A 112643-nucleotide genomic window follows, 5' to 3' on the forward strand; every position below is an offset into this window, starting at 1 on the left:
GCACCACAACATCACCTTGCTGCAACCGTCCAGCTACCGCGTGTTCGATGGCTCCCGCGCCACCGCCTACAGCGAAAAAGACGAGCCGGTGCCCCTGGGCCTGCGCGGCCAGGCGTTATGGCGGATCGAGCAGAGCGTGCGCGCCACTTGCCCGCAACATGTGCTGCTGCGCTTTGGCTGGCTGCTGGATGACAGTGTGGATGGGACCCTCGGGCGCTTCCTGGCCCGTGCCGAGAAACCCGATGAATTGCTGATGGCCGATGACCGGCGCGGCAACCCGACGCCGGTGGACGACGCGGCGCGGGTGATCATCTCGGTGCTCAAGCAACTCGATTGCGCGGCGCCGCTGTGGGGCACCTATCACTACGCCGGCCACGAAGCGACCACGCCGTTGGCGCTGGGCCAGGCGATCCTTACCGAAGCGCGCAATTTTCATCCGCTGGCGATCGAATCACCCACCGCCCAGGCCCACGCGGCCCGGCCGGATGCGGCGGACGAGCCGCAGCACGCGGTGCTGGCCTGCAAGAAAATCCTTCACACCTTCGGCATCAAGCCACGGGCGTGGCGGGCGGGGTTGCCGGCGCTGCTGGATCGGTTCTACCGGCATAGCTGAAGGCAACACAAAAAAATGTGGGAGCTGGGGTTGTGTGGGAGCTGGCTTGCCTGCGATAGCATCACCCCGGTATCACTGATACACCGAGGTGCCTGCATCGCGGGCAAGCCCGGCTCCCACACAAACCCAGCTCCCACATTGGGTTCTGCGGTTTGTTTAGAACTTGTAACCAATACCCACCATGTAAACCATCGGATCAACATCCACATTGACCTTGGCACGTGTGCCTTGGCCCAGCGCATTGTTATCCACAGTCGCCTTGGTGCTGATGTCGATGTAACGCGCCTGGGCGTTGATCATCCACTTGTCGTTGATCATGTAGTCGGCACCGATCTGCGCGGCCCAGCCCCAGGAGTTTTCAGCCTTGAAGTTGCTGAAACCAGCTTGTTCGGCGCGGCTGCCGACGTGCTCGTCGTAGATCCAGGTGTAGTTGATACCGGCGCCCACATACGGCTGGAACGCGGACTTGTTGTCCAGCGGGTAGTACACGACGCTCAAGGTCGGCGGCAGGTGCTTGAGCGTACCGAGCTTGCCGTTGGCGGCGCCCAGGGCGGTGTTCTTGATCTTCACGTCATGCTCGAACGGCGTGGCGGCCAGCAGTTCGATACCGATGTGGTTGGTGATCATATAGGCGAAGTTGAGGCCCAGTTGGGTGTCGCTGCTCATGGTCGCCTTGCCGCCCAGGTTGGTGCCGGCCAATGGCCCCTGGTCAACCTTCACATGGCCGCTGTCTGCTTTCGGGTTCACGGTGATTGCACCGGCGCGAATCAGAATGTCACCCGCTTCGTGAGCGTGTGCGACAGGGGCGGCAAGGGCAAGCGCGAAGAGGGACGCGCCGAGCAGAGACTTGTTCATGGGAGCTCCAAAAGGACGTTAAAAGTTGTACGTCCAATGGTAAAGATCGTTCCGTTCGATCTTTTGATTCAGCTCAATGAAAGCTCGATCAGCGTTATTCCTGCAGCTCGTAGACGTAAATCTTCTCGGCATCCATCTGGTAACCGGCATCGGCCAGCTCACTGGAAGACGGCTTGACCTGCATCGCACCTTCGATCCAATACGGCTGATACAGCTCATCGAGCTTCACGCCGACTTCGCTTTTCACATGCACGATCTGGTTCGACGGCGGCGGCGGTACGTGGATGCACGCGCCGAAATACGGCACCAGCAAAAACTCGGTGGTGCGGCCTTCTTCGCTGACTTCCAGGGGCACGATATAGCCCGGCAAACGGATGTGCTTGCCGTTAAGGCTCTGCACCACCGGCGCGTTGGGCAGTTCCTGTTTGGCCGCAGGCGCCGCTTCCACCGAGAGCGCATCAGCCATGTTCGACAGGTCGTGCAGCGGTTTCATATTGGGGATTTCCGGCGGCGCGTCCGGCGGAATCATTTCCTGCCACGACAGGTCCTTGGGCTGCTCGTCGGCCCAGGCGGGCACCACCACCAGCAGCAACAGCGCAAACAGGGCACGACGCATCGACAGCTTCCTCATAAACGTATGGACAGGCCATCGGCCAAAGATTGCCGATAGGCGCGCCACGCGGGCACGCTACCCATCAACAGCGCGGCGGCCAGAATACCGGCGAGCAAGGTCCATTCATATTCACTCGGCCACGACATCGGCAGGTCCAGGCCGTAGTTGGCCTGCAAATACCCGCGCGATGCGGCGATGCACACGTACAGCAGACCCACGCCCGCCACGACGCCCGACAAGGCCAGCGCGAAGGCTTCGAAGATCAGCAGTGTCGCAATGTGCCACGGCCGTGCGCCCACCGAGCGCAAAATCGCCATCTCGCGGCGGCGTTCGTTGAGGCTGGTGAGGATTGCGGTGAGCATGCCGATCAAACCGGTCAGCACCACGAACAGCGAGATCACGAACAGCGCTTTTTCGGCGGTGCCCATCATGCTCCACAGCTCTTGCAGCGCCACGCCGGGCAGGATTGCCAGCATCGGCTCGCCACGGAATTCATTGATCTCGCGTTGCAGCGCGAAGGTGGAAATCTTGTTGTTCAGGCCCAGCATGAACGCGGTGATCGCTTGCGGCGTGAGGTCCATATTGCGCGCCTGGTCGGCACTGATACGGCCTTTGCCCTGGGCCGGCACGCCGTTGTGCCAATCGATATGGATCGCCTCCATGCCGCCGAGGCTGATGTGCAGCGTGCGGTCCACCGGCGTGCCGGTGCGCTTGAGAATGCCGACCACGGTGAAGGGTTTGTCGTCGTGTTTGACCAGGCTAACCACTGCTACACCGTGGGCCAGCACCAGCTTGTCGCCGAGCTTGTAGTGCAGCGCATCCGCCACTTCGGCGCCGAGCACCACTTCAAACGGGTCAGTGGCGAAAGCGCGGCCGCTGGCCAGTTCGAGGTTCTGCTTGCGGCCGTATTGGTAATGCTCGAAGTAGGACGCGTTGGTGCCCATCACGCGATAGCCACGGTGCGAGTCGCCGAGGGAAATCGGGATCGCCCATTTCACCTGCGGGCTGGCGGCGAAGTGCTCGAAGCTGTCCCAACGGATGTTATTGGTAGCGTTGCCGATGCGGAATACCGAGTACAGCAGCAAGTTGACCGAGCCGGAACGGGCGCCGACGATCAGGTCGGTGCCGCTGATGGTGCTGGCGAAACTGTTGCGCGCCTCAACACGCACGCGCTCTACGGCGAGTAACAGGCACACCGACAGGGCGATGGCGAAGGCGGTGAGGATCGCGGTAAAGCGGCGGTTAGCCAGGCTGGCCATGGCTAGACGGAACAGATACATCTCAAACCTCTGCGGGCGTGGCGGCGCGATTGAGTTCGGCCAGCGACAGGTGGCGGTCGAACAGCGGCGCGAGGCTCTGGTCATGGCTGACAAACAACAGGCTGGCGCCGGCTTCGCGGCATTCGGCAAACAACAGCCGGATAAACGCTTCGCGGGCGTCGTAATCCAGGGCCGAGGTGGGTTCGTCGGCGATCACCAGTTCCGGTTGGCCGATCAGCGCGCGGGCGGCGGCCACGCGTTGTTGCTGGCCGATGGACAGCGAGTCGGCACGGCGTTCCAGCAGGCCTTTGTCCTTCAAGCCCAAATGCGCCAGCAAGGTCGCGGCGGCCTGGTCGACGCTGCCGTGACGCTGAGTTGCCCGCTGCGCCCGCAGCCTGGAAAAGTGACACGGCAGCTCGACGTTCTCGCGCACGGAGAGAAACGGCAGCAGGTTGAATTGCTGAAAGATGTAACCCGTGTGATCAACGCGGAAGCGGTCGCGGGCACCGGCCGAGAGTTCGGTCAGCTCCTGGCCGAGCAGGCGGATGCTGCCTTGGCTGGGCTTCTGCACGCCGCCCAGCAGCCCGAGCAAAGTGGTTTTGCCACTGCCACTCGGGCCCTTTAGAAACAGGGTTTCTCCCGCTTCCAGGCGGAACGCGGGGATGTCCAGCAACTGTGGGTGGCCGGGCCAGTTGAAGCCCAGGTCAGACAGTTCGATCAGTGCTTGGGTCATGTGAAATCAATATCGCCTGGTTGTAGAGCGTGGCGCCGATCCAATGTGGGAGCTGGCTTGCCTGTGATGACGGCGGCACATTCAATATCGATGTGTCTGTTATACCGCTATCGCAGGCAAGCCAGCTCCCACATTGACCGTGTTTCAAATCAGAATTTCAGGGCGGCTGCGCTGGCCGTCGCTTCAATACCTTGCTGGCCGCTTGGGCCGATCAGTTGTACCTGAATCTTCTGGGTGGCAGGGAAGGTCTTGAACACTTGGGTCAGGTCAAGGTTGCTCAGGGCCGTCGGCGTAGCGCAGGTGAACTGGTAGTGGGCGTGGATTTCGCTGTGGTCGTGATGATGTTCGTGGGCGGCAGCGCCTTTGCCGTCGGTGGCGTGGTCGTCATCGTCCTCATCATGGTCGGCTTCAGGCTTGTCGCCGAACAACGGGCTGTTAAGTTCCTGGGTGCTGATCACGCAGCCGGCCGCCTTGGGCAGGTTGAACAACGCCAGCGGATTTTCCAATTGTTTGCGCGCGGCGGCGACCTTGGCCTTGTCGGCAGGCGTGGTGGCTTTGTGTTCAAAGCCCACAAGGTTCATGGCCGGGCTGTCGAATTCCAGCTCGAGCGCCTGGCCGTCGAGTACCGCATTGAGGCGGCCGACACCATGCTCGTGGGCACCGAGGCTGCCGTGTTCATGCTCATGATCGTGTTCATCGGCGGCATGGGCGATGGCCAGGGGCAGCAGGGCAAACGGCAAGGCAAGCAGCAGGCGGCGCATTAGAAGGCTCCATAAGATGAAAGTTTTGTTATGTGATCTTATAACAATATTCGCGCCAGTTTGAACGCCCGCTTGGCGTTGTGCAAGTCGCGTGGGAGCATGCGGGTCGGAAAACTGCGGGAGTAAGAGCGATGTTGCGAATTCGTGGAACCGTCGGTGACATGCCGGTGGATTTGACCCTGGAACTCGATGACGGCGATTGGGCACGCCTGGGCGCCCACTTGCAGGCAACACCGGCGCCGGGTGCGTCCGCTGTTGCGCCGGTCAAACACAACGATGATTTGTGGCAGAACGCCCAGGATCTGTTGCGCAAGGCCGGGCAACTCAATGGGCTTGAGTTGCTTGATCAGCTTGAGGGCTTGGCCGGTGATGCGGCCTCAGGCAAACGCCTGCTTGTGCGGCTGCGCCACAGTGCCAGTGTGAAAGTGGCCATCGGCGGGGATACGCCGCTGTACAGCTGGATCGGCGATTAATACAGCGCGGCGAACAACTTGCGACGGTACACCGTGACCAGCGGGTGGTCATTGCCGAGCAGTTCAAACACCTGCAGCAACGTCTTGTGCGGCAAGCCTTCGCTGTAGCTGCGGTTGCGGATAAACAGCTTGAGCAGGCCTTCCAGCGCCGCGTCGTACTGCTGGCGCGCCAGCTGCTGAATTGCCAGCTGATAGGCTGCTTCATCATCCTGCGGGTCTTGCGCCAGGCGGCTTTTCAAGTCGGCGGCGTCCGGCAGGTCGGCGGCCTGGCGCAGGAAGGTGATTTGCGCCTTGGCGCCGGCGAGGGCGGCCTTGTGATCGTCGCTTTTCACTGCGTCGAGTACAGCCTGAGCTTCGCCCAATTCACCGCGCTCAGCCAGGCAACGTGCATACAGAATCAGCGCGCCAGCGTTGGTGTTGTCCTCGCCCAGCAGCGCCACCAGCACGGCCTCTGCATCGCTGATACGGCCTTCGGCAAACAACGCCTGGGCCTGTTCCAGCGGATCAGCCGCCTTCGGTGGCGGCATCTTCACGTGGGGTTCCAGCATCGCTCGCACGGCCGACTCCGGTTGTGCCCCGGCAAACCCGTCCACCGGCTGGCCGTCCTTGAACAGCACCACCGTGGGCAGGCTTTGAATGCCAAAACGCGCGACGATGTCCTGCTCGGCTTCGCAATCGACCTTGGCCAACAGCAACTCGCCCTGATAACTCTCGGCGATTTTCGCCAGCATCGGCATCAATGCCTTACACGGCGCGCACCACTCGGCCCAGAAATCCACCAGCACGGGTTTTTCGAATGAGTTCTGAATCACTGCCTGGTCGAACGTAGCAGTGGTGGCGTCGAAGATGTACGGCGTGGGCTCACTCATGGGGCGTCTCGAATAAAGCGGGAATGGGGCAACTATAAGGGCTGGCGAGGTTGGCTGAAAGCATGATGAGTTCAAGCCAGCCCCTACTGGAGAATGCGCTCAACTGTGGCGAGCTGGCTTGCCCGCGATGGCCATAGGTATCTACACAACTTTTGAAGGCAGCCAATTTCTCCTGTGGCGAGCAGGCTTGCCCTGCGTTGGGCTGCGAAGCAGCCCCAAACCCAGTCGCTGAGTTCTTTCAGGAAAAATGCAGTGCCTTTACTGGGGCCGCTTCGCAGCCCAACGCAGGGCAAGCCTGCTCGCCACAACAGCCCACTTACAACAGACTTCGTGTTAGCCGGTTGTGTAGATACCTATGCCGCGATGGCCTCAAGTGCGCCGCGAATGGTACAGGCTCACTTTGCGAAACTCCCAAGGCTCGGCCAGGTCCGGCAGCGTCAGCGCATCGAGGATGTCCAGGCGCTGATAAGCCGGGTGCTGGAAGTCACGCACCCGTGAGTCGGCCACCAGCGCTTCACGGCCACGTGTCAGGAAGTGGTCGAGCAGCGGCAGGTTGGCGCGGTCGTAGAGTACGTCGGCCACCAGGATCAGGTCGAAGCGGTCGGCCTCGGCAAAAAAGTCGGCTGAATAACTCAGCGCTACACCATTGAGTTCGGCGTTTGCCCGGCACGCGGCCAAGGCCAGCGGGTCGAGGTCGCAGACCACCACTTCCAGCGCGCCGGCTTTAACCGCCGCTATGCCGGCCACGCCGGAACCGGCGCCAAAATCCAGCACGCGTTTGCCCGCCACCCACTCGGGATTCGCCGCCAGGTAGCGCGCCAGCGCCAAACCGCTGGCCCAGCAAAAACTCCAGTACGGCGGTTCATGCAGGATGCGCCGGGTTTCTTCCTGGCTGAAGGCACGGTCCATGTTGTCCGCATCCAGCAGCCACAACGACAGTGCGGTGCCCGGCAGTGGGCAGGGCACCAGGTGCGCGTCGCCGATCAGTTCGCTCAGGGCGCGTTGCAGGCCCAACGGTGGCGTCATGGTGCCCGGACGAGTTGCAGCGGGCCGGTGGTCTGGGTGATCGCCTGGGTGATGCGCACCGCGGGCAGGTGCAGGATCAACTGGCCGGACTGGCTGGCGCGACCGCGCAGTTCAACCCGTGCACCGGCCGGGAAAGCCTCTGGATTAAAGCGCAAGCGGAAGGCCAGGGGCTTGCCGTTGCCGGTGAGTACGCTGCTGGCGAGCAATTGTTGCGGGCGGTTGCGCTCGTCGATCACCAACAGGGCCAGTTCGACTTCGGCGTTGGCCGGCACGCCATTCAGGGTGCCGTTGATTTCACGCTGGTAAGCCGGCAGTGGGCCCAAGTCTTCAATGCCGGGGACTTTTTTCTCTTGGGCAGGCGCCGGTTGAGGCGTCGACGGTTTTGGGGCTTCGCTGCTGCAGGCGACCAGAAAACTGAACAGGGCGAGTAAAACAAGTGGTCGTAACTGCATGTACGGCTCCAGAAAGGGCAAAATCCGTGGCTTAAAAAATATGAAACATAATAGTCAGCCTATATACCGTAAAGGCTATGGCTTGTCTTGCCACGGGGATGCGCTACCATGGCCCTCCCATTTTTTGTTGCCTGCCAACCATGCACTGTCCCTTCTGCGGTGCCAACGACACCAAGGTCATTGACTCGCGTCTGGTCGCCGAGGGCGATCAAGTACGCCGCCGGCGCGAATGCCTGGCCTCTGGCTGCGGTGAACGTTTCACCACCTTCGAAACCGCCGAACTGGTATTGCCACGTCTGATCAAGTCCGACGGCAGCCGCCAGCCTTTCGACGAAGAAAAACTGCGCGCCGGTATGCAGCGTGCCCTGGAAAAACGCCCGGTGAGTGTCGAGCGGCTGGAGGCGGCGCTGGTGCATATCAAGCACAAGCTGCGCGCCACCGGCGAGCGCGAGGTCAAGAGCCTGGTGGTTGGAGAACTGGTGATGGGCGAGCTGCAAAAGCTCGACGAAGTCGCCTATATCCGTTTCGCCTCGGTGTATCGACGCTTCCAGGACCTCAATGAGTTCCGCGAAGAAATCGACCGCCTGGCCCGTGAGCCTGCCAAAGAATGAACCCTCCGTCTGCCGAACAAGCTGTCCTCGACGCCCATTACATGGCCCGCGCCCTCGAACTGGCGCGCAAAGGCCTGTACACCACCCATCCCAACCCAAGGGTGGGTTGTGTGATTGTGCGGGATGGGCAGATTGTCGGCGAAGGCTGGCATGAACGCACCGGCGAGCCCCATGCCGAGCCGAACGCCCTGCGCGCCGCCGGCGACAAGGCCCGTGGCGCCACGGTGTACGTGACCCTCGAACCGTGCAGCCACCATGGGCGCACGCCGCCCTGCGCCGATGCGCTGGTGACCGCCGGTGTGGCACGCGTGGTGGCCGGGATGCAGGACCCGAACCCGGAAGTGGCCGGTCGCGGCCTGCAGCGCTTGGCTCAAGCCGGTATCGAAACCCACAGCGGCGTGCAGGAACAACAAGCGCGCGCGCTGAACCCCGGCTTCCTCAAGCGTATGGAGCACGGCCTGCCGTTTGTGCGGGTCAAGCTGGCGATGAGCCTGGACGGCCGTACCGCGATGGCCAGCGGCGAAAGCCAATGGATCACCGGGCCGGCTGCCCGCGCCGCCGTGCAGCGCCTGCGCGCCGAGGCCAGTGTGGTGCTGACCGGCGCCGACACTGTGCTGGCTGACGGTGCGCGCCTTACTGTGCGCGCCGCTGAGCTTGGGCTGGACGCAGAAACCACCGCTCTGGCCATGTCGCGCCCGCCATTGCGCGTGCTGATCGACGGACGCCTGCGGGTGCCGCTCAACGCACCGTTCTTCAAGGCGGGCCCGGCGCTGGTCATCACCTGCGTCACTCCGGAAAACCAGTTCCCCCGTGGCCCGGAATGCCTGGTGGTGCCGGGCGTGGAAGGTCAGGTTGACCTGCGCTCGGCGCTGGTGGCGCTGGCTGCCCGTGGCGTGAATGACGTGCTGGTAGAAGCCGGCCCAAGCCTGGCAGGCGCGTTTGCCCAACAAGGCCTGGTCGACGAATACGTGATTTTCGTCGCCGGCAAGTTCCTGGGCTCCGCCGCCCGGCCTTTGCTCGACTGGCCGCTTGAGAAACTGGCCGATGCCCCCCAACTCAAGATCACTGAAATGCGCGCTGTAGGCGACGACTGGCGAGTCACTGCCATCCCGCTACCACCAGCGAGCGTATAATTCCGACCGGGCGCTCAAGCGCCCGTCCCGTTTTCCAGGAGAAGGCCATGTTCACCGGCATTATCGAATCCATCGGCAGCATCCGCGCCATGACCCCAAAGGGCGGCGACGTGCGCCTGCTGGTTGAAACCGGCAAGCTCGACCTCGGCGACGTCAAACTGGGCGACAGCATCGCCGTCAGCGGCGTGTGCCTGACTGTCATCGAGTTGCCGGGTAACGGCTTTGCCGCCGACGTCAGCCGGGAAACCCTGGACTGCACCGCGATGAATGACCTCAAGGCCGGCAGCCCGGTCAACCTGGAAAAAGCCCTGACCCCGACCACCCGTTTGGGCGGCCACCTGGTCAGCGGCCACGTCGACGGCGTCGGCGAGGTGGTTGCACGCAGCGAAAACGCGCGCGCCGTGGAATTCCGTATCCGCGCGCCGAAAGAACTGGCCAAGTACATCGCCCACAAAGGCTCGATCACTGTCGACGGCACCAGCCTGACCGTGAACGCCGTGAATGGCGCCGAATTCGAACTGACCATCATCCCGCACACCCTGAGCGAAACCATCATGGCGTCGTACCAGCCAGGTCGCCGGGTGAACCTGGAAGTCGACTTGCTTGCCCGTTACCTGGAGCGCCTGCTGATGGGCGATAAGGCAGCTGAGCCTGACTCTTTACAAGGGCGCGGGAACATCACTGAAAGCTTTCTGGCCGCTAACGGCTACCTGAAATCCTGACCAAGGGGGTGCCGCGTGGCGCTCAATAGCATCGAAGAACTGGTTGAAGACATCCGCCAAGGCAAGATGGTCATCCTGATGGATGACGAAGATCGCGAGAACGAAGGCGACATCATCATGGCCGCCGAGGCCTGCAAGCCCGAGCACATCAACTTTATGGCCAAGCACGCCCGTGGGTTGATCTGCATGCCCATGAGCCGCGAGCGCTGCGAGCTGCTCAAGCTGCCGTTGATGGCGCCGCGCAATGGCTCGGGTTTCGGCACCAAGTTCACCGTATCGATTGAAGCGACCACCGGCGTCACCACCGGCATTTCCGCCGCCGACCGTGCGCGCACGGTGCAAGCCGCTGCGGCCAAAGACGCCAAGGCCGAAGACATTGTGAGCCCCGGCCACATTTTCCCGCTGATGGCCCAACCGGGCGGCACCCTTGCTCGCGCCGGCCACACTGAAGCCGCCTGCGACCTGGCGCGCATGGCCGGTTTTGAACCGAGCGGCGTGATCTGCGAAGTCATGAACGACGACGGCACCATGGCCCGTCGCGCCGAACTCGAGGCGTTTGCGGCCGAACACGGCCTCAAGATCGGCACCATTGCCGACCTGATTCACTACCGCATGATCCACGAACGTACCGTTCAGCGGATTGCCGAGCAGCCGCTGGACAGCGAACTGGGCCAATTCAATTTGGTGACCTACCGTGATTCAGTCGAAGGCGACGTGCACATGGCCCTCACTTTGGGGAATATTTGCGCCGAAGAGCCGACCCTGGTGCGTGTGCATAACATGGATCCGCTGCGCGACCTGCTGATGGTCAAGCAGCCGGGCCGCTGGAGCCTGCGCGCCGCCATGGCCGCGGTTTCCGAGGCTGGCAGTGGTGTAGTGCTGTTGCTCGGCAACCCGGTGGATGGCGACGTATTGCTCGCGCATATTCGTGAAACCGCCGAGCACACCCAGGTCAAAACACCGACCACCTACAGCATCGTCGGTGCCGGTTCGCAGATCCTGCGCGACCTCGGTGTGCGCAAAATGCGCCTGATGAGCGCACCGATGAAATTTAATGCGATATCCGGATTCGACCTGGAAGTTGTAGAATACGTGCCCTCCGAATAAAGGCCGGCGTTTTCTGCCCCTTGTTCGCGGTTAAATCATCACTGAGGGACGCACTTTTCGCGTCCCGGCTCTTTAAGAGATTTGTCGAATGACCCTGAAGACCATCGAAGGTACCTTCATCGCCCCCAAAGGCCGCTATGCCCTGGTGGTTGGCCGCTTCAACAGCTTCGTGGTTGAAAGCCTGGTAAGCGGTGCCGTGGATGCCCTGGTTCGCCACGGTGTGAGCGAGAGCGACATCACTATCATCCGCGCCCCTGGCGCCTTCGAAATTCCACTGGTTGCGCAAAAAGTTGCGCAGCAGGGTGAATACGCGGCGATCATCGCCCTGGGCGCGGTCATTCGTGGCGGTACTCCGCACTTCGAATACGTGGCTGGCGAATGCACCAAGGGCCTGGCCCAGGTGTCCATGGAGTTCGGTGTGCCAGTCGCTTTCGGCGTACTGACCGTTGACTCCATCGAACAAGCCATCGAGCGTTCCGGCACCAAGGCCGGTAACAAGGGCGCTGAAGCTGCCTTGTCCGCCCTGGAAATGGTCAGCCTGCTGTCGCAGTTGGAGGCCAAGTGATTTCCGACGAGAGCGATCGTTTTAACCCACGTGACGAGCGTCCAGCCGACGCCGGCAAGCCTTCGAAAAGCGAAAAACGCCGTGCTGCCCGTCAGCTCGCCACCCAAGCGCTGTACCAGCGCCACATGGCGGGTACTTCGCTGAACGAAATCGAAGCGCAATTTCGCGTCGATAACGACTTCACGTTTGCCGACCAGAGCTATTTCCACGACATCCTGCACGGTGTTCCGGCCAACCTGACCGAGATCGACACCGCGCTGGCCCCGTGCCTTGACCTGACCATCGAAGAGCTCGACCCGGTTGAACTGGCTGTGTTGCGCCTGTCCACCTGGGAACTGCTCAAGCGCGTCGACGTACCGTACCGCGTGGTGATCAACGAAGGTATCGAACTGGCGAAAGTCTACGGTTCGACCGACGGCCACAAGTTCGTCAACGGCGTGCTCGACAAGCTGGCCCCGCGCCTGCGTGAAGCCGAAGTGAAGGAACACAAGCGCTAAGTCGCTTGAGTCCCGAATGGGTGAGTTCGAGCTGATCCGCAACTACTTCGCCGCCGCGCCCTGTGCGCAGGGCGGTGAAGGTATTGCCCTGGGGATCGGCGACGACTGCGCCTTGCTGGCGCTCCCCGTAGGGGAGCAACTGGCAATCTCCACCGATACGCTGGTGGCCGGCGTGCACTTTGCCGACCCCTGCGACCCGTTCCTGCTCGGCCAGCGCTCGTTGGCCGTGGCAGTCAGCGACCTGGCCGCCATGGGCGCCCATCCTCTGGCCTTCACCCTCGCACTCACTACGCCAACCGTCGATGCCAATTGGCTGCAACGCTATGCCCAGGGTTTGAACGCCATGGCGCAGAGCTGCGGTGTGGGCCTGGTGGGCGGCGATACCACGCGCGGGCCGCTGAGCCTGACCCTGACCGTGTTTGGCCGAGTGCCGGCCGGGCAGGCGTTGGTTCGCAGCGGTGCGCAGCCGGGTGACTTACTGTGTGTGGGCGGGGAGTTGGGTAACGCTGCCGGTGCTTTGCCGCTGGTATTGGGGCAACGCACGGCGGACGCGGCTATCGCTGATCCGCTCCTCGCCCATTACTGGTCACCGCAACCGCAATTGGCGCTGGGCCTCGCGCTTCGGGGTAAGGCCACGTCTGCGATGGACATCTCCGACGGCCTGCTGGCCGATTGTGGGCATATCGCCAAGGCATCGTCTGTCAGTCTGGTCATTGAGCGTGAGACGCTGCCGTTATCCCAGGCGTTGCTGGCGTTTGTCGGCGATGATGAGGCTCGCGTGGCGGCATTGAGCGGGGGCGACGACTATGTGTTGGCATTCACCCTGCCACCGGCCGAGCTGGCGCCGTTATTGGCGGGCGGCTGGCCCGTCCACGTAATCGGCCGGGTCGAGGCCGGGCAGGGCGTGACGCTGCTCGACGCCGCCGGGCAAGACATCACGCCAGCCGTGCGCGGCTATCAGCATTTTCGCGACACGCCGTAAGCGGCAGACCTGCGCTACCCTCTATACGGTTCCCCCCGTGCAGGAGGTTGTCACCATGGGTGTGCGCCGTTGGCTGCTGATCGTGTTGTGCGCTCTTGCACCCCAGGTTCTGGCGGATGAAGCACCGGTACCTGGCAAGATCATGCTGGCCAGTGAGCAATGGAACGACTTCACCAACAAAGATGGCCGCGGCCTGGCTTGGGATGTGTTGCGGCAGGTCTTCGAGCCGGTGGGCATTACCGTGCAAACCCGCAGCGTGCCCTATACCCGTTCGGTCGGCCTGGCCCAGCGTGGCGAGGTGGATGGCTGGGTCGGTTCCTATCGCGATGAGGCCAGCGGCGTGCTGTACCCGCACTGGAATTTCGATTCCGACCACATCTACGCCCTCGGGCTGGCTGCCACACCTGCGCCGAGCATCGCCACGCTGGGCAATTATCGCTTGGCCTGGGTGCGCGGCTACAAGTACGAGGAATACCTGCCGAATGTGCGCCGCTTCAACCCGATAGAACGTCGGAGTGGCATCCTGCCGATGCTGCAACACGGCCGCGCCGACTTCTATATTGATGCCCTCACTGAAGCCAAATACGTGCTCAGCCAGTCGGATGACCCGGCGCAATTCAAGCTCACTCATATAGCCGAACTGCCGCTCTACATCGGCTTTGCCGACACCGACCGAGGCCGGGCGCTGATGGGTGTGTATGAACATCGCATGGCTGTGCTGGTAAAGAGCGGCGAGCTGAAACCGATTTTCGCGCACTGGAAGCAGCCGTACCCGTTCTGACCTGCATAGAACCAGGACGAAGGCCAATCGAACCGATTGATCTTTATCAGCGATAATTCAGCTTAAGCGTCTGTAGGAACCTGCTGTTACAATGACGCCCTCTGTGAAATCTGAAATCAGGAGCACACGGTGCCCGTCGTTTTCGTCGCCGCTTCCAAGCTGCCTACCCCCTTTGCCACGTTCACCATGAACGGCTTTCTCGAAGAAGCCACCGGCCGCGAGCACGTTGTGCTCAGCCTGGGGGCTATCGACGACGGCGCGCCGGTGCTGGGCCGCGTCCATTCCGAGTGCCTGACCGGCGATGCCTTGTTCAGCCAACGCTGCGACTGTGGCTCGCAACTGGAAGCGGCCATGCGCGCCATCGCCCGTGAAGGCCGCGGTGTTCTGCTGTACTTGCGTCAGGAAGGCCGTGGCATTGGCCTGATGAACAAGATCCGCGCCTACGAGCTGCAAGACGGCGGCGCCGACACCGTCGAAGCCAACGAACGCCTGGGCTTTGCCGCCGACCAGCGTGACTACGCAATCTGCCTGCCGATGCTTGAGCATTTGGGCGTCAAATCCCTGCGTTTGATGACCAATAACCCGCGCAAGGTCAAAGCCTTGACCGAGATGGGCATCACCGTGGCCGAGCGCGTGCCGCTGCACACCGGGCAAAACCCGCATAACAAACTCTACCTGGCGACCAAAGCCAGCAAGCTCGACCACATGATGGGCAACGAGCATCAGGGCGAGGTCGACCGCGCGTGACCCGCGGCCAGGTAAAACGGCGACTGTCCTTCAACTGGTGGCAGTACCTGGCCCTGGCATTGCTCCCGCTGTTCGTGCTCAACCTGGTGTTTGGCCAGGCCCAATCCCTGCTTCCCGTGTTGGCCATGCCGTTCTTTATTGCCGGCGTGGCCTCGATGTTTCTGAGCCTGCGTTATTTTCATGGCTATAAACACGCATTGATCGCCACTTCCAAAGCTTTAGATACGCCCGAAGAACCGGCTGCCTGGATTACCCTCGCGGCTCGTCGGCGTGCGGCGTTGCTGGTGGCCGCCTTACCCGCCTGGATCGGCGCGCTGGCGGTATTCGTGGGGCTGGAAGCGGTGCCGCTGTGTCTGCTGGCGCTATCGACGCTGGTGCTGTTTTACCTCTACCGCATCCCGCGCCAGCTGGGATGAGGCGCTATTGGCTGGCGGTTCTGCTGGCATTCAGTGCACAGGTGTTGGCGGTCGAGCGGGTCGTCAGCCTGGCGCCGTCCCTGTCTGAAATCGTGGTCGAACTGGGCGCCGCCGACGTGCTGGTGGGCGTGCTCGACGGTGGCGAACGACCGGCGGCATTGGCGCAGGTGCCATCGGTTGGGCAGTACGGCCAACTCAATATGGAGCGCCTGCTCAGCCTCAAGCCCGACCTTATTCTGCTCTGGCCCGGCAGTGTCGGCTCGGCCCAGCGCGAACAGTTGCAGCGCCTGAACATCCCCGTCTATGTGGCCGAACCCCATAGCCTTGAGCAACTGACGGCCCAGGTCCAAGCCATCGCTCAACAACTGGGCCGCGAAGCGGCGGGGCGCACGCTGGCCGCTCAGTTACGCCAACGCCTGGCCGAACTGCGCCAGCGCTATCAGCGCACCGAGCCGTTGCGCGTGTTTTACCAGGTGTGGAACCAGCCGCTGTACACCGTCGGCGGCGGGCAGATCATCAGTGATGCCTTGGAAGTGTGCGGCGCACGCAATGTGTTTGCCGACCTCAAGCTGCCCGCGCCGCAGGTCAGCGTCGAGTCAGTGTTGCAGCGTAACCCCCAGCTGATCCTGGCCGGTGATCAGGCGCAACTCGACGAGTGGAAGGCCTGGCCTCAGATAGCGGCGGTGGCTGAAGGTCGTTTGCAGGTCGTGCCCGATAAGGGGCTGGAGCGGCCCAGTGGGCAGATGGTCGAGGCCATTGCGAAGCTCTGTCAGGCAATGGCTGCCCAGCGCTGAGAGTCGCTGTGTTGTCGTCTGCTGCGGTGCGATTAGTCTGTCAAAACCATCGGATTTTGCCAGGCGATCTGCCCGCCTGTGAGTGCTAGTTTCGCGGCTCTCACATTCGAGCTGATCAAGGACACATCATGCGTTATCTATTGGCGATGGCCGGCGCGGCTTTCGCATTGGCGCTTATAAGCGGGTGCGATATTTCCCAACGAATTTCCGAACTCAGGACATTTGGTAATCACCCTGTGGTGGACAGGGTCACCTCGGAGGAGGTGGACAGCACCCGACAAGACCTCCTCAATATCCAGAAGCCTGCGAAAATCACCTCGATCCGTGGCGGCACCTCCCAGTGCTTTGATTACGCGTTGGAGCGCGACGGTAAAAGAGCCGATTATTTCGTCTCGTTCACCTCTCAAGGTTGGGCAAATGCCTGGGGCTACTCAACGTGCAGCAAGGAGGTGGCAGCAGGCAGCCTGTCGTCTAACGAGCGAATCAAGAGGCCGTACTGATCATTGATAGTGCGCGCCGGCGTTACAGTTCCGGCGTCCAGGTCACGCCAAACAACAGCGCCCGGCCTTCTTCCCGGTAGCCATATTGCTGGCCTTGATACTGATACAGCGCCCGGCTGTAGTCTTTGTTCAGCAGGTTATCGACCTTCATGTTCAGCGTGATTTCACGGTTCACGGCCCAGCTGGCGCGAAGCCCCAGCAACCCGTAACCGCCCAACCGTTGCTGGTTCTTCGGGTCATCGTAGCTGCTGCTCACCGCTTGCCAACTGGCGCCGACGCCAAACTGATCGAATTGGCGATCCAGATCCAGGCTCACCGTGCGTCTGGCGCGGCGTGCCAAGGTACGCCCGGTGTCGCGGTCGCGTGGGTCGATCAACGCCAGCCCAAGGCTGCCCTGCCAACCGAACAGCTCTTGCTTGAGCGCGGCTTCAAAACCATTGATGCGGGCCGAGCTGACGTTCTGCGGGCCGTCGCTGCCGAACACGATGGCGTCCTGAATATCGGTGCGGTACAGCGAGGCTTCCAGGCGGCTGGTGTCGCTGAGCTGGCTGCGCCACTGCAGTTCATAGCTTTTGGAGGTTTCGGGTTTCAGGTTCGGGTTGGCGTTTTTAAAGCCGTATTCGTCCGGGTAGTAAAGGTCGTTGAAGGTCGGTGCGCGGAAGCCTTCGCTGTAACTGAACAACAGGTCGTTGTCCGGGTTCACCGGCAGGGTCAGGGTGCCGCTCCAGCTGGTGTGACCGCCGAACTGTTGGTTCTGGTCGCGGCGCAGGCCCAGCTCGGTGGAAAAATACTGCGCTTCAAAGCGGTGCTGGATAAATGCGGCACGGTTCCAGCGGCTGTCTTCGGCGAGCACTGTGCTGCTGTTGACCCGGTCTTCGTACCAATCGCCACCCAGGATCAGGCTGTTCTGGTCATTGAGGGTCAAGTCGTTCTGCCAGTTCAGCGAGTCGCGGTAGGTGTTGAATACGCTGCGGTCGTCGCTGAGTTTATCCAGGGTCTTTTCGCGGTTTTCACTGTGGCCCAGCTCCAGGCGAGACTTCCACGCATCGTTGAGGCGCGCGTCGACATAACTGCTGACGCTGCTGACGGTGAAGTCTGTATAGGGTTGTTGCTGGAAGCTCTGGTAAGTGAGCGAGTCATAGCGACCAAAAGGGTTGTCGAATTCGCTTTTGCCACGGTTATCCAGCACGTTCACGCCCGCGTCGATGTCATCGTTAAAGGCATGGCTCAGGCTCAAACTGATGGCTTGGTCGCGATAAGCATCGTGGTCGCCATCGCTCGGGTAGGACGTGTGTGTGCGGTTGATCCCGGCGGTGTCATCCAGGCTGGCGCCGAGGCTGAAGCGGGTTTGCTGGTCGCCGCCGGACAGTCCAAGGCTGCGCTCCCACGTCTGGTTACTGCCAAAACCCACATGCAGGCGCGGTTGCAGGCCCGAGTCGGTGTTGCGCCGGGTGAAGATCTGAATCACCCCGCCAATCGCATCGCTGCCGTAGATCGCCGAGCGCGAACCGCGCAGCACCTCTACGCGCTCGATCTGGTCGATGTTGAGGTACTGCAGGTTACTGGTGCCGGTGGTGGAGCTGCTGATGCGCTGGCCATCCACCAACACCAGGCTCTGGGCGGTAGAGGTGCCACGCACATACACGTTGGTCACGCTTCCACGGCCGCCACTTTGCGCCACCTGCACGCCAGGCACACGGCTGAGCAAGTCGCTCACGCTGGTGGGCTGCAAGCGGTCGATGTCGTCGCGGGTGAACACGCTGTTGGCGGCGCTGCTGTCGTTACGCGCCTGCACCTGGCGGTTGGCGCTGATCACCACGTCGGAGAGTTTGAGGGCGTCGTCGCGCTCGAAGCTGTCGGCCAGCACGGCAGTGGCGGGGAGCAGCAGCAGGGGCAGGGCAAAGCGAAGGCGATTCATGGGCTGTCCATAGCATTGAGCAGCAATACAAAACCAATGTGGGAGCTGGCTTGCCTGCGATGCGGCCACCTCGGTTTTTCAGTAAGACCGAGGTGATGCTATCGCAGGCAAGCCAGCTCCCACATGTTATTGGTGTTTACAGGCCCAGCAGCGCCATGCGCGTGCGCACCGAAGCCTCGATTCCGGCCTCGTCCAAGCCACACTCGGCCAGCATTTGCGCCGGTTTGGCGTGTTCCACATACACATCCGGCAGGCCCAGGTGCAACACCGACTTGAGGATGTTCTCTCGCGCCAGGAACTCACTGACTGCCGCGCCAGCACCGCCCATGATGGCGTTTTCTTCGATGGTCACCAGCAGTTCATGGCTGGCGGCGATTTCACGCACCAAGGCCTCATCCAGCGGTTTGACGAAGCGCATGTCGACCACGGTGGCGTCGATTTTCTCGGCGACCTTCAGGGCTTCGGCCAATTGCACGCCAAACACCAGAAACGCGGTTTTGCTGCCCTGGCGACGTACGATGCCTTTGCCAATCTCGATCGGCTCCAGGTCTTTTTCGATCAGCGCATTCGGGCCGTTGCCGCGCGGGTAGCGCACGGCGGCCGGGCCGTTATACAGGTGGCCGGTGCTGAGCATCTTGCGCAGTTCGTTTTCATCGCTCGGAGTCATCACCAGCATGCCGGGGATGCAACGCAGGTAAGACAAGTCGAAGCTGCCTGCGTGAGTCGGGCCGTCTTCGCCGACCAAACCGGCGCGGTCGATGGCGAACAACACGTCAAGGTTCTGCACCGCAACATCGTGAACAAGCTGGTCATAGCCGCGTTGCAGGAAGGTGGAGTAGATCGCCACTACCGGCTTGGCGCCTTCACAGGCCATGCCGGCGGCGAAGGTCACCGCGTGTTGTTCGGCAATGGCCACGTCGAAGTAGCGCAGCGGGAAACGCTCGCTGAATGCCACCAGGTCGGAGCCTTCCTTCATCGCCGGGGTAATACCCACCAGGCGCGGGTCGGCGGCGGCCATGTCACACAGCCACTCGCCAAACACGCCGGAATACTTCGGCCCGCTGGCTTTTTTTGGCGCAGCGGCGGGCGCATCCACAGGTTCAAGCTTGGTAATGGCGTGGTAACCAATCGGGTCGACTTCCGCCGGAGCGAAGCCTTTGCCTTTTTTGGTGACGATATGCAGGAACTGCGGGCCCTTGAGGTCACGCATGTTGCGCAGCGTGGCGATCAGGGTCGGCAGGTCATGGCCGTCGATCGGGCCGATATAGTTCCAGCCCAGCTCTTCAAACAGGGTGCCAGGCACCAGCATGCCCTTGGCATATTCTTCGGTACGCCGGGCAATTTCCCACGCGCCGGGCAGGCGCGAGAGCACTTTCTTGCTGCCTTCGCGCATGCTGGCGTAGGTGCGGCTCGAAAGAATTTTTGCCAGGTAATTGGACAGACCACCCACATTGCGCGAAATCGACATGTCGTTGTCGTTGAGGATCACCAACATATTGGCGTCCACTTCCGGCGCGTGGTTCAGTGCTTCAAAGGCCATGCCGGCGGTCAGCGCGCCATCACCGATCACCGCGATCGCCTTGCGGTCGCTGCCTTGCAGGCGGGCGGCAATTGCCATGCCCAGCGCGGCGCTGATGGAGGTGCTGGAGTGGCCGACGCCAAAGGTGTCGTACTCGCTTTCGGAGCGGCGCGGGAAGGCGGCCAAGCCGTCCTTCTGGCGCAGGCTGCCCATGCGCTCGCGGCGGCCCGTGAGGATTTTATGCGGATACGCCTGATGGCCCACGTCCCACACCAGCCGGTCGTCCGGGGTGTCGAACACGTAGTGCAAGGCGATGGTCAGCTCGATGACGCCCAGCCCGGCACCGAAATGTCCACCGGTCTGGCCGACCGTGTAGAGCAATTCCAGGCGCAACTCATCGGCCAGGGTTTCCAGCTCGGCTTCACCCAGTCGACGCAGGCCAACCGGCGTGACAGCACGGTCGAGTAGGGGCGTGGACGGGCGCTTGCGGGGAATCTCTTGAAACGTCGTGGGCATCAGGCGAATCGTTATAGGTATAGAAGAGGCGGCAGTTTACCTCAAGCGGTGCAAACTGCCCACGCAGGGCGCTGAACTTGGCCGATATGCGGCGCGAAAGGCCGCGGTTATCAGTGGCGGCGTTCGACGATATACCGCGCCAGGTCACGCAGTGGCTCGGCCGCCGCGTCGAAAGGTCGCAGGGCGTCCAGGGCCTGGTCGCGCAGTTCCAGGGCGTAAGCCTTGGCGGCTTCAAGACCCAGCAACGCCGGGTAAGTCGGTTTGTCCCGGGCGATATCCGCGCCTTGGCGTTTGCCCAGGGTGGCGGTGTCACTTTCCACGTCGAGGATGTCGTCCTGTACCTGGAACGCCAGGCCGATGGCCCGGGAATAGGTCTGCAGGGCCGCCAACTGCGCAGCTTCGGCGCGGCCACTGGCCAAGGCGCCCAGGTGCACGGCGGCTTCGATCAGCGCGCCGGTCTTGTGGCGGTGCATATGTTCGAGGGCTTTCTGGTCGAGCTTGAGGCTGACCGAACCCATGTCGATGGCCTGCCCGCCGACCATGCCGGCCGGGCCTGCGGCCACGGCCAGGGCCGTGACCATGCGCAGGCTGATCTCGGCATTCACGCTGTTCAGGCGCGGGTCCAGCAAGGCACTGAATGCCAGGCTCTGCAGGCCGTCACCGGCGAGGATCGCGTAGGCTTCGTCAAAGGCTTTATGGGTGGTGGGCTGGCCGCGACGCAGATCGTCGTCGTCCATGGCCGGCAAATCGTCATGCACCAGCGAATAGGCATGAATCAGCTCAACCGCACACGCCGCACCATTGGCCTGCTCGGCCGGCGCGCCCAGGGCTTCACAGGCCGCATACGCCAGCAACGGGCGCACACGCTTGCCGCCATTCATCACGCTGTAGCGCATGGCTTCATACAAGCGCTGCATTTGCGGGCCTGGCGCCACGAACAAGGGTTCGAGCGCCGCGTTGACCCGGGCTTGGCTGCTGGCCTGATACGCGTCGATCATTCGGGCTGTTCCGCATCGAAAGGTTCTTCGGCCAACTCCCCGTCACGCTCCAGCAATACCTGAACCTTCTGCTCCGCCTGCGCCAGCGCGCTCTGGCAGTCGCGCGTCAGGCCGATGCCTTGCTCAAACGCCGTCAACGAGTCTTCCAGCGACAACTCGCCGTTCTCCAGACGCTCAACCAGGGTTTGCAGGTCGGCGAGGGATTGTTCGAAATCGAGTGCAACTTTTTTGCGGGCCATGGCGGCTAATCCGGTAGACGGTAAACCGGCGCGACACTAGCAGACATGGGGATTCTGGGCAAATGAGCGGGGTGGTTCAGTTGCCCGTTTCAGGGATTTGATAGCGCGTACTGCGGCCTGCGCCGGGCAAACGTGCCAGGCAGCCTTTTTCCAGCAGATAAGCCAGATGCCGTGTCGCCGTTGCCTTGGACACCTTCGCTACGGCCTGGTATTGCGCTGCACTGATGCCCTGCTCAAAACCTTTCTCACCACCATCGAGCAAGCGGTTGAGTACTTTGATCTGTTCAACGGAAAGAGAAAGGTCATGGTGCTGTTGCCAGAACCGGGTCTTGTCCAGCACCCGATCAATCCGCGCCATGGCTTGCTGCAGGCTGCGCAGCAGGGTCTTGAGGAACCATTGCAACCAGTCGGTGATGTCCAGCGTGGCCTTTTGGCTGGTCTCTAACGCGTGGTAGTACCCAGCGCGGTCCTCAAGAATGCTGGCTGACAGGGCATAAAAGCGAATGGCCTGATGTTCGCCCTGGGCCAGCGCCAAGTCAGTAATTGCGCGGGTCAGGCGGCCATTACCGTCATCAAACGGGTGCAGCGTCACAAACCAGAAGTGCGCAACGCCTGCGCGTACCAGCGGGTCCAGTTCAGGCTGATCGCGGCTGGACTCAAACCATTCGAGGAAATCATCCACTGCCTGCTCCAGGCCCTGGCGTGGTGGGGCTTCGAAGTGCACGGTCGGCCAATCAAGTCGACCTGACACCACCTGCATGGGCTCATCGCCCCTCAAGCCCCCGATATTGAGCATGCGTGCAGTGATGCCGGCTTCCGGCTCAGGGAACAACCATTGATGCCAATTCAATAAGCGAGCGAGGGTGAACGGCTGGGCGAATTGCGCGGTGGCATCCATCATCAATTCGGCAAGCCCTTCGCTGCGGCGGCTGACTTGGCCATCTTCCTTCGCCTCCAGGCCCAAGCGTCGCGCCAATGAAGAGCGCACAGAGCCCACATTCAACTGCTCGCCCTCGATGGCCGACGACGTCAGGATGTTTTGCAGCAGTGCATCCAGTTCATTCTGCGCGCTCGTCGCCTGGCTGACGGAGCCGAGCATGCCCAGCAACTTGCCTTGGGCCTGCCCGCATTCACGCAGCAGGGCCGCAAGGTGCCCAGGCTGCCAGTGGAAGTGCGGCCAGTCGGTGTGTTGCCAGATCCAGTACGGTTGGTCCATGGAAGTGTGCCTGGGTGTGTGAGCCGAATAAGAAGATTATTCGGCTCATATAGTGAGCCGATTGTGCATTTTATTCGGCTCGTCGTCCACTTGCGCTGACTGCCTATGTCCGGTTGGCGACGAGCTTGGTTGGCTGTTCATCGCAATGCTTTGCCTAGCAGGGATTCGGTGCATTGAGCCATTGCCTCCAGTTCAAGCAACCCCGCTTGCATCTTTTGCAGCTCCGCGATTTGCGCAGTGAGTTCCTGCTGTTTGATGGCGATGGCCTGAGCCGCCCGCTCCCAAAGCCGAGCATCGCCTTGGCTGCCGTGCAAAATTCCCTGCAACTCCTTGAGCTTGAACCCCAACTGCTGGGCGCATTTGATCAGCGTCAGCAACTCGACACTCTGCGCCGAGTACACCCGATAACGGCCCATACGCTGCGGCGCTGGCAACAGGCCAATCGCTTCATAATGGCGAATCGCCTTGATGGTTGTGCCCGACAACTGCGCGGCTTTGCCGATGTACATGAAAATTCCCTTTTTCAAAGAGTGCGCCGACCTGTTTCAGCCACGTGTCGCGCTGCGTCGCCGTGGATCCCAGTACGGGTCCGAACATCAAGGTCTTGGTCGGCTTGATGCCGCAAAAGGCCAGAGTCGTGCTGCGCATTTGATGAATGCCCGGCATGCGATAGACCCAGCGGTAATACCACGGCGGCGTGTCCAGGGTCACCAACAAATGGGCGGTGCGGCCCTGCAGCAGCTTATCCGGGAATGCCTTGCCCTTGCGGTACTTAAAGGCAAAGCCGGGTAGGAAAATGCGGTCGATGAAGCCTTTCATCAATGCCGGGATGCCACCCCACCAGATCGGGAAAACCCACGCCAGATGAGTCGCCCAGAGGATATCGGCTTGAGCGCTGAGCAAATCCGGTTCCAAGGCTTGGGGCAGGGTGTAGCCGTTATGCAGGACCGGGTCGAAAGCCAGTTCGCCTAGCCGTAGGACGCGGACCTCGTGGCCGGCGATTGTAGCCGCGTGAATGTAGGTGTCAGCCACGGCTGAGCAGAAACTGGTGCTGGAGGGGTGGCCGAGAATGAGCAGGATGCGCTGAGTCATGGTGCCGGAGCCTGAAAGTGGGGCTTTCAGGGTAGGGTGTGCCGTAAAGGGGAGATTCAAGGCTTGGCCCAGCGATGCATTGATTTGCAAGGGCCAGCAGGACGTTTCTGTGATCTGTGCAAGGCCCTTCCTGAACGGTGCGCGGCCCCTTGTGAGCGTAAAAACCACTGACTAGCCTGTGCCGTTCCAGTCAAGAGTGAAACGGGCATGAGCGAAACCTCTATCGGCTTGATCGCACCTCCTGTGGGCTACAGCGACTGGCTGAGCGACCTTAAACTGCGCATCCATACGGCCCAGCAGCGAGCGACGCTGGCGGTGAACCGCGAACTGGTGCTGCTTTACTGGCAGATCGGCCACGATATTCTGACCCGCCAGGCGGCGCAGGGTTGGGGCAGCAAGGTGGTTGATCGCCTTGCCCAAGACTTGCGCGCGGCCTTTCCCAAGATGAAGGGGTTTTCGCCGCGCAACCTCAAATATATGCGCGCTTTTGCCGAAGCGTGGCCGAATGCCGAATTTGTGCAACAGGCTGCTGCACAATTGCCGTGGGGCCACAATGTGGTGCTTCTGGACAAACTGCCCGGCCCCGAAACGCGCCGGTGGTACATCGCCCAGGCAATCGAACACAACTGGTCACGTAACACCCTCGTGATGCACATCGAGCATCGCCTGCTGGAGCGCAGTGGCAAGGCCGTCAGCAATTTTGAACACCATTTGCCCAAACCCCAATCCGACCTGGCGCGCGAATCGCTCAAGGATCCTTATCGTTTCGACTTTCTCAGCCTGGCTTTGGATGCACAGGAACGCGATATAGAAAACGCGTTAATCAAGCACGTCACCGACTTCCTGCTTGAACTGGGCGCCGGTTTCGCCTTTGTCGGGCAGCAGGTGTTGCTGGATGTTGGCGGTGATGAGTTTTTCGTCGACCTGTTGTTCTATCACCTGAAGCTGCGCTGCTACGTGGTGATCGAACTCAAGGCCGGTAAATTCAAGCCTGAACACCTCGGTAAGCTGAGTTTTTACCTGTCAGCAGTGGATGCCCAGCTTAAACACCCGCAGGACGGGCCCACCATCGGCCTGTTGTTGTGCAAGAGCAAAAATGAAGTGGTGGCTGAATACGCATTGCGCGACAACAACCGACCGATCGGCGTGGCGCACTATCAGTTGGTGGAATCCTTACCGGCAGAGCTACAAACAAGTTTGCCAAGCATTGAGCAGATTGAGCGGGAGCTGGCGGGGTGCATTCAACCGTGACAGCTTGCCGTTCAGGGCACGTTGCAGTGGATGGCTGGATAAAGCGGGCGCTTTTCTTCTTTCCCGTATCCATGTCCGCACCGGTGAGAAAAAAATCTCACGCGTGAGCTATTGAGCATTGCAAAAATTGCCTGTAGATTTTCTCACGCGTGAGATTTTCACAGCGAGGCCAGTACCATGAAAAGCAGCTCTCCATCGAGCCCGCCAGCAGAGCCCGATACCGATTCAGCAAGCCGCAAGGGAGAGCGCTTGAAACCGCCGGTTAAAAAGCCGTCGAGCTTTTACATGAAGCAGATGCGCGCGGGGCTGGCGGCCGCCGGTTATGTGAAACACGAGACTTGGGTGCTTCCCGAAAACCGAAGCCTGCTCAAGCAAATGGAGAAACAGCTTCGCCAACCGATTCTGGCTGGCTCATTCATGTCGGAGAATTTCATGAGCGCAGGTACCAACTGGAACATCGACCGCCTCTTCAGCGCGCTGCAAGCCCTGGACGAAGTGGTCGCCAAAGACATTACGCTTTCTCTGGTTCAAGGCTCCGAGTCCAGCATCAAGCTGGAAATGAACGACTTCGGTGGCTTGCCGATTTACATCGCGGTGGTGGGCGAGCAGATCATCGTCGACACCGTGCTGGTCGACGTCGAGTCGATCAACGACGTAACGGCCTTCAATGACGCCGTGCTGCGCAGCCGGGAAATGTTCCCGTTGTCGTCGATCGGCATCGAGTCCATGCCGAACGGCCAGGTTGTTTACAACATGTTTGGTGCGCTGAGTTCCGACTCCAGCCTGACCAACATCGTGACCGAGGTGAAAACCCTGGTCGATAACGTGCAGCGCGCCAGCGAAGCCTTCGAACGTTTCTTCAATTAAGTATTCGGGAGTATCCAATGACTCAGTCCATCTGGAGCAAATTGTTCACCGCGCTGCGTGGCGGTGCCAGCGAAGTCGGCGAATCGATCGTCGACCAACAGGCCCTGCGCATCCTTGATCAGGAAATTCGCGACGCCGACACCGCCTTGGCCAACGCCAAGCGGGAGCTGGTGAGCATTATGGCCAAGCACAAACTGGCGGCCGATCGCGTGGGCGAGTACGACGCCAAGATCAAAGACCTGGAATCCAAGGCGATGGCCGCTATTCAGGCCAACCGTGAAGACCTGGCCCTGGAAGTGGCCGAAGCCATTTCGACCCTGACCAACGAACGTGACGCCGAGCAAAAGCAGACCGCCGAGTTCGGTGGTTACGCCGACAGCATGCGCAAGGACATCACCAAGGCCGAAAGCCGGATCAAAAGCCTGCGCCAGCAAGTGGACATGGCCAAGGCTCGCGAAAGCGTGCAAAAGGCCCAGGTCAGCGCTTCCATCGCCAGCGGCGGCGCCAACGGCAAGCTGGAAACTGCGGTGGGTACGCTTAATCGCCTGCAAGCCAAACAGCAGCAACGTGCCGCTGAACTGCAAGCCCAGGATGAACTGGCCGAGGCATCGACCGGTACTGACCTGGAACGCAAACTGCGCGACGCCGGCATCACGCCGGACACTGGCAGCGCCAATGCGATTCTGGAACGTCTGAAGCAAAAGTCGGCCGAGTAAACAACGCCGAAGCAGGTCTGCCCTAAAGCCGGACAGTTAAGTGAGTGAAATGCTCAAGGCAGCGAAGATCAAATGTGGGGGCGGGCTTGCTCGCGAAGGCGTCGGCCCGGCAAACATAGGTGTTGGCTGACCCACCGCTTTCGCGAGCAAGCCCGCTCCCACAGGAGGCTTGCGCTTAACCGACCGGCATTAAGGTCTGCCCATCTTTTTTACTTCGAGGTCTGGATGGACGCCCTGAAGGGTTTCAAGACAATCGCAAGCCTGGCCGTGTTCATGGTCGCGCTGCAACTGCTCAATGTCGCCACCGGTTACAGCCTCATGGCGTTCGGGCTGGTCCCGAGGACCGTGCAGGGCCTGTTCGGCATCCTCACCTCGCCGTTTCTGCACGCCTCCTTTGCCCACCTGAGCGCAAACCTGATTGCCTTTGTGGTGCTGGGCACCCTGGTCATGGTCGAAGGGCTCAACCGGTTCGTCACCGTCAGCGCGATCATTATCCTGCTGGGCGGTTCGTTGGTCTGGCTGTTCGGGTTCAGCGGCGTACACGTCGGTGCCAGCGGCTGGGTCTTTGGGCTATGGGCCTACCTCTTGTCGCGCGCCTGGTTCCACAGGAGCTGGAGCAACCTGATAGTCGCCGCTGTCGTGGCGGTGTTTTATGGCGGATTGATCATGGGCTTTCTGCCGCGCCAGGGTATTTCCTTCGAAGGGCATCTGTTTGGTGCGCTCGCCGGATTTATTGCTGCCAAGGTACTTCTCTCAACACCGCGCAGCAGGTTTAATGCCGGGTGAACGCACTTGAGCATCCAGACGCCGAGGCGATGACGTCATCAGGATTCAAGTACCCAGGGAGCCAGGGACGAAATGTCGATTTTCCTTTTGTTGCGCATGTACGCTTCCTCCCTCTTTCACCGCTTCGGCTGGGCAGGCTTGATCGTTGCCCTGGGCGTACACCTGAGCACGGCTTACCTGGGCCTGGTGCTTCTGGGCGAGCAACACCTCACCGCCCTCGCCACGTTTATCTACTTCTATCTCACCACCACGCTCACCGTCGGCTACGGCGACCTCGCCCCGCAGACCTCGGCAGGGCGCATTTTCGTGGCGACCTGGGTGATGCTCGGCGGCATTGCGCTGCTAACGGCGGCCATCGGCAAAACCACCAGCAGTGTTATCGATGCATGGAGAAAAGGCATGAAGGGCAAAGGTGATTTCACCGGCAAGGTCGGTCATACGGTACTCATCGGCTGGGAAGGCGCGTCCAGTGAGCGGGTCATCGAGTTGTTGCTGCAAGATGAAACCTCGAACGACAACCTGATCGTGATTTGCGATTGCACCCTCGAAGAAAACCCGATGCCGGGCAAAGCCGCGTTCATCCGTGGTGAAAGCCTGTCCTCCACCGCGTTATTGCTGCGCGCCGGTGTGCCCGGTGCCGAGCGTGTGCTGGTGCGAACCCCGTCTGACGACCTGACGCTGGCCACGGTGCTGGCGGTGAATCAACTGAGCCCCGTCGGGCATGTGGTCGCCCACTTCAATGAAAGTGAAATTGCCGCACTGGCCAGCTCCTATGCCCCGCGCCTGGAATGCACGTCCAGCATGGCCATCGAAATGCTGGTGCGTGCCTCCCAGGATCCGGGCTCGTCAGTGGTCATCAATGAGCTGCTGTGCGTGGGGCAGGGCGCCACTCAATACCTGATGCGATTGCCCGAGGCCTTTGAAGCCACCTTCGGCGATCTGTACACGCGGATGAAAGAACACCACAACGCCACCCTCATCGGCTATCGCGCCAAAGGTGCGCAGCAACCGTCGATCAACCCGCCCAGTGCCACGCGCGTTGAAGGCGGCGAGCTCTTCTACATTGCCTCCACCCGCCTCAAGGAAATCTCCAATGGGATGGTTTAAACAGTTGATGGGGCTCGAGGCCCCGAACGCGAATCCACAATCGAACCGGCCTGCCGCCGAGCCCGTGCCGACCACCGGGCCGCTGGGCCTGGCGCCGGGCAAAGGCGTGATGTTCGACACCACCCTTAAATTGTTGCTCGATGGGAAAACCTCGGTGGTGATCCCAGGCTCCCAGGAAATCTGGAGTAACGGCACCGTCGACCTCGGGCAGTCGACCTGGCTGTCACGCTATTACATGAACGACGAAGATTACTGGCTGCAGGTGCACACCACCGGCGACATCGCCGGGCAGGTCGAGTCGGTGATCCTGTTCAACTACTTGAGCTACGTCACCGTCAGCAGCGAAGCGGAACTGCGCAGGCTGGCAGGCCCCCAGAGTTTGATCGGGTTGCCGACCTTCACTCACAACGGCGTCGAATACACCCGTGTGTGGGGCAGCGAAGCCGGGCAGACCGAATTGGTGGCGATGAGCGAGCGCGTGATAAACCCGGAAGACGCCTACAACGTCGAGCACCGTTCGATGCTGTACGCCCGCGAAACCGGCCTGACCGATCGCCGCGAGTTCCTGCTGTTTTCCGTCGAAGAGGATGCCGAGGGTGGCATCAGCCTGAGCACGTCGCTGGGCATTTCGCTGTACACAACCGACCTGACCGCGCTCTAAAAAAAGGAAGCCGTCCATGCTAGAAGCTCTCTCCATCTCCCTGAACAAAGCCGCTGTGCTCGGTTTTGTCATCTACATCCTGGGGGCTGCGGTGTTGTTCGCGCTGTTCCAGTTCATCTACACCCGCATCACCCCGCACAAGGAGTTCGAACTGATCCGCGCCGGCAACGTTTCGGCGGCGGTGGCCCTGGGTGGCGCGATCATTGGCTTCGCCATTCCGGCCAGCAACGTGATCGCCTACTCCATCAGTCTGCTGGATTTTGTCGTCTGGTCGGTGATCGCGGCCGTCGTTCAGTTGCTGGCGTTTCTGCTGACCAGCCTGGTGCTCAAAGGCACGTCCGAGCGCATCAAAAACGGCGAAGTCGCGGCCGGCATCTACGTGGCCGCCGTCGCCATCAGCGTCGGCATGCTGAACGCCGCGTGCATGACGCCCACCCAGTACTGATTGCGCACGGAGCTCTCGATGAAACGAAGCAAGTACGTCCAGCTTTCGCTGGCAGCGTCGGTCGCCATGGCGATATCCGGCTGCGGGCCGACGGAAAAAACCTACGATCTGCAAAAGAAGTACAACTTCCAGTCGGTCCAGCAATGCGCCGATGAAAAGCTGCCGGTAGACGTCTGCTCGGACGCCTACATGACCGCCATGGCCGAGCACCGCCGCATCGCGCCGGTGTACGACAGCCAGACCGATTGCGACGCCGACTTTGTCGCCGACTGGTGCCAGCAAGACTCCACCGGCAAGTTCATCCCAAGGCTGGGCGGTTTCGAACTGACCGCCGAAGGCCAGGTAACCCAATCCCAGGTCGACGCGGCCAATGCCCAGGTGGCCGGCTCGCAAGCCAACAGCGGCGGCTCAGGTTTCTCCACCAGCAGCCTGCTCACCGGCCTCTTGATCGGCAACATGCTCAGCAACAATCGCAACAGCTACCGCTCCGAGCCGGTGTACCGCTACCGCGATGATCGTGGCAATTACGGCAACTCGACGCTCAACCAGCGTGTCTCCAACGGGGCGACCTTTGGCCGTTCCAACCAGGCCCGGTACGGCAGCAGCAACTACTCCAATACGCTGCGCTCCTCCAGCAAGCCGGTGAACGTCGCGTCGTCCACCTCCCGTGGCGGTTTTGGCAGCAAAGCCAGCGCCCGTAGCGGCTGGGGCGGCGGTGGGTCGAGCAGTTAAGGAAGCCAGTTCATGAAGAAGATCCACTGCGCAGAACGTCATGACTGGAAACAGACCGCCGACAGCCTCGGCTTCCTGTTCCATACCATCGACGGCGAACCCTACTGGGACGAAAGCGCGTACTACCAGTTCACGCTCGAACAAATCGAGCGCGACCTCGAAGACCCGACCACCGAGATCCATGACATGTGCATGGACCTCGTGGCCCGCGTGGTGCAAAACGAGGAACTGCTGGAGCGCCTGAGCATTCCCGCGCCGTTCTTCGACATGATCCGCACCTCGTGGCTCGAAGGCCACCCGCACCTGTACGGGCGCATGGACTTCTCCTACAACGGCAGCGGGCCAGCCAAACTGCTCGAACTCAACTACGACACACCCACCAGCCTCTACGAAGCGGCGGCGTTTCAGTGGGGCTGGCTGGAACAATGCATCGAACGCGGCCTGCTGCCCAAGCACGCCGACCAGTTCAACAGCATCGACACCAAGCTGCATCAAGCCTTCGCCCAATTGCAGCTTAACCAGCCGTTCTACTTCGCCTCGATGAAAGACTCGATCGAAGATAAAGGCACCACCGACTACCTGCGCCTGGTCGCCGAAAAAGTTGGTATCGAATCCCGCCACATCGACATCGAAGACATCGGCCTCACCAGCGAAGGCCGCTTCGTCGACCTTGAGGATCGCTGGATTCCCCACCTGTTCAAACTGCACGCCTGGGAATTCATCTTCCACGAACCCTTCGGCGCCGCGATTGCCCAGAGCGACACGCAGTTTTTCGAGCCCGCGTGGAAAGCCATCCTCTCCAACAAAGGCATCCTGCCGCTGCTATGGGAGTTCAATAAGGGCCACCCGAACCTGCTCGCCTCCCACCTGGACACCGACCCCGGAAAAGCCGTGCCCAAAGGCTGGGTGCGCAAACCGTTCTTCTCCCGCGAAGGCGCCAACATCGAACTGCAAACCGCCGACGGCCTGATTGTAAAAGAAGACGGCCCCTACACGGACGCGCCGTTCATCCTTCAGGAATTCGCGCCGCTGCCACGCTTTGGCGACAGCTACACACTGATCGGCTCCTGGGTCATCGCTGACCAAGCCGCAGGCATCGGCGTGCGCGAAGACAATAGCCTGATCACCAAGGACTCAAGCCGGTTTCTACCGCACCTTATCCTTGACTGAACCACCCCAATCGCAACGCAGCAAAGACCAAATGTGGGAGCGGGCTTGCCCGCGATGACGGTAGGTCAGTCACCGAATGTAGTGACTGATTCACCGCCATCGCGGGCAAGCCCGCTCCCACAATTTTTAGGGGGGAGAAACGCTCAATCTCAACCCTGACGCGCCGCCAGCACCGAATAGCTGTTCATCAAATTGCGATAGTTAGGAATCCGCTGCGACAACAAATTCCCCAGCCCCTCGATATCGTTGCGCCAGTCACCCTGCAACTCACACGCCACCGAAAACCAATTCATCATCTGCGCCCCCGCCTGCACCATCCGGCTCCACGCCGCCTGCTGCACCGTCGTATTAAACGTGCCCGACGCATCCGTCACCACAAACACCTCAAACCCCTCCGCCAGCGCCGACAACGTCGGGAACGTCACACACACATCCGTCACCACACCCGCAATAATGATCTGCTTACGCCCAGTCGCCTTGACCGCCTTGACGAAATCCTCGTTGTCCCACGCATTGATCTGACCAGGGCGAGCGATATACGGCGCCTGCGGGAACATCTCCTTCAATTCCGGCACCAACGGGCCGTTGGGGCCTTGCTCGAAACTGGTGGTGAGAATGGTCGGCAAGTTGAAGAACTTGGCGACGTCCGCCAGGGCCAGCACGTTGTTCTTGAACTCGTTGGGGGAAAAGTCCTGCACCAGCGAGATGAGGCCGGTTTGGTGGTCGATCAGCAGAACAATGGCGTCGTCTTTGTTCAAGCGGCTAAGGGTTGGCGTGCTCATGGTTGAAGTCCTTTTTTGGTTGGGTGGGTTTGGCGTTGCGTTCAACATGGGCACAGATTAATGGGTGGGTGGCGGGGGATAAATCGGGCAGGGTAGGTAATACTGTCAACTAAAAGGTGACAATGGTTGGATGGCCAGCAGTACGGATCCCTTTCATTTGCAGGACGTTTCCTAGAGAATCCCAGCCGCTTGCGTCAGCAAAATCTCGCGACTAGGCTGCGTTCCGTCACTGCTTTTTCAGTGATCGGGTTTAGTCGCCCGGATTCGATTGGCGCATAAGCAATTCATGAGTCAGGCACCCCTTCGCCTGCATCTTATGGTGGCTGTGCGCAGGGCACCTCCGGGTGCGCCGGGTTCCCAATCGACCGGTCGACTAACCTGCGTACAGCTGCCGCCTTTCGTTTAGTCGCGGATCTTGGCAGCTCCAAATTATCGATTGGAGTTTTGCTATGGATAACGTTGTTTCGGATTTGCCCTCATCGGCTGCGACCAAGCCTTTTACTGTTAATGAAGAACTGAGCTTTGAAGATGCCTGGGTGCGCGTGGCCGAGCTGCTGCAGTGTGCGGTGGCTACGTCGCAGGCGCTTGGTGAACCGCTGGGTGCGCCGCACAGGGCGGCGATGCATTTGGTGGAGATGGCGAAGATGGTGGCGGACCGGGCTGTGGAGTGTATGCAGCCGAAGTAATACAAGTCGCCTGCTCTTGCGCTTGAAGTGCAGGCGACGCTCCCGGTCCATAATTTATACGAGCTTGTCGTTTCGTGATCGGGGAATGCATTTTCCGGCCAGCGTCTCCGTCGCAATATTCATGTCGTCATTTGTGTGTTTTCGCGACACGTCTTGCCATCATGTCTTTGCTGGCGACATATCCAATCGTTCCTCGCAAGTTTAGGCAGTAGCCTGCTGCCAATTGCGCATGCCTCCAGAATGATGTGCGACGGTGATAGAGTCGTGAAAAGCTATTTCATAGAGGATGCAGTAATTGCCTATAAAAACGGATGTTTGGACCGTGGGTGTGGCACCGAGCAAGCTCCCACTGAGCCAGTTGGTCAGTGAGCAGTTGCTTGAAAATATGATCCTCAATTCGCCAGGCATTCTCTCAGACGAGTGGATGCTCATAGGTAAACAAGAAAAAACCAGCTCAGGTGGGCGCATTGACCTGTTGGCAATCGCTCCAGACGGAAACCTCGTACTGGTTGAGCTCAAACGCGACCGCACCCCTCGTGACGTTGTCGCCCAAACGCTCGATTACGCGGCTTGGGTTCAGGGTTTGCAACCCAATGAAATCGGCGCGATTTACGAGCGCTTCAGGCCAGGAAATACCCTCTACGCTGACTTTCAAGCCCGTTTTGGACGCGTCTTGGACGACGATGAACTCAATCAAAGCCACCAACTGGTCATCGTTGCAACAGAGCTAGATGCAAGCAGCGAACGGATTGTTGAATACCTCAGTAAGCGAGATATTCCGATCAACGTGCTGTGCTTTCAGATCTTCCAACTGGGTGAGCAGCAATTGCTTAGCCGATCCTGGCTGCTCGACCCTGTTCAGACGCAAGCGAATGCGGTGTCAACGAGCGAAGGGCATGTCGAACCTTGGAACGGCGAGTTCTATTGCTCGTTTGGAGACTCAAAGTCGCGCTCTTGGGAAGATGCCAGGGAGTATGGATTTATCTCAGGAGGTGGTGGCGCTTGGTACAGCAGAACTTTGCAGCTGCTTTCCCCAGGTGATCGGGTGTGGGTGAATATCCCCCAGCAAGGTTATGTTGGTGTCGGAAGGGTTCGCGGGAAATCGACGCCTGCGAGTGAATTCACCGTGAGTGTCGGAGGCGAGGAGCGCCCGGTGCTCGACGTGGCCAAGCGCGCCAGCTATCACGCTGACTTCATAGATGATGCTGAACGATGTGATTACTTTGTGTCAGTCGAATGGTTGGATACTGTGCCGATTGACCAGGCAGTGCGGGAAACGGGGATGTTTGGTAATCAAAATACGATTTGTCGACCAAGGACGCAGAAGTGGCGGTGGACTGTCGAAAAGTTAAAAGAGGAATTTAGTGATTTTGATGAGGTGGTTGCGAGCATGCTGTAGGAGGGGCGGTGCGCAGCTAGAGGTGTTTTTCTAGCGGATTAAAATTTAAAAAGCCGGCTTGTGGCCGGCTTCTCGGGGACTGCCTCAGCTTGTTTTTGACAAACCTCACCAGCCTTCAAATCGCTCAGCCCACGTCGAGTCGGGCTGAATAGTAGGGGCATCTGCGGGAACTCCTCCGCATCGCCAGGCAGGATAGGTAGCGCAAAGCCACCCCCTGCCAAATGTGGGCGGCATTCTAACCACATTCACCTCATATGCCTACCTCCGGGTCCGATTTAGAGCCTTCCCAGCCCAGCAGGTGTTCGTCCAGTGGGACCGGTCTGCGGTTGTTGAGGGTGGACCACCAGAACACCCAGCCGACGATCTCGAAGTTCTGTTCAAAGCGTTGTTCGTGGGTGAGGTATTCGTCCGGGTGTTCGCCGGCGTTGTGGCTGCGCATGCGCAGGCCGCCGCCGGGGCGGTTGTAGAGGTATTTGATGCGTAGCATGCCGTCGTGTTCGACGGCGTAGATTTCGCCGTCGGTGATTTGGCTGCGGCCTCGGTCGATGGCGAGGGTGGCGCCTTGCTGGATGATGTCGATCATGCTGTTGTCGACCATGTAGGCGCCTACCGCGCGGTCGGGGTTTACGTTGAGGGTTTCGAGGGTGTGCAGGGAGACGCGGATGCGCTCGGTCGAAGTGAACGTGGGGTGGAGGGGAATCTCCACGTCGATTTTTTCCGGGAGACGGACGGGGCCCGTGAGGTACTTGCCGCTTTCTTCGCGGGTGGCGATGCCTTTTCTTGGGTCCGGGCCTTCCAGCAGGAAGTTGGCCGGAGGGTGTTTGAGGCCTTCGCCGGTGCGCAGCCAACGGCTCGAGACGCAGAGCAGTTCTGCGATCTCGTTGAGTCGGCCCATGGGCACGCCGCGCTTGAACCAGTTGTTCACGTGTTGAGGCGTGACACCACGGTTCTTGGCGAAGTCGGAGGCGGAAAGATGAACTTCCCGCAGTAACGCTTTTAGTCGATCACCTGATGTATTCATAAACGCAGAGTTTACTGGCCGGAAAAATACATCAAATAAACTATGCGTTGAGTTTCGCGTGTAGGGATTTGCTTAGTTGTAGTCTGATATTTCAGTTATCTAATCTTATTAAACGTATCGAATTAAACATTGAACTTGGCGTTTAATTTTTCCCACAAAAAAAGCCCCGAATCGTCGGGGCTTTTTTGATTGCCGGGGCAATGAGGAGCGGGTATCAGCCCTTGTAGGCAGCGACCGACTTCATGATCTCGGCGCGGGCGGCGTCTGCGTTGCCCCAACCGTCGATCTTCACCCATTTGCCTTTTTCGAGGTCTTTGTAGTTCTCGAAGAAGTGCTTGATCTGTTCCAGCAGCAGTGGCGGCAGGTCGGTGTATTCCTTCACGTCCACGTACAACTGGGACAGCTTGTCGTGTGGCACCGCGATAACTTTGGCATCGCCGCCGCCGTCGTCGGTCATGTTCAGGATGCCGACTGGGCGCGCACGGATAACCGAGCCTGGGGTAACCGGGTAAGGGGTTACTACCAGCACGTCGAGGGGGTCACCGTCGTCAGCCAGGGTGTTAGGGATGAAACCGTAGTTGGCCGGGTAGAACATTGGGGTGGCCATGAAACGGTCAACGAACAGGCAGTCGCTGTCTTTGTCGATTTCGTATTTGATCGGCGCGTGGTTGGCCGGAATTTCGATGGCGACGTAGATGTCGTTCGGCAGGTCTTTGCCAGCCGGAATCTTGCTGTAGCTCATTGGGCGGTGCCCCCGTAGTTGGCCATTAAACATGGCCGGATTGGCCTAAAAGTGGCGGCGATTATAGGCATATTCTGACGCCGATGCCATGCGTCAGACGTCGTGTGGCGCCAGCGGTTCAGTCTGGTAGCGGGCATCGCCGGTTTGCAGTTGGTGCAGGCGGGCCAGCGGGTCCTGGCGATAAAAGCGGCTCAGTTGCGCGTACACTTGGGGATAAGTGCCGGCCAGTAAATCCGGGGCACTGAAGAAATACTCACTGGTGACGGCAAAGAACTCCGCCGGGTTTTCGGCGGCGTAGGGGTCGATGTCGGTTTCGGCGTCCGGGTTGGCATCCAGCTGGCGGTTGAGGTCGTCAAAGGCGCTTTGCATCACGCTGGCCCATTCCTGCACGCGCATGTCGTGGTGCAGCGGCGGCAGGCCGTTGGCGTCGCCGTTGAGCATGTCCAGCTTGTGCGCCAGCTCGTGGATCACCAGGTTGTAGCCTTCCCATTGGCCGCTGGCCAGAACGCCGGGCCAGGCGAGGATCACCGGGCCCTGTTGCCAGGCTTCGCCGCTGTGCTCACCGTCCCACTCGTGCTCGACGCCGCTGGCATCGCGATGGCGCTGGGGGCTGAGGAAGTCGTCGGGGTACAGCACGATTTCGTGAAAGCCCTGATACCAGTCGAGGTCGCCCAGGTTCATCAGCGGCAATTGCGCCTGGGCAGCGAGCAACAGACGCTGTTCCTGATGCAGCTCTACGCCGGGCAGGGCGGTGAGGTGCTTTTCACTCAGGAACACCACGCAGGCTTCGCGCAGCCACTGGTCCTGCTCGGCGCTGATGCCGTCGAGGAAGGTCAGGTGAAGGCGCACCCGCTGCCAGGTGTCATCGGCAATCGGGTGCTTGGCCAGCAGGCGCCGGCGACGCCAGGCGCTGAGGGACCACATCGCGGGTTACTGCGGCTTGGCTTCGGAACTGCGGCCAAACCGGCTGCGGAACACGCCGATGATCATCGGCACCAGCGACAGCAGGATAATAAACACCACCAGCAGCGAGAGGTTCTTCTTGATAAACGGCACGTTGCCGAAGAAGTAACCCAGGGTGACCAGGCCGCCGACCCACAGGATGGTGCCGAACACGCTGAAGCCGAAGAAGCGCGGGTAAGGCATTTTGGCGATACCGGCCACGAACGGCGCAAAGGTGCGCAGAATAGGCAGGAAGCGCGCCAGGGTCACGGTTTTGCCGCCGTGCTTATCGTAGAAGTCGTGGGTTTTTTGCAGGTAGTCGCGGCGGAAGATTTTCGAGTTCGGGTTGCTGAACAAGCGTTCTCCGGCCGTTCGTCCGATCACGTAGTTGGTACTGTCGCCGAGGATGGCTGCGAGCATTAACAGGCCGCCCAGCAGGACTGGGTCCATGCCGCCGCCTGCGGCAATGGCGCCGGCGATAAACAGCAAGGAATCACCGGGCAGGAAAGGCATAACCACCAAACCGGTTTCGCAAAAGATAACCAGGAACAGAATGGCGTAGATCCACACTCCGTAGTTTCTTACCAGCATGTCGAGGTACACGTCGAGATGCAGGATAAGGTCGAGCGGGTTGAAATCCATGAATGGCACCTGTGTGAATGGCCCGGCTCAGCGGGCCTGTGCGGAAGCTACGGGTAAGTTAGGCTACAAGCGTATGTCGCGATTCTTACAACTCTGAGAGGTCCGCATTATACGGATTGAGAGGTGAAAAGCGTGTTGGTTTTGTAGCGGGGAGTGTCGCTGGTAGCAAGGCTTTACACTGATCCAAATGTTGCTTAGATGTAAATGTGGGAGCTGGCTTGCCTGCGATAGCGGTGGGCCAGCAAATGATGCATCCGCTGATACTTCGCTATCGCAGGCAAGCCAGCTCCCACAGTGGAGCGCTGGTGTTTTCTCAGTCCTCACTGATCGGCAGCACGTAGTTCTTGAACTCGGTATCCTCTCGAAAGCCGATCGACTCATAGGTCTTCTGCGCCACGTCATTGTCACTGCTGGTCGACACCCGCAGCCGCACGGCGTGAGTCTCTTTGGCCATCTTCTTCGCGGTGCGCATCAGATTGTCGGCCACCAACTGCCGGCGGGCATCTTCGGCGACGTAGATGTCGTTGAGGATCCACACGCGTTTAAGCGACAGCGACGAAAAACTCGGATACAGCTGGCAGAACCCCAGCAACCTTTTGTCGTCATCATCCGCCAGGGCCAGGTAGATCACCGACTCTTTGCGGCGCAGGCGCTTTTCCAGAAAGGCCCGCGACGAATCCGGGAAGGGCAGTGCGCCATAAAATTCACGGTACTTGACGAACAACGGGGTCAGCAGGTCCAGGTGTTCCAGGGTCGCTTGAGTAATCCGCATGCCAGGCCTCAACTTCCAAATGGGGTATGACCACACAGGCGGCCGTGACTCGATGCTGCCTAATGACGCAAAAAAGCGCAATCGTGCAGCTATCAGTCATTGGGTGGGCTGAGCAGGAAATTGCCTTTCATCAGGTCAGGATCATCCGATTCGATGGTCTGAACCTGCGCCTCGTCCTTGAGGTTGACCCCCGACAGCTGCCGACGACACGCCTCTTTCATCAAATAAAGCAGGCGATGGGCGGCCATGCCGTAGCTCAGGCCCTCCAGGCGCACGTTGGAAATGCAGTTGCGGTAGGCATCGGTGAGGCCGACCTTGGGGTTGTAGGTGAAATACAGCCCCAGGCTGTCCGGCGAGCTGAGCCCCGGCCGTTCGCCGATCAGAATCACCACCATCTTGGCCCCCAGCAACTGGCCGATTTCATCGGCCACGGCCACGCGGCCCTGTTCCACCAGGATCACCGGCGACAAGGACCAACCTTCAGCCTGGGTCTGCTCCTCCATGCGTGTAAGAAACGGCAATGTATGTTTATGCACCGCCAGCGCCGACAGGCCATCGGCCACCACCACGGCCAAATCCACGCCGCCTGGGTTGGCGGCGGCGTAGTCACGCAGGCTCTGGGCTGACTCATCACTTAAACGTCGACCCAAATCCGGGCGCTGCAGGTACATGTGCCGGTCCACTGCAGCGCTGTGCAGCAACAGGCTGTCACGCCCGCGCTCGGCCATTTGGCTGCTCAGGCCCGCGTGGTCGAAGGGCAAGTGCACCGCATCGCGCGCCTGGGCGTGGGCGAACTGGAAATCCAGCTGCGCGTTGGTGGGAATGCTGGTGCCGGTGCGGCCCAGGGCAATGCGCGCAGGCGTGAGGCGGCGCAGTTCCAGCCATGGGTTGTCAGGCAGGTCGAGTGGCACTGGCGGCTCCTTCATCCTAATTGCTTCAAGGCGTGACGAAACGCCGGTGGCAGGCTGTTGCCAAAGTGCACCTTGCCGTCGGCCTGGGTGAAGATGCCCATTTTCGCCAGCCACTGCTCAAACTCCGGCGCAGGTTTTAAACCCAATGTTTGCCGGGCATACAGGGCATCGTGAAACGAGGTGGTCTGGTAGTTGAGCATGATGTCGTCGGAGCCGGGGATGCCCATGATGAAGTTGATGCCGGCCACGCCCAGCAGGGTCAGCAGGGTGTCCATGTCATCCTGGTCGGCCTCGGCGTGGTTGGTGTAGCAGATATCACAGCCCATCGGCACGCCGAGCAGCTTGCCGCAGAAGTGGTCTTCAAGGCCGGCGCGGATGATCTGCTTGCCGTTGTACAGGTACTCCGGGCCGATAAAGCCTACGACCGTATTGACCAAAAACGGCTTGAAATGCCGCGCCACGGCGTAGGCGCGGGTTTCACAGGTTTGCTGGTCGACGCCAAAATGTGCGTTGGCCGACAAGGCGCTGCCCTGGCCGGTTTCGAAATACATCAGGTTCTGGCCCAAGGTGCCGCGATTCAGGCTCAAACCCGCTTCGTAGCCTTCCTGCAGCACGCTCAGGCTGATGCCGAAACTGGCATTGGCCGCTTCGGTGCCGGCAATCGACTGAAACACCAGGTCCAGCGGCACGCCACGGTTGATGGCCTCGATGGAGGTGGTCACGTGGGTCAGCACGCAGGCTTGGGTGGGGATTTCGTAGCGCTGGATGATCGCGTCGAGCATCTCCAGCATGGCGCAGATCGAGGCGATGCTGTCGGTGGCCGGGTTGATGCCGATCATGGCGTCGCCGTTGCCGTAGAGCAGGCCGTCGAGAATGCTGGCGGCGATGCCCGCCGGTTCATCCGTCGGGTGGTTGGGTTGCAGCCGGGTCGACAGGCGCCCGCGCAGGCCCATGGTGCCGCGAAACTGCGTCACCACGCGGATCTTTTGCGCCACCAGCACCAAATCCTGCACGCGCATGATCTTCGACACGGCGGCGGCCATTTCCGGTGTAAGTCCGGGCGCCAGGGCGCGTAGGCTTTGTTCATCGGCCGCATCGCTGAGCAGCCAGTCCCGCAGGCCGCCGACGGTCAGGTGGCTGACGGCGCTAAACGCCTGTTTATCGTGGGTGTCGATGATCAGCCGGGTGACTTCGTCGCTTTCGTAGGGGATCAGCACTTCTTCGAGGAAGTGTTTCAACGGGATATTGGCCAGCGCCATTTGCGCCGCGACGCGCTCGCCGTCGTTTTGCGCCGCCACGCCTGCGAGGAAGTCGCCGGAGCGCGCCGGGCTGGCCTTGGCCATCACGTCCTTGAGGCTGTCGAAACGGTAAGTCTGTGTACCTACCGCGTGGGAAAAGCTTGCCATACAGTGTCTCCTTGGCGACGCGAGCTGCCCTTGAGTAAGGCGCCCGCGCCGAGGTTTACGGCTATCAGTGCAAGGCGGCCTCTGCGGCCTGGATCGCCGCGAATTCCTCTTCGGGCGTGCCCGCTACCAAGTGATGCCGGCTGTAGAAAGCAAAGTAAGCAATTAATACTCCATAGATGATCGCCGCGCCAATCACCACCCGTGGGTCCACCAAAAAGCCCGCCACCACGGCCACGCAGGCCAGTACCAGCGCGATACCGGAAGTGAAAATGCCACCCGGCGTGCGGTACGGACGCTCCATCTTGGGGCGACGGATGCGCAAAGTGATGTGCGAGGCCATCATCAGCACGTAGGAAATGGTAGCGCCGAACACCGCCACCAAAATCAGCAGGTCACCTTGACCGGTCAGCGACAGGCCAAAGCCGATGATGCCGGGAATCACCAAGGCCAGCACCGGCGCCTTGCTTTTGTTGGTCTGCGACAGCTTGCGCGGCAGGTAGCCGGCGCGGGACAGAGCAAAGATCTGCCGCGAATAGGCGTAGATAATCGAGAAAAAGCTCGCGATCAGACCGGCCAGGCCGACCAGGTTGACGAAACTGCCCATCCAGGTCGAGCCGCCGTAAGACAGTGCCAGCGCTTCAACCAGCGGGTTGCCCGATTTGATCAGTGCATAAGTGCCCGCGCCGCCTGGCGCAATCACCAGAATCAACAGGGCGAAACTGGTCAGCACCACAATGGCGCCAATCAGGCCACGTGGCAGGTCACGCTTGGGGTTCTTGGTTTCTTCGGCGGCCAGGGGCACGCCTTCGACGGCGAGGAAAAACCAGATTGCGTAGGGAATCGCCGCCCACACGCCGACGTAGCCAAACGGCAGGAAAGTGCTGGCACCCTTGGCCTCGGTCACCGGGATATCGAGCAAGTTGGCGACGTTGAAGTGCGGCACCATCGACACCAGGAACACGCCCAAGGCAATCGCTGCGATGGCGGTGATCACAAACATCAGCTTCAAGGCTTCACCCACGCCGAAGATGTGGATGCCGATAAAGATGATGTAGAACGCCAGGTAAATCATCCAGCCGCCGATGCCGAACAACGACTCGCAATAGGCGCCGATAAACACCGCGATGGCGGCGGGCGCGATCGCATATTCAATGAGGATGGCGGTGCCCGTGAGGAACCCGCCCCAAGGGCCGAAGGCGCTGCGGGCAAAGCCGTAGCCACCGCCGGCGGTAGGAATCATGGAAGACAGTTCGGCCAGGGAGAAACACATGCACAGGTACATGGTGGCCATCAGCAAGGTGGCGAGGAACATACCGCCCCAGCCACCCTGGGCCAGGCCGAAGTTCCAACCGGCATAGTCGCCGGAGATCACGTAGGCAACGCCAAGGCCGACCAGCAGCACCCAGCCGGCGGCGCCTTTTTTCAGTTCGCGTTGTTGGAAATAGTCGGTGCCGACTTTTTCGAAGTCGACGGAAGAGCCAGTGGGTTCGCTAGGCATGGGAAAGTACCGTCCGTTGTTATTGTTTTAGCTCGACCTCTTTGTGTCGAACGCGAGTTGCGAGTACTTGCGAAGATTCAAATGTGGGAGCTGGCTTGCCTGCGATGACGGTAGGGCAGTCACTACTTTTGCTGACTGAACCACCGCTATCGCAGGCAAGCCAGCTCCCACACTTGATTGCATTTCAAGTGGGGGAGCGGGTGTTAGTTAGAAAAAGCCCAACGGATTAATGTCGTAGCTCACCAGCAAGTTCTTGGTCTGCTGGTAGTGGTCCAACATCATCTTGTGGGTCTCACGGCCCACGCCGGACTTCTTGTAGCCACCAAACGCGGCATGCGCCGGGTACAGGTGGTAGCAGTTGGTCCACACACGGCCCGCCTTGATCGCGCGGCCCATGCGGTAAGCGCGGTTGATGTCGCGGGTCCACACGCCGGCGCCGAGGCCGAACTCGGTGTCGTTGGCAATCGCCAGGGCTTCGGCTTCGTCCTTGAAGGTGGTAATGCTCACCACTGGGCCGAAGATTTCTTCCTGGAACACGCGCATCTCATTGGTGCCCTTGAGCAGCGTCGGCTGGATGTAATAACCACCGGCCATGTCGCCGGTCAGTTGCTCGACCTTGCCGCCGGTGAGCAGTTGCGCGCCTTCGCCCTTGGCGATTTCCAGGTAGGACAGGATCTTGTCGAACTGCTGCTCGGACGCCTGGGCGCCGACCATGGTGTCGGTGTCCAGCGGGTCGCCGCGTTTGATCTGCTCGATCTTCTTCATCACCACTTTCATGAAGTCGTCGTAGATCGACTCTTCCACCAGTGCGCGGGATGGGCAGGTGCACACCTCGCCCTGGTTGAAGAACGCCAGCACCAGGCCTTCAGCGGCTTTTTCGATAAACGAAGGTTCGGCTTTCATGATGTCGGCAAAGAAGATGTTCGGCGACTTGCCGCCCAACTCGACGGTCGACGGAATAATGTTCTCGGCCGCCGCGTGCATGATGTGCGAGCCCACCGGCGTGGAGCCGGTGAAGGCGATCTTGGCGATGCGCTTGCTGGTGGCCAGGGCTTCGCCCGCTTCTTTACCGAAGCCGTGCACCACGTTCAGCACGCCAGGCGGCAGCAGGTCGCCGATCAGCTCCATCAACACGTTGATGCCCAGCGGGGTTTGCTCGGCGGGTTTAAGCACCACGCAGTTACCGGCGGCCAGGGCCGGTGCGAGTTTCCAGGCGGCCATCAGCAGTGGGAAGTTCCACGGGATGATCTGGCCGACCACGCCCAGTGGCTCGTGGAAGTGGTAGGAGGCGGTGAGTTCGTTGATCTCGGCGCTGGTGCCTTCCTGGGCGCGGATGCAACCGGCGAAGTAGCGGAAGTGGTCGGCGGCCAGCGGGATGTCGGCGTTGAGGGTTTCACGCACGGCCTTGCCGTTGTCCCAGGTTTCGGTGATGGCCAGCAGTTCGAGGTTCTGTTCGATGCGGTCGGCGATTTTCAGCAGCACCAGCGAACGGTCCTGGGCCGAGGTCTTGCCCCAGGCGTCAGCGGCGGCGTGGGCGGCGTCCAGGGCCTTGTCGATGTCTTTGGCGGTGGAGCGCGGGAATTCGGCGATGGGCTTGCCGTTAACCGGCGAGGTGTTGGTGAAATAGTTGCCGTCCACCGGCGCAACGAATTCGCCGCCGATGAAGTTGCCGTACTTGGCCTTGAAGGACACGATCGAGCCTTCGGTGCCGGGATGTGCGTAACGCATGGTGGGTATCTCCTGCTTTTATGTTTATTGGAGTACAGCGGTGTTGCGCGTGATAAAGCGTAGAGCAAAGGTCGGGCCACCGCCTTGCACGCCAGGTAAATCAAGGGTTTGGGCTTTGTTGCAAAGCGTTGCTGTGACACCTGCGGTACAGATGGGGTGACAGTTTGTGCCATAAACGATACAGCCTGTGACCAGTGGGTCGGCCCGGGATTGCAATGCCCGGATGGCTGGGGGATGCTGGCCGTTCTCACGCAGGGAGAATAATAAGAACATGCATAACGATCATTTCAGTCGCCATGCCCAGCAAGTCCTCACCGTCACCCGTGGGCAAGACCTCGGCCACGGCCCCGGCAGCGACCCGTCCATCGCCCGCTCCTGGCTGCGCTGCCTGGAGGACTACCACCTGGACCCGGCGCTGACCATGGCCCCCACCGTGCTTGAACACGGGCGCCTGCTGGAAAGCCGCGAACGCTTGCAGCAAGTGCTGCACATCGCCGGCAGCGAGATGAACAGCCTGCATCAACAACTTTCCGGCGCCGGGCATGCGGTGCTGCTCACCGATGCCCGCGGGGTGATCCTCAACTGCGTGACTGCGCCGGCCGAGCGCAAGGTGTTCGAGCGCGCGGGCCTGTGGCTGGGCGCCGATTGGAGCGAGGCGTGCGAAGGCACCAACGGTATCGGCACCTGCCTGGTGGAGCGCCAGTCCCTGACCATTCACCGCGATGAGCATTTTCGCGGCCGCCACACCGGCCTGACCTGCTCGGCAAGCCCGGTGTTCGACCCCCATGGCGAACTGTTGGCCGTGCTGGACGTGTCATCGGCGCGTGAGGCCGTGTCGCGTCAAAGCCAGTTCCACACCATGGCGCTGGTGAACTTGTCGGCCAAGATGATCGAAAGTTGTTACTTCTTGCGCCATTTTGAACAGCACTGGCTGCTGCGCTTTCACCTGCAGGCGGAGTCCGTGGGGTTGTTCAGCGAAGGGTTGCTGGCGTTCGACGGTGAAGGGCGTATCTGTGCGCTCAACCAGAGTGCGTTGAACCTGCTGGGGCAGGTGCGCGGCGGTTTGCTCGGGCAGCCGGTAGAGGCGTTTTTCGACTGCTCGCTGGACCAACTGCTCGGCCGTGCCAGCGCCAATGCCACGGCCAGTTGGCCGTTGCGTACGCGCGATGGCCGGCAGTTATTCGCCGCGCTGCGCGGGCAGGCGCAGAGTTTGCCCGCGCCGCTGCCCAAGCCCGAGGCGCCACGCCTGCCGGGTATCTGCCTGGGCGACCCTGCGTTGCAGAGTGATTTTAACAAGGCGCTGAGGGTGTTCGAACGCGACGTGCCGCTGCTGATCAACGGCGAAACCGGCTGTGGTAAAGAGGCGTTCGCCAAGGCCGTGCATCAGGCCAGCTCGCGTGCCAATAACGCCTTCGTCGCTCTCAACTGTGCCGCCATCCCGGAAAACCTGATTGAAAGTGAGTTGTTCGGTTACCGCGGCGGCAGCTTTACCGGCGCGTTGAAGGAAGGTATGCGTGGCAAATTGCAGCAAGCCGACGGCGGCACGCTGTTTCTCGATGAGATTGGCGACATGCCTTTCGCGTTGCAAACCCGTCTTTTAAGGGTGCTGGAAGATCGCGTGGTGGTGCCCATCGGCGGTGCGCCGCAGGCGGTAGACGTCAGAATCATCAGCGCCACCCACCGTGACCTGTTAGCACGTGTTGCGAACGGTAGCTTCCGCGAAGATCTTTATTATCGTCTCAACGGTCTTGAAATAGCCGTACCGCCCTTGCGTGAGCGTAGTGATAAAGCGCAATTACTGGCGTTTTTGCTGGCGCAAGAGGCAGCAGGACAGGTTATGTTGCTTGATGAGAAGGCGCGCCAAGCGTTGCTCGACTTCGCCTGGCCGGGCAACGTTCGGCAATTGCGCAACGTACTTCGCACCTTGGCGGCCTTGTGCGAGAACGGGCGAATCAGGTTGGACGATTTGCCGCCCCTCATTCGCCAGGCGCGAGCGGCGATGGTTGTCGAGCCCCGGCAGGGGGGCGCTCTGGACGATGCAGAGCGCGTAGTGTTGCTCAACGCACTGAAGCAGCAACATTGGCACATGTCCCACGCAGCAGAAAGTTTGGGAGTGAGCCGGAATACGCTTTACCGCAAGTTACGCAAGCATGGAATCGAACGGTGTCCACAAGCGTGATCTGCACGTTGTTACCGCAGCCCGTATGAAGCCTGATTATTAGGCGCTGATGAGGGCAATGGTTATAGCTGAAATATCTGCATAAATTTTCCCGAATTTTTTTTGTATGATTTGTAAGACATTGCACCACTCAGCGTACGAACAGTTATTCATTTGAATCGTACGCGGGTGTGGAAATGACGAATTTTCAAGACGTTAGAGTAACGCCGACCTCATCAGGCAACGTGCTAGGCGAACCGCTTGCGGCAGCCATCAATAGTGCAGTCGTTCACAGCCACACACACGCGCAAACGCCTGACACTCCCGAAGCGCGTGCAACGGCTGACGCTCAGTTGGCGAAGACCTACGCGATCGCATTAGCGACGCGCTCCTATCACACCTCAATAGCGCCGCCTGACGTTCAAGTTACCCCTGAGTCCACACTCGGGCGGTGGCGTACCCAATTGGACAGTGCTTTCAAAAGCCCCGGATTTTTATCGTGGGCCAAAGCACAGGGGCTTGATACCAGGAGCCTCAAACTGGATCCCGTCCTCGGGGAGTTGACTGGCATTGTAAATGGCAAGATGCAAACGTTTACCCTTAAAGATGATTCGGGCTGGTCAGATGTTTCTCGCGTGCTGTTGTCGATTGCCAGGGCGATCGCTCCAATGCCTGGGCAGGCGTTCAATTACCCCTGGCCGGACGGTAAGGTGCCGTTGTACACGGTGGGGCGATTTTATGGAGAGCCTATCGACCTCTCCCCTTCGCAAGCTGCCGCGCACCGTGAGAAATTGATAGAAGGCGCCGCGTTTGAGTTTGCACCGGTGGGGCGTGCGTCGCAGCGATCGGTAGAAGCATTGGCGGAGCAGGGCAAGGCGCTGGGTGATGACGCTAACCGTCATGCACTTATCGCTGCACTGAGGTCCCAGGTAGACGATGCTGGAGGGAAGATTGATCTGAAGAACGTTATGGTCCCGATTGACCGACGTTCAAGTTTATTTCTTACCGAACAGCGCCGGGAGATAAGTGTTGCACAACTGCTCGAAAATCAAGGGCATAAACTGCCCGTCGACAGCACGCAGGCGCATGACCTGGCTAACGCACTGGCCTTTGACCTTGCGCATAAGGTGCCTGGGGTTGACGCTGGGGGCGTCAGGCATATTGGTGGGCTGCTGAACAAAACTGAATTACGCAAGATGAAAGCGGTGGTGGATCAGTGGAAGTTGAAGCATGCAAGCCAGGCACCTGATCCGCAGGCAGGGGTTGGGGCAGGCAGTTTGTTACACGGCCTGACCAGCGCACTTGCGACGTCTACAAAGAAAGTGATTGCGGACAACCCTTCATTTGCATTTGACCAACTCATTCGGTCGCCCGAGGCGCAGGCGTTGGGCAAAACCATACAAGGTAGAATCAAATCAGCAGCGTCGCCGACCGGTGCAACTGAGGCCGTGACTGCGGCGCTTGTGCAAGAACTTGACCCTAATCCAGAAAAGTCACGTTTCAACTTGGCGGGTTATAACCTCTATAAAAGCGAAAATATAGGTGCCTCCGCTGCTGAAATCGTCAAACGTTTTACCGCTTACCTTGAAACTAAGGTGGGTGTTGAAGCGGCGCCTCTTGCTGCGCAACTATTACTGTCAGCCGTCGCCCCTGAACTTCTGGTAAAAAATATTCCACCTGGACTCGTTTATGGGTCTCATACGTGGGCGGATTTTTCTATAGCCGTTGCACTGGTAGAGCAAGAAGCGCCTGGCGCATCGGGGAACATGACGCTCAGTCAAGTCGTGAACTATGCGGAAGCGCAGCTTGGTATTCTTGACGGTGGGGATGAGTTAGCTGCCGCGTCAACCGATGCGCTTATTGCGTGGGGCCTTGCTAATAAGGTGATTAAAAACAAACCCCAGGGTCAGTATACGGTCGAAGACGTTGAGCAATCATTCACGGTGTTAAAAAAGCAGAAAAAGGAATTGGCGTGGGCACGCGCTGAGCTGATGAAGCCAGTGCCCACTCGGGAAGAGTTGGCGCTGGCTGAGTTCCAGCGGGTGTTCCCGGGTGTTGACCCGACGAAGATTACATTACGAAGTAAAATGGATGACAGGTATCGTGTCTCGCCACTTGATGTCTTCATGACCAAGCCCCTTAATCTGGACTGGTGGGAGCCGATAAATGAAAAGGAATTGCCTTGGGCAACGATTAAGTCTCGCTTTTCCGAGCTTGATCCAGACATTAATAAAACATTTTCTGAAACGTTTGAAGACCATACAAAGACTCAAGCGGCGGCTTGGGCTATCCAGTTCAAGTACCAGGTTTCTCTGCTGCCTATAGCCGAACAAGAGCGTATAAACCAAGCGGATGTCACGTTCATAGGCGTGTCTCGCCCTTTTTTGGTTACAGAAGAAACGAACAACATCCAACTGTACCCCGGGCGCGGACCACAAACGCCTACCCCTAATGAACTCATAGAGTTGGAAGGGGGGAAAGGTATACTTATGAAAGTGAAGGGAGTTGATGGCAAGGTCGAGTACTATAGTTACTACCCAGACCTGGGAAAAATCGTTAAGGAAAAGGGTAATCCGGCACAACAAGAAAATTTTGACGACAGCAAGTATTTTTCCCCGGATTACAGAGCCCGCGTACCCGGCACGTATAATGTTTTTACGAAGTTTGATGCCACCCATCAGGGCCATGATTTGCCTGAGGTCACCGGTGAAGGACGAGTTCCTTATTTTTCTCGACGAAACGGTTCGCTGGCTACCGTGGTGGGTAAGTTTTTTACTAAAAATTATGGGCATTTGAAAGCAAAGGCTGTCGGTGAAACGAGAATTGAAAAAAATACAGCAGGTATTAAATCCGTCAATAATTTTCTCCTTTCGCTTATTCCTTTCTATGACGGTGTTAAAGATGCGATGTCGGGGAAAGTTGCAGGCGCAGTTGTTAATATCGGGTTCGATATTTTGGGGTTCTTGCTTCCCGGGGCAAGTGCCGCGAACAAGGCGTTAAAATTGGGCAAGTCAGCAGGCAAAGTACTCAAACGTTCTTTTTTTGCTGGTCTCGGCGCTTCGCTGGGCGTTACCGATGCTATTAACCTGCCGAAAAATATTAGGCGCGGGGTGGTGGCCGTCGGTAAGGATATGACGAGGGTGTACAAACACGCCGATGAGGTGCTTCCTCGACTCAAAGGCAACTACAGGTCTTATGATGTGACAAGGACTTATAAGAACGGTGATATCGTCAAGGGCTTCTATCAAGTGGAATCAGATGGTGTACGTAGGCCAATAGTCGCTGTCTTAAAAAACGGGGCTTGGTATGCGTACAGTTCCCTCATGAATACACCCTTTGGTCCTCAGTTAGCGCAATTTGGTGTGCTGAGCGCACTGACGCCATCGAATAAAACGTAATGATGTTCAGGCGGTTGGATTGACGAGCGCTCACCGTATCAGTGTGAGTGCTTTATAAACGACGCGCACCGTTGAGTGATTTAGCCGGCTGATGAGTATCAGGCTGGCTGGCGAAGTGTGCCTGCGCGCGTGGAAAGTATTCTCCGTGATTATTGTGTATTTGTCATCGGGATGAACTATTTGTTTTGTGGCTTGGAACTGCTTGCGGCCTATCTGTTACACAGTAAGTGGAAGAAATGGATGGCTTTCTAATGTAAATCAATCATTAGGTAGATCATTATGATGTTTTCAAATGCAGCGGCAAGGCCAGTAGTATTCACAAAGATTGGGGACTTTTTCAGTGGTGGATTCACCAGGACCGAAACGCCTAGGCCTATAAGGACAGGTGAAGCACCCAAGGTAGAAGGCCCGGGAGGGTCCAAGCCGGCAGACGGTAGCAATAACAATTTTGATCAGGGTTTTGTTGATAAAAAAGTGGGTTTCGACGGGCCGGGGCAAGCCACGGGTCATCGCCAGCCAGGGGATGGCCCTGAAGCCCCAGTTACTCCTGAAGTGGCTCAACACAGAGAAGCCAACAGGAAGAAGTGGCAAGCTCAAAAAGATGCTGGCGCCCGGGATAAGCTATTTGAACAGCCGACGGCAGGTCGAGTAGACGGAAAGGAGGTGGAGCCTTTTTCGCAGAGTAAACTGGAAGAAAGCGCCCAAGCGGTCGTGAACCCTAAAGCTGCGAAGGCGGATCGAGCACTCCCGCTTGAAAAGAAAAATATTGCCAAGGTCGCCGCAATTACGGCAGCGATCACAGTACCCTTAACAGTTGCCGGGACATTCGCCGCCAACGTCTTTCTTGAATATCTCAAGCCCAAAATCAATCCAGCGAAAACTCCGGCCACAGAGCAACATGTTCTGGAGTCGCGGTTGGTTGATGAATCTCAGAGGCGTGTATTCCTATTAGCCAATACGTTGGGTAGCCTTCGTACAGAATTTGGTGTCAACCCAAGCATCGAATGGTTGGCAAAGACAAATGAAGAGCGTATGGACTATCTTGATGAGATGGTTGACTTCCTTGAAGTAGAGTTTGCTAAAGAAGCGCAAAAGCTGAATATTAAAGTTGAGGCCCCGAAACCCGGTGCGCAGAAAGATGATATCAAGAGTCGGGCTATTGGCATGGAATCCAGAATGGCATACATCACCGAGCTGATAAAAGCTATCAAAGCCAAGCAATAGTTAATGCCAGCGTTTTACACGTTGTAGTGGGTTGTTTCGACGGATCCACTGCTTAAGCAGTTGCTCACATAACAGGGGCAACTGCTTACCGTGTTTTCATACAATAACCTCTGGTCGCGCTGTATCAAGGCGATCAGCCCGCATTACATGCGCACCTCGTCTATACCCATCCTTGGCCCGTACCTGCGCACCCCCGCACACCTAAGTTCCCTCGCCGTGCAATAACTGATCGTCGCATCGACCAGCGTGCCGTGACGCAGCAGCAAACCACGATCACCCAGATAGTCATTGGGGTAGGCTGTATGGAGTGGTTGGTTATATTAATCGATATAACTGTCCCGAGGCTTAGTTGTTCTGGAACTTATTGGATGGTGGGGGCCAATCAGTGTTTGAGTGCTGGGGAAGCCGCTCTTCAATGTCAAGCACTGTTTGGTTGGTTTTCTGGTCAGTGGGTCTGCGCTCAGAGTATAGGGAATTAAAATAGCTCGCCAATTTGGGCTGTTCGACTGATTGCCATTGAAGGTTGGCGCTTATTAAGTAAGCCTTAAACTTGGCTGGCCTTATAAAAAGTTTTCGCGATTAGCACTGTTGATTCAGGTGCGTTTGCGAGCCGTTCATCGAAAGCCTGAAAGAGAGATGAAATATGACTGTGCCTACTATAAATGTTGCGCCCTTTGGCTTGCCAAAGAGTGGTTTTCCTCAACTGAACCGTCACGCGGGTAGTGCACCGTCCACGCCGAGTGAGAACACGTCGTCGGGTGACCCAGAGGCTACCCGAACGGCGGCCGATGCGCGTGTCGAGCAAGATTATTTGAAGCAGCCTTCAGCCGGATCGCGTGTGCCGGTTCCACCCGAGTCGACCCTGGGTCGTTGGGTTGAAGCACTGAGGTTTGCGGCCCATTCTTCTGCGTTCAGGCAATTGGAGAACCTGTTGGGTGGTCATGGCGCATTTACTCACCTTGATCACACCAAAGGTGAGATCTGGTTTGACTCCGGAAGAAAAAAAATAACTAGAGATTCGCCTGAAATCAAGGATATTCCAGGCGGCCAAGCGTTGTTTGACAACTTGATGACCATTGCTAAAAAATTGGCGCCTTCTGGCACATTGCGCCGGGAAGACGTCTATGAACTTGCCGGATCAGGACGCTCACACACAGTCGATTCGAACCTTGTTCGTCAATTTATTTATGGCCCGGGCCCGAACATGTTGCCTGACTCTCAGGTGCCTGTTGATATTTTAAGTAAAACGGGTGAAGCCGAAACGCACCATAACCTGCTCGCCGCGTTGAAAAAACACATCGAGACGCCCGGCGCGAAACCGGATCTGGAATCCATCGTCGTAGAGATCGCACCGCACTCCGTCTTTTGGCGCGAAGACCAACCGCAGCCTGTCACGATGAACCTCAAGCAATTGATGGCCGCTTACGGTTTGCAAGTGCCGACGACACAGGAAGCACTCGTCAATTTGGAGCATGTGTTGTTCGCGGCGCCCTTATGTACGCCACCTGAGGGGGACTTTGGTGGGTTGCTGACTAAGGATGTACCACTGGGCGAGGATGCCCGGAAAAAGATAAGCGAAACCGTCAGTGCCTGGAAGGCTCTTCAAACCCAGGTTCCGCTGGGCGCAGAGGGGAAGGCTCCAAGCCTTTTCGAGTATCTCAAACGTGCGGTTCCAGCTTCTGGCAGGGCGCTGGCCGATACCGATCCAGAAGCGTTTCTGAAAGTCTTGATCAACACCCCTCAAGCCCGTGCACTGGGTAAGCAACTGCAGGAAGCGATTGGCGCATTGCCCACCGCAACCAGTGCCCTGGAAGCACTGCTCACGGCGTTGGGGCTGGAAGTCAACCCATCGTCAGCGGGGGTGGAGCGCAATAATTTAGCCGGGTATAACTTGCGCCAACCAGACAACGTGGGGCGTACGCCAGCCGAGATCGTCACGCGTTTTGAAACCCATATGGAAGGCATCGTCGGCCCCGAGATGGCGAAGGTGGCGGCTTACCAATTGCTGGCTATGTCGGCTCCGGAATTTTTGGTCAAAGATGTACCCGACTCAGTGGTTTTTGGCTCCCAGCAATGGGTGGTGTTCAGCGCTGAAGTCTTTCGTCGTGAGCAGAACACCGCGGGATCGTCGGCGGGCAAGCGCTATGATCAGATCCGGGAACAAGGGAGTCTGGAGCCCGTTACACGAGAGCAGGCGTATCAGGCGAAAGCCGCTGTTTTGCAGGCGGTGATCGACTGGGGCGTAGCCAAAAACATTATCAAGGCAAACAGTGAGGGCTACTCCGAGCAAGCCATTGCGAGCGTAACGGCGGCCATGGAACAAGAGACCAAGCGCCTGGCGGCTACTCTGGAAGGTGTTCTGGCTCCACTGCCGACTCGCCGGGACTTGGCGCTGGAGGCTTTAACCAAGGTATTCGGTGAAGAACACGCCCACTTGTTTGAGAAAAAAATATTCTCACGTCGCACTGGGCTGCATACGTCAAAAACCTCCCTGGTGGAACTTTATATGTCTGGAACACTTCACCCCAGGTTTGGTTGGACTTCCAAGCGTCCAGAATTTTCCAGAGAGGTTATTCTTGCGAGTGTCAACCAGCTGCCGGATATAAAGAAAAAATTCGTTGAGGGTTTTGACGCGTACGCCGACAGCTTCAGCAAGGCGGCGGGTGAGATGTTCCTGCATCAAGTATCGCAGTTGCCGAGTGAGGATCGGAAACGACTTGAGTTCGGCAGGATTGAAATGCAGCATTTGAGCCAGGCGACATTCTCAAAATTTCCTGAAGACAGTGAGAATAATCCGTTATTTCAGATGTTCGGAGTGGGCGCGTTTTTCATCAAAACGCTCTATAAAGGTGAAAGGGTCGATTTTATTTACTCGCCACAGTTAGGGAAAATCATCAAAAACGGCGACCCTCTGCCTGGCGTTCCTGAAGGGTGGAATATAAAGAGCGAACGCCTTAGCGGTACTGGTTTGGTTGTTGAAGGGGAGAGGTATGCCCTAAAGCCTATCTGGAGTTATATAGGGGCTCCGGAAATGCCAGAGCCACATACACTGACGCAGAAGAATACGCCCTCGGCAAGAATGAGTACGCTTGCCAAACAGTTAAGTGATGATTATAAAACGGCTGTCGATAATCTGAAGTCCGCGGCGAATGGCATGACCGACTCCGAAAAAAGCCACGCTCGATCGCACTTGGTCAAAAACTTCTTATTAAGCCTCCTGCCTTTTCACGACCTTGTGAAAAATATAATAGAAGGTAATAAGCATGATGCAGTTGTCAATGGGATCTATGACTTTATCGGCTTGTTTAATCCTGCTGCCAAAGGCGGTTTCAAGGCGGTTAACGTCGGTGCCAAAGGGGTAAGTTCAGTCCTGACATTTTTAAAAGGCGCTGCCAGGGCAGGACTTAAGGAAGGTATCCCGTTTAAGGGGTTCTATGACGTCGGGACGGGTTTATTCAAGGTGGGTAATAGCGCTTTGAAGGCGGCGCCTTCTGTTGACTTGGCCTCGTTTAGGGATAAGTTTTATCGGCCTGGGCGTGGCTGGAATGCCCCGCACGGTGGTGGCAAACAGACCATCGCCGATGGCACGTACCGGCCACTGGATAAAACGGGTAGCGACGTTCCCGTTGTTGCGGTTAAACAAGGCAGCAAGTGGTATGCCATTGACCCCCAAACACTGAAACCCTATGGCCCTGCATTGAACGACTTCACGCCAATTACGGTGAAAGAGTTGCGTGATCTTCGTTACGACACCGCGACTGCTATAAAGGACAGTGATGGACATATTGAGACGGCAGGAGAGTTCAAGGAGAACGAATCGGGTCCGACACCCCCTCAGCAGCCTTCTGCGCTGCAGGCCGCCCGGTAGGTGCTGTTACGGCGATCCGTACGGCATGAGGGTGATGATCAATAAGGCGCGCCTTGATCGTCACTGACACTTCAGCGGTCTAATGAGCGCCAGTGTCGTACACCTCGCAGTGAGTTGTTCCGACGGAACCACCCATCAGCAGTTGCCCACTCAATCAGGGCAACTACTTAAAGTGTTTTCATACAATAACAATCACGCGGGTGAACACTATGAACATCACCACTTCGATCATTCCTTTCATACCTCAAGTTCCTGTATCCGATCACCAGTCTCCTGCGCAGCCAGAACCGCCTAAAAGCGGTCTCGACCAGTGGCCATTGGCGCGCGATAAGCGCCAGGTTAAAAGCCTGCAGTTTTTTTTCAAAGGCGGGCGGGGAGGACGGCCGTCGCACATACCCACACCACCGCCACCGCCACCGCCACCGCGCCCGGCCCCGCCGAAGCCTGCGCCAAAACCCGCCCCGCCGATCAAGCCCGGACCTGCACCCAAGCCCTCGGGGGGTGGCTTTAAAGACGCCGGGCAAACCGTTATCCATGCCAATAAAATCAAGGCCAATGACGAGTTGATGATGGCGAGCCTGCGCAAACAGGCACCGATCGGTGTGGCCGAGGCAGCCAAGCGCATTATCGACGCGGAAAACCTGGTAAAAGCCGGTGTGATTGCAACGGGCCCCAATGCCAGCCGAGTGGCCCGTGATGCGTTTATCAGTGCCGGCATTACCGGGATTGTCAGCGCGCCGATCAACGTTGCCGCGTATGCCGGCTCCGTAGCCGCCGGGGAGAAGATCAAGTCTTCCTACGCCCCTGGCGTATTGCCGCCGCCGTTTTTGCCGGGCGCCACCAGCCCACCCAAAGATGGCGCCTCTGTTGTGCAACCCGACTCCAAGCCTGCCCCGGCGGACGTGATCAGCCGGCGGCTGGACGATCTAGAGATGAAGTTGCTGGGGATGGCCTCCACCGTCATGTTTTTGCTGGGCGATACCAGTCGTGTGTTTACCAAGAATGAAAGTTGGCCCACCGATGATGCCGGGCGCCTGGGTAACCTGGAAAAAATGCTCGGGGTTTCAGAGCAACATCTAAAGAAAGCCGCTCGGCAGAACGGCATCGTTTATAAGCCGTATAAACCCGGCGAACAAATCCCTGCCGATGCAAAAGGGCGCCTTGACCTGATTGAAAAGAAATTCGAACGCATGGTCGAGTCTTATGAAAACCTGCGCTTGCTGGCTGCGATAAAAGCCAGTCAGCGCGAAACCGGGGCCTCTGCCACCGCGTGAACAAGGCGCTATCGAGCGAAGTGCCTGGCGCATTTCGCTCGCGCTGCAACCGTTTAAAAGGTGCGATTTCCTACTCCCTGCGCTAACCTGCCTCGATGTTTACGAGGTCAACTATGCACATTCATATTCTAGGTATCTGCGGCACATTCATGGGTTCGATGGCGGTTCTGGCCAAAGAGCTGGGCCATCACGTCACCGGCTCCGACGCCAACGTCTACCCGCCCATGAGCACCCAGCTGCAGGCCCAGGGTATTGAACTGACCCAAGGTTATGACCCCGCGCAATTCGACCCGGTGCCGGACCTGGTGGTGATCGGCAACGCCATGTCCCGTGGCAACCCGGCGGTCGAATATGCACTCAACAAAGGTTTGCCCTATGTGTCCGGCCCGCAGTGGCTGGCTGACCATGTGCTGCAAGGCCGTTGGGTACTGGCGGTCGCGGGGACCCACGGCAAGACCACCACCAGCAGCATGCTGGCCTGGGTGCTGGAGCACGCGGGCATGAGCCCGGGCTTCCTGATCGGCGGCGTGCCGCAGAACTTCTCGGTGTCGGCGCGCCTGGGCGACACGCCGTTTTTTGTGATTGAGGCCGATGAGTACGACAGCGCCTTCTTCGACAAACGCTCCAAATTCGTCCACTACCGCCCGCGCACCGCGATCCTTAACAACCTCGAGTTCGATCACGCGGACATTTTCCCTGATCTGGCCGCCATCGAGCGCCAGTTCCACCATTTGGTGCGCACCATCCCCAGCGAAGGCCTGGTGATTCACCCGACCACCGAACCGGCCCTGCAGCGCGTGATCGACATGGGCTGCTGGACGCCGGTGCAAACCACCGGCGCGGGCGGGCAGTGGCAGGTTAACTTGCTCAGTGAAGACGGCTCGCGCTTTGAAGTGCTGTTCGAAGGCGAGGCCCAGGGCGTCGTTGAATGGGACATGACCGGTCAACATAACGTCGCCAATGCCTTGGTCACCCTGGCGGCCGCACGGCATGTGGGCGTGGTGCCGTCCATGGGCATCGCCGCCTTGAGCGCGTTCAAGAGCGTGAAACGCCGCATGGAAAAAGTCGCTGATGTGAACGGGATTACCATCTACGACGACTTTGCCCACCATCCAACAGCCATTGCGACCACGCTGGATGGCCTGCGCAAGCGTGTCGGTGATGCCAATATCATTGCCATTATCGAGCCGCGCTCCAATTCCATGAAACTCGGCGCGCACAGCGATGGTTTGCCGGAAAGCGTCAACGACGCCGACCAGGTGGTCTGGTACGCCCCGGCCAACCTTGGCTGGGACCTGCCGGCGATTGCGGCGCTGTGCACAGTGCCTTCGATCGTGTGTGACTCCATTGAGTCGATCATCGAGCACGTCAAACACCAGGCCAAGCCCGGCACCCATGTGGTGGTCATGAGCAACGGCGGCTTCGGCGGCCTGCACGGCAAGCTGGCCGAGGCGCTCAAATGAGTGGCCCGGAACGCATTACCCTGGCGATGACCGGCGCATCCGGTGCGCCTTACGGCCTGCGCCTGCTGGACTGCCTGGTGCGCGAAGATCGCGAGGTGCACTTTCTGATTTCCAAGGCCGCGCAGTTGGTGCTGGCCACCGAGACGGATGTGCAACTGCCGGCCAAGGTGCAGTTGATGCAAGCCTTCCTCACCGAGTACACCGGCGCGGCGGCGGGGCAGATCAAGGTGTACGGTAAAGAAGACTGGATGTCGCCGGTGGCGTCCGGCTCCGGTGCGCCGGCGGCGATGGTGGTGGTGCCATGCTCCACCGGTACGTTGTCGGCGATTGCCACGGGCGCCTGCAACAACCTGATCGAGCGGGCGGCGGACGTGACCTTGAAGGAGCGCCGTCAGTTGATCCTGGTGCCCCGCGAGGCGCCGTATTCGAGCATTCACCTGGAGCACATGCTCAAGTTGTCGAACATGGGCGTGACCATCTTGCCGGCTTCGCCAGGGTTTTATCACCAGCCGCAAACCATCGATGACCTGGTGGACTTTGTGGTGGCGCGCATTCTCAACCTGCTGAACATTCCCCAGGACATGCTGCCACGTTGGGGCGAGCACCATTTGAGCAGCGATGAATAAGGCGCTGTTGATGGTGTTGGCGCTGCAACTGACGGGCTGCGCCACGGCGCGCACGCTGGATGCCGCGCAACCTGGGGCGCCGGTGGTGTATGCCGGCACGCGGCTGGATGTGTATGCGATCAATGGCGGCTGTTGCGCCAAGGATCGATTTGGCGCTGAGGCACCGAGCTATCCGCATATCGACCTGCCGGCCAGTGCGGTGCTCGATACCTTGCTGTTGCCGCTGTCGTTATTGACGGTGCTGGGGGTGGGGTTTAACGCAACGGGCGGGCTTTAGTGTTGCGTTGAGTGTGCGGGCCCCATCGCGGGCAAGCCCGGCTCCCACAGGGGAATGCCTTCCAAAGGTGGGCGCTGGCTTGCCTGCGATGGGGCCCGCACAGGCGCTGCTAGATCATTTGCCGAGCTTGCGCAACTCATCCGACTCCACCACCCGCACGCCATCCTGCTCTTCCAGCGCCAGGCGCCACATGGCGCGGGCCAGTTCGCAGACTTCGATGCCGTGGTATTTGCCCGGAATCAACCGCGACAACGGCCCGGCGATTTTCTCGGCCAGGCGCGTTTCCAAACGTTCCCCCAGCAGCAACGAAGGCCGCACGATGGTCAGTTGCGGCCAGTCCTGGGCCTTGAGCGCCTGTTCCATTTCGCCTTTGACGCGGTTGTAGAAAATCGAGGATTTCGGGTCGGCGCCAATTGCGCTGATCACGATCAAGTGTCGCGCGCCCATTTCCCGTGCGCGCTTGGCGAAGGCCACCACCATGTCCAGGTCGACTGCGCGGAAGGCTTCTTCTGAACCGGCCTTTTTAATCGTGGTGCCCAGGCAGCAGAAGGCGATATCGACCTGGCCGCTCAGTTGCGGCAGGAACACCGCCGGGTCGCCCACCGGGTTTTCCAGGTGCGGGTGTTCGGCCAGAGGCTTGCGGCTAGGTGCCAGTACGCGAGTCACCGTGGGCTCGTTGAGCAGGCGGTCGAGCAGGTGTTCGCCGGTCAGGCCGGAGGCGCCGGCGAGCAGGATATGCTGAGGTGTCAGGTACATGGTGTTTCCCCCTTGTTACACGTTACAGCTTAGTTGCCTTTGGCTTCCTTGCTATTCATTGAGACGCTTTCGAGCGCCTTTCGTGCCTGCTGTTTACGTAACAATTGCCAGTGTGCGATCACGCCTTTGGGCGCCCAGATCTGCGGTTCAGAGGCTTCGAAGTTGTCCGCCTGCTCACGCTCGGCCACGTGCAGCTGCGCCAGTTTGAAGGCTTGTTGCAAATCGTCGGTCTGGTTGAAGGCCTGGGCGAACAGGGCGTCGCCGAAGTAGGTGAAGTCCGCTTCCTCGGAGCAACCGAAGGACACGCGATCCGCGCGCGAGGCGGTCATGATCAGCGTGTGCTCGTCCTTCAGGGCCGGGATAAACCCACCGGAGTAGCAGGCGGAAATCACGATGATCTTGTCGCGGTCCTTCAACGGCGCAAGCACGGCTGCCAGTTCATCGGCGGGCAGGTCGGCCAGTTCCATGCGCGGCTGGTCGAGCACCAGTTCGTGTTCGTGGGTGCCGTGGCTGGTCATGTAGATAAACACCAGGTCTTGCGGCCCAGTGCGCTCGGCCAGGGTTTGCACGGCGCGGCGCAGGCTTTCGCGGGTGGCCAACGGGCGGTCGGCGATGTGGTCGCGATGGTTGACCAGGCGGATCTGCCCGCGCGCGCCGAAGCGCGTGGCGAGCATGTTGCTGACGTAATCGGCTTCGCGCAGGAACACGCTTTGTTTGCCATCGCCGGCCAACACCAGGGTGTACAGCTCGACGGCAGGCGTGGAAGGTGGCACGGCGGCGAGGGCAGCATCGAGCAAGCGGCCTTGGGCCAGTACGCCGACCTCCAGTGGGTCGGGCAGCAACTTGCCGTCGGCGTCGCGCACGCGCATGCCGTTGACCCAGGTGCCGGCCTGCACGGTGCCGTCGGTGAGCACCAGGGTGCCCTTGCCTTGATAGCTGTCGCTGTCGAAACCGCCGACATAGAAACTGCCGTCGGTGAGGTTCAGACGGCCTTCGCCGCTGAAGCGCCATTCGCTGAACTGGCCCACGTAGTGGCTGCCGTCCACGCCGATCAGCTCGCCTTTGCCGCTGAGCGCGCCCTCCTTGAACTGGCCGATCCACACGTCGCCGTCGGCGTTTTCATAACGGCCCTTGCCGTTGAGCTGGTTCTGTTTGAACTGGCCGACATAGATATCGCCGTCGGCACTGTTGAAGGTGCCATTGCCCTCGAGCTGGCCATCGACAAAGCGGCCACTGAACTGGTTGCCGCTGTCGTCGTTGCGCTGGCCTTCGCCATTGGGTTTGCCGTGCACGAACTGGCCCTGGTACTGGCTGCCGTCGGCCAACTCGAGGCGGCCGAGGCCGGAATATTGATCGTTTTTGAATTCGCCGCGATAGGTCATCTGCCCCTCTTTGAGGGTGCCTTCGCCGTTGCGTCGCCCGTTCTTGAACCCGCCGACGTAGCTGCTGCCCGCCGTGGTCAGGCTGCCCTGGCCGTCGAACAGGCCTTGCTGGAACTGGCCTTTGTAGACCTCGCCGTTGCTGCCATGCCATTCGCCCTGGCCGTGCCACTGGCCTTTGTCGAACTGGCCGGCGTACCAACTGCCGTTGGGGTAGTCCACGCGGCCCTGGCCTTGCAGCAAACCGTTGACCACATCGCCCCGGTAACGGCCGCCGTCGGGCAGGCGCGCATCGGGCGGCAACAGCGATTCGCCGTCTCCGCAAGCGGTGAGCAACAGGGCAAGGGCAAGGGGAGCGAGTGGGCGCATAGCGGGATCCGGATAATTAAGCGCCGAGTATGCCGCAGCTGCGAGTTTCATACATAAATTTACATACACTGTGGCAAGGTTTATTGCCTCGCCACAGGCACGGCCTTACACGAAGCAGAGTGACAACGACTCGGCGATGTAAGCGGGTTTTTCCTGGCCTTCGATTTCCAGGGTCGCGGTGGCCTTAAATAGCCATTGGCCAGGTTTTTTCTCGGTCACGTCGGTGAGGGTGACGTTCAGGCGGACCTTGGAATCGACCTTCACCGGCTGGATAAAACGCACGCTGTCCAGGCCATAGTTGACGGCCATCTTCAGGCCTTCGGGCATGATCAGGATGTCTTCCATCAGCTTGGGCATCAGCGACAGCGACAGGAAACCGTGGGCGATGGTGCTGCCGAACGGGGTCTTGGCGGCCTTGACCGGGTCGACGTGGATGAACTGATGATCGCCAGTGGCTTCTGCGAACAGGTTGATACGCGCCTGGTCGATGGTGAGCCATTCGGAACGTCCCAGTTCCTTGCCGACATAATCTTTGAGCTGCGCTACAGGTACATAGGGCATTGCGACTCTCCTTGGTTCATCGATTCTGTTTTTATGGGTGACAGAGAACCAATGTAGATCATCATGGGCAACCCACCCGGTCAACCCACCATGCTTTTGGCGAATGCCGAAGCATACGGTGGGCGTGCTTATAATGCGTCCCAGCTTTAGAGGGGAGAGAGCGATGCTGTTACGGGGCCTGACCTGGCTGGTGCTGTTTCAATTGATCGGCACCGCGATCAACCATTTGCTGTTGCCGGTGCTGCCGGGGCCGATTATCGGCTTGCTGCTGATGCTGGGCTATTTGATCTGGCGCGGTGAAGTCGGCGAGCCCCTGAGCCTGGCCGCCAGCAGCCTGTTACGTTACTTGCCGTTGCTGCTGGTGCCGCCGGCGGTGGGTGTGATGGTCTACGCCAAGGACATTGCCGCCGATTTCTGGGCCATCATCGGCGCGCTCGTTTTGTCGCTGGTGATCGCCATGGGCTTTGTCGGCGTGCTGATGCAGCGCATGGTCAAGCGCAAGGAGCGCGATCAATGATCGGCGACTGGCAGGGCGCGTGGGCTGCGGTTATTCATCATCCGTTGTTCGGCATCGGCATCACCCTCGGCGCCTATCAACTGGTGCTGGCGGCATTCGAGAAAACCCGCTGGGTCTTCCTGCAACCGGTGCTGGTGTCGATGCTGCTGGTGATCGGCGTGTTGCTCAGCTGCGGCCTGACCTACGTCGAATACCGCAAGAGCACCGAGATCATGGGCATCCTCCTCGGCCCGGCGACGGTGGCTTTAGCGGTGCCGCTGTTCTTGAACCTGCGACGGATTCGTCAATTGTTCTGGCCGATTTTTACTACGCTGGTGATAGGCGGCGTGGTGGCTACCGGCTTGTGCGTGCTGCTGGGCTGGTGGTTCGGCGCTGAACATATGATGCTGATGACCATGGCGCCCAAATCGGTGACCTCGCCGATTGCCATGCTGGTGGCCGAGCAGATCGGTGGCGTGGCCGCGCTGGCGGCGGTTTTTGTGCTGATCACCGGGGTGATCGGCGCGATGATCGGCCCGGCCTACCTGTCGCGCCTCGGCGTGCACAGCCCCGAGGCGCGGGGCATGGCGCTGGGCATGACCGCCCACGCCGTCGGCACCTCGGTGGCCTTGCAGGAAAGTGAAGAGTGCGGCGCCTTTGCGGCGCTGGCCATGAGTCTGATGGGCGTGGGCACGGCGGTTTTCCTGCCGTTGGCCGTGTCGGTGATCGTTTAAACCAGGTTTAAGGAAACCTTTATGAGTCTGGCGCTGTTCCCGCTCAATACCGTGCTGTTCCCTGGCTGCACCCTCGACTTGCAACTGTTCGAGGCGCGCTACCTGGACATGATCAGCCGCTGCATGAAAAAGGGCGAAAGCTTTGGTGTGGTGTGCATCCTCGACGGCAGGGAAGTCGGCATGGCACCGGACGGCTACGCGCTGATCGGCTGTGAAGCGCTGATCCGCGATTTCAAGCAGCAGGACAACGGCCTGCTGGGGATTCGTGTCGAAGGTGGTCGCCGCTTCCGTGTACGCGACGCCGGCGTGCAGAAGGACCAGTTACTGGTGGCCGAGGTGCAGTGGCTCGAAGAGCAGCCCGACCAACCTTTGGAAGAAGAGGACGCTGACCTGCTGGCGTTGCTCCAGGCCCTGGCCGAGCACCCAATGGTGGCCTCGCTGGACATGGACGCCCATGCCGAGGGCCAGCAAGCCTTGGGCAATCAGCTGGCGTATCTGCTGCCGTTCACCGAGGCCGACAAGATCGACCTGCTGCAACTCGATGACCCGCAGCAACGCCTGGATGCGATCCAGATGTTGCTCGACGAGTTGCAGGGCGAACTCTTCACTCAGTAGGCGTAGCGCAGCAACGCGTGGGGGGTGCCGGTGAAGGCGATAAAGCCGAGCACCGCGACCACCGTCGGCAACATCCACCACCAAACCTTTTGCGGCATCGCCGGCAGTGGGGTGCGGTACTGGCTGGCGCCCAGGCTGAAGGCGCACACCGTCATCGCCAGCAAGGTGCCGGCGAGGATGTCTGTGGGCCAATGCGCCCCCAGGTACACCCGCGACAAGGCAATGAAGGCGGCGGGAATACAGCCCAGCAGCATCCAGGTCAGGCGCAGGCGCGTGGGTTGCCCGCGCCCGGCCAGCACTGCCAGCGCGAGAAAAAATGCAAAGGCGCCGGAGGCGTGGCCGCTGGGCATGCTGAAACTGGTCAGTGGCTCTGTGAGAATTTCCGGGCGGCCACGGGCGAAGAACAGCTTGGTGCCGGTGTTGATCACCGCCGCCCCCGCCAAGGTAGCGCCGACGAACACGGCATGCCGCCATTGCCGCGCCACCAGCAGCAGGCCGGTGAAAATCGCGCTGGCGATAAACATTTTCCTGAATTCACCCAATTGGGTAATCCGCACCATCACCTCGTCCAGCCACGGGCTGCGATGCTCCTGCACCAGCGCACTGAGGCCCTGGTCGAAGTGATTGAGGTGGGGATAGCCGATAAACAGGGCGATCAGCAAGGTCAGGCTGGCGCAACCGACCCACAAGGTGGCACGACGATGGCCGCGCAGGCTGCTGTTCAAGCTCAGCCCCAGCAACACCGCGATACACCCGGCGACAATCCCGGCTTCCAGCCAGAAACCTTCCGGCAGCGGCAGGCGGAAGGCCGCGCCGGTGGCCCAGCCCGGCAGCAAGTAGGCCACCGACCAGCCGGCGGCGGCCACGATGCTCACGGCGGCAAAGCGTGGGAACGGCATGTCGCACATGCCCGCCACCATCGGCAGCATGGGGCGCAGCGGGCCGATGAAACGCCCGACCAGCAGGCTGGCGATGCCGTACTTGTGGAAGTAGGTTTCGGCGCCGTTCATCCATTCCGGGTGGTGACGTAAACCGGGCAGGCGGCGGATGTTCTGGTGGAAGTGTCGGCCCAGGTAGTAGGAAACCCCGTCGCCCAGCAAACCGCCGAGAAAGCCCAGCAGCAAGGTTTCACTCAACGACAGCGCACCGCTGCCGGCCAGGGCCGCAATGGCAAACAGCAATACCGTGCCTGGCACGATCAGACCGGCGATGGCCAGGCACTCAACGCACGCGACGATAAATACCGCCACCGCCAGCCATTCGGGGTTCAGTGTGAGCCAGCCGGTAATGCTATCGAGCCATTGGCCCATAAAACTTCACTCCATTTATGTCGGCAGTGGCGATCAACTGTGGGAGCAGGCAAGCCAGCTCCCACAGTCGATGTGCTGGGCTGCTTCTGTCTGTTCAAATCAAAAAATAATCACGGCCTTCGACCTGGCCCCGGCGCAGCGGGTTCCGCGTGCAATAAGGCGCATAACCCGCGTCCACAAAGCGGTACATCAGGTGCTCATCGCGCCCGCTGGGGATGCCCAGGCGGGTGGTCTGGATGATCTGCGTCGGGGTTTGGCCCACGTCTTCAACAAACAGCAGTTCCTGGTCGAAGCGCTTGGCGTCCCACATCGGCACTTTCAGGCCCAGGGCTTTGCACAGCAGCGTTTGGCCGGCGCAGAGCTTTTGCGCGGGGCGCGGCTGGCCATTGGCGTCCGGGTTGTTGAGCAGCATCTGCGCCAGGCTCGCCGGGCCGGACAGCTCGTCGACCCACGGGTAAGCCGATTTGATCAGCACCGCATTGCCGGGGCCGTGGGCGCTGAAGTTCAGCGAATCGCCGCCACGGGCGTAGTACATGTAGATGTGCCCACCATCCAGAAACAAAGCCTTACGCTTTTCTGTGTAGCCGAGTGAGGCATGGCTGCCTTTTTCGGCCACGTAATAGGCTTCGGTTTCGATAATTCGCGCCGAAAGCCAGGTTTCACCGACGCGATGGCGGATGACTTTGCCGAGCAATTCGCGCGCAAGTAGTTGCGCGTCACGGTCGAAGAAGCTGTCGGGCAGGGCGCTGGCGGGCAGTTGGGGGGCAAAACTGGACATGGCGGCACGGGTTAATACGGCTAAATGTGACCGAATAATAACAACTCCCACCTTAATTACCGCTGAACCCCAAGTTTTTACAGTTCATTTCGACCATCCGCCCCTCACCGCTGTCAGTCGGGCGGCGTCACAGCTATAATCTGCCGCTTTCCTCTTTGCCAAGACTCCCTGACCATGACTGAGTCCGTTCTTGACTACATGACCCGCCTGGGTCGCGCTGCCCGGCAGGCCTCGCGGTTGATCGCCCGTGCGAGCACTGCGCAGAAGAACCGTGCCTTGCTGGCTGCCGCCGATGCTCTGGATGCTTCGCGCTCCGAGTTGGCCGCCGCCAACGAACTGGACCTGGCCAACGGCCGCGCCAATGGCCTGGAGCCGGCCCTGCTGGACCGCCTGGCGCTGACCCCGGCACGTATCGACGACATGATCGAAGGCCTGCGTCAGGTGGCCAAGCTGCCTGACCCCATCGGTGAAATCCGCGATATGCGCTACCTGCCGTCCGGCATTCAGGTCGGCAAGATGCGCGTGCCGCTGGGCGTGATCGGTATCATCTATGAGTCGCGCCCGAACGTGACCATCGACGCCGCGAGCCTGTGCCTCAAGTCGGGCAACGCCACCATTCTGCGTGGCGGTTCCGAGGCCATTCATTCCAATCGCGCCATTGCCGTGTGCATTCAGCAGGGCCTGGCCGTGGCCGAGCTGCCGGCTGAAGTGGTGCAGGTGGTGGAAACCACCGACCGCGCTGCCGTAGGCGCGTTGATCACCATGCCGGAATTCGTCGACGTGATCGTGCCGCGTGGTGGCAAGAGCCTGATCGAACGCGTCAGCCGTGATGCCAAGGTGCCAGTGATCAAGCACCTGGACGGCGTGTGCCATGTGTACATCGACATCGCGGCCGACCTCGACAAGGCGATACGCATCGCCGACAACGCCAAGACCCACCGCTACGCGCCGTGCAACACCATGGAAACCCTGCTGGTGCACGTCGGCATTGCCGAGCGCGTGCTGCCGCCGCTGGCTGCCATTTACCGTGACAAGGGCGTGGAACTGCGCGGCTGCGAACGCACCCGTGCACTGCTGGGCGCGGACGTGATCGAAGCGACTGAAGACGACTGGTACACCGAGTACACGGCGCCGATCCTGTCGATCCGCATCGTCGACGACCTGGACCAGGCCATCGAACACATCAACAAATACGGCTCCAAGCACACCGACGCTATTGTTTCCGAGCATTTCAGCGATGCCCGGCGTTTCCTCACCGAAGTGGATTCCGCCTCGGTGATGATCAACGCCTCGACGCGTTTTGCCGACGGCTTCGAGTATGGCCTGGGGGCGGAGATCGGCATTTCCACCGACAAGCTCCACGCACGCGGCCCGGTTGGCCTGGAAGGCCTGACCAGCGAGAAGTACGTGGTGTTCGGCGACGGTCATGTGCGCACTTGATGGGTAAACGCATCGGGCTGCTCGGCGGCACCTTCGACCCCGTGCACATCGGCCATTTGCGCAGTGCCCTGGAAGTCGCGGATGCCCTCGCGCTGGATGAGTTGCGCGTGATGCCCAATGCGCGGCCGCCTCATCGCGATATGCCGCAGGTGTCTGCGCAGCAACGCCTGGAGATGGTGCGCCTGGCTGTAGACGGTATACCGCCGCTGGTGGTGGACGACCGCGAACTCAAACGCGATAAACCGTCCTACACTGTCGACACCCTGGAACTGATGCGCGCCGAGTTGGCCGCAGATGACCAGTTGTTTCTGCTTTTGGGCTGGGACGCATTTTGCGGCCTGCCCTCTTGGCATCGCTGGGAGGAACTCCTCCAGCATTGCCACATCCTGGTTTTGCAACGCCCGGATGCCGACAGCGAATCGCCGGATGCCTTGCGCAACCTGCTGGCCGCGCGATCGGTAAGTGACCCCTTGGCCCTGACCGGGCCGAACGGGAATATTGCATTCGTCTGGCAGACCCCGCTTGCGGTGTCCGCCACCCAGATCCGTCAACTGCTGGCCAGCGGGAAGTCGGTACGTTTCCTGGTGCCTGACGCGGTCCTGGCCTACATCGATGCGCACGGGCTTTACCGTGCGTCGAACTGAAAAGGCGCGCTTGATCGCACGAACATTCGTGCAGCGAGCGCCCGAACATACGAGCAAAACGAGTTTTATATGACGAACAAAGACGTAAGCAAAGTTAAGCGCAAAGGCACTTTCAAAAGCGCCCCGCTGCCGGTAGAAGCGCACACCGGCCCTGAGCTGGCTGGCGAAGAACTGGTAAAGGTCGCCGTGGCGGCCCTGGAAGACGTTAAAGCCCAGGACATCCAGGTGCTGGACGTGCGCGACAAGCAAAGCATCACCGACTTCATGATCATTGCTACCGGTACCTCCAACCGCCAGATCGGCGCGATGCTCGACAAGGTTCGCGAAGCCGTCAAAGCCCAGGGCGTCAAGCCACTGGGTGAAGAAGGCAAGGGCGACAGCGACTGGGTACTGCTGGACATGGACGACGTGATCGTTCACATGATGACCAGCAACGCCCGCCAGTTCTACGACCTGGAGCGTCTGTGGAAAGGTGCCGAGCAGAGCCGTGCGGCGGATGGCAAGCACCACAGCCCGGAAGTGGGCCACGCGCACTTCGACAAGCTCAATAAAGACCAGGAATAAGGAACGGCTGTGCGCCTGCGTCTGATCGCTGTCGGTTCACGCATGCCCAAGTGGGTGGAAGAAGGCTGGCACGAGTATGCCAAGCGTCTGCCCGCTGAGCTTTCGCTGGAGCTGGTGGAAATACCGCTCAACACCCGGGGCAAGAATGCCGACGTGGCGCGCTTTATCCGTCAGGAAGGCGAAGCCATGCTGGCCAAGGTCGGCCCCAACGAGCGCATCGTCACCCTCGAGGTGCACGGCAAGCCCTGGAGCACCGAGCAGTTGGCGGTGGAACTGGACCGCTGGCGCCTGGACTCGCGTACCGTCAACTTCATGGTCGGCGGCCCCGAAGGGCTGGCGCCGGAAGTCTGCGCGCGGGCGGACCAGCGCTGGTCGCTGTCGGCCCTCACGTTGCCGCACCCGTTGGTAAGGATTCTGATCGGTGAACAGCTGTATCGCGCCTGGACAGTTCTGTCCGGGCACCCTTACCACAAATAATCTGCGCCATTGCCGATGACCCAGCCGATCCGCATCAAGGACCACGAGAAAGACGCACGTCTGGTACGCGCGCGCGTGGTGTTTGGCGCTTTTTTGGTGGTGGGTTTGATTGCGGTGCTGATTGCGCGCCTGTATTACCTGCAGGTGATCCAGTACGACTATCACTCCACGTTGTCGGAAAACAACCGGGTGCATGTGCAGCCGATCCCGCCGACCCGCGGGCTGATTTTCGACCGCAATGGCGTAGTGGTGGCAGACAACCGGCCCAGTTTCAGCCTGAGCATGACCCGCGAGCGTTCCGGCGACTGGCAGCAGGTCCTCGACGTGATCGTCGAGGTGCTGCAACTGACGCCGGAAGACCGCGTGATCTTCGAAAAACGCATGAAGCAGGGGCGTCGGCCGTTCGAGCCGGTGCCGATCCTGTTCGAGCTCAATGAAGAACAGATCGCGCGCATTGCGGTGAACCAGTTCCGTTTGCCGGGTGTGGAGGTGGTGGCGCAGTTGGTGCGGCATTACCCGCAAGGGGCACACTTTGCGCACTCGGTCGGCTACATGGGGCGCATCAACGAGAAAGAGCTGAAAAGCCTCGATCCGGTGAATTACAGCGGCACCCACCATATTGGCAAAACCGGCATCGAGCGTTTCTACGAGCCGGAGTTGCACGGCCAGGTGGGTTACGAAGAAGTTGAGACCAACGCCCGTGGCCGCGTGCTGCGCGTGCTCAAGCGCACCGACCCGATCCCCGGCAAAGACATTGTGCTGAGCCTGGATATCAAGTTGCAGGAAGCCGCGGAGATGGCGCTCGGCGGTCGTCGTGGCGCCGTGGTGGCGCTTGACCCGGCCACTGGCGAAGTGCTGGCGATGGTCAGCCAGCCGAGTTTCGACCCGAACCTGTTTGTGACCGGAATCAGCTTCAAGGCCTATGCCGAGTTACGCGATTCCATCGACCGGCCGCTGTTCAACCGCGTATTGCGCGGGCTGTACCCGCCGGGTTCGACCATCAAGCCGGCGGTGGCGATTGCCGGCCTGGATTCGGGTGTGGTCACGGCCTCGAGCCGCGTGTACGACCCCGGCTACTACATGCTGCCCAACTACGATCACAAATACCGTAACTGGAACCGCACCGGTGACGGCTATGTCGACCTGGACACCGCGATCATGCGTTCCAACGACACCTATTTCTATGACCTGGCCCACAAGCTGGGGATTGATCGCCTGTCTGCCTATATGGGCAAGTTCGGCCTTGGTCAGAAAGTCTCCCTGGATATGTTCGAAGAATCCCCTGGCTTGATGCCGTCGCGGGAGTGGAAACGCGCGACCCGTCGCCAGGCGTGGTTCCCGGGCGAAACCCTGATCCTCGGCATCGGCCAGGGCTACATGCAGGCCACACCGCTGCAACTGGCCCAGGCCACTGCGCTGGTGGCCAACAAAGGCGTGTGGAACCGCCCGCACTTGGCCAAGACCATCGAAGGCGAAAAGCCTGTGGATGAAAACCCGATTCCGGACATTGTGCTGCGCGACCCGTCCGACTGGACCAAGGTCAACCACGGCATGCAGCAAGTGATGCACGGCGCCCGTGGCACGGCGCGCAAGGCCGCGGTCGGTGCGCAATACCGCATTGCCGGCAAAAGCGGTACGGCCCAGGTGGTCGCGATCAAGCAGGGCGAGAAATATGACCGCTCCAAGGTTCAGGAGCGTCACCGCGACCATGCCTTGTTTGTCGGCTTTGCGCCGGCCGACGCGCCGAAAATCGTGGTGGCGGTGATGGTCGAGAACGGTGAGTCCGGCTCCGGCGTCGCGGCGCCTGTGGTGCGCCAGATCATGGACGCCTGGCTGTTGGCCGACGACGGCAGGCTTAAACCCGAATATGGCGGCCCCCCTTCAAGCACCGAGGTTACGGCCCGTGAAGAGTAATTTTGACCGCATCCTCTCCAGTGAGGATGTGATGCGTCGCCGTGCGACGTTGCTGCAGCGCCTGCACATTGATGGCCCGTTGTTGATTTTGCTGCTGACCCTGGCGGCCGGCAGCCTGTTCGTGCTGTATTCGGCCAGCGGCAAAAACTGGGACCTGCTGATCAAACAGGCGTCGTCGTTCGGCCTGGGTCTGTTGTCGATGGTGGTTATCGCCCAGCTGGAGCCGCGTTTCATGGCGCGCTGGGTGCCGCTGGGGTATGTCGTGGGTGTTTTGCTGCTGGTGGTGGTGGACGTAATGGGTCACAACGCCATGGGCGCGACGCGCTGGATCAACATTCCGGGGGTGATTCGCTTCCAGCCGTCGGAATTCATGAAGATCCTGATGCCGGCGACCATCGCCTGGTACTTGTCCAAGCGCACCTTGCCGCCGCAGCTCAAGCACGTGGGCATCAGCCTGATATTGATCGGCGTGCCGTTCATCCTGATTGTGCGCCAGCCCGACCTCGGCACCTCGCTGCTGATCCTCGCGGGCGGGGCGTTCGTGCTGTTTATGGGTGGCCTGCGTTGGCGCTGGATCCTCAGCGTGCTGGCCGCAGCGATCCCGGTGGCCGTGGCCATGTGGTTCTTCTTTATGCACGACTACCAGAAGCAGCGGATCCTGACTTTCCTTGACCCGGAGAGCGACCCGCTGGGCACCGGCTGGAACATTATCCAGTCCAAGGCGGCGATTGGTTCCGGCGGCGTATTTGGCAAAGGTTGGTTATTGGGTACCCAGTCGCACCTGGACTTTTTGCCCGAAAGCCATACCGACTTCATCATTGCGGTAATGGGTGAAGAGTTCGGCCTGGTGGGCATTTGCGCGTTGTTGCTGATCTATTTGCTGCTGATTGGCCGCGGCCTGGTGATTACCGCCCAGGCGCAGACGCTGTTTGGCAAATTGCTCGCCGGCAGCCTGACCATGACTTTTTTTGTTTACGTTTTCGTCAACATCGGTATGGTCAGTGGCCTGTTGCCGGTAGTTGGGGTGCCGTTGCCGTTCATTAGCTACGGCGGAACTTCGCTGGTGACATTGATGTCAGCGTTTGGGGTTTTGATGTCGATTCACACGCATCGCAAGTGGATCGCGCAGGTTTGAATAAGGTGAAGATGTCAATGCAAGTAATGCGCGGCTGGGCGACTCGGCACGCGTCCTGGATGGGCCTGATTGGGCTCCTGGGCGCGACGCAAGAGGTGCAGGCCGGTGACTACGATGGTTCACCCCAGGTCGCCGAATTTGTCGGTGAAATGACCCGCGACTACGGTTTCGCCGGTGAACAGCTGATGGGCGTGTTCCGTGAAGCCCAGCGCAAGCAGGCGATCCTTGATGCGATCTCGCGTCCCGCCGAGCGCGTCAAACAGTGGAAAGACTATCGCCCGATGTTCCTCACCGACGCCCGCGTGGCGCGTGGCGTGGACTTCTGGCGCCAGCACGAAGCGGTACTGGCGCGCGCCGAGCAGGAATACGGCGTGCCGGCCCAGGTGATCGTCGCCATCATCGGTATCGAAACCTTCTACGGGCGCAACACCGGCAGTTACCGGGTGATCGACGCCTTGTCGACCCTGGGCTTCGATTACCCGCCGCGTGCCGAGTTTTTCCGCAAGGAGCTGCGTGAATTCCTGCTGCTGGCCCGCGAGGAACAGGTCGACCCGTTGACGCTCAAGGGTTCCTACGCCGGTGCGATGGGCCTGCCGCAGTTCATGCCGAGCAGTTTCCGGGCGTACGCGGTGGATTTCGACGGCGACGGCCACATTAATATCTGGAGCAACCCGGACGACGCCATCGGCAGCGTGGCCAGCTACTTCAAGCGCCACGGCTGGATGGCCGGTGAACCGGTGGTGATCCGCGCCGATGTCACCGGCGAGCGCGCCGACGAAGGTCTGACCCAAGGTATTGAGCCGGTCAAGACCGTCGGGGAGTTGCGAGCGCTGGGCTGGTCGAGTCAGAATGCGCCACGCGATGATATGCCGGTGACGGCGTTCCGCCTCGAAGGCGCAAACGGCCCGGAATACTGGATGGGCCTGAAGAATTTTTACGCAATCACGCGTTATAACCGCAGTGTGATGTACGCCATGGCCGTGCATCAGCTGTCAGACATGCTGGTCCAAGCACGGGGCAACAAGTAATGCGGGTATCGCCGTTCCAAAAACCGCTCAAGCTGGTGGCGTTCGCCGCGTTGTCCTTGCTGGTTGTCAGCTGTTCCTCCACCACCAGCCGTGCTCCGGCGCCGAAGGGCGGGGCTATCGTGCGCGCCCAGCCGGGCCTGGATATCAACCGCGCGCACAAAGACGGCGCACCGTGGTGGGATGTCGACGTATCGAAGATCCCGGATGCCACGCCGACCCTGCACACCGGGCCTTACAAAGCCAACCCGTATACCGTGCTGGGCAAGAATTACTTCCCGCTGCAGGAATCCAAGACCTACTCGCAAACGGGCACGGCGTCCTGGTACGGCACCAAATTCCATGGCCAGAACACCGCCAACGGCGAAGTGTATGACCTGTACGGCATGAGCGCGGCCCACAAGACCTTGCCGTTGCCCAGCTATGTACGCGTGACCAACCTGGACAACCACCGCACGGTGATCCTGCGGGTCAACGACCGTGGGCCGTTCTATTCGGACCGGATCATCGACTTGTCCTACGCCGCCGCGAAGAAACTCGGTTATGCCGAAACCGGCACTGCGCGCGTGAAAGTCGAAGGTATCGACCCGGCGCAGTATTGGGCTCAGCGTGGCAAACCGGCGCCATTGATGCTCAACGAGCCGCAAACCCCGCAACCGCAAGTGACCGCCTCGGCGGGCAAGATCGAGCAGTGGACCCCGCCACCGGCGCAGCACGCACCGGACACGGTGGTGGTGCCCCATGCAGCGCCAGGCGCATCTACAGTGGGTGGCCAGTACCTGCAGGTCGGCGCTTTCGCCAACCCGGATGCGGCAGAACTGTTAAGGTCCAAGCTCAGCGGCATGGTCAGCGCGCCAGTGTTTATCAGCTCTATCGTGCGTAACCAGCAAACCCTGCACCGTGTGCGCATGGGCCCGATTGGTTCGCCAAGTGAAGTGGCGCACGTGCAGAACAGTGTGCGCCTGGCCAACCTGGGGCAACCCAGCGTCGTCACGGCTGAATAAGTAAAAGGATTGATGGTTCAGGTTCGCCTGAACCGAGGTTGTTGGCTCGTTGAACAATAAAAACCCAGGGGCAAGGGGTGAGCGGGCAACCGAACACGCGACAGTCTGGCAGCGGGCTGTCTGAATAGTTTTGCCCGCGAGGGCAAGTTTCCATAAGCAATTTCGAGAGACGGATGAACATCACCACCTTAGCCAAACGCACGTGCCTGCTACTTTCGCTGATCATTACCCCGGCCGCCTGGGCGGTGGAAATGGTTCCAGCTTCCCCGCAACTGGCCGCCAAGGCCTGGGTCCTCATGGATGCCGCCAGCGGCAACGTGCTGGTCGAGAACAACGGTGACCAGCGCCTGCCCCCGGCCAGCCTGACCAAACTGATGACGGCCTACATCGCGACCCTGGAAATCCGTCGCGGCCAGATCGGCGAGAATGACCCGGTTACCGTCAGCGAAAACGCATGGCGCACAGGCGGTTCGCGGATGTTCATCAAGGTCGGTTCGCAAGTTACCGTCAGCGACCTGCTGCACGGCATCATCATCCAGTCCGGTAACGACGCCAGCGTGGCCCTGTCCGAGCACATCGCCGGCAGCGAAGACGCGTTCGCCGACCTGATGAACAAGACTGCCGGCGACCTGGGCATGACCAACAGCCACTTCATGAACCCGACCGGCCTGCCGAACCCGGAGCACTACTCGTCGGCTCACGACATGGCCGTACTGGCTCGCGCGATCATCCGTGTCGACCCGGTGCACTACGCGATCTACTCCCAGAAGGAATTCTTCTGGAACAACATCAAGCAGCCTAACCGTAACCTGTTGCTGTGGCGTGACAAGACCGTCGACGGTCTGAAAACCGGCCACACCGACGAAGCCGGCTACTGCATGGTGTCGTCCGCCGTACGTGATGGCCAGCGCCTGATCGCCGTGGTATTCGGCACCAACAGCGAGCAGGCCCGTGCGGCCGAAACGCAAAAACTGCTGACTTACGGCTTCCGCTTCTTCGAAACCCAGACCTTCTACCAGAAGGGCGCCGAGCTGGCTCAAGCCCCGGTATGGAAAGGCGCGACCCATCAAGTCAAGGCCGGCCTGGCTGATGACCTGACCCTGACCATGCCTAAAGGCCAGCTGAAAAAGCTCGCGGCCAGCATGACCATGAACCCGCAGTTGGTTGCTCCAATCGCCAAGGGTGACGTGATCGGTAAAGTCGAAGTGAAGCTGGACGACAAGGTGGTGCACAGCGCCGACCTGATCGCACTGGACGCCGTTGACGAAGGTGGTATCTTCCGCCGCGTGTGGGATAGCATCCGTCTATTCTTCTACGGCTTGTTCAACTGATTGTGCGCACCTGCAAAGCCCCGCGTTGATCCAGCGCGGGGCTTTGCCCGTCGCCACGGCTTAGCGCTTACGAGGCTGTTCTGCCATGACCGATAAAGAAGTAGAAGTAAAGGCGCCAAAGATCGAATTCCCCAACGTGGACTATCCCGTCAAGGTGATCAGCGATACCGGTGTAGGCAACAAAGACAAGATTCTCGAGATCGTGCGTAAACACGCGACGATCAACGACAACCGAGTGGACGAGCGTTTGAGTTCCAACGGTAAGTACACCACGATCCAGTTGCACATCGTGGCGACCGGTCAAGACCAGCTCTACGACATCAACAGTGAACTGCGGGCCACCGGCTTCGTGCACATGGTGTTGTGATGTCACAGGTCCTGGGCTTTCGCGAGCTCGGCCAGATGGCCTACGAGCCGGTCTGGCATGCCATGCAGCGCTTCACCAACGAGCGCGGCACCTCGGCCCCGGATGAAATCTGGCTGGTGGAACACCCGCCGGTCTTCACCCAGGGCCAGGCCGGCAAGGCTGAGCATCTGCTGCTGCCGGGTGATATTCCGGTGGTGCAGGTCGACCGAGGTGGCCAAGTGACTTACCATGGCCCTGGTCAGCTGGTGGCCTATTTGCTGCTGGACGTACGCAAGCTGGGCTATGGCGTACGTGACCTGGTAAGCCGCATGGAGGCTTGCCTGATCGAGCTGTTGGCCAGTTACGGCGTCACTGCCGCGGCCAAGCCCGATGCACCCGGTGTATACGTGGACGGCGCGAAAATCGCCTCCCTCGGTTTGCGCATTCGCCATGGTTGCTCCTTTCATGGCCTGGCCCTGAATGTGGACATGGACCTGGCGCCGTTTCGGCGCATCAACCCGTGCGGTTATGCCGGGCTGGCGATGACTCAACTGAGCGACCACGCCACACCGATTAAATTTGCCGAGGTAAGTGCCCGGCTGCGTGCGCAGCTCGTCAAACACCTCGACTATGCTGAGCAGACGACCCTTACGGGCGGAATCGACTGATTATGACTACTGATGCAGTGCAAACCATGATCCCGACGCTGGACATCACCGAGCGTCCGGCCCCGGCCCCGCGTGCCAAGGTCGAAGCCGGCGTCAAGCTGCGCGGCGCCGAGAAGGTTGCACGCATCCCGGTGAAAATCATCCCGACCACCGAACTGCCGAAGAAGCCCGACTGGATCCGCGTGCGCATCCCGGTTTCGCCGGAAGTCGACCGCATCAAGGCCCTGCTGCGCAAACACAAGCTGCACAGTGTGTGCGAAGAAGCCTCCTGCCCGAACCTGGGCGAATGTTTCTCCGGCGGCACCGCCACCTTCATGATCATGGGTGACATCTGCACCCGTCGTTGCCCGTTCTGCGACGTTGGCCACGGTCGGCCGAAGCCGCTGGACGTCAACGAGCCGGAAAGCCTGGCGATTGCCATTGCCGACCTGAAACTCAAATACGTGGTGATCACCTCCGTAGACCGCGATGACCTGCGTGACGGCGGTGCCCAGCACTTTGCCGACTGCATCCGCGAGATCCGCAAGCTGTCGCCGAACGTGATGCTCGAAACCCTGGTGCCGGACTACCGTGGCCGCATGGACGTCGCGCTGGAAATCACCGCGGCCGAGCCGCCGGATGTGTTCAACCACAACCTGGAAACCGTGCCACGCCTGTACAAGGCCGCGCGTCCGGGTTCGGACTACCAGTGGTCGCTGACCCTGCTGCAAAAATTCAAGCAGATGATGCCGCACATCCCGACCAAATCCGGGCTGATGCTGGGCCTGGGCGAGACCGACGAAGAAGTCATCGAAGTCATGAAGCGCATGCGCGAACACGACATCGATATGCTGACCCTGGGCCAGTACCTGCAACCGTCGCGCAGCCACTTGCCGGTGCAGCGTTTCGTGCACCCGGACACCTTCGCCTGGTTCGCCGAGGAAGGTTACAAGATGGGCTTCAAGAACGTGGCTTCGGGCCCGCTGGTACGTTCCTCGTACCACGCCGATGAGCAAGCCAAGCTGGTCAAGGCAAGCCTGGTTTCGTAAGCGCTTCCCCTCTGTAGGAGCAGCCGAACTGCTCCTACAGAGTTTCCCTCCTTTTCTCCCTTCTGTTTGCAACCATCACTGGCTAGAGTGCCTGGGTATCCAACCACGGAGAACCATGGATGACGACTCAACTCTCGGCTGCCGTGCCTGCCCTGCGCCCCGAAGGCGTAATTGGCCTGATCGCCCCCGCCGGCCCTGCCGCACTGGATGTTGAAAGAGCCGGCCAGTGGATGCGCGCCCGTGGCCATGAGCTGCGCATATTCCCCGGTGTGTATGAGCGCGATGGCTACCTGGCCGGCAGCGACGAGGTGCGCCTGCGCGATTTGCATGCAGCGTTTGCCGATCCCGAAATCGATGCCATCTTCTGCCTGCGGGGCGGTTACGGCACACCACGTCTGCTGGACAAGCTCGATTTCGACCTGATTGGTGCCAGCCCCAAGCCGTTCGTGGGCTACAGCGACATCACCGCATTGCACCTGGCCATCAACCGCTACGCGGGTTTTGTGACCTTTCATGGGCCAATGCTCAACGCTGACCTGCTCGGTGACAAGCAGCAGCCCACCGAGTCATCGCTGTTCAGCATGCTGCGCGGGCAACTGAGCGAGTGCAGCGTGCTGGCACACCCGGTTGCTTACCCGCTGATCACGATCGAGCCGGGTATCGCCTGCGGGCGTTTGCTCGGTGGCAACCTGTCGATGATCGCCGCAGTGATGGGCACGGCATTTGAGATCGACGCTGAAGGCATCATTCTGTTTATCGAAGACGTCAACGAGCCGCTCTACCGAATAGACCGGCTGCTGACCCATTTGCGCCTGGCAGGCAAGCTGTGCCAGGTCGCCGGTGTGCTGGTCGGGGATGTATCAGGCGTGGACAAGGCGGCATTGGAGCGGCTGCTCAAGCAGACGTTCGAGCCGCTTTGTATTCCGGTGTTATCCGGCTGGCGCAGTGGGCACTGCGATCCAAACCTGACGCTGCCGCTGGGCGCCCTGGTGCGGTTGGATGCGGGGGAGCAGCAGTTGGCGTTGGAGCAGGATGTAGTGTTCAAGCCCTGAGCGTCGATCGTTCCCACGCTCTGCGTGGGAATGCATCCCGTGACGCTCCGCGTCACCCCCTCAAGAGCAGACGCAGAGTGTCCAAGGCGGCATTCCCACGCGGAGCGTGGGAACGAGCGTGGTCTCAGCGGCTCTGCAACGACTCCAGCAGCTTCACCGTCGGATACCCATCAGCGGGCCAACCCAACGACTGCTGCGCCGCCCGGATCGCCTTGCGCGTGTTGGCGCCGATAATCCCGTCCGGGTTGCCCGCGTCATAGCCCTTGGCGCTGAGTACCGTTTGCAAATCGATACGCTGGGAGCGACTCAGCGGCAGCTCATCCTTGGGCCAATCGCCACGAATCACACCCGCGCCACCAAACCGCTCCGACAATAGGCCCACGGCCAGCGCGTAGGACGATGAGTTGTTGTACTTGAGGATTGCGCGGAAGTTATCCAGCACCAGGAATGCCGGGCCACGGTAGCCGGCCGGCAGCAGCAGGGCGGCAGACAGTTGCTCGACGTTGGGTGGCATGCTCGCGCCAGGTGGCAGCTGGATGCCGAGTCTCATCCACTCGCCAACGGTCTTGCGTATGCCGCCGTCGGCCAGGGCGTAATCGAAGTTCGCCGGCAGTTGTTTCACCTCAAAGCCCCACGGCTGGCCACGCTGCCAGCCGGAGCTTTGCAGGTAGTGCGCAGTGGAGGCCAGGGCGTCGCCCGGGCTGTTCCAGATATCGCGGCGACCGTCGCCATCGAAATCCACGGCATGGGTGTTGTAGGTGGTCGGGATGAACTGGGTCTGGCCCATGGCCCCGGCCCACGAACCTTTCATCTGGTCGGCAGAGATATCGCCATGCTGGATGATCTGCAGCGCCGCCAGCAGTTGCGCCTGGGCGAACGCCGGGCGGCGGCCTTCATAGGCCAGGGTCGCGAGCGATCGGATCACCGAGTTATTGCCCTGGAACTGGCCAAAATTGCTTTCCATGCCCCACACCGAAACCAGTGCCTGGCGATCAACGCCATAACGCTCTTCGATGCGCTGCAGGATATCGGCGTACTTGATCAGCAACGCCTGGCCATTACGCACGCGTACCGGCGACAGGGCGCCATCGAGGTATTCCCATACCGGGCGGGAAAATTCCGGTTGGCTGCGATCGGCGCGAATCACCGCCATGTCGGGCGTCACGCCAGCAAAGGCGTTATCGAAGACGGCGGGTGTGATCCCCGCGCTCAGGGCTTGTGCACGAAAGCCAGCCTGCCATTCGGCAAAGGACTGGGTCGGCTGGATATCAAGATTGTCCACGGCCAAAGGGGGGACCACGGCAGGCGCGACGGCAGGCACGGTCTTGAGCGTTGGCAGGGGTTGCGCGTCCGCGGCGGTGGGTTTCTCGGCGCAGGCGACAAGCAGAATGAGGCTGGAGGCAGCGATCAGTTGGCGAAAGTGCCAACGACGGGAAAGGCTAGAGGGCATGCACAGGTCCAGGGATTACAAATCAAGTACCGACCTTATCATGCCGGAGGGGCACTTGCCTTCAGGCAGCCAGAAAGTAAGAAGCCTCCCAGCTATTAGACTGGAAGGCTTCGCGGCGGTAGCTGCCTTTGCCCTTGCCGGCGCGTTCCTGACGGCTGCGGAACAGTGGCTGGGCGACGATGGATTTGGCCTTGTTGGGGCCATGCTTGGATGGCTTTTTGCTCATGGTCGGTACTCTATTGAGGTGGGATGAAGCGGTGCAAATCATCTGCCGAAGTGGCGCGGCTGTAAAGCCCGGCGATGTGTAGGCGGTTTCACATTATCAAGTGGGCACGGTCAATGTGGGAGCTGGCTTGCCTGCGATAGCCGTCCATCAGCAAAAATGTAGTGGCTGACACACCGCTATCGCAGGCAAGCCAGCTCCCACAAGGGACAGTGGGGTTATTCGGCGGGGAGTGTCAGGCGTTGGCCAGACATCAACAGTGACAAACGGCTCAGGCTCATCCACGGCGAGCCCGCCGCCTGGCCTTTGATCTGCGCGTCGATGCGCTGCGCTTCCAGCAACAGCTGCGCCCAGCGTTGCGCCGAATGGCGTTGCAGGGCTTTGCTCATCAGGGGTTTGCGCTTGTCCCACACCGGCGGCCTGGCCTGGCTGAAGCATTTGTCCAGCGGCGTGCCTTGGCTGTATTGCAGGGCAATATTGGCCAGCACTCGCAACTCTCGAGCCAGCGCCCACAGAATCACCGGGGGTTCCACACCTTCGCCGCGCAAGCCTTCGAGCATGCGCAGGGCGTGGGCGGGTTCGCCATTGAGGATCGCGTCCACCAACCCGAACACATCAAAGCGCGCGCTATCAGCCACCGCGCCCTGGACGGTTTCGACGGTGATCTGCCCGTCTTCGGCCATCAGCTTGAGCTTTTCGATCTCCTGGGCGGCGGCAAGCAGGTTGCCCTCGACCCTGGCGGCGATCAGCTCGACGGCATCTTGCGTTGCCGACAACCCTGATTGCGACAGGCGCTGACGTATCCACTGCGGCAGCTGGTTGCTGTCCACTGGCCAGATCTGGATGAACTGGGTTTGCGGGCCTTCTACCAGCGCCTTGCCCCACTTGGTTTTCTGCGCGCTGCCATCGAGCTTGGGCAAGCTGATCAGCAGCACCGTGTCCTCAGCGGGGCGTGAGCAGTATTCCATCAATGCCGCCGCGCCCTTGTCACCGGGCTTGCCCGAAGGCAGGCGCAGTTCCAGCAGGCGTTTCTCGGCGAACAACGACATGCTCGCACCGGCTTGCAGCAGCGTGCCCCAGTCGAAACTGGCGTCGGCGCTGAACACCTGGCGCTCATCGAAGCCTTGCTGGCGTGCGGCGGTGCGAATCGCGTCGGCTGCCTCCTGGCACAGCAACGGGTCATCACCGCTGACGATATAGACAGGCGCAAGGCCACCTTGCAGGTGCTTGGCGAGTTGGGCGGGGGCAAGTTTCATAGGCAGGGCGAACGGGGCGCCAGGGGCGCCCCGTCTGGCTTACTCGACAGGGACTTCGGCAGGCGATTGTTTCGGCGTGTTGTCTTCGTATTCCTGCGCAGCTTTCAGGGCGTCGGCGTCAGCCTTGGCCTTGTTGTCGGCGGTCAGCTGCAAGGCGGCGAGTTTTTCCGGCGTCAGCTGTTGCAGGCGAATCATCAGGCGCTGGATCAGCTCGCGACGCATTTCCTTGCGAACCTGGATGATCTCCGAGTCCGAGCCCACCAGGTTGTTACCGTCGTGGCTCACCACCTTCTGCACTTCAATCTTGTCACCCATCAATGGCAGGTGGTCGCGACCTTGCAGTTCATAGACGACCAGGGTGTTCAGCTCGATGTCCGACGCACGGCCGGCACTGGCGTAGCTGAGGTTACGCTGGGTTTCTTTCTCGTCCACCAGGTTCAGTTTGTAAGTCGCGCCGGAGGCCACGCGTACACCGCTGCTTTCCAGGGTCTGGCGCAGTTGGGTCAAGGTATCGCCGTAGGCGTTGCGCGCGCTGACGTCCAGTTCCTTGATGCTCAGTTCATTGGTGGCGGTGCCACGCAGCTGGAAGCCGCAAGCGCTCAGCAGCACAGCGAGGCCCATCACCAGCAAATTGCGTTTGATCATTTTGTTGCTCCCCTTGAAACCATGTTGGCCTTATCGAGGCCTTAAAGGTTTAGTTCGGCGCAGGGCTCAAGCCCTGCGCCCGATCCGATTAGCTGGCGACGATGTTGACCAGTTTGCCCGGCACTACGATCACTTTGCGGATCGTCAGGCCTTCGGTAAAGCGCAGCACGTTTTCGTTGATGCGCGCTGCGGCTTCCACGTCTTCACGGCTGGCACTGGCAGGCATGTCGATCTGGCCGCGCAGTTTACCGTTAACCTGGATAACCAGTTGCAATGTGTCCTGCACCAGCGCGCTGTCATCCTGCACCGGCCAGCGCGCATCGATGACCGCATCGCTATGGCCCAGGCGGCTCCACAGCTCATGGCTGATGTGCGGCGTGATTGGCGCCAGCAGCAACACCACAGCTTCCAGGCCTTCCTGTACCAGCGCGCGGTCCTGTTCGGTGGCTTGCGGGGCTTTTTCCAGCACGTTCATCAGCGTCATCACCTGAGCGATGGCGGTATTGAACTTGTGGTTCTGGCCCACGTCCTGGCTGGCCTGGCGGATGGCCAGGTGGGTGCTGCGGCGGATGGCTTTTTGCTCATCGCTCAACGACGCCACGTCCAGTTTGCCCGGCAAACCCTGGCTGACATGGGCGTGCGCCAAGCGCCAGACGCGCTTGAGGAAACGGTGCGAACCTTCAACCCCGGAGTCGGACCATTCGGCGCTCATGTCGGGCGGCGAGGCGAACATCATGAACAGGCGGCAGGTATCGGCGCCGAACTGATCGATCATCGACTGTGGGTCGACGCCGTTGTTCTTGGACTTGGCCATCTTCTCGGTGCCACCGATTTCCACCGGCAGGCCGTCGGATTTCAGCTTGGCGCTGATCCCCTTGGCTTTGCTGTCACGCTCAAGCTCGACGTCCGCCGGGTTGAACCAGGTGTAGGCGCCATTGGCTTCGCGGCGATAGTAAGTCTCGGCGATTACCATGCCTTGGGTCAGCAGGTTCTTGAACGGCTCATCGGAACTCACCAGGCCTTCGTCGCGCATCAGCTTGTGGAAGAAGCGCGCGTAGAGCAGGTGAAGAATCGCGTGTTCGATGCCGCCGATGTATTGATCCACCGGCAACCAGTGGTCGGCTGCGGATTTTTCTACCAGGCCGCCTTCATAGTGTGGCGAGGCGTAGCGGGCGTAATACCACGAGGACTCGACGAAGGTGTCCATGGTGTCGGTTTCACGCTTGGCAGGTGCGCCGCATTTAGGGCACGTGCACGCGTAGAACTCGGGCATGCGCGCCAATGGCGAACCGGCGCCATCGGGCACCACGTCTTCGGGCAGTACCACCGGCAACTGGTCTTCCGGCACCGGCACGTCACCGCAGGTTTCGCAGTGGATGATCGGGATCGGGCAGCCCCAGTAGCGCTGGCGGCTGATGCCCCAGTCGCGCAGGCGGAACTGGGTGCGCGAGGCACCGAGGTTTTTCTTGATCAAGGCAACTTCGATGGCGTCGAAGGCACCCTGGAAGTCCAGGCCGTCGAACTCACCGGAGTTGATCAGCGTGCCGTGCTCGCCGTAGGCGTCTTGCCACGGGGCCGGGTTGGTCTCGCCGGAACTGGTGCGCACCACGGATTTGATCGGCAGGCTGTACTTGGTGGCGAACTCGAAATCGCGCTCGTCGTGGGCCGGCACAGCCATGACTGCGCCATCGCCGTAGTGCATCAACACGTAGTTGGCGACCCACACCGGCAGTTTTTCGCCCGTCAGTGGGTGCTCGACGTACAGGCCGGTTGGCAGGCCTTTTTTCTCTTGGGTGGCAACGTCGGCTTCGGCCACGCTGCCGCCTTTGCATTCGGCGATGAACGCTTGCAGCTCAGGATTGTTCTGTGCGGCCTGGGTGGCCAGCGGGTGCTCGGCGGCCACGGCGACGTAAGTCGCGCCCATCAGGGTATCCGGACGGGTGGTGAAGACTTTGAGTGCGCCGGCTTCGCCGATCGAATCGACGTTGTACGGGAACTGCACTTCCATGCCCTTGGATTTGCCGATCCAGTTGCGCTGCATGGTCTTGACCTGTTCAGGCCAGCCCGGCAAGTCATCGAGGCTCGACAAGAGTTCATCGGCGTAGGCCGTGATCTTGAAGTAATACATCGGGATCTGGCGCTTTTCGATCACCGCGCCGGAACGCCAGCCGCGACCGTCGATGACCTGCTCGTTGGCCAGTACGGTCTGGTCGATCGGGTCCCAGTTCACGGTACCGTTTTTACGGTAGATCACGCCTTTTTCGAACAGGCGCGTGAACAGCCACTGTTCCCAGCGGTAGTAATCGGGCTTGCAGGTGGTCACTTCACGGGACCAGTCCACCGCCAGGCCCAGGCTGCGCAGCTGGGTTTTCATGTAGGCGATGTTTTCGTAGGTCCACTTGGCGGGCGCCACGTTGTTTTTCATCGCGGCGTTTTCCGCCGGCATGCCGAAGGCGTCCCAACCCATAGGTTGCAGGACGTTTTTGCCGAGCATGCGCTGGTAGCGGGAAATTACGTCGCCGATGGTGTAGTTACGCACGTGCCCCATGTGTAGCTTGCCGCTGGGGTAAGGGAACATCGATAGGCAGTAGTAAGTATCCTTGCCTGGCTGTTCACTGACTTCAAAGGACTTTTGCTCGTCCCAGAAGGTTTGGGCGGCATTTTCTATTTCACGGGGCTGATATTGTTCGTGCATGGCTACTTTTGAACTGAATAGGGGTGGCCTAATCCTCTTCGGTACAACATTCAGGTTGATCGACACCAAAAAGCGGCGCGTCCGTGCCCAAACCCTGCGGGAAGTGGAGTTACAGGAAGCGCCGTAGCATACATGACCCCACTCTATCGAGGGAAACCCTGATTGCGCGGCGAGGGCCGTCTGTCGCGGCGCGAGGCAGGCGCAGCCATGGGGACTACGCTGTTTATTGGGGAGTGAGTCTTATCTTCAATGAGGTGAGGGGATGGTTGAATCGCAGCGAACTTTAATGAAACCGCAATTGTATGAAGGACTGATCGACCGTTTGGGTCGGGCATTGGATGCCGCAAGAACCGCAGGCCGATTGCTTGATGAGCGGCCTCTGGAGCTGGAGTTGCGAGGCTTGAGCCAGGCTGAACTCGAATTGATCAAGGGCTACCTGGAATTGAATCACCACCGTGCCTCTCAGGAACGGGCTGCCCCGCCCGCCCGAGAGCCTTTGCGTTCGGCCAAGGTGATCTGGCTGAAAGATGTGTCTGCGGGTCGCGGTCCCGACAAACGTCGGGCTGCACGGTAAACGTGGAGCACCACGTTAACCTTTGAGTCGTCTCGAAACAGGTTGGTAAAGATTGTCGCTGAACCCCGTTGCATCTAGGCTTCGGGCATCTTTGGAGATGCCCGATGCCTTTTCGTTATTTCATTAAACAATTGCTCTTGCCGCCCGGCCTTTTTTTGCTGCTGCTGGCGTTTGCCTGGTGGTTGCGTAAAAGTCGCCCGCGCCTGGCCGGATGCTGCTTTGCCGTGGGGTTCGGGGGGCTGTGGTTGATCAGCCTGCCGGTGATGGTGCAATGGGGCGCGCATGCCCTGGAGACCGAGCCACCGTTGGCCCGTGAAGAATGGGCGACGCTGGCCCAGCGCGCCGATGCCATTGTGGTGTTGGGCTCTGGGCGTGAGCGCGGCGACCCTGCGTGGGGCACCGATCAACCCACCGGTACAGGGCTTGAGCGCCAGCGTTATGCCGCGCGTCTGGCCAAGGCCTCCGGCTTGCCGGTGCTGACCAGCGGCGGCTTGCACTACGGCACGCCACCCAGTGAGGCCGAGCTGATGGCAGTGTCGATGCAGGATGACTTTGGCGTCACCGTGCGCTGGAAAGAAGAGCGCAGCCGCACCACCTGGGAAAACGCGCAGATGAGCGCCGACATTCTGTTGCCGCAAGGCATCAAGCGTGTGGTGGTGGTGACCCAGGCCTGGCATATGCCGCGTGCGGTGTGGAGTTTCGAGAAGGCCGGCTTCACCGTGGTGCCGGGGCCGGTGGGCTTTTTGGGCGTGGACAATGCGCGGCCACTGGGCGGCTGGATGCCGGAGTTCGTGTCGGTGTGGCGCAGCGGGCAGTTGATCAATGAGGCGGTGGGGCAGGTGGGGTATCGGGTGTTTTACCGATAACGCCGCAATTTCAAATGTGGAAAGCGGTTCATGTGGGAGCGGGCTTGCTCGCGAAAGCGGTGTGTCAGTTGACGATATGTTGACTGACACACCGCTTTCGCGAGCAAGCCCGCTCCCACACAAGCCAGTTCCCACATTGGTTTTGTGGTGTTCGTTTAGACGGTTTTCGACATCCGCCCCGCCAGCAACGCCCAGCCGAACAAGCCCAGGCACACAATGATCAACGGCCACGAGCGCCATTGCAGGTACGGCGTCAGGTTGTGCATCGGCACCACTTCGCCGTAGAGAATCCCGCGTTCAAACTGCGGGATCTGCGCGGTGATCTGCCCAAACGGGTTGATCAGGCCGGTCACGCCGTTGTTGGTGGCGCGGATCATCCAGCGGCCAGCCTCCAATGCACGCATCTGCGCCATTTGCAGGTGTTGCAGCGGGCCAATGGAGCGGCCGAACCAGGTGTCGTTGCTGATGGTCAGCAGCAAATCGCTCTGGGCCGACAGGCCTGCGGCGAATTCCGGGTACACCACTTCGTAGCAAATGAACGGCGCAATCTGATAGCCCTTGGCCTGCAGCATCGCCTGATCGGACGGGCCGCGGGCGAAGTCCGACATCGGCAGGTCAAAGAAAGCGATCAGCCCGCGCAGCATGTCTTGCAACGGCACGTACTCACCAAAAGGCACCAGTTTTTGCTTGAGGTAAGTGCCTTCGCCTTCGCCCACCACGGTAATGCCGTTGAAGTAGCGCTTCTGGTGGTGCACTTCCTGGCGGATCGGTACGCCGGTGATCAGCGCGGAGTGCCGGTCGGCGGCGAACTTGCCCATCATGCCCAGGTAACCTTCGACTGACTCTTTGAGCACCGGCACCGCGGTTTCCGGCCATACCAGCAGGTCTACCGGCTTGGAGCTGAAGCTCATGTCGCGGTACAGCGCCAACTGCGCGTCGATCTGCGCGGGGTCCCATTTCATGCTCTGTTCGACATTGCCCTGAATCGCCGCCACGGTCAGCGGTGCGCCGGAGGGCGAGGTCCAGGCGTGATGCTTGAGCGCCAGGCCGATGGCCCAGGGTGCAACCAACAACACCAAGCCTGCGCCGATGAAGCCGTTGCGCTTGCTTGCCAGCAGGCGCGGCAGGTTGCACAGCACGGCCGCCGTCAGCGCCAGGGCAAAGGAAATCAGCCACATGCCGCCCAGTGGCGCAAGGCCGGTGAGCGGGCCGTCGAGTTGGCTGTAACCGGAGTACAGCCAAGGGAAACCCGTCAGGAACCAACCACGAAACGCTTCCTGGCCAACCCACAGCGCCGCAAAGGTCAGCGCATCGGCCAGCGGCGCCTCATTGCGACGCAGCCAGCGTGCCCACAGCCAAGCGGGCAGGGCGAAGAACCAGGCAATCGCGGCGGTAAACAGCAGCATCAAAAAGCCAGCCAGCAACACCGACGCGCCGCCGAAGTGGTGAATGCTGTAGTAGATCCAGCTGGTGCCGGCGCCAAACAGGCCAAAACCGAAGCACCAACCACGGCCCAAGGCCTGACGTGGCGTCAGCTCGCGCAGCCCCACATAGAACAGCCCGACGGCCAGTAGCGCAAATGGCCACAGATCGAAGGGCGCCAGCGCCAGGGTGGTGATGGCGCCGGCCACCACGGCCAGCAAGTTACCGGGCCAGCCGGGTGCAATCAGACGGCGCATGTAGGGGTGGGTCATCAGCTATTTCCTGTGTCGCGCCGGGCCTGCTGCGGCACAGGGCAAGGCGCGAGGAGTGTGGTTTGGTTTTTCCAAATGAACGACGAGTAACGCAGCCCTGTGCCGCAGCAGGCCCGGCCCTTCGGGTTGCCCCTGAGAGCGGGCCATGCTGCGTTGCAGGCCTTGAAAAGGGAACGCCATTCCCTGCGGCCTGCGCCTTGCCTGGCCCGCTCTCAGGGGCAACGCGACACAGGAAATAGCTGATGACCCACCCCTTCCTTAGCGGGCAATCGGGGTCAGGCGAATCAGATGAATCCGGCGGCTATCGGCATTCAGAATGCGGAAGCGGTAAGCGCCGATCTCGGTGGTTTCGTTACGTTTTGGCAGGTGCCCAAACGCACTCATCACCAAACCGCCCACGGTGTCGAACTCATCATCCGAGAATTCGCTGTCGAAGAACTCGTTGAAGTTCTCGATCGGCGTCAGCGCCTTGATCAGGAAATCACCGCTGGGCAGCGGCTTGATGTAGCTGTCTTCTTCGACGTCGTGCTCGTCTTCGATGTCGCCGACGATTTGCTCAAGCACGTCTTCGATGGTCACAAGACCGGCCACGCCGCCGTATTCGTCGATCACAATGGCCATGTGATTGTGGTTGGCGCGAAACTCGCGCAGCAGCACATTCAGGCGCTTGGATTCAGGCACGAAGGTGGCCGGGCGCAGCAAGTCCTTGATGTTGAAGCTGTCGCCGTTCTCCTTGAGGATCAGCGGCAGCAGGTCCTTGGCCAGCAGGACGCCCATGACGTCGTCATGGCTTTCACCGATTACCGGGTAGCGCGAGTGCGCCGAGTCGATCACGGCCGGGAGGAATTCCCGTGGGGTCTGGGTCGCCTTGATGCTGATCATCTGCGAGCGCGGGACCATGATGTCCCGAACCTGCAGGTCAGCCACCTGGATGGCGCCTTCGACGATGGCCAGCGCTTCGCTGTCCAGCAACTTGTTCTGATGGGCCTCGCGCAGCAGCTCCAGCAGCTCCTGGCGGTTTTTCGGCTCGTGGGCAAAAGCCTGGGTCAGTTTACCCAGCCATGACTTCTGCCCGTTGCTCGATCGGTCTTCGCTCATAGCGATTACTCTAAATCCTTTGTTGTGTCAGTTATGTGTAGTTTCAATTTTCGTCGTCTGCATACGGATCAGGGTGACCCAGTTCAGCAAGCAACGTTTGTTCCAGTGTTTCCATTTCGCAGGCTTCGTCATCGTCTATATGGTCGTAACCCAAGAGATGCAAGCAGCCGTGGATGACTAGATGGGCCCAGTGGGCCTCAAGTTCCTTGCCTTGTTCCTTCGCCTCGCGCTCGACCACTTCGACGCAGATCACCAGGTCGCCCAGTAACGGGATATCCAGTAACTCATCCGGCACGTCGGCGGGAAAGGACAGCACGTTGGTCGCGTAGTCCTTTTGACGCCAGGTGTGATTCAGTTCACGGCCTTCGGGCTCGTCCACCAGGCGGATGGTCAGTTCCGAGTCGGCGGTGCGCTGGCGCAGGGCCAGGGCGCACCATTGACGGAACTGCGCTTCGCTGGGGGCGGGCGCTTCGGTGGCCAGTTGCAGATCTAGCTCAAGCATCGCGGCGCACGTCCTTGGCGGGTGCGTCATCGCGGTGCTCAAAGCGCTCGTAGGCTTCGACAATGCGCTGCACCAACGGGTGGCGAACCACGTCTTTGGGCATGAAATGCGTGAAGCTGATGCCTGGCACGTCCTTGAGCACGTCGATCACCTGGGCCAGGCCCGACTTGGTGCCCTTGGGCAGGTCGACCTGGGTGACGTCGCCGGTGATCACGGCGGTGGAGCCGAAACCGATACGGGTGAGGAACATTTTCATCTGCTCGACGGTGGTGTTCTGGCTTTCGTCGAGGATGATGAAGCTGTTGTTCAAGGTGCGACCACGCATGTAGGCCAGCGGGGCGATCTCGATCACTTGGCGCTCGATCAACTTGGCCACGTATTCAAAGCCGAGCATCTCGTACAGCGCGTCGTAGAGCGGGCGCAGGTACGGGTCGATCTTCTGGGCCAGGTCGCCGGGCAGGAAGCCAAGCTTCTCGCCAGCCTCGACCGCCGGGCGTACCAGCAGAATGCGTCGCACCTGCTCGCGCTCCAGGGCGTCGACCGCGCAGGCCACGGCCAGGTAGGTCTTGCCGGTACCGGCGGGGCCGATGCCGAAGTTGATATCGTTACCGAGGATTTCCTTGACGTAGCGCTGCTGATTCAAGCCGCGAGGGCGAATCATGCCTTTTTTGGTGCGCAGGGCCACGCTGGCTTCGGCCACCGGGTTGTTGGCCAAGTCTTCCACGGCGGATTCCTGCAGGTACAGGTGCACGGTCTCCGGCGACAGCTCGCTACCCTTGGTTTCACGGTAGAGGCGGCGCAGCAGGTTTTCTGCAGACGTGGTGTGCTGGGGTTCACCAATAAGCTCGAACTGATTGCCGCGGTTGCGGATCTCGATGCTCAGGCGTTGTTCGATCAGGCGCAGGTGCTCGTCGAACTGTCCGCACAGGTTGGCGAAACGGCGAGCCTCAAACGGCTCGAGGATAAAACGATGGGGTTCTGATATGGGTGCGTTCAAGGTTGCTTTTAGCCGCCCTTTGGCTGTGTAGGTGAAGGAGAGGATAACGCCAGTGCTCGGCGTGCGAAAGCACTTATATAGTGCTGGCTCAATCTCAAGAACCATGAAAATCCACTGTGGGAGCTGGCTTGCCTGCGATGGCGGTGTGTCAGTGCCGGATGTGTCGGCTGACCCACCGCTATCGCAGGCAAGCCAGCTCCCACATTTTGATCTTCATCCGGTCAGAGGTCAGTTGATTAGCGACCCACGCAGCGAGTGCGGTTGCGCCGCATCGATATGCACATCGGCAAACTGGCCGATCAGGGTGGGCGTGTCGCAGCGGAAGTTGACGATCCGGTTGTTCTCGGTACGCCCTTGCAACTCGCCCGGGTCTTTTTTCGAGTAGTCGGTGACCAGGATGCGCTGGATCGAACCGACCATTTGTCGGCTGATCTCGAAACCTTGCTGGTTCAGGCGATGCTGCAGTGCGTTTAAACGCTCTTTTTTCAGCGCTTCCGGGGTGTCATCTGCCAGGTCGGCAGCCGGGGTGCCCGGACGCTGGCTGTAGACGAACGAATACGAGAAGTCGAAACCGACGTCTTCGATCAGCTTCATGGTCTGCTCGAAATCCTTCTCGGTCTCGCCGGGAAAGCCGACGATAAAGTCCGAGCTGATGCAGATGCCCGGCACCGCGGCGCGCAATTTACGCAGCTTGGATTTGTATTCCAGGGCCGTATGGTTGCGTTTCATGGCCGCCAGAATGCGGTCTGAACCCGACTGCACCGGCAAATGCAGGTGCTTGACCAGCTCCGGCACCTCGGCGTGCGCCTGAATCAGGCTGTCGGAGAACTCCAGCGGGTGCGAGGTGGTGTAGCGAATACGCTCGATGCCGTCCACCGCGGCCACCACGCGAATCAACTCCGCGAGGTCGGCCAGGCGCCCGTCGTCGGTCTGGCCGCGATAGCCATTGACGTTCTGGCCCAGCAAGGTCACTTCGCGCACGCCGTTTTCGGCCAGGTGGATAATTTCGGCCAGTACGTCGTCAAACGGCCGGCTGACCTCTTCGCCACGGGTGTAGGGCACCACGCAGAAGGTGCAGTACTTGCTGCAGCCTTCCATCACCGACACATAAGCACTCGGCCCGTCGATGCGCGGTTCGGGCAAATGGTCGAATTTTTCGATTTCCGGGAATGACACGTCCACCTGCGGCAGCTTGGTGATGCGTGCGGCGTCGATCATTTCCGGCAGGCGGTGCAGGGTTTGCGGGCCGAACACCACGTCGACATAGGGGGCGCGATCGCGGATCGCGGCGCCTTCCTGGCTGGCCACGCAGCCGCCAACGGCGATCACCATGTCCGGGTTGGCCAGTTTCAATTCACGCCAGCGGCCCAGCTGGGAGTACACACGGTCCTGGGCACGCTCGCGGATCGAGCAGGTATTGAGCAGGATGACGTCGGCATCTTCGGCGCGGGCAGTGACTTCCAGGGCCTGGTGTTCGCCCAGCAGGTCGACCATGCGCGAGCTGTCGTACTCGTTCATCTGGCAACCGTGGGTTTCGATGTAAAGCTTCTTGGCCATGGGAATCATCAACTGGTGGTAAAGAACCGCGCATTATAGGGGGCATGCCCATTGGTTCCTAGCGCTGTGCATCGGGTGCCATGCTATAGTTCGCGCCCTCTTTTAAATCCCCCATGTGTTATTCGCCCACCATGACCAAACGTGAAGCTCCAATCTACAAGGTGATTTTCCTCAACCAGGGCCAGGTGTTCGAAATGTACGCCAAGCAGATCTATCAAAGTGATCTGTGGGGCTTCCTGGAGGTGGAAGAGTTCGTCTTTGGCGAGCGCACCCAATTGGTCGTCGACCCGGGCGAAGAAAAACTCAAGGCGCAGTTTGAAGGCGTGGTGCGCAGCTTTGTGCCGATGCATTCGATTGTGCGCATCGATGAAGTCGAGCGCCTGGGCACGCCGAAGATCAGCGAGGCGCGCGGCACCAGCAATGTGATGCCGTTTCCGATGCCGATGCCGGAAAAATAGAGTTCAAACTATTTTGTAGGGCGTTTCTGATTATCCTCTGTCATGCATGGACATTTTGCTTGAAAGGTAGCAAGTTTTGTTTGTGCAGAGAGGACACTATGAATACATCAATAATAAAAACGTATCGAAGTCTCCCAAGTTTCGCCCTTGTTAAACCTCCCCATTAGTTAGCCTCTGGTTTGGTGTCACGCCGTCATTAACGAACTTGCTTGTTCGGGAGTAGCCCTGTGCGCGATCCTCGCTATGACATTCTGTTTGAACCGGTACAAATAGGGCCGGTGCTTACCCGTAATCGCTTTTATCAAGTGCCCCACTGTAATGGCATGGGGCATGTGCATCCTTCGGCCATGGCGCGCATGCGTGGCATAAAAGCCGAAGGCGGGTGGGGTGTGGTCTGCACCGAGGAGTGTGAGATCAGCCCGCTGAGCGAGTTCTCGCCTTATATCGAGGCGCGTTTATGGGATGAGCGCGACATTCCGGCCCTGGCGCGCATGTGTGAGGCCGTCCACGAGCACGGTTCCCTGGCCGGTGTAGAGCTGGCGTTCAATGGTTACTCCGCGCCTAACCGCTACAGTCGTGAGATTCCATGGGCGCCCTCCAATACGCCGGTGCGCGGTTATGACCCGGTGCAAGCCCGGGCGATGAGCCGTGCCGATATCCAGGCGTTGCGTGCCATGCACCGTGCCGCCGCACTGCGGGCGCGAACGGCAGGGTTTGACATCATCTATGTCTATGCGGGGCATGACCTGGGCCTGCCGTTTCATTTTCTGACGCCACGCAACAACCGTCGTACAGACGAGTACGGCGGCGTGCTGGAAAATCGCGTGCGCTTGTTGCGCGAGCTGATTGAAGACACCCGCGATGCTGTCGGTGACCGCTGTGCGGTGGCGGTTCGCCTGGCGGTGGATGAGCAGACGGCCGGGGGCCTGTGCCGTGAAGGTGAGGGCGCTGAAATCTTCTCGATGCTGGCGGACTTGCCGGACTTATGGGACGTCAATGTGGCCGACTGGTCCAACGACAGCGTGACGTCGCGCTTTGCCCCGGAAGGGTATCAAGAGGCTTTTCTGCTGGGGCTCAAGGCGTTGACCCGCAAGCCCGTGGTGGGCGTTGGGCGCTTCACCTCACCGGATACCATGGTTTCCCTGGTGCGCCGCGGCGTCCTGGACTTGATCGGTGCGGCCCGGCCCTCGATTGCCGACCCATTCTTGCCCAAGAAGATTGCAGAAGGGCGCGCGGAGGAGATTCGTGAGTGCATTGGCTGCAATGTGTGCGTCAGCGGCGACCACACCAGTACGCCTTTGCGTTGCACGCAGAACCCGACCATGGGCGAAGAGTGGCGGCGTGGCTGGCACCCGGAATCGGTCAATCGTGCGCGTCACCCAGGGCGGGCCTTGGTGGTCGGTGCCGGGCCTGCGGGCCTTGAATGTGCGCGAATACTGGGCGCGCGGGGGCTGGACGTGGCGCTGGTCGAGCGCCTGCGCACGCTGGGCGGGCGTGTGGCGCTGGAATCCCGTCTTCCCGGGCTGGCCAGTTGGTCACGGGTCATCGACTATCGACTGGATGCGTTAAGCCGTCTGCCCTCGGTCGAGATTTATCGCGAGAGCCCCTTGCAGGCCCAGGACGTTCTGGATTTTGCGGCCGAGCATGTGTTCATCGCCACCGGTTCTCACTGGCGGCATGACGGCGTGGGGCGTGCCTTGCGCTACCCGCTGCCGGGCCTGGAGTGCCTGCCCGTGCTGACACCGGACGATCTGATGGCGGGCGTGCTGCCGCCTTCTCCCGTGCTGCTGTTCGACGACGATCACTATTACATGGGCAGCGTGTTGGCCGAGCAGTTGGTGGCGCGCGGCGTGGAGGTGATATTCGTCACCCCGGCGGCGGATGTGGCAGCCTGGACCCATAACACCCTTGAACAACATCGTATCCAGCGCCGGCTGCTGGAATTGAACGTCACCCTCATTGCGTCCCATACGCTGGTCAGGGGCATGCCGGAAGGCGTGCTTGTCGGGTGTGCCTACACCGGGCGCACGCGCCTTATAGCCGCGGCATCCCTGCTGTTGGTGACCTCCCGTGAACCCGAACAGGCGCTTTATCAGGCACTCAATAGCGCACCTGAGCAACTGCATGCGGCCGGCATCCATGCGGTGACGTTGATGGGAGACTGCGTGGCCCCCGGCACGATTGCCGCAGCCGTGTATTCGGGGCATCGAATTGCCCGAGAGTTTGATATGCCTGCGGATTCGTTACTTGTACGCCGAGAGATTCCCTATATCGAGGTTTAGTCCGAGCCTCTGGTTTGTTAATAACAAGGAATATAATAATGAGAAAAATACTCCTGATGTTACTTGCCTGTGTTTTTATTAGCTCCTCAGTCTTTGCCAAGGAATATACGGTAATCCGTTTCGGGGCTGATCCCAACTATGCACCGTTTGCCTACAAAGACAGTGTAGGAACTTTAACAGGCTTTGAAGTTGATATCGGCAATGCCATCTGTATTCATCTTAATGTTCGTTGCCAATGGGTGGAGAGCGACTTTGATGGGCTGGTCCCCAGCCTGAACGCTGGCAAGATCGATGCGATCTTCGCCTCTATGACGGTGACGGACGCACGGCAAAAGGTCATCGATTTCTCCTCGGAGGTCTTCTCCAGCCCCACCGCCATGGTGTTCCGCCCCGGCACGGAATTGGCCAAGGGCACGGCCGTCGGCTATCTGCAGGGCAGTACTCAAGAAGCCTACGCCCGGCAAATACTCGCCCCGCAAGGCATCAAGATCGTGGCTTATGCCGATCAGGAGCAGGTGTACGCCGACCTGGTGGCGGGCCGGTTGCACGCCTCCCTTCAGGATGCCCAGCAGGCACAAAGCGGTTTTTTGCGCACACCTCAGGGCGCGGCGTTCGTGCTGGGCCAGGTGATTGAAAGCGAGTTGATGCCTTCCAAAAGCGCCATCGGCATTGCCAAGGGCAATCACGCATTGAATGCCCTGCTCGACAAAGGGCTGGCCGCCCTGCACGCGGACGGCACGTATGCGCGTTTGCAGGCGCAGTACTTCCCAGGCGTGAGCATGTTCAGCGGCCAATGATCGGCGAGGGCGTCAACATGCTACCCACGCTTACGCAATTTGCCGCGACCCTGGACGGTTTTATGCCGCTGTTGCTGCGTGGTGTCTGGATCACGGTGCAACTGGCGCTGCTGTCGTTGCTGCTGGGGCTGACCTTCGGGTTGCTCGGTGCAGGTGCCAAGCTTTCCAGGGTCAGGGCCTGGCGGCTGTGCGCGCAGCTCTACACCACGCTGGTTCGTGGGGTGCCGGACCTGCTGTTGATGTTGTTGATTTTCTATGGGGTGCAAACCGGCTTGAGTCGTCTGACCCAGGCAATGGGTTGGGCCTATATCGAAATCGACCCCTTTAGTTCGGGCGTGCTAACTCTGGGGTTCATCTATGGCGCCTATTTCACCGAAACCTTTCGCGGCGCATTGCTGGCCGTTCCACGTGGCCAGTTCCAGGCAGCCAAGGCCCTGGGCATGACCTTCACCCAAGGCTTTGTGCACGTGATATTTGCGCAGATGATGCGGTTCGCCTTGCCGGGGCTCGGCAATAACTGGATGGTCTTGCTCAAGGCCACTGCCTTGGTGTCGATCATTGGTTTGGCGGACTTGGTCAAAGTGACCCAAGTGGCGGGGAAAAGCAGCCAGCAGTTGCTGGCCTTCTTGCTGTTGGCTGCGTTGATTTATCTGCTGCTCAGCAGTGTTTCAAGCCTCGCCTTGCGCTGGATGGTGCGGCGCTATGGCCGTGGTGTGCAGGCGTCATCGCCATGATCGAGTTGATCCAGGACTACTGGCAGCCATTCATCTACTCCGACGGTCAGCAAGTGACCGGCCTGGCCATGACCTTATGGCTGACCAGCGCCTCGTTGTGTTTCGGCCTGTTGCTGGCATTGCCGCTGTCCATCGCCAGGGTATCGACCTTGCGTTGGCTGCGCTGGCCGGTACACGGCTTTACCTACCTGTTTCGCGGCACCCCGCTGTATATCCAGTTACTTATTTTCTACACCGGCATCTACAGCATGGCGGCCGTGCGCGAACAACCTCTGCTGGAGGGCTTTTTCCGTGAGGCAATTAACTGCACGCTGCTGGCGTTCTCCCTGAATACGGGGGCCTACACCACGGAGATCCTGGCAGGCGCGATTCGGGCGATGCCACGCGGCGAAGTCGAGGCGGCCCGATCCCTCGGGTTCAGCGGCTGGAAGCTGTATGTTCATCTGATCATGCCCTCGGCCTTGCGCCGCTCATTGCCCTATTACAGCAATGAGGTCATTTTCATGCTGCATTCGACCACGTTGGCGTTTACGGCGACCGTGCCGGACATCCTCAAAGTGGCCCGGGATGCCAACGCCGCGACCTTCCTGACGTTCCAATCCTTTGGTTTTGCCGCAGCCCTCTACCTGTGCATCACGTTTGCTCTGGTCGGTGTGTTTCGCCTGGCTGAACGGCGTTGGCTGCGCTTTCTTGATCCGGGCCGATAGGAGGCTGATATGCAGGCGTGTGTGCATCAATTGCTAACGGCTGTGCCGGGTACGTCACGGCAGATTCATAGCTTTCACTACGGCCCGGCCCATGCGACGGGCAAGGTCTACCTCCAGGCCTCGCTGCATGCTGATGAGCTGCCGGGAATGTTGGTGTTATGGCACCTGAAACAGCAGTTGGCGCGGCTGGAGGCGGCGGGCTTGTTGCGCTGGTCGATCGTGCTCGTGCCGGTGGCCAATCCGCAGGGCCTTGAGCAAGTGCTGATGGATGTACCTCAGGGGCGCTTCGAGAACGAAAGCCGGGAGAATTTCAATCGATGCTTCGTGGATGTCAGTCAACCGGTCGGTGATCGAGTGCAAAGCCTGTTGACCGATGATCCGGTCAGCAATCTGCAACTGATTCGTTCGACCCTGCGGCAAACGCTGGCCCGTCAGGTGCCGACAACTTCGTTGCAATCCATGCGTTTGCTCCTGCAAACCCTTGCCTGCGACGCCGATATCGTGCTGGACCTGCATTGTGACTTCGAAGCCCTGCAGCACCTGTACCTGTCGCCGGCTTCTTGGCCCGATGTGGAGCCTCTGGCGCGCTACCTGGGCGCCAGGGCCTGCTTTTTGGCGCAAGAAGCGGGCGGGCAATCGTTCGATGAGTGCTTTACGTTGTTCTGGGCGCAGATGCAGGCGCGATTTCCCGGGCGCTTTGCGGCGCCAGGGTTCGCCGTGACCGTAGAGTTACGCGGAGTAGCCGATGTGAGTCACGGGCTGGCGCGCCAGGATTGCGTAGCGTTGATCAATTACCTGACGCAGCGCGGCGCCATCGAAGGCCAAGCTCCGCCGCTACCGTCATTGCTCAACGCGCCGACACCGCTGGCAGGGGTAGAGCCGGTGATAAGCCCGGTGGGCGGTTTGATTGTGTTTTGCGCGCAGGTGGGAGATGACGTCGAGCCGGGGCAAATCGTGGCTGAAATAATCGACCCGATCACTGACCGCGTGACGCCGGTCGCGTGTGTGCATAAAGGGCTGTTGTATGTTCGAAGCGTGCGCCGAATGGCGACGGCGGGCATGACGATTGCCCATGTTGCAGGCGCAACGGCCTACCGACAGGGCTACCTGTTGTCGCCCTGAGGCGCGATGGGGTCGGGCAAAGGCGAGAAGGGCGAACGCCCATCGGCACTCTGCAATTCCTGCAGGTAATTGCGGAAGATCTGGCCCAGTACCTGGGTGGCCACTTCCAGTTCATCGCGCTGCATGTGCTCGGCCACTTCGTCGGCCGTGTCCAGTGCGTCTTCGGCGCCGTTGACCGCCGCCATTTTCAGCACGATGTACGCCTGAACGTTATTGGCCGGCACGCCTTCGCCTTTGAAGAACATGTTGCCCAGCTGGAATTGCGCCTGGGCATGGCCCTGCAACGAAGCCTTCTCGAAGTAGCTCAGGGCTTTGTTAAGGTCGCGGGCAGGGTTTTTGTCGTCGTGGAAGTACTCGCCCAACTCGTATTGCGCCTGCGCATCCCCACCGTCGGCCTGTTTCTGGCACGCGCTCAGCGCTTCGGCCTGGCTGTCTGGCTGGGTATTGAGGGTGCAACGACCCATCGCTGGGATTAACAACGAGTTGCCGCCTGCCTGGGCATGTGCCAGCAGCGGCTGAAGGAGCAACAGGCAGCCCAGAACCAGGGTGCGGCCGGTGCGTTTCATGGGAATCGACTTACCTCTGACGGGGCACGCGGACCCTCGGGGGAGTCCAATAAGCGCGCATTATGAAATAAGCAGGCCCCTGCTTACAAAGTCTTTACTCGTTTTTCTGCTGCGTAGGCAAGTTATCTGCCGGATTGCAGGTGATTTCTCGAAAAATGCAGGAAATCTCTGTAGGCAAAGTAGCAAATCTGACGCTGCGAGGGGCAACGTCAGATGTGTGTGTCCCTTACTTCTGGGCTTGCTTCAGGGCGGCAAAAGCGCGCTCGGCAGCATCCAGGGTCAATTTCAACTCGGCTTCGCCATGGGCGATCGAGGTGAAACCCGCTTCAAAAGCGCTCGGTGCCAGGTAAACGCCGCCTTCGAGCATCAAGTGGAAGAAGCGCTTGAACAGGTCGGCATCGCTGCCCATCACGTCATCAAAGGTAACGATATCGTCGGCGCCGCTGAAATACAGGCCGAACATGCCACCCGCTTGTGTGGTCACGAACGGGATGCCAGCCGCATCGGCGCGCTGTTGCAGGCCATCGAGCAGGCGCGTGGTGTAGTCGGTCAGCTCGGCGTGGAAACCCGGACGGCTGATCAGGCGCAGGGTGGTCAGGCCGGCGGCCATGGCCAACGGGTTACCCGACAAGGTGCCCGCCTGGTACACCGGGCCCAGCGGCGCGATGTGCTGCATGATTTCGCGTTTGCCGCCGAAGCAGCCCACGGGCATGCCGCCGCCGATGATCTTGCCGAAGGTGCTCAGGTCCGGCGTGACGCCGTAGTAAGCCTGGGCGCCGCCGAGGGCCACGCGGAAACCGGTCATCACTTCGTCGAAAATCAGCACCACGCCGTGCTTGTCGCACTGCTCGCGCAAACCTTCCAGAAAACCCGGTGCCGGTGGCACGCAGTTCATGTTGCCGGCTACCGGCTCGACGATGATGCACGCCACGTCCTGGCCGACTTCGCTGAGCATCTGCTCAACGGCGGCAATGTCGTTGAACGGCAGGGTCAGGGTGTGTTTGGCAAATGCGGCCGGCACACCGGCCGAGCTTGGCACGCCTTGGGTCAGCAGGCCGGAACCGGCTTTTACCAGCAGGCTGTCGGAGTGGCCGTGGTAGCAGCCTTCAAATTTGATGATGCTGTCGCGGCCGGTGAAACCACGGGCCAGGCGGATTGCGCTCATGGTGGCTTCGGTGCCGGAGCTGACCATGCGCACCATTTCCATCGACGGCACGATTGAACACACCAGGTCCGCCATCTCGGTTTCCATGGCGGTTGGCGCGCCATAGGACAAGCCGTGTTGCAGCTGCTGGCGCACGGCGTCGAGCACGTCCGGGTGGCTGTGGCCGAGGATCATCGGCCCCCAGGAACCTACGTAGTCAACGTAGCGCTTGTCATCTTCGTCGGTGACATAGGCGCCTTCGGCATGCTTGAAGAACAACGGTGTGCCGCCGACGCTCTTGAACGCACGCACGGGGGAGTTCACACCGCCGGGGATGTGTTTCTGGGCATTGGCAAACAGGGTTTCGGAACGGGACATGATCGGGCTCTCTACACTTTAACTTTAAGAAGGTCGTTGAAGGCGCGGGCGCGGCGCGTGACTTCCTGGGTGCTGTCGGCACCAAACAGGCCGTGCACCACGGCGAGCAGGTCGGCACCGTGGGCCACCAGGGGTTCGGCGTTCTCCAGGGTGACACCGCCGATCACGCAGATCGGCAACTGCAGGCGCGTGCGGGCCTGGGCCAGCATGTCGAGCGTGGCGGCCGGCGCGCCGGGCTTGGTGTTGGAATTGAAAAAGCGACCGAAGGCGACGTAGCTCGCGCCTTCCTTGGCGGCCTGCTCGGCCAGCTCGATCTGGCTGTGGCAGGTGGCGCCGATGATGGCTTTGGAGCCGAGCAATGCACGGGCCGGGGTCAGCGGGCCGTCGGTTTGGCCCAGGTGCACGCCGACGCCCAGGCGCGCGGCCAATTCGGCGTCATCGTTGATGATCAACTGGGTCTTGTAGCGTGAGCACAGCTCGCGCAGCTTCTCGGCCTCACGCAGGCGCCGGGCTTCGTCGCTGCTTTTGTCGCGGTACTGCAACAGGGTTACACCACCGTCCAGCGCCGCTTCGACGTAGGCAAGGAACTTGCCGGCCAACAGTTGGCTGTCGGTAATGGCGTAAAGGCCACGTAGTTTCATCGAGCAGGCCTCTTGTGCGGTTAAGAGCAGAAATCCAGCGGCAAACGGCGCGGCACGAACTGGCCCTGGCCGAGTTGTTCGGCATCACGCAGGGTGCGCCAAGTGTAGTTGAGCGCCGATTGCACCGCGCTGGCCAAGCCTTCGCCCTGGGCGATCCGGCCGGCCAAGGCGCTGGCCAGCGTGCAGCCCGAGCCGTGATAACTGCCCGGCAGGCGCTGGCAGGTAAAGGTCTGGCGCGTGCCGTCGCGGCTGTACAGGCGGTTGTGCACTTCGTGCTCGTCGCCGTGGCCGCCAGTGATCAGCAGATGCTTTACAAACGGCAGCAGCTTCTCGGCGCATTCGTCTGCCGTGCCCTCGGGCAATTCGGCGAGGATGCGCGCTTCCGGCAGGTTCGGCGTGGCGATCAGCGACAGCGGCAACAGCCGCTCACGCATGGCATAGCCGACTTCGTCCTTGCCCAGGCTGCCGCCACCTCCGGCACGCAGCACCGGGTCGCAGACCACCGGCAGGTGTGGGTGCGCCTGCAGCAGTTCGACCACGGTGTCGACCATCGCGGTGGAACCGAGCATGCCCAACTTTACCGCCGCGACTTCGGAGTCGCTGAGCACGGCATTGGCCTGGGCCAGCACCCACTCGCGGTCGAGCACGCGGAAATCGCTGACATTGACGGTGTTCTGCACGGTCAAGGCGGTGACGGCCGGAGCCGCATGACAGCCTTGCGCAAGCAGGGCTTCGATATCTGCCTGCAAGCCGGCGCCACCACTGGGGTCGTGGCCGGAGAGACAGAGGACAACAGGGCGAGAGCTGTAGATATTCATGGTGCGCGAGCTTACCACCAATCGCTTTTTGCGTGGCTGTTGGGCGAGTGGGGAATTTCACCCTGTGTTTATGGCTGTTGGTTCACCATTTTTATTCGTTTATATGCCTGAAAGTGCTGTTCTAGAGCCTTTCAAAAAATTATTTCAATGGTGTCCAATGGCCTCTAGCGGCTATGCTAAAGTGGATCCAAACAACTTAATGTATCGCCGGTATACGTCTACTCAAAAGGAATGGGGGGCTTTTGACATAACCGGACAGGCCACGCTGGGGCTCTATGCGCTATTTGCTGATCTTTTTATTGTGCGGGCTGCCGATGCTCGCCAGCGCCATCGAGTTCAACCCGGACACTCGAAGCCTGCCGCTGGGCCGCGTCATGCAAGTACTCGAAGACCCAACCGACGCCCTCACCATCGCCGATGTCAGCGCTCCCGCCTACGCCGCCCAATTCAAAACCCATGACAAAGCCACCCTCAACGCCGGCTATTCGCGCTCGGTGTTCTGGCTCAAGGTCGACCTGCATTACACCGCCACTGACCCACGAGCCCCGCGCACCTGGTTTCTGGAGTTGGCGTACCCGCCGCTTAACGAACTCGAGCTTTACCAGCGCGACAGCACCGGCAATTACCGCCTGACCAGCCGCACGGGCAGCAGCCTGGCGTTTTCCAGCCGTGAAGTGCGCCAGGCCAACTACCTGTTCAAGCTCAACTTCGTGCCCGACCAGCAGCAAACCGTGTACCTGCGCCTGCAAAGCCAAGGCTCGATCCAGGCACCGCTCACGCTCTGGTCCGCCACCGCGTACATGGAGCAGCAGCCACTGCGCCTGTATGTGTTGGGGGCGATCTATGGCGTGTTACTGGGGATGCTGGTCTACAACCTGTTCATCTACTTGAGCGTGCGCGACACCAGCTACCTGTATTACATCCTTTATATCGCCTCGTTTGGCCTGTACCAACTGTCGGTTAACGGCGTAGCGGTAGAGTATTTCTGGCCGAACAACCCATGGTGGGCGAACGCGGCGGTGCCGTTCCTGATTGGCTCGGCGGCGTTGTTCGGCAGCTTGTTCGCGCGCAGTTTCCTGCACACCGCGCAGCACAGCCGCTGGCTTGATCGGGTTTTACTGGCGCTGGCAGCGGCCGGCGCGTTGGTCATGGTGCTGGCGCTGCTGACCAGCTACGCCGTGGCCCTGCGGCTGGCCACGGGGTTGGCGCTGGTGTTTACCGTGACCATCTTTGTGGCCGCCATCAAGGCCTGGTATTGCGGCCAGCGCATGGCGCGTTACTTCATCATCGCCTGGTCGGCATTCCTGCTGGGCGGGGTAGTCAATACGCTGATGGTGTTGGGCTACCTGCCAAATATGTTCCTCACCATGTACGCCAGCCAACTCGGCTCGGCCATCGAAGTGGCGCTGTTGTCCCTGGCCCTGGCGGACCGCATCAACGGCATGCGTGAACAACAGGCGCAGATCCTGTTTGACGCCAGCCAGAAGCTTGAGGTGCTCAATCAGCAATTGGCCCGCAGTAACCGCCTTAAAGATGAGTTCCTCGCCACGCTGACCCACGAGTTGCGCACCCCAATGAACGGTGTGATCGGCTCGTTGGAGCTGATGCAAACCGTGCCGCTGGACGACGACCTTACCCAATACCAGCAAACCGCCGCCGGTTCTGCGCGGGACATGATGCGCATGGTCAACGGCATTCTCACCCTGACCGAATTGCAAGCCGGGCGCCTCACCGCCCAGCCCCAGGTCTTCAGCCTGCGCGGCACCCTCGACACCTTGCGCCAGCAATTCACCGCCAGTGCCCAGAGCAAAGGCCTGGCGTTTTCCATCGACGTGGCCGATGAACTGCCGGACCGGGTGATTGGTGATGCCGGCAAACTCACCCAGTGCCTGGACTGCCTGCTCGACAATGCCTTCAAGTTCACCCACGAAGGCGCGGTGCGCGTGCGTGTGGTGGGTGTGCCCCACAGTGACGGCGAGCTGCGCCTGAGCTTTATTGTGACCGACAGCGGCATCGGCTTCGCTTTTCTCGATGAGGCCACGCTGTATCAGCGCTTCTTCCAGGTCGACGGTTCGATGACCCGCGAGTACGGCGGCCTGGGCATCGGCCTGGCGATTTGCCGGCAGCTGATAGAACTGCTCGGTGGGCGTTTGACCCATCATTCCGAACTCAGCAAGGGCAGCCGCTTCCAGCTGGACATGAACGTCAACGCGGTACCGTCTGAGTCCAAACCCGCTACGCACAAGCCCCATGCGCAACGAGCGCCCCAGGAATGTACGGTGCTGTTGGTGGACGACAACAGCGTCGGCCAATTAGCGGTACGCGGCATGCTGCTCAAACTGGGTTACCGGGTGAAAACCGTGGATAACGGCCCGGCCGCCTTGGCGCTCTTGCAGGACGATACGTTTGAAGCGGTGCTGTTGGATGTGTCTGAAGGCGGCTTCTCGTTGTGCTGTCAGATTCGTGCACTACCCGGCTGCGGCGAACTGCCGGTGATTGCCCTGAGCACCTCGCTGCACGCCCCGGATCGCGAACGCTGCCATGGGGTCGGCATCACTGATCGCCTCAGTAAACCCGTGCGTTTCGAGGCGCTGCAGACGGTGCTGGAGCGGCGCCTGCTGTGCCCGTTAGAGGGCGAAAGCGCCGAACAATAGGCGGGTATGCCACTTTTTTAAGCCCGATGACGGTGCTTAACTGAAATTCAGGCCTCAACTGCACGTGGCCTATTTTCCAGGAGGCCCGTCATGAACCTGCATCAGTTTGCTGAAACCCACGACGTCACCAACCAGCCTCCGTCCCTGGACGGTACCAACCTTTATCGCATCGACCTGCCCTTGCAAGAATGGTCGCGCCGCTTTGGCGCCGGCTGGGCGCAGGCTCGAATCGATGCGTATGGTGCGCTGGCGGGCGGGCCACTGATGGAGGCCGGTTTTTTGGCGAATCAGAACAAGCCGGTGTTCAACAGCCATGACCGCTACGGCCATCGCATCGACCTGGTGGAGTTTCATCCGGCCTATCACGAGTTGATGCGCACCGCCGTCGAGCATGGCCTGCCATCGCTGCCATGGGCGCATCCGCAGCCCGGTGCCCATGTCGCCCGCGCGGCCATGACCTACCTGCACAGCCAGGCTGAAGCCGGCAGCGGTTGCCCGTTGACCATGACCTTCGCCTGCGTCCCGGCCCTGCACCTGCAACCGGACCTGGCGCAGACCTGGCTGCCGAAAATCCTCAATACCGAATACGACCCGCGCAACGTCGGCATCGCCCACAAAGCCGGCGCCACCATCGGCATGGCCATGACCGAGAAACAGGGCGGCACCGACGTGCGCGCCAACACCACCCGCGCCTATCCCGTGGGCGCCGGCGGCCCTGGCCAGGCCTATGAGCTGGTCGGGCACAAGTGGTTCTGCTCGGCGCCGATGTGCGATGCGTTCCTCACCCTGGCGCAGACCGACAAAGGCCTGACGTGTTTCCTGCTGCCAAGGCATCGCCCGGATGACACCCGCAACCAGTTCTACATCCAGCGCCTGAAAGACAAACTCGGCAATTGCTCCAACGCCTCCAGCGAAGTGGAGTTCCGTGGCGCCCTGGCGTGGATGGTTGGCGAAGAAGGTCGGGGCGTACCGACCATTATCGAGATGGTCGCCATGACCCGTTTCGACTGCATGGTCGGTTCCAGCGCCTTGATGCGTCAGGCGTTGACCCAGGCCAGCCATCATTGCGCCCATCGCTCAGTCGGCGGCCGCGTGCTCAGTGAACAACCATTGATGCAAAACGTGCTGGCCGACCTGGCGCTGGAGAGCGAAGCCTCCCTGGCCTTGAGCATGCGCATGGGCCGGGCGCTGGACCACCTGGATAACGAACAGGAGGCCAAATTCGCCCGGCTGGTGACGGCGGTGGGCAAGTATTGGATCTGCAAGCGCGCGCCCGCCATGATCAATGAGGCGGCCGAGTGCATGGGCGGCGCCGGTTACGTGGAGGACAGCATCCTGCCGCGCCTGTACCGTGAGGCGCCGGTGAATTCGACGTGGGAAGGTTCCGGCAATGTGCAGTGCCTGGATGTGCTGCGCGCATTGTCCAAAGAACCGGGGGTGCTGGAGGCATTGTTTGTCGAACTGGGCGATGGGCATGGCGACAAGCAACTAGCGCGGCATATCGAGCAATTGAAGTCGGCGTTTATGGATACCCAGGATATCCAGTACCGCGCCCGGCAGTTGACCGAGGACATTGCCGTGGCGTTGCAGGCCAAGCTGTTGCTGGAGGCCGGGAATGCGGTGGTCAGTGATGGGTTTATCGCCAGCCGCCTGGGGGCGTCGTCCGGCCGGGTGTATGGCACCTTGCCGCGCGGGGTGGATGTGGCGGCGATCGTCACGCGCTCGACCCCAACCCCCTGACAACACAGGGTCAAACTGTAGGAGCTGGCTTGCCTGCGATGGCGGTGTATCAGTCACTGAATACTTGGCTGACACACCGCCATCGCAGGCAACCCAGCTCCCACCTTTAAAAGCAGCATTCCAATTCCGGTGTTTCAGTGAGCCTGGGATACAGGCAAGATAAAGGCCTGCAAGTCAGAACACAGGATGCTTACCGTGACCGAAGCTTTTGTTGTCGTTCAAACCGCCGAAGAAGCCGTGGACCGGCTGGCCGCTCTGCATGAGCGCGCTACCGGTGCGCTTAACCAAGCCCTCAAGCAATACCTCAAGGACCGCGTCGAGCCTGACGCCGAACAACGTGCGCAGTTTCGCTACCCGGAACTGCGCCTGACCTACCACTGCCACGGCGAAGTCCCACAGACCACCCGCGCATACGCCAAGGTGCAATTGCCGGGAACCTACAGTGTCACCGTCACCCATCCGGCGGCGTTCCGTAAGTACCTGCTGGAGCAACTGGTGCCATTGATGCACGACTTCACCGTGACGGTGGAAGTCGGCGTGAGCCAGCAGAATATTCCGTACCCGTATGTGGTGGAGCAGGGCGATGAACTGGCCGGCTCCGGCGTTACCGCTGCGACCCTCGCCCGTGTGTTCCCCAGCACCGACTTGTCCGCCGCCACCGACGGCATTGCCGATGGCCTCTACGACTGGGAAAACACCGACCCGTTGCCACTGGCGCTGTTCGATGCGGCGCGCGTGGACTTTTCCCTGCGCCGTCTGGTGCACTACACCGGCAGCGACTGGCGCCATGTGCAGCCGTGGATCCTGCTGACCAACTACCACCGCTATGTCGACCAGTTCATCCTGCATGGCCTGGAGCAACTGCGCAGCGACCCACGGTTTATCCGCATGGTGCTGCCGGGCAACGTGATCATCGACAAGAGCATGGACCACGGCGAAGCCTCGGCCATTGCCGCAGGCGTGGTATGGCACCGTTACCAGATGCCGGCCTACCACCTGCAGGCCACTGATGGCCACGGCGTGACCCTGGTGAACATCGGCGTCGGCCCGTCCAACGCCAAGAACATCACCGACCACCTGGCCGTGCTGCGCCCGCATTGCTGGCTGATGATCGGCCACTGCGGCGGCCTGCGCCAATCCCAGACCATCGGCGACTACGTATTGGCTCACGCCTATATGCGCCGCGACGGGATTCTCGACCGCGTCGTGCCGCCGAATATCCCGATCCCGGCGCTGGCCGAAGTGCAGATGGCCTTGCAGCAAGCCGCTGCCAATGTCACCGGCGAGAAAGGCGAAGAGCTGAAAAAGCGCCTGCGCACCGGCACCGTGCTGACCTACGACGACCGCAACTGGGAACTGCGCTGGGCGCAAGAGCGGCCGCTGATCAACCTGTCCCGCGCGGTGGCGGTGGACATGGAAAGCGGCACCATCGCGGCCCAAGGTTATCGCCTGCGTGTGCCATACGGCACCTTGCTGTGTGTTTCGGACAAACCGCTGCACAGCGAGATCAAGCTGCCGGGTTCGGCCAACGCGTTTTATGAGCGTGCGGTCAGCCAGCACTTGAAAATCGGCATCGAGGCGGTGGATTTGTTGCGCACCGAACTCAACTCGTTGCACTCGCGCAAACTGCGCAGCTTCGACGAGCCGCCGTTCCGCTAAGCGGTTGGGATGGTCATTTAGCGGTCAGGCCACTAGCATTGTCGGTCCTGACCGTTAGATGTTTCTTTGCCATGTCCCGTCCTGCCCGCCCCGATTCGCGCCGCCCTGGCGTGAAACCCCCGTACTCCGCAACGCGGCGTGTCGCCAAGGCGCCACCGGCCGAGCCGAAGTTGATTCTGTTCAATAAACCCTTCGACGTGCTGACCCAATTCAGCGACGAAGGCGGGCGCGCGACCCTCAAGGACTTTATCGACATCCCTGGCATCTACCCGGCCGGGCGGCTGGACCGTGACAGTGAGGGGCTGTTGCTGCTGACCAACGATGGCCAGTTACAGGCGCGCATTGCCGACCCCAAGCACAAGCTGGCGAAAACCTACTGGGTGCAAGTTGAGGGTGAGCCCACCGAAGAACAGTTGCAACGCCTGCGTGACGGTGTAGAGCTTAATGACGGTATGACCTTGCCCGCTGAGGCGCGGCAGCTGGAGGAACCCGAACTGTGGCCACGCAACCCGCCGGTGCGCTTTCGCAAAAGCGTGCCGACGCACTGGCTGGAGTTGGTCATTCGTGAGGGGCGTAACCGCCAGGTGCGGCGCATGACTGCGGCGGTGGGCTTGCCGACCTTGCGCCTGGTGCGTGTGCGTATTGGTGACTGGTCGATCGATGGCCTGGACCAAGGCCAGTGGAAGGCAGTGCCGGCGCGTTTATAAAGCGCCGGACTCGATCAGGCCGATCACCACGCTTTTGATGATGAACGCGGCCACGCCCAGGCCCAGCACGAAAAACAGGATAAACGACCCAAAGCGCCCGGCCTTGGATTTCTTCGCCAGGTCCCAGACGATAAAGCCCATGAAGATGATCAGGATCGTGACCAGGCCGGTCATCATCCATTCTTCAAAGAGGGCGGGGTCGATGTTGTTCATGGGGATTTTTTCCGACAGGGCAGGCGGGAAGTATAAGGCAGGGCTTCAAGCACAACATTGACCTGCGTCGTGACGCGGTCAATGTGGGAGCTGGCTTGCCTGCGATAGCGGTGTGTCAGCTAAGGATATGTCACTGATTTACCGCTATCGCAGGCAAGCCAGCTCCCACAGGGGATCACCAGTGTGCTTGAGATCAGGTACGCAAGTGCGTCAACGGCAACTCGGTGCTGTTGAGCACCTGGTTCAGCACAAAGCTCGACCTTACGCTGGTCACGCCTTCAATCCGGGTCAGATGCCCCAGCAGCAATTTCTGGTAGTGGTCCATGTCCGGCACCACCACTTTCAACTGATAGTCCGCGTCCATCCCGGTGACCAAACTGCACTCCAGCACTTGCGGCAGGGTGCGGATCGCCGCTTCGAAATTCTCGAAACGCTCAGGCGTGTGACGGTCCATGCCGATCAGCACATAGGCTGTAAGGCTCAAGCCCAGCATCTTGCGGTCGAGCAGGGCGACCTGGCGTGCGATGTAGCCATCGTCTTCCAACTGCTTGACCCGGCGTGAGCACGGCGACGGCGACAGGCCGATGCGTTCGGCCAACTCCTGGTTGGAGATCCTCGCGTCGCGCTGCAATTCCGCCAAAATACTCAGGTCGTATCGGTCAAGCTTGCTCATTGGGTTGGCCTTTGTCGTAACTATTGCGGTGAATTATCTATGAAGGGTTAAAAATTGCGCAAGCACTGTTTATTGACGCAATCTTCGCAATCATCTGTCGGACGTTGGCCTGTATCTTTATCAACAGAATCACCGCCTGGACAACAGTCCACTGCAGCTCGCCCAATCAGGCTTGCTGCGGCCGCCGCCCCAGCAGGGTTGAGCCGGCCTCCAGGCTGCACACTGTCCACAAGACGGCGTGAGGTGAGCCAACGTCAAAAGCGTTGAGCCAGGACGAAATTCTCAAGGGGGGGCCGACGGGTCGCCCCTTTTTCTTTGTCTGCGCGTTTACCTCAAAAAATACTTCTCGTGACTGATAACCTGTCTCAGAACCGGGTGAGGCTTTTCCAGTCTCATGCAGTAAGGCCGGACACTCCAGGCCCTAATCCGCAGTGAGGAATAGCATGAAGCGCATCTGGCGTATGGCAGGTGTAGGTTTGCTGATGGTAAGCGTCGGCACCCAAGTGATGGCCGACGACCCGCGCTATGAAGGCGGTGGTCAGCATGAAAGAGGCCCGGAAGGCGGGCGTGGCAATGAACAGGCGCGCCCGCAGAATAACCAGCCGCGCCCGCAGAACACTCAACCGCGTCCGGAAAACAACCCACCGCGCCCGCAGAACCCGCATTTTGATCGCGCCGGGCAACAGCAGCACGGCGGTGGGCAGTGGCAAGGCCGTCCGCAAAATGCCGAGCAGCCGCGGCCGGCGCCGCAGCCTGCGAACAACCTGCCGATCCAGGGCCGCCCGGACACGGTGCGGCAAACCCAGGAACCGCGCCAGGGTTACTATCAGGACATCCCGCGCCGCAATGATGGCAACCAGCACTGGCAGGCCGGCAATGGCCCAGGCCCACGTCCGGGCGGCGGCTTTAATAACGGGCACCCCAATGACAACCGCTGGCCGGGCCGCCCTTCAGGGCACGGTAATGGCTGGGGGCCAGGCCCGCAGTATCGCCCGGGTTACATGGTCGACCGTTTCCCCGACCGCAATTACCGCGTGCCTTACCGTGGCCAGGATTACTTCTTCTCCGGCGGCTACTGGTATCGCCCGCAGGGCCCGCGCTATGTGGTGGTGACGCCGCCCTACGGGATCCGCGTGCAATACCTGCCGGACTACGCACGGGAAGTGTGGGTGGGCAGCACGTTGTTCTTCCTCGCGGCGGGTTCCTACTACACCTATGAAAACGCTACCCAGCAATACGTGGTGGTGCAGCCGCCGACCGAAGTGCCGGCGCCACAACCCGCGCCGCAGGGCAACGGCTATGACGTGGTGGCCTACCCGGCCAACGGCCAGTCACCGGCCCAGGTGCAGCAGGACGGCTACGATTGTTATCGCTGGGCAGTGCAGCAAAGCGGTTTCGACCCACGCACCGTCACCTACGCCCCGGACCCGGCGGTGGTGCAAACCTACCGCCAGGCTCAGGGCAACTGCCTGACCAGTCGCGGTTATCAGGTGCAGTACTAGGCCTTGTTACCCGTCACCACTTCCCGCGGGTCGGCGTGCACCAGCACTTCGGCACGCGGGTAAGCCTTGTGAATGGCATCGGCGGCCTGGTCGCTGATGCCGTGGGCCACTGACAGGGTCAATTCCCCCGGCAATTCCAAATGCAACTGCACAAACCAGTGGCTGCCGGAAATGCGCGTGCGCAAATCATGCGCACCCAGCACGCCCGGCACACCGCGCGCCAATTCCAGCATGTGCTGGCTGACATCCGGTGGCAGTTCCTCATCCATCAACACGGCAAAGCTCTCGCGGGCGATCTGGATGGCGCTCCACAGGATATACGCGGCAATACCGAGGCCGAACCACGCATCCACCTGATGAAAGCCGAACCCTGCCAACACCAGTGCCACCAGAATGCTGCCGTTGAGCATCAAGTCGGAGCGATAGTGCAGTGAGTCGGCGCGCACGGCGTTGGAGCCGGTTTCGCGGATCACCCGGTGTTGCAGCATCAGCAGCGCCACGGTCATCAGCAGCGAAAACACGATGACGCCAATGCTCAGCCACGGCGCGCCGACCGGTTCCGGGTGCTGCAAACGCTGGTACGCCTGGAAGGCGATCAACACCGCACTGCCGGCGATAAACAACGCCTGGGCCATGCCCGACAGCGATTCGGCCTTGCCATGCCCATAACGATGATCGTCATCGGCCGGGCGCAGCGCGTAATGCACCGCGAGCAGGTTCAGCAGCGAAGTTACGCCGTCGAGCAGCGAGTCGGTCAACCCGGCGAGCATGCTCACCGAGCCACTGAACCACCAGGCGATGGCCTTGGTGATAATCAGCGCACAGGCCACGCCCACCGAGGCGCGGGTGGCCAGGCGCAGGAGCCTGGCGTGTTCGGGGCTGGTGGTCATAAGCGGATACAGTCCTTAAGCGGCGGGTTGCAGGCCCAGGGACGCGAGTTGTTGCACGCTGCCCTTGAACTGGAGCATGCGCGGGTCGTCCAGCGGCAGCTTGCGGCCGGTTTCTTTCTCAATGATGGATTGCAGCTTGGCGTTGTCGACCTTGCCGTCGGCGCCGATGGCTTCGTGCAGTTTTTCCGGTGCGACCTGGGCGGTCTTGCCCGGCTCGAAGTAGATGGCGCCGGTGGCGAAGTCCACGCCAAAGGCGATCAGGCCCGGGATCACATAAAACAGCAGGCCCACGGCGTCGAGCACGGCAATGGCCGGGTCGATCTTGCCGTCGATCTGGCCACGACGGTCCGGGTAGAAAATCGAGCCGCAGGCCGTCAGTTGGCTCAGCAGGGTGACGGCGAGGACACCGCCGATAACACGGGAAGCGATACGCATAAAATGCTCCTGAACACTTGTGAAAGGTGACTATAAGCCAGATCTACCAGGCGACGATGCTCAAATGTGGGAGCGGGCTTGCTCGCGAATGCAGTCTGTCAGTTGATATATGTGTTAACTGACCCACCGCATTCGCGAGCAAGCCCGCTCCCACATTTAACCGTGTTCCCAAGGGGACCGGATGGTGTTTTTGAGACCCGCATCAGCATCAGCCAGTTCGCCGTTATACTCGCCGCTCTGCTTTGGAGCCAGTATGAATTCGTTGCCGATTGATGATGTTTTACCCGCCCTGCGTGACGCCTTGGCGAATCGCCATGAAGCCGTGCTGGAAGCGCCGCCCGGTGCCGGTAAAACCACCCGCGTGCCCTTGGCTTTATTGAATGAGCCTTGGCTGGCCGGGCAAACCATCCTGATGCTCGAACCTCGGCGCCTCGCCGCGCGTGCGGCTGCCGAACGCCTGGCCAGTGAGCTGGGTGAAAAAGTCGGTGAAACCGTCGGCTACCGCATCCGCCTGGACAGCAAAGTCGGCCCCAACACCCGCATCGAAGTGGTCACCGAAGGCATTCTCACGCGCCGGCTGCAAGACGACCCGGCACTGGACGGCGTGGGTTTGCTGATTTTCGACGAGTTCCACGAACGCAGCCTCGACGCCGACCTGGCATTGGCCCTGAGCCTCAACGGCCGCGAGCTGTTTCGCGACGAGCAACCACTGAAAATCCTGCTGATGTCCGCCACCCTCGAAGGCGAGCGCCTGGCGGGTCTGCTCGACGACGCGCCGATC

General features: G+C 60.3%; 111 protein-coding genes (2 of these 111 only partly in view). 63 read left to right on the forward strand and 48 right to left on the reverse strand.

The window, feature by feature from the left end; genetic code table 11:
- Positions 1 to 613, forward strand: partial view of a sugar nucleotide-binding protein gene (locus tag ASE80_RS28980; RefSeq protein ID WP_017135982.1) — the 3' portion only. The gene continues 272 nt to the left of window position 1, outside the view; 613 of the gene's 885 nt are visible here — the last part of the coding sequence; the start codon falls outside the window, past its left edge; its stop codon occupies positions 611 to 613.
- Between the two features lie 156 nt (positions 614 to 769).
- Here ASE80_RS28980 and ASE80_RS28985 read toward each other — a convergent pair whose 3' ends face one another.
- From ASE80_RS28985 to ASE80_RS29005, 5 genes are all read right to left on the reverse strand, one after another.
- Positions 770 to 1468 carry an OmpW/AlkL family protein gene (locus tag ASE80_RS28985; protein ID WP_017135983.1) on the reverse strand — a complete coding sequence of 233 codons (699 nt, stop codon included), beginning with the start codon at positions 1466 to 1468 and terminating at the stop codon, positions 770 to 772.
- Between the two features lie 94 nt (positions 1469 to 1562).
- On the reverse strand, positions 1563 to 2084 hold the full coding sequence (locus ASE80_RS28990) for a DUF3299 domain-containing protein (protein ID WP_056861907.1): 522 nt from the start codon (positions 2082 to 2084) through the stop codon (positions 1563 to 1565).
- Between the two features lie 11 nt (positions 2085 to 2095).
- Positions 2096 to 3361: an ABC transporter permease gene (locus tag ASE80_RS28995; protein WP_056861908.1), complete on the reverse strand. Its 1266-nt coding sequence runs from the start codon at positions 3359 to 3361 to the stop codon at positions 2096 to 2098.
- Position 3362: 1 nt separating this feature from the next.
- Entirely contained in the window at positions 3363 to 4073 is a 711-nt protein-coding gene (locus tag ASE80_RS29000) for an ABC transporter ATP-binding protein (protein WP_056861909.1), read from the reverse strand.
- 149 nt (positions 4074 to 4222) lie between these two features.
- The gene (locus ASE80_RS29005; protein WP_056861910.1) at positions 4223 to 4834 is read right to left on the reverse strand and encodes a DUF2796 domain-containing protein; all 612 of its coding nucleotides are present in this window, start codon (positions 4832 to 4834) and stop codon (positions 4223 to 4225) included.
- A 131-nt stretch (positions 4835 to 4965) separates the two neighbouring features.
- Between ASE80_RS29005 and ASE80_RS29010 the strand changes: the two genes are divergently transcribed.
- On the forward strand, positions 4966 to 5307 hold the full coding sequence (locus ASE80_RS29010; protein ID WP_056861911.1) for a hypothetical protein: 342 nt from the start codon (positions 4966 to 4968) through the stop codon (positions 5305 to 5307).
- Here the strand turns inward: ASE80_RS29010 and trxA are convergent.
- The 3 genes from trxA to ASE80_RS29025 form a co-directional block, all read right to left on the reverse strand.
- Positions 5304 to 6176, reverse strand: a complete 873-nt coding sequence (gene trxA / locus ASE80_RS29015; protein WP_056861912.1) for a thioredoxin — start codon at positions 6174 to 6176, stop codon at positions 5304 to 5306. The genes ASE80_RS29010 and trxA overlap by 4 nt on opposite strands.
- A gap of 369 nt (positions 6177 to 6545) precedes the next feature.
- Positions 6546 to 7202, reverse strand: a complete 657-nt coding sequence (locus ASE80_RS29020) for a class I SAM-dependent methyltransferase (protein ID WP_056861913.1) — start codon at positions 7200 to 7202, stop codon at positions 6546 to 6548.
- Positions 7199 to 7654, reverse strand: a complete 456-nt coding sequence (locus ASE80_RS29025) for a YbaY family lipoprotein (RefSeq protein ID WP_056861914.1) — start codon at positions 7652 to 7654, stop codon at positions 7199 to 7201. The genes ASE80_RS29020 and ASE80_RS29025 overlap by 4 nt, the downstream gene beginning before the upstream one ends.
- Before the next feature lie 140 nt (positions 7655 to 7794).
- On the opposite strand from ASE80_RS29025, the gene nrdR reads away from it, so the two are divergent.
- The 12 genes from nrdR to ASE80_RS29085 all read left to right on the forward strand — a co-directional run bounded on the left by nrdR (position 7795) and on the right by ASE80_RS29085 (position 16509).
- Positions 7795 to 8265 (forward strand): transcriptional regulator NrdR, encoded by a 471-nt coding sequence (gene nrdR, locus ASE80_RS29030; RefSeq protein WP_015886108.1) that lies wholly within the window; start codon positions 7795 to 7797, stop codon positions 8263 to 8265.
- The gene (gene ribD, locus ASE80_RS29035; RefSeq protein ID WP_056861915.1) at positions 8262 to 9398 is read left to right on the forward strand and encodes a bifunctional diaminohydroxyphosphoribosylaminopyrimidine deaminase/5-amino-6-(5-phosphoribosylamino)uracil reductase RibD; all 1137 of its coding nucleotides are present in this window, start codon (positions 8262 to 8264) and stop codon (positions 9396 to 9398) included. The genes nrdR and ribD overlap by 4 nt, the downstream gene beginning before the upstream one ends.
- A gap of 47 nt (positions 9399 to 9445) precedes the next feature.
- Positions 9446 to 10120 carry a riboflavin synthase gene (locus ASE80_RS29040; protein ID WP_056861916.1) on the forward strand — a complete coding sequence of 225 codons (675 nt, stop codon included), beginning with the start codon at positions 9446 to 9448 and terminating at the stop codon, positions 10118 to 10120.
- A gap of 15 nt (positions 10121 to 10135) precedes the next feature.
- On the forward strand, positions 10136 to 11227 hold the full coding sequence (gene ribBA / locus ASE80_RS29045) for a bifunctional 3,4-dihydroxy-2-butanone-4-phosphate synthase/GTP cyclohydrolase II (protein WP_056861917.1): 1092 nt from the start codon (positions 10136 to 10138) through the stop codon (positions 11225 to 11227).
- An 88-nt stretch (positions 11228 to 11315) separates the two neighbouring features.
- Positions 11316 to 11792, forward strand: a complete 477-nt coding sequence (ribH, locus tag ASE80_RS29050) for a 6,7-dimethyl-8-ribityllumazine synthase (RefSeq protein ID WP_003176356.1) — start codon at positions 11316 to 11318, stop codon at positions 11790 to 11792.
- Positions 11789 to 12289 (forward strand): transcription antitermination factor NusB, encoded by a 501-nt coding sequence (nusB, locus tag ASE80_RS29055; RefSeq protein ID WP_056861918.1) that lies wholly within the window; start codon positions 11789 to 11791, stop codon positions 12287 to 12289. The genes ribH and nusB overlap by 4 nt, the downstream gene beginning before the upstream one ends.
- A 16-nt stretch (positions 12290 to 12305) precedes the next feature.
- Positions 12306 to 13271, forward strand: coding sequence for a thiamine-phosphate kinase (thiL, locus tag ASE80_RS29060; RefSeq protein WP_056861919.1), 966 nt, complete (start codon positions 12306 to 12308; stop codon positions 13269 to 13271).
- A 55-nt stretch (positions 13272 to 13326) separates the two neighbouring features.
- Complete coding sequence (locus ASE80_RS29065; RefSeq protein ID WP_056861920.1) at positions 13327 to 14052, forward strand: substrate-binding periplasmic protein; 726 nt, start codon at positions 13327 to 13329, stop codon at positions 14050 to 14052.
- Between the two features lie 129 nt (positions 14053 to 14181).
- On the forward strand, positions 14182 to 14799 hold the full coding sequence (ribA, locus tag ASE80_RS29070; protein ID WP_056861921.1) for a GTP cyclohydrolase II: 618 nt from the start codon (positions 14182 to 14184) through the stop codon (positions 14797 to 14799).
- On the forward strand, positions 14796 to 15215 hold the full coding sequence (locus tag ASE80_RS29075; RefSeq protein ID WP_056861922.1) for a nuclear FMR1 interacting 1 family protein: 420 nt from the start codon (positions 14796 to 14798) through the stop codon (positions 15213 to 15215). Before ribA ends, ASE80_RS29075 begins: the two co-directional genes overlap by 4 nt.
- Positions 15212 to 16009 (forward strand): cobalamin-binding protein, encoded by a 798-nt coding sequence (locus tag ASE80_RS29080; protein WP_056861923.1) that lies wholly within the window; start codon positions 15212 to 15214, stop codon positions 16007 to 16009. Before ASE80_RS29075 ends, ASE80_RS29080 begins: the two co-directional genes overlap by 4 nt.
- A 128-nt stretch (positions 16010 to 16137) precedes the next feature.
- Positions 16138 to 16509, forward strand: a complete 372-nt coding sequence (locus tag ASE80_RS29085; RefSeq protein WP_056861924.1) for a hypothetical protein — start codon at positions 16138 to 16140, stop codon at positions 16507 to 16509.
- A gap of 22 nt (positions 16510 to 16531) precedes the next feature.
- On the opposite strand, the gene ASE80_RS29090 is transcribed toward ASE80_RS29085, so the two are convergent.
- The 7 genes from ASE80_RS29090 to ASE80_RS29120 form a co-directional block, all read right to left on the reverse strand.
- A complete protein-coding gene (locus tag ASE80_RS29090) occupies positions 16532 to 18427 on the reverse strand; it encodes a TonB-dependent receptor domain-containing protein (protein WP_056861925.1) in 1896 nt (631 codons plus the stop codon).
- Positions 18428 to 18563: 136 nt separating this feature from the next.
- Complete coding sequence (gene dxs / locus ASE80_RS29095; protein WP_056861926.1) at positions 18564 to 20462, reverse strand: 1-deoxy-D-xylulose-5-phosphate synthase; 1899 nt, start codon at positions 20460 to 20462, stop codon at positions 18564 to 18566.
- A gap of 110 nt (positions 20463 to 20572) precedes the next feature.
- Positions 20573 to 21460 (reverse strand): (2E,6E)-farnesyl diphosphate synthase, encoded by an 888-nt coding sequence (gene ispA / locus ASE80_RS29100; protein WP_056861927.1) that lies wholly within the window; start codon positions 21458 to 21460, stop codon positions 20573 to 20575.
- Positions 21457 to 21699 carry an exodeoxyribonuclease VII small subunit gene (locus tag ASE80_RS29105; protein WP_003176346.1) on the reverse strand — a complete coding sequence of 81 codons (243 nt, stop codon included), beginning with the start codon at positions 21697 to 21699 and terminating at the stop codon, positions 21457 to 21459. Before ASE80_RS29105 ends, ispA begins: the two co-directional genes overlap by 4 nt.
- 76 nt (positions 21700 to 21775) lie before the next feature.
- Positions 21776 to 22915, reverse strand: coding sequence for a Fic family protein (locus ASE80_RS29110; protein ID WP_056861928.1), 1140 nt, complete (start codon positions 22913 to 22915; stop codon positions 21776 to 21778).
- Positions 22916 to 23052: 137 nt separating this feature from the next.
- Positions 23053 to 23424 carry a MerR family transcriptional regulator gene (locus ASE80_RS29115; RefSeq protein WP_056861929.1) on the reverse strand — a complete coding sequence of 124 codons (372 nt, stop codon included), beginning with the start codon at positions 23422 to 23424 and terminating at the stop codon, positions 23053 to 23055.
- Positions 23363 to 24007: an NAD(P)H-dependent oxidoreductase gene (locus ASE80_RS29120; RefSeq protein ID WP_056861930.1), complete on the reverse strand. Its 645-nt coding sequence runs from the start codon at positions 24005 to 24007 to the stop codon at positions 23363 to 23365. The genes ASE80_RS29115 and ASE80_RS29120 overlap by 62 nt, the downstream gene beginning before the upstream one ends.
- Positions 24008 to 24214: 207 nt before the next feature.
- Here ASE80_RS29120 and ASE80_RS29125 point away from each other — a divergent pair, with 207 nt between their 5' ends.
- The 9 genes from ASE80_RS29125 (at position 24215) to ASE80_RS29165 (ending at position 31742) form a co-directional block, all read left to right on the forward strand.
- Complete coding sequence (locus ASE80_RS29125) at positions 24215 to 25258, forward strand: PDDEXK nuclease domain-containing protein (protein WP_056861931.1); 1044 nt, start codon at positions 24215 to 24217, stop codon at positions 25256 to 25258.
- 285 nt (positions 25259 to 25543) lie between these two features.
- Positions 25544 to 26125, forward strand: coding sequence for a YjfI family protein (locus tag ASE80_RS29130; RefSeq protein WP_032865490.1), 582 nt, complete (start codon positions 25544 to 25546; stop codon positions 26123 to 26125).
- A 17-nt stretch (positions 26126 to 26142) separates the two neighbouring features.
- A complete protein-coding gene (locus tag ASE80_RS29135; protein ID WP_056861932.1) occupies positions 26143 to 26841 on the forward strand; it encodes a PspA/IM30 family protein in 699 nt (232 codons plus the stop codon).
- Between the two features lie 225 nt (positions 26842 to 27066).
- Positions 27067 to 27627, forward strand: coding sequence for a rhomboid family intramembrane serine protease (locus ASE80_RS29140; RefSeq protein ID WP_056861933.1), 561 nt, complete (start codon positions 27067 to 27069; stop codon positions 27625 to 27627).
- A 72-nt stretch (positions 27628 to 27699) separates the two neighbouring features.
- The gene (locus ASE80_RS29145) at positions 27700 to 28734 is read left to right on the forward strand and encodes an ion channel (protein ID WP_056861934.1); all 1035 of its coding nucleotides are present in this window, start codon (positions 27700 to 27702) and stop codon (positions 28732 to 28734) included.
- Positions 28721 to 29395 carry a DUF2491 family protein gene (locus tag ASE80_RS29150; RefSeq protein WP_056861935.1) on the forward strand — a complete coding sequence of 225 codons (675 nt, stop codon included), beginning with the start codon at positions 28721 to 28723 and terminating at the stop codon, positions 29393 to 29395. The genes ASE80_RS29145 and ASE80_RS29150 overlap by 14 nt, the downstream gene beginning before the upstream one ends.
- 16 nt (positions 29396 to 29411) lie before the next feature.
- The gene (locus tag ASE80_RS29155) at positions 29412 to 29840 is read left to right on the forward strand and encodes a DUF350 domain-containing protein (RefSeq protein ID WP_056861936.1); all 429 of its coding nucleotides are present in this window, start codon (positions 29412 to 29414) and stop codon (positions 29838 to 29840) included.
- 18 nt (positions 29841 to 29858) lie between these two features.
- Positions 29859 to 30572 (forward strand): DUF1190 domain-containing protein, encoded by a 714-nt coding sequence (locus ASE80_RS29160; protein WP_056861937.1) that lies wholly within the window; start codon positions 29859 to 29861, stop codon positions 30570 to 30572.
- 12 nt (positions 30573 to 30584) lie between these two features.
- Positions 30585 to 31742, forward strand: coding sequence for a glutathionylspermidine synthase family protein (locus tag ASE80_RS29165; protein WP_056861938.1), 1158 nt, complete (start codon positions 30585 to 30587; stop codon positions 31740 to 31742).
- A 149-nt stretch (positions 31743 to 31891) separates the two neighbouring features.
- On the opposite strand, the gene ycaC is transcribed toward ASE80_RS29165, so the two are convergent.
- Entirely contained in the window at positions 31892 to 32524 is a 633-nt protein-coding gene (gene ycaC / locus ASE80_RS29170; protein ID WP_017136016.1) for an isochorismate family cysteine hydrolase YcaC, read from the reverse strand.
- Between the two features lie 449 nt (positions 32525 to 32973).
- On the opposite strand from ycaC, the gene ASE80_RS29175 reads away from it, so the two are divergent.
- Together ASE80_RS29175 and ASE80_RS29180 are read left to right on the forward strand one after the other, a co-directional pair.
- Positions 32974 to 33210 (forward strand): hypothetical protein, encoded by a 237-nt coding sequence (locus ASE80_RS29175; RefSeq protein ID WP_056861939.1) that lies wholly within the window; start codon positions 32974 to 32976, stop codon positions 33208 to 33210.
- Between the two features lie 295 nt (positions 33211 to 33505).
- Positions 33506 to 34609, forward strand: a complete 1104-nt coding sequence (locus tag ASE80_RS29180) for a nuclease (protein ID WP_056861940.1) — start codon at positions 33506 to 33508, stop codon at positions 34607 to 34609.
- Positions 34610 to 34859: 250 nt separating this feature from the next.
- Here ASE80_RS29180 and ASE80_RS29185 read toward each other — a convergent pair whose 3' ends face one another.
- The 9 genes from ASE80_RS29185 to exaC form a co-directional block, all read right to left on the reverse strand.
- Positions 34860 to 35630, reverse strand: coding sequence for a LexA family transcriptional regulator (locus ASE80_RS29185; RefSeq protein WP_056861941.1), 771 nt, complete (start codon positions 35628 to 35630; stop codon positions 34860 to 34862).
- A 214-nt stretch (positions 35631 to 35844) separates the two neighbouring features.
- The gene (ppa, locus tag ASE80_RS29190; RefSeq protein ID WP_003176323.1) at positions 35845 to 36372 is read right to left on the reverse strand and encodes an inorganic diphosphatase; all 528 of its coding nucleotides are present in this window, start codon (positions 36370 to 36372) and stop codon (positions 35845 to 35847) included.
- Between the two features lie 93 nt (positions 36373 to 36465).
- Positions 36466 to 37296 carry a zinc-dependent peptidase gene (locus ASE80_RS29195; RefSeq protein WP_056861942.1) on the reverse strand — a complete coding sequence of 277 codons (831 nt, stop codon included), beginning with the start codon at positions 37294 to 37296 and terminating at the stop codon, positions 36466 to 36468.
- A gap of 6 nt (positions 37297 to 37302) precedes the next feature.
- A complete protein-coding gene (locus tag ASE80_RS29200; protein ID WP_056861943.1) occupies positions 37303 to 37956 on the reverse strand; it encodes a DedA family protein in 654 nt (217 codons plus the stop codon).
- A 313-nt stretch (positions 37957 to 38269) separates the two neighbouring features.
- Positions 38270 to 38728, reverse strand: a complete 459-nt coding sequence (locus tag ASE80_RS29205; RefSeq protein WP_056861944.1) for a GNAT family N-acetyltransferase — start codon at positions 38726 to 38728, stop codon at positions 38270 to 38272.
- 92 nt (positions 38729 to 38820) lie between these two features.
- Positions 38821 to 39654 (reverse strand): ethanolamine ammonia-lyase subunit EutC, encoded by an 834-nt coding sequence (eutC, locus tag ASE80_RS29210; protein ID WP_056861945.1) that lies wholly within the window; start codon positions 39652 to 39654, stop codon positions 38821 to 38823.
- Entirely contained in the window at positions 39651 to 41045 is a 1395-nt protein-coding gene (locus tag ASE80_RS29215; RefSeq protein ID WP_056861946.1) for an ethanolamine ammonia-lyase subunit EutB, read from the reverse strand. The genes eutC and ASE80_RS29215 overlap by 4 nt, the downstream gene beginning before the upstream one ends.
- Before the next feature lie 64 nt (positions 41046 to 41109).
- Positions 41110 to 42543, reverse strand: coding sequence for an ethanolamine permease (gene eat, locus ASE80_RS29220; RefSeq protein ID WP_056861947.1), 1434 nt, complete (start codon positions 42541 to 42543; stop codon positions 41110 to 41112).
- A 207-nt stretch (positions 42544 to 42750) separates the two neighbouring features.
- Entirely contained in the window at positions 42751 to 44271 is a 1521-nt protein-coding gene (gene exaC, locus ASE80_RS29225) for an acetaldehyde dehydrogenase ExaC (protein WP_056861948.1), read from the reverse strand.
- Between the two features lie 271 nt (positions 44272 to 44542).
- Between exaC and ASE80_RS29230 the strand changes: the two genes are divergently transcribed.
- The 8 genes from ASE80_RS29230 (at position 44543) to ASE80_RS29265 (ending at position 58559) form a co-directional block, all read left to right on the forward strand.
- Complete coding sequence (locus ASE80_RS29230) at positions 44543 to 46450, forward strand: sigma-54-dependent Fis family transcriptional regulator (protein ID WP_056861949.1); 1908 nt, start codon at positions 44543 to 44545, stop codon at positions 46448 to 46450.
- A 176-nt stretch (positions 46451 to 46626) separates the two neighbouring features.
- A complete protein-coding gene (locus tag ASE80_RS29235; RefSeq protein WP_056861950.1) occupies positions 46627 to 49827 on the forward strand; it encodes a hypothetical protein in 3201 nt (1066 codons plus the stop codon).
- A gap of 279 nt (positions 49828 to 50106) precedes the next feature.
- Positions 50107 to 51051 (forward strand): hypothetical protein, encoded by a 945-nt coding sequence (locus ASE80_RS29240; protein WP_056861951.1) that lies wholly within the window; start codon positions 50107 to 50109, stop codon positions 51049 to 51051.
- A gap of 643 nt (positions 51052 to 51694) precedes the next feature.
- Complete coding sequence (locus ASE80_RS29245; RefSeq protein ID WP_082463701.1) at positions 51695 to 54919, forward strand: hypothetical protein; 3225 nt, start codon at positions 51695 to 51697, stop codon at positions 54917 to 54919.
- Between the two features lie 209 nt (positions 54920 to 55128).
- Positions 55129 to 56193, forward strand: a complete 1065-nt coding sequence (locus ASE80_RS29250) for a hypothetical protein (protein WP_236708875.1) — start codon at positions 55129 to 55131, stop codon at positions 56191 to 56193.
- A 113-nt stretch (positions 56194 to 56306) separates the two neighbouring features.
- A complete protein-coding gene (mpl, locus tag ASE80_RS29255) occupies positions 56307 to 57656 on the forward strand; it encodes a UDP-N-acetylmuramate:L-alanyl-gamma-D-glutamyl-meso-diaminopimelate ligase (protein ID WP_056861953.1) in 1350 nt (449 codons plus the stop codon).
- Positions 57653 to 58282, forward strand: a complete 630-nt coding sequence (ubiX, locus tag ASE80_RS29260; RefSeq protein WP_056861954.1) for a flavin prenyltransferase UbiX — start codon at positions 57653 to 57655, stop codon at positions 58280 to 58282. The genes mpl and ubiX overlap by 4 nt, the downstream gene beginning before the upstream one ends.
- Positions 58275 to 58559, forward strand: a complete 285-nt coding sequence (locus tag ASE80_RS29265) for a YceK/YidQ family lipoprotein (RefSeq protein ID WP_056861955.1) — start codon at positions 58275 to 58277, stop codon at positions 58557 to 58559. Before ubiX ends, ASE80_RS29265 begins: the two co-directional genes overlap by 8 nt.
- A 114-nt stretch (positions 58560 to 58673) precedes the next feature.
- On the opposite strand, the gene ASE80_RS29270 is transcribed toward ASE80_RS29265, so the two are convergent.
- The 3 genes from ASE80_RS29270 to ASE80_RS29280 form a co-directional block, all read right to left on the reverse strand.
- Positions 58674 to 59315, reverse strand: coding sequence for an oxidoreductase (locus ASE80_RS29270; RefSeq protein ID WP_056861956.1), 642 nt, complete (start codon positions 59313 to 59315; stop codon positions 58674 to 58676).
- Positions 59316 to 59344: 29 nt separating this feature from the next.
- The gene (locus ASE80_RS29275) at positions 59345 to 61063 is read right to left on the reverse strand and encodes a C13 family peptidase (RefSeq protein WP_056861957.1); all 1719 of its coding nucleotides are present in this window, start codon (positions 61061 to 61063) and stop codon (positions 59345 to 59347) included.
- 105 nt (positions 61064 to 61168) lie between these two features.
- Complete coding sequence (locus tag ASE80_RS29280; protein WP_034117724.1) at positions 61169 to 61624, reverse strand: MaoC family dehydratase; 456 nt, start codon at positions 61622 to 61624, stop codon at positions 61169 to 61171.
- A 163-nt stretch (positions 61625 to 61787) separates the two neighbouring features.
- Between ASE80_RS29280 and ASE80_RS29285 the strand changes: the two genes are divergently transcribed.
- Genes ASE80_RS29285 through ASE80_RS29295 form a run of 3 tightly spaced genes read left to right on the forward strand, consistent with a single transcriptional unit; the run spans position 61788 to position 63469 of the window.
- Positions 61788 to 62141 carry a CidA/LrgA family protein gene (locus tag ASE80_RS29285; RefSeq protein WP_056861958.1) on the forward strand — a complete coding sequence of 118 codons (354 nt, stop codon included), beginning with the start codon at positions 61788 to 61790 and terminating at the stop codon, positions 62139 to 62141.
- Positions 62138 to 62854, forward strand: a complete 717-nt coding sequence (locus ASE80_RS29290; protein WP_017136043.1) for an LrgB family protein — start codon at positions 62138 to 62140, stop codon at positions 62852 to 62854. The genes ASE80_RS29285 and ASE80_RS29290 overlap by 4 nt, the downstream gene beginning before the upstream one ends.
- 21 nt (positions 62855 to 62875) lie before the next feature.
- On the forward strand, positions 62876 to 63469 hold the full coding sequence (locus ASE80_RS29295) for an LON peptidase substrate-binding domain-containing protein (RefSeq protein ID WP_056861959.1): 594 nt from the start codon (positions 62876 to 62878) through the stop codon (positions 63467 to 63469).
- Here the strand turns inward: ASE80_RS29295 and ASE80_RS29300 are convergent.
- Positions 63463 to 64779, reverse strand: coding sequence for a bifunctional DedA family/phosphatase PAP2 family protein (locus ASE80_RS29300; protein WP_056861960.1), 1317 nt, complete (start codon positions 64777 to 64779; stop codon positions 63463 to 63465). The two genes, ASE80_RS29295 and ASE80_RS29300, sit on opposite strands and share 7 nt — an antisense overlap.
- A 94-nt stretch (positions 64780 to 64873) precedes the next feature.
- The gene (locus ASE80_RS29305; protein ID WP_056861961.1) at positions 64874 to 65557 is read right to left on the reverse strand and encodes a DNA-3-methyladenine glycosylase; all 684 of its coding nucleotides are present in this window, start codon (positions 65555 to 65557) and stop codon (positions 64874 to 64876) included.
- 174 nt (positions 65558 to 65731) lie between these two features.
- Between ASE80_RS29305 and ASE80_RS29310 the strand changes: the two genes are divergently transcribed.
- The 13 genes from ASE80_RS29310 (at position 65732) to ASE80_RS29370 (ending at position 78185) form a co-directional block, all read left to right on the forward strand.
- Positions 65732 to 66997, forward strand: coding sequence for a glutamate-5-semialdehyde dehydrogenase (locus ASE80_RS29310; RefSeq protein ID WP_056861962.1), 1266 nt, complete (start codon positions 65732 to 65734; stop codon positions 66995 to 66997).
- Positions 66997 to 67641 (forward strand): nicotinate-nucleotide adenylyltransferase, encoded by a 645-nt coding sequence (gene nadD / locus ASE80_RS29315; RefSeq protein ID WP_056861963.1) that lies wholly within the window; start codon positions 66997 to 66999, stop codon positions 67639 to 67641. The genes ASE80_RS29310 and nadD overlap by 1 nt, the downstream gene beginning before the upstream one ends.
- A 69-nt stretch (positions 67642 to 67710) precedes the next feature.
- Positions 67711 to 68205: a ribosome silencing factor gene (gene rsfS, locus ASE80_RS29320; protein ID WP_003215432.1), complete on the forward strand. Its 495-nt coding sequence runs from the start codon at positions 67711 to 67713 to the stop codon at positions 68203 to 68205.
- A gap of 9 nt (positions 68206 to 68214) precedes the next feature.
- A complete protein-coding gene (gene rlmH, locus ASE80_RS29325; RefSeq protein WP_003176297.1) occupies positions 68215 to 68682 on the forward strand; it encodes a 23S rRNA (pseudouridine(1915)-N(3))-methyltransferase RlmH in 468 nt (155 codons plus the stop codon).
- A 15-nt stretch (positions 68683 to 68697) separates the two neighbouring features.
- A complete protein-coding gene (gene mrdA / locus ASE80_RS29330; protein WP_056861964.1) occupies positions 68698 to 70596 on the forward strand; it encodes a penicillin-binding protein 2 in 1899 nt (632 codons plus the stop codon).
- Between the two features lie 31 nt (positions 70597 to 70627).
- Entirely contained in the window at positions 70628 to 71731 is a 1104-nt protein-coding gene (gene rodA / locus ASE80_RS29335; RefSeq protein WP_056861965.1) for a rod shape-determining protein RodA, read from the forward strand.
- A gap of 17 nt (positions 71732 to 71748) precedes the next feature.
- The gene (mltB, locus tag ASE80_RS29340) at positions 71749 to 72759 is read left to right on the forward strand and encodes a lytic murein transglycosylase B (protein WP_056861966.1); all 1011 of its coding nucleotides are present in this window, start codon (positions 71749 to 71751) and stop codon (positions 72757 to 72759) included.
- A complete protein-coding gene (locus ASE80_RS29345; protein ID WP_056861967.1) occupies positions 72759 to 73760 on the forward strand; it encodes a septal ring lytic transglycosylase RlpA family protein in 1002 nt (333 codons plus the stop codon). Before mltB ends, ASE80_RS29345 begins: the two co-directional genes overlap by 1 nt.
- 173 nt (positions 73761 to 73933) lie before the next feature.
- Positions 73934 to 75091, forward strand: a complete 1158-nt coding sequence (locus ASE80_RS29350; RefSeq protein WP_017136053.1) for a D-alanyl-D-alanine carboxypeptidase family protein — start codon at positions 73934 to 73936, stop codon at positions 75089 to 75091.
- A gap of 85 nt (positions 75092 to 75176) precedes the next feature.
- The gene (locus ASE80_RS29355) at positions 75177 to 75458 is read left to right on the forward strand and encodes a DUF493 domain-containing protein (RefSeq protein WP_017136054.1); all 282 of its coding nucleotides are present in this window, start codon (positions 75177 to 75179) and stop codon (positions 75456 to 75458) included.
- The gene (gene lipB / locus ASE80_RS29360) at positions 75458 to 76105 is read left to right on the forward strand and encodes a lipoyl(octanoyl) transferase LipB (RefSeq protein WP_056861968.1); all 648 of its coding nucleotides are present in this window, start codon (positions 75458 to 75460) and stop codon (positions 76103 to 76105) included. Before ASE80_RS29355 ends, lipB begins: the two co-directional genes overlap by 1 nt.
- A gap of 26 nt (positions 76106 to 76131) precedes the next feature.
- Entirely contained in the window at positions 76132 to 77133 is a 1002-nt protein-coding gene (lipA, locus tag ASE80_RS29365) for a lipoyl synthase (RefSeq protein WP_057444888.1), read from the forward strand.
- 119 nt (positions 77134 to 77252) lie between these two features.
- Positions 77253 to 78185: a S66 peptidase family protein gene (locus ASE80_RS29370; protein ID WP_056861969.1), complete on the forward strand. Its 933-nt coding sequence runs from the start codon at positions 77253 to 77255 to the stop codon at positions 78183 to 78185.
- Between the two features lie 124 nt (positions 78186 to 78309).
- On the opposite strand, the gene ASE80_RS29375 is transcribed toward ASE80_RS29370, so the two are convergent.
- The 5 genes from ASE80_RS29375 to leuS all read right to left on the reverse strand — a co-directional run bounded on the left by ASE80_RS29375 (position 78310) and on the right by leuS (position 84454).
- Positions 78310 to 79635 carry a lytic murein transglycosylase gene (locus ASE80_RS29375; protein WP_056861970.1) on the reverse strand — a complete coding sequence of 442 codons (1326 nt, stop codon included), beginning with the start codon at positions 79633 to 79635 and terminating at the stop codon, positions 78310 to 78312.
- A 61-nt stretch (positions 79636 to 79696) separates the two neighbouring features.
- Positions 79697 to 79861, reverse strand: coding sequence for an alternative ribosome rescue factor ArfA (gene arfA, locus ASE80_RS29380; protein WP_046069682.1), 165 nt, complete (start codon positions 79859 to 79861; stop codon positions 79697 to 79699).
- Between the two features lie 215 nt (positions 79862 to 80076).
- Positions 80077 to 81114, reverse strand: coding sequence for a DNA polymerase III subunit delta (gene holA, locus ASE80_RS29385; RefSeq protein WP_017136058.1), 1038 nt, complete (start codon positions 81112 to 81114; stop codon positions 80077 to 80079).
- A 39-nt stretch (positions 81115 to 81153) separates the two neighbouring features.
- On the reverse strand, positions 81154 to 81759 hold the full coding sequence (locus ASE80_RS29390; protein ID WP_056861971.1) for an LPS-assembly lipoprotein LptE: 606 nt from the start codon (positions 81757 to 81759) through the stop codon (positions 81154 to 81156).
- Between the two features lie 88 nt (positions 81760 to 81847).
- The gene (leuS, locus tag ASE80_RS29395; protein WP_056861972.1) at positions 81848 to 84454 is read right to left on the reverse strand and encodes a leucine--tRNA ligase; all 2607 of its coding nucleotides are present in this window, start codon (positions 84452 to 84454) and stop codon (positions 81848 to 81850) included.
- Positions 84455 to 84716: 262 nt separating this feature from the next.
- Here leuS and ASE80_RS29400 point away from each other — a divergent pair, with 262 nt between their 5' ends.
- Both ASE80_RS29400 and ASE80_RS29405 read left to right on the forward strand, forming a co-directional pair.
- On the forward strand, positions 84717 to 85028 hold the full coding sequence (locus tag ASE80_RS29400) for a hypothetical protein (protein WP_056861973.1): 312 nt from the start codon (positions 84717 to 84719) through the stop codon (positions 85026 to 85028).
- A gap of 104 nt (positions 85029 to 85132) precedes the next feature.
- Positions 85133 to 85894 (forward strand): YdcF family protein, encoded by a 762-nt coding sequence (locus ASE80_RS29405; RefSeq protein ID WP_056861974.1) that lies wholly within the window; start codon positions 85133 to 85135, stop codon positions 85892 to 85894.
- Positions 85895 to 86049: 155 nt separating this feature from the next.
- Here ASE80_RS29405 and lnt read toward each other — a convergent pair whose 3' ends face one another.
- The 5 genes from lnt to miaB form a co-directional block, all read right to left on the reverse strand.
- Positions 86050 to 87573: an apolipoprotein N-acyltransferase gene (gene lnt, locus ASE80_RS29410; protein ID WP_056862010.1), complete on the reverse strand. Its 1524-nt coding sequence runs from the start codon at positions 87571 to 87573 to the stop codon at positions 86050 to 86052.
- Between the two features lie 273 nt (positions 87574 to 87846).
- The gene (locus tag ASE80_RS29415; protein WP_010206772.1) at positions 87847 to 88686 is read right to left on the reverse strand and encodes an HlyC/CorC family transporter; all 840 of its coding nucleotides are present in this window, start codon (positions 88684 to 88686) and stop codon (positions 87847 to 87849) included.
- A gap of 43 nt (positions 88687 to 88729) precedes the next feature.
- Positions 88730 to 89188 carry an rRNA maturation RNase YbeY gene (gene ybeY / locus ASE80_RS29420; protein WP_056861975.1) on the reverse strand — a complete coding sequence of 153 codons (459 nt, stop codon included), beginning with the start codon at positions 89186 to 89188 and terminating at the stop codon, positions 88730 to 88732.
- Complete coding sequence (locus ASE80_RS29425; RefSeq protein WP_056861976.1) at positions 89181 to 90185, reverse strand: PhoH family protein; 1005 nt, start codon at positions 90183 to 90185, stop codon at positions 89181 to 89183. Before ASE80_RS29425 ends, ybeY begins: the two co-directional genes overlap by 8 nt.
- Before the next feature lie 228 nt (positions 90186 to 90413).
- Positions 90414 to 91742 carry a tRNA (N6-isopentenyl adenosine(37)-C2)-methylthiotransferase MiaB gene (gene miaB, locus ASE80_RS29430; RefSeq protein ID WP_056861977.1) on the reverse strand — a complete coding sequence of 443 codons (1329 nt, stop codon included), beginning with the start codon at positions 91740 to 91742 and terminating at the stop codon, positions 90414 to 90416.
- Positions 91743 to 91873: 131 nt separating this feature from the next.
- Between miaB and ASE80_RS29435 the strand changes: the two genes are divergently transcribed.
- From ASE80_RS29435 to ASE80_RS29460, 6 genes are all read left to right on the forward strand, one after another.
- Positions 91874 to 92200 carry a DUF1820 family protein gene (locus ASE80_RS29435; RefSeq protein ID WP_003194436.1) on the forward strand — a complete coding sequence of 109 codons (327 nt, stop codon included), beginning with the start codon at positions 91874 to 91876 and terminating at the stop codon, positions 92198 to 92200.
- Positions 92201 to 92427: 227 nt separating this feature from the next.
- The gene (locus tag ASE80_RS29440) at positions 92428 to 94482 is read left to right on the forward strand and encodes an oxidoreductase (protein ID WP_056861978.1); all 2055 of its coding nucleotides are present in this window, start codon (positions 92428 to 92430) and stop codon (positions 94480 to 94482) included.
- A 38-nt stretch (positions 94483 to 94520) separates the two neighbouring features.
- Positions 94521 to 95279, forward strand: coding sequence for a transporter substrate-binding domain-containing protein (locus ASE80_RS29445; RefSeq protein WP_056861979.1), 759 nt, complete (start codon positions 94521 to 94523; stop codon positions 95277 to 95279).
- 17 nt (positions 95280 to 95296) lie between these two features.
- Complete coding sequence (locus tag ASE80_RS29450) at positions 95297 to 96013, forward strand: ABC transporter permease (protein WP_082463702.1); 717 nt, start codon at positions 95297 to 95299, stop codon at positions 96011 to 96013.
- The gene (locus ASE80_RS29455; RefSeq protein WP_056861981.1) at positions 96010 to 96720 is read left to right on the forward strand and encodes an ABC transporter permease; all 711 of its coding nucleotides are present in this window, start codon (positions 96010 to 96012) and stop codon (positions 96718 to 96720) included. Before ASE80_RS29450 ends, ASE80_RS29455 begins: the two co-directional genes overlap by 4 nt.
- A gap of 9 nt (positions 96721 to 96729) precedes the next feature.
- Positions 96730 to 97842, forward strand: a complete 1113-nt coding sequence (locus ASE80_RS29460) for a succinylglutamate desuccinylase/aspartoacylase family protein (RefSeq protein ID WP_056861982.1) — start codon at positions 96730 to 96732, stop codon at positions 97840 to 97842.
- Here ASE80_RS29460 and ASE80_RS29465 read toward each other — a convergent pair.
- From ASE80_RS29465 to ASE80_RS29480, 4 genes are all read right to left on the reverse strand, one after another.
- On the reverse strand, positions 97824 to 98408 hold the full coding sequence (locus tag ASE80_RS29465; RefSeq protein WP_056861983.1) for a tetratricopeptide repeat protein: 585 nt from the start codon (positions 98406 to 98408) through the stop codon (positions 97824 to 97826). The two genes, ASE80_RS29460 and ASE80_RS29465, sit on opposite strands and share 19 nt — an antisense overlap.
- A gap of 226 nt (positions 98409 to 98634) precedes the next feature.
- Positions 98635 to 99930 carry a glutamate-1-semialdehyde 2,1-aminomutase gene (gene hemL, locus ASE80_RS29470; RefSeq protein WP_056861984.1) on the reverse strand — a complete coding sequence of 432 codons (1296 nt, stop codon included), beginning with the start codon at positions 99928 to 99930 and terminating at the stop codon, positions 98635 to 98637.
- Between the two features lie 11 nt (positions 99931 to 99941).
- Complete coding sequence (thiE, locus tag ASE80_RS29475; RefSeq protein ID WP_056861985.1) at positions 99942 to 100571, reverse strand: thiamine phosphate synthase; 630 nt, start codon at positions 100569 to 100571, stop codon at positions 99942 to 99944.
- A 20-nt stretch (positions 100572 to 100591) separates the two neighbouring features.
- Positions 100592 to 101389, reverse strand: coding sequence for a hydroxymethylpyrimidine/phosphomethylpyrimidine kinase (locus tag ASE80_RS29480; RefSeq protein WP_056861986.1), 798 nt, complete (start codon positions 101387 to 101389; stop codon positions 100592 to 100594).
- A 275-nt stretch (positions 101390 to 101664) separates the two neighbouring features.
- Here ASE80_RS29480 and ASE80_RS29485 point away from each other — a divergent pair, with 275 nt between their 5' ends.
- The 4 genes from ASE80_RS29485 to ASE80_RS29500 all read left to right on the forward strand — a co-directional run bounded on the left by ASE80_RS29485 (position 101665) and on the right by ASE80_RS29500 (position 108149).
- Positions 101665 to 104043 (forward strand): hybrid sensor histidine kinase/response regulator, encoded by a 2379-nt coding sequence (locus ASE80_RS29485; protein WP_056861987.1) that lies wholly within the window; start codon positions 101665 to 101667, stop codon positions 104041 to 104043.
- A 90-nt stretch (positions 104044 to 104133) separates the two neighbouring features.
- A complete protein-coding gene (locus ASE80_RS29490) occupies positions 104134 to 105783 on the forward strand; it encodes an acyl-CoA dehydrogenase family protein (protein ID WP_056861988.1) in 1650 nt (549 codons plus the stop codon).
- 186 nt (positions 105784 to 105969) lie between these two features.
- Positions 105970 to 107442, forward strand: coding sequence for an AMP nucleosidase (gene amn / locus ASE80_RS29495; protein WP_162238864.1), 1473 nt, complete (start codon positions 105970 to 105972; stop codon positions 107440 to 107442).
- A 71-nt stretch (positions 107443 to 107513) separates the two neighbouring features.
- Positions 107514 to 108149 (forward strand): pseudouridine synthase, encoded by a 636-nt coding sequence (locus ASE80_RS29500; protein ID WP_056861990.1) that lies wholly within the window; start codon positions 107514 to 107516, stop codon positions 108147 to 108149.
- Here the strand turns inward: ASE80_RS29500 and ASE80_RS29505 are convergent.
- Both ASE80_RS29505 and ASE80_RS29510 read right to left on the reverse strand, forming a co-directional pair.
- The gene (locus tag ASE80_RS29505) at positions 108144 to 108353 is read right to left on the reverse strand and encodes a DUF2788 domain-containing protein (RefSeq protein ID WP_025999909.1); all 210 of its coding nucleotides are present in this window, start codon (positions 108351 to 108353) and stop codon (positions 108144 to 108146) included. The genes ASE80_RS29500 and ASE80_RS29505 overlap by 6 nt on opposite strands.
- A gap of 202 nt (positions 108354 to 108555) precedes the next feature.
- Complete coding sequence (locus ASE80_RS29510; protein WP_003194418.1) at positions 108556 to 109035, reverse strand: Lrp/AsnC family transcriptional regulator; 480 nt, start codon at positions 109033 to 109035, stop codon at positions 108556 to 108558.
- A 443-nt stretch (positions 109036 to 109478) separates the two neighbouring features.
- Here ASE80_RS29510 and ASE80_RS29515 point away from each other — a divergent pair, with 443 nt between their 5' ends.
- Positions 109479 to 110537, forward strand: coding sequence for a DUF6515 family protein (locus ASE80_RS29515; protein ID WP_056861991.1), 1059 nt, complete (start codon positions 109479 to 109481; stop codon positions 110535 to 110537).
- Here ASE80_RS29515 and ASE80_RS29520 read toward each other — a convergent pair.
- Together ASE80_RS29520 and ASE80_RS29525 are read right to left on the reverse strand one after the other, a co-directional pair.
- A complete protein-coding gene (locus ASE80_RS29520) occupies positions 110534 to 111427 on the reverse strand; it encodes a cation diffusion facilitator family transporter (protein ID WP_056861992.1) in 894 nt (297 codons plus the stop codon). The two genes, ASE80_RS29515 and ASE80_RS29520, sit on opposite strands and share 4 nt — an antisense overlap.
- A 15-nt stretch (positions 111428 to 111442) precedes the next feature.
- Positions 111443 to 111862 (reverse strand): hypothetical protein, encoded by a 420-nt coding sequence (locus tag ASE80_RS29525; RefSeq protein WP_056861993.1) that lies wholly within the window; start codon positions 111860 to 111862, stop codon positions 111443 to 111445.
- A gap of 253 nt (positions 111863 to 112115) precedes the next feature.
- On the opposite strand from ASE80_RS29525, the gene hrpB reads away from it, so the two are divergent.
- Positions 112116 to 112643, forward strand: partial view of an ATP-dependent helicase HrpB gene (gene hrpB / locus ASE80_RS29530; protein ID WP_056861994.1) — the 5' portion only. 1980 nt of this gene lie beyond the right edge of the window; the window shows 528 of its 2508 coding nt (coding positions 1-528); its start codon is at positions 112116 to 112118; the stop codon falls past the right edge of the window.

It is taken from the genome of Pseudomonas sp. Leaf15 (genome assembly GCF_001421425.1).
Taxonomy (GTDB): Bacteria; Pseudomonadota; Gammaproteobacteria; order Pseudomonadales; family Pseudomonadaceae; genus Aquipseudomonas; species Aquipseudomonas salomonii.

Bases quoted from the DNA above. Each gene is read 5' to 3' on its own strand.
- ASE80_RS29155 (WP_056861936.1), top strand. From the start codon at position 29,412: ATGCTAGAAGCTCTCTCCATCTCCCTGAACAAAGCCGCTGTGCTCGGT.
- rodA (WP_056861965.1), top strand. From the start codon at position 70,628: ATGCGTCGCCGTGCGACGTTGCTGCAGCGCCTGCACATTGATGGCCCG.
- dxs (WP_056861926.1), bottom strand. From the start codon at position 20,462: ATGCCCACGACGTTTCAAGAGATTCCCCGCAAGCGCCCGTCCACGCCC.
- ubiX (WP_056861954.1), top strand. From the start codon at position 57,653: ATGAGTGGCCCGGAACGCATTACCCTGGCGATGACCGGCGCATCCGGT.
- ASE80_RS29065 (WP_056861920.1), top strand. From the start codon at position 13,327: ATGGGTGTGCGCCGTTGGCTGCTGATCGTGTTGTGCGCTCTTGCACCC.
- ASE80_RS29400 (WP_056861973.1), top strand. From the start codon at position 84,717: ATGGTTGAATCGCAGCGAACTTTAATGAAACCGCAATTGTATGAAGGA.
- mpl (WP_056861953.1), top strand. From the start codon at position 56,307: ATGCACATTCATATTCTAGGTATCTGCGGCACATTCATGGGTTCGATG.
- ASE80_RS29520 (WP_056861992.1), bottom strand. From the start codon at position 111,427: ATGACCACCAGCCCCGAACACGCCAGGCTCCTGCGCCTGGCCACCCGC.
- ASE80_RS29500 (WP_056861990.1), top strand. From the start codon at position 107,514: ATGTCCCGTCCTGCCCGCCCCGATTCGCGCCGCCCTGGCGTGAAACCC.
- mrdA (WP_056861964.1), top strand. From the start codon at position 68,698: ATGACCCAGCCGATCCGCATCAAGGACCACGAGAAAGACGCACGTCTG.
- ASE80_RS29040 (WP_056861916.1), top strand. From the start codon at position 9,446: ATGTTCACCGGCATTATCGAATCCATCGGCAGCATCCGCGCCATGACC.
- holA (WP_017136058.1), bottom strand. From the start codon at position 81,114: ATGAAACTTGCCCCCGCCCAACTCGCCAAGCACCTGCAAGGTGGCCTT.
- ASE80_RS29185 (WP_056861941.1), bottom strand. From the start codon at position 35,630: ATGAATACATCAGGTGATCGACTAAAAGCGTTACTGCGGGAAGTTCAT.
- ASE80_RS29245 (WP_082463701.1), top strand. From the start codon at position 51,695: ATGACTGTGCCTACTATAAATGTTGCGCCCTTTGGCTTGCCAAAGAGT.
- ASE80_RS29415 (WP_010206772.1), bottom strand. From the start codon at position 88,686: ATGAGCGAAGACCGATCGAGCAACGGGCAGAAGTCATGGCTGGGTAAA.
- ASE80_RS29005 (WP_056861910.1), bottom strand. From the start codon at position 4,834: ATGCGCCGCCTGCTGCTTGCCTTGCCGTTTGCCCTGCTGCCCCTGGCC.
- eat (WP_056861947.1), bottom strand. From the start codon at position 42,543: ATGCCTAGCGAACCCACTGGCTCTTCCGTCGACTTCGAAAAAGTCGGC.
- ASE80_RS29435 (WP_003194436.1), top strand. From the start codon at position 91,874: ATGACCAAACGTGAAGCTCCAATCTACAAGGTGATTTTCCTCAACCAG.
- ASE80_RS29240 (WP_056861951.1), top strand. From the start codon at position 50,107: ATGATGTTTTCAAATGCAGCGGCAAGGCCAGTAGTATTCACAAAGATT.
- ASE80_RS29480 (WP_056861986.1), bottom strand. From the start codon at position 101,389: ATGAATATCTACAGCTCTCGCCCTGTTGTCCTCTGTCTCTCCGGCCAC.
- ASE80_RS29285 (WP_056861958.1), top strand. From the start codon at position 61,788: ATGCTGTTACGGGGCCTGACCTGGCTGGTGCTGTTTCAATTGATCGGC.
- ASE80_RS29150 (WP_056861935.1), top strand. From the start codon at position 28,721: ATGGGATGGTTTAAACAGTTGATGGGGCTCGAGGCCCCGAACGCGAAT.
- ASE80_RS29460 (WP_056861982.1), top strand. From the start codon at position 96,730: ATGCAGGCGTGTGTGCATCAATTGCTAACGGCTGTGCCGGGTACGTCA.
- ASE80_RS29270 (WP_056861956.1), bottom strand. From the start codon at position 59,315: ATGTACCTGACACCTCAGCATATCCTGCTCGCCGGCGCCTCCGGCCTG.
- lipA (WP_057444888.1), top strand. From the start codon at position 76,132: ATGATCCCGACGCTGGACATCACCGAGCGTCCGGCCCCGGCCCCGCGT.
- trxA (WP_056861912.1), bottom strand. From the start codon at position 6,176: ATGAGTGAGCCCACGCCGTACATCTTCGACGCCACCACTGCTACGTTC.
- ASE80_RS29235 (WP_056861950.1), top strand. From the start codon at position 46,627: ATGACGAATTTTCAAGACGTTAGAGTAACGCCGACCTCATCAGGCAAC.
- ASE80_RS29110 (WP_056861928.1), bottom strand. From the start codon at position 22,915: ATGGACCAACCGTACTGGATCTGGCAACACACCGACTGGCCGCACTTC.
- ASE80_RS29175 (WP_056861939.1), top strand. From the start codon at position 32,974: ATGGATAACGTTGTTTCGGATTTGCCCTCATCGGCTGCGACCAAGCCT.
- ppa (WP_003176323.1), bottom strand. From the start codon at position 36,372: ATGAGCTACAGCAAGATTCCGGCTGGCAAAGACCTGCCGAACGACATC.
- ASE80_RS29215 (WP_056861946.1), bottom strand. From the start codon at position 41,045: ATGGCAAGCTTTTCCCACGCGGTAGGTACACAGACTTACCGTTTCGAC.
- ASE80_RS29290 (WP_017136043.1), top strand. From the start codon at position 62,138: ATGATCGGCGACTGGCAGGGCGCGTGGGCTGCGGTTATTCATCATCCG.
- ASE80_RS29310 (WP_056861962.1), top strand. From the start codon at position 65,732: ATGACTGAGTCCGTTCTTGACTACATGACCCGCCTGGGTCGCGCTGCC.
- rsfS (WP_003215432.1), top strand. From the start codon at position 67,711: ATGACGAACAAAGACGTAAGCAAAGTTAAGCGCAAAGGCACTTTCAAA.
- ASE80_RS29405 (WP_056861974.1), top strand. From the start codon at position 85,133: ATGCCTTTTCGTTATTTCATTAAACAATTGCTCTTGCCGCCCGGCCTT.
- ASE80_RS29525 (WP_056861993.1), bottom strand. From the start codon at position 111,862: ATGCGTATCGCTTCCCGTGTTATCGGCGGTGTCCTCGCCGTCACCCTG.
- ASE80_RS29465 (WP_056861983.1), bottom strand. From the start codon at position 98,408: ATGAAACGCACCGGCCGCACCCTGGTTCTGGGCTGCCTGTTGCTCCTT.
- ASE80_RS29275 (WP_056861957.1), bottom strand. From the start codon at position 61,063: ATGCGCCCACTCGCTCCCCTTGCCCTTGCCCTGTTGCTCACCGCTTGC.
- ASE80_RS29450 (WP_082463702.1), top strand. From the start codon at position 95,297: ATGCTACCCACGCTTACGCAATTTGCCGCGACCCTGGACGGTTTTATG.
- ASE80_RS29140 (WP_056861933.1), top strand. From the start codon at position 27,067: ATGGACGCCCTGAAGGGTTTCAAGACAATCGCAAGCCTGGCCGTGTTC.
- lnt (WP_056862010.1), bottom strand. From the start codon at position 87,573: ATGCGCCGTCTGATTGCACCCGGCTGGCCCGGTAACTTGCTGGCCGTG.
- ASE80_RS29135 (WP_056861932.1), top strand. From the start codon at position 26,143: ATGACTCAGTCCATCTGGAGCAAATTGTTCACCGCGCTGCGTGGCGGT.
- ASE80_RS29295 (WP_056861959.1), top strand. From the start codon at position 62,876: ATGAGTCTGGCGCTGTTCCCGCTCAATACCGTGCTGTTCCCTGGCTGC.
- ispA (WP_056861927.1), bottom strand. From the start codon at position 21,460: ATGATCGACGCGTATCAGGCCAGCAGCCAAGCCCGGGTCAACGCGGCG.
- exaC (WP_056861948.1), bottom strand. From the start codon at position 44,271: ATGCGTTACGCACATCCCGGCACCGAAGGCTCGATCGTGTCCTTCAAG.
- ASE80_RS29250 (WP_236708875.1), top strand. From the start codon at position 55,129: ATGAACATCACCACTTCGATCATTCCTTTCATACCTCAAGTTCCTGTA.
- ASE80_RS29445 (WP_056861979.1), top strand. From the start codon at position 94,521: ATGAGAAAAATACTCCTGATGTTACTTGCCTGTGTTTTTATTAGCTCC.
- ASE80_RS29490 (WP_056861988.1), top strand. From the start codon at position 104,134: ATGAACCTGCATCAGTTTGCTGAAACCCACGACGTCACCAACCAGCCT.
- ASE80_RS29345 (WP_056861967.1), top strand. From the start codon at position 72,759: ATGCGGGTATCGCCGTTCCAAAAACCGCTCAAGCTGGTGGCGTTCGCC.
- ASE80_RS29105 (WP_003176346.1), bottom strand. From the start codon at position 21,699: ATGGCCCGCAAAAAAGTTGCACTCGATTTCGAACAATCCCTCGCCGAC.
- thiL (WP_056861919.1), top strand. From the start codon at position 12,306: ATGGGTGAGTTCGAGCTGATCCGCAACTACTTCGCCGCCGCGCCCTGT.
- ASE80_RS29390 (WP_056861971.1), bottom strand. From the start codon at position 81,759: ATGATCAAACGCAATTTGCTGGTGATGGGCCTCGCTGTGCTGCTGAGC.
- ASE80_RS29370 (WP_056861969.1), top strand. From the start codon at position 77,253: ATGACGACTCAACTCTCGGCTGCCGTGCCTGCCCTGCGCCCCGAAGGC.
- ribD (WP_056861915.1), top strand. From the start codon at position 8,262: ATGAACCCTCCGTCTGCCGAACAAGCTGTCCTCGACGCCCATTACATG.
- ASE80_RS29200 (WP_056861943.1), bottom strand. From the start codon at position 37,956: ATGGATTTCAACCCGCTCGACCTTATCCTGCATCTCGACGTGTACCTC.
- mltB (WP_056861966.1), top strand. From the start codon at position 71,749: ATGCAAGTAATGCGCGGCTGGGCGACTCGGCACGCGTCCTGGATGGGC.
- ASE80_RS29010 (WP_056861911.1), top strand. From the start codon at position 4,966: ATGTTGCGAATTCGTGGAACCGTCGGTGACATGCCGGTGGATTTGACC.
- ASE80_RS28990 (WP_056861907.1), bottom strand. From the start codon at position 2,084: ATGCGTCGTGCCCTGTTTGCGCTGTTGCTGCTGGTGGTGGTGCCCGCC.
- ASE80_RS29455 (WP_056861981.1), top strand. From the start codon at position 96,010: ATGATCGAGTTGATCCAGGACTACTGGCAGCCATTCATCTACTCCGAC.
- ASE80_RS29120 (WP_056861930.1), bottom strand. From the start codon at position 24,007: ATGACTCAGCGCATCCTGCTCATTCTCGGCCACCCCTCCAGCACCAGT.
- ASE80_RS29265 (WP_056861955.1), top strand. From the start codon at position 58,275: ATGAATAAGGCGCTGTTGATGGTGTTGGCGCTGCAACTGACGGGCTGC.
- ASE80_RS29205 (WP_056861944.1), bottom strand. From the start codon at position 38,728: ATGCGGATTACTCAAGCGACCCTGGAACACCTGGACCTGCTGACCCCG.
- ASE80_RS29195 (WP_056861942.1), bottom strand. From the start codon at position 37,296: ATGTGGTCCCTCAGCGCCTGGCGTCGCCGGCGCCTGCTGGCCAAGCAC.
- ASE80_RS29125 (WP_056861931.1), top strand. From the start codon at position 24,215: ATGAGCGAAACCTCTATCGGCTTGATCGCACCTCCTGTGGGCTACAGC.
- ASE80_RS29080 (WP_056861923.1), top strand. From the start codon at position 15,212: ATGAGGCGCTATTGGCTGGCGGTTCTGCTGGCATTCAGTGCACAGGTG.
- ASE80_RS28985 (WP_017135983.1), bottom strand. From the start codon at position 1,468: ATGAACAAGTCTCTGCTCGGCGCGTCCCTCTTCGCGCTTGCCCTTGCC.
- thiE (WP_056861985.1), bottom strand. From the start codon at position 100,571: ATGAAACTACGTGGCCTTTACGCCATTACCGACAGCCAACTGTTGGCC.
- nrdR (WP_015886108.1), top strand. From the start codon at position 7,795: ATGCACTGTCCCTTCTGCGGTGCCAACGACACCAAGGTCATTGACTCG.
- eutC (WP_056861945.1), bottom strand. From the start codon at position 39,654: ATGAAGGAGCCGCCAGTGCCACTCGACCTGCCTGACAACCCATGGCTG.
- ASE80_RS29280 (WP_034117724.1), bottom strand. From the start codon at position 61,624: ATGCCCTATGTACCTGTAGCGCAGCTCAAAGATTATGTCGGCAAGGAA.
- ASE80_RS29355 (WP_017136054.1), top strand. From the start codon at position 75,177: ATGACCGATAAAGAAGTAGAAGTAAAGGCGCCAAAGATCGAATTCCCC.
- ASE80_RS29485 (WP_056861987.1), top strand. From the start codon at position 101,665: ATGCGCTATTTGCTGATCTTTTTATTGTGCGGGCTGCCGATGCTCGCC.
- ASE80_RS29025 (WP_056861914.1), bottom strand. From the start codon at position 7,654: ATGCAGTTACGACCACTTGTTTTACTCGCCCTGTTCAGTTTTCTGGTC.
- ASE80_RS29020 (WP_056861913.1), bottom strand. From the start codon at position 7,202: ATGACGCCACCGTTGGGCCTGCAACGCGCCCTGAGCGAACTGATCGGC.
- ASE80_RS29145 (WP_056861934.1), top strand. From the start codon at position 27,700: ATGTCGATTTTCCTTTTGTTGCGCATGTACGCTTCCTCCCTCTTTCAC.
- ASE80_RS29130 (WP_032865490.1), top strand. From the start codon at position 25,544: ATGAAGCAGATGCGCGCGGGGCTGGCGGCCGCCGGTTATGTGAAACAC.
- ASE80_RS29115 (WP_056861929.1), bottom strand. From the start codon at position 23,424: ATGTACATCGGCAAAGCCGCGCAGTTGTCGGGCACAACCATCAAGGCG.
- ASE80_RS29000 (WP_056861909.1), bottom strand. From the start codon at position 4,073: ATGACCCAAGCACTGATCGAACTGTCTGACCTGGGCTTCAACTGGCCC.
- ASE80_RS29230 (WP_056861949.1), top strand. From the start codon at position 44,543: ATGCATAACGATCATTTCAGTCGCCATGCCCAGCAAGTCCTCACCGTC.
- ASE80_RS29510 (WP_003194418.1), bottom strand. From the start codon at position 109,035: ATGAGCAAGCTTGACCGATACGACCTGAGTATTTTGGCGGAATTGCAG.
- ycaC (WP_017136016.1), bottom strand. From the start codon at position 32,524: ATGAGCACGCCAACCCTTAGCCGCTTGAACAAAGACGACGCCATTGTT.
- ASE80_RS29375 (WP_056861970.1), bottom strand. From the start codon at position 79,635: ATGCCCTCTAGCCTTTCCCGTCGTTGGCACTTTCGCCAACTGATCGCT.
- ribH (WP_003176356.1), top strand. From the start codon at position 11,316: ATGACCCTGAAGACCATCGAAGGTACCTTCATCGCCCCCAAAGGCCGC.
- arfA (WP_046069682.1), bottom strand. From the start codon at position 79,861: ATGAGCAAAAAGCCATCCAAGCATGGCCCCAACAAGGCCAAATCCATC.
- nadD (WP_056861963.1), top strand. From the start codon at position 66,997: ATGGGTAAACGCATCGGGCTGCTCGGCGGCACCTTCGACCCCGTGCAC.
- hemL (WP_056861984.1), bottom strand. From the start codon at position 99,930: ATGTCCCGTTCCGAAACCCTGTTTGCCAATGCCCAGAAACACATCCCC.
- ASE80_RS29350 (WP_017136053.1), top strand. From the start codon at position 73,934: ATGAACATCACCACCTTAGCCAAACGCACGTGCCTGCTACTTTCGCTG.
- miaB (WP_056861977.1), bottom strand. From the start codon at position 91,742: ATGGCCAAGAAGCTTTACATCGAAACCCACGGTTGCCAGATGAACGAG.
- ASE80_RS28995 (WP_056861908.1), bottom strand. From the start codon at position 3,361: ATGTATCTGTTCCGTCTAGCCATGGCCAGCCTGGCTAACCGCCGCTTT.
- ASE80_RS29085 (WP_056861924.1), top strand. From the start codon at position 16,138: ATGCGTTATCTATTGGCGATGGCCGGCGCGGCTTTCGCATTGGCGCTT.
- ASE80_RS29515 (WP_056861991.1), top strand. From the start codon at position 109,479: ATGAAGCGCATCTGGCGTATGGCAGGTGTAGGTTTGCTGATGGTAAGC.
- ASE80_RS29090 (WP_056861925.1), bottom strand. From the start codon at position 18,427: ATGAATCGCCTTCGCTTTGCCCTGCCCCTGCTGCTGCTCCCCGCCACT.
- amn (WP_162238864.1), top strand. From the start codon at position 105,970: ATGCTTACCGTGACCGAAGCTTTTGTTGTCGTTCAAACCGCCGAAGAA.
- lipB (WP_056861968.1), top strand. From the start codon at position 75,458: ATGTCACAGGTCCTGGGCTTTCGCGAGCTCGGCCAGATGGCCTACGAG.
- ASE80_RS29300 (WP_056861960.1), bottom strand. From the start codon at position 64,779: ATGGGCCAATGGCTCGATAGCATTACCGGCTGGCTCACACTGAACCCC.
- ASE80_RS29305 (WP_056861961.1), bottom strand. From the start codon at position 65,557: ATGTCCAGTTTTGCCCCCCAACTGCCCGCCAGCGCCCTGCCCGACAGC.
- leuS (WP_056861972.1), bottom strand. From the start codon at position 84,454: ATGCACGAACAATATCAGCCCCGTGAAATAGAAAATGCCGCCCAAACC.
- ASE80_RS29160 (WP_056861937.1), top strand. From the start codon at position 29,859: ATGAAACGAAGCAAGTACGTCCAGCTTTCGCTGGCAGCGTCGGTCGCC.
- ybeY (WP_056861975.1), bottom strand. From the start codon at position 89,188: ATGCTTGAGCTAGATCTGCAACTGGCCACCGAAGCGCCCGCCCCCAGC.
- ASE80_RS29165 (WP_056861938.1), top strand. From the start codon at position 30,585: ATGAAGAAGATCCACTGCGCAGAACGTCATGACTGGAAACAGACCGCC.